We start from the raw sequence: 91,946 nt of genomic DNA, 5'->3' as shown, positions 1-91,946 counted from the left end.
CCATCTACAGGTCAGACCGTGTCGTCGCAGGATCTCGACCAACGTGCCTGGGCATCACACCTAGCGCTCCAGGATCGCCACCACGCCCTGACCACCGGCGGCGCAGATCGAGATCAGCACCCGGCCCGAGCCGCGTTCGGCGAGCAGCTTCGCCGCCACGTTGAGGATGCGGCCCCCGGTCGCGGCGAAGGGGTGCCCGGCGGCGAGCGAGGACCCGTGCACGTTGAGCTTGTCGCGGTCGATCGCGCCGAGCGGCTCGTCGCGGCCCAGCCGCTCCTTGCAGAAGACCGGGTCCTCCCAGGCCTTGAGCGTGGACAGCACCTGGGAGGCGAACGCCTCGTGGATCTCGTAGTAGTCGAAGTCCTGGAGCGAGAGTCCCTCGCGCTCGAGCATCCGCGAGACGGCGTACGCCGGCGCCATCAGCAGCCCCTCGCCGCCGTGCACGTAGTCGACCGCGGCGGTGTCGTAGGTGCGCAGGTAGGCCAGCGGCTCGAGCCCCCTCTCGGCGGCCCAGTCCTCGGAGCCGAGCAGCACCGCCGAGGCGCCGTCGGTGAGCGGCGTGGAGTTGCCGGCGGTCATGGTGGCGGCCTCGCCCTTGCCGAAGACCGGCTTGAGCTTGGCGAGCTTCTCCGCCGAGGAGTCCGGGCGCAGGTTGTTGTCGCGCTCCAGGCCGCGGAACGGCGTGATCTGGTCGTCGAGCCAGCCGGCGTCGTAGGCGGCGGCCAGCTTCTGGTGGGAGGAGGCGGCGAGCTCGTCCTGCTCCTCGCGGCTCACCTGCCACTCCAGGGCGGTGAGCGCGGCGTGCTCGCCCATGGACAGGCCGGTGCGCGGCTCGCCGTTCTGCGGGATCGACGGCACCAGGTGGGCAGGGCGGACCTTGGCCAGGGCGGCCAGGCGGTCCTTGAGGTCCTTGGCGCGGTTCGCCTCGAGCAGGATCTTGCGCAGCCCCTCCCCCACGGCGATCGGGGCGTCGGAGGTGGTGTCGGAGCCGCCGGCCACACCGGAGTCGATCTGGCCCAGGGCGATCTTGTTGGCCACGGAGAAGGCGGCCTGCAGGCCGGTGCCGCAGGCCTGCTGGATGTCGGTGGCGGGCGTCCGCGGCGACAGCTTCGAGCCGAGCACGGCCTCACGGGCGAGGTTGAAGTCGCGCGAGTGCTTGAGCACGGCACCGGCGACGACCTCGCCCAGCTCCTCGCCGGCCAGGCCGAACCGGTCGACGAGACCGTCGAGGGCCGCGGTGAGCATGTCCTGGTTCGAGGCGGTCGAGTAGACGGAGTTGGACCGGGCGAACGGGATCCGGTTGCCGCCGAGCACGGCGACGCGACGAGTGGTGGTCTGCATGGCTCCTATCCTTGCCACGACCCCCCGCGCCGGAGAAGGGCATGAGGGGCACGTCACGAAATATGGACTCTGAGTTACACGTCCAGTTACATGGCAGTCGCACCGTCTCGACACGCGGTCTCGCACGCACCAGACCCGCGACCCGACCCGCCACCAGACCCGGAGGACGTCTTCGACATGAGCGACCGGTACCAGAGCTTCACCAGCTCCCCGATCGGCAGGCTGCTGGTCAAGAACCTCGGGCTGCCCGACCCCACCGCCCTCGAGCGCTACACCGCCGGCGACCCGCTGGTCCGGGGCACCGTGGCGCTCGGCGGCACCGGCCGGCTCGTGGACCGGCTGCCCGGGCTGCTCGACGGCCTCGGCATCGCCACCACGACCGAGGTGGCGGCGGCCGCGGACGAGACCGCCCCCCAGAGGTTCAAGGGGCTCGTCTTCGACGCCACCGGGCTGACCAACTCCGCCGAGCTGGTCGCCCTGCGCGACTTCTTCACCCCGCTGCTGCGCCGGCTCGAGAGCTGCCCCCGGGTGGTCGTGCTCGGCACCCCGCCCGAGCAGCTCACGGGGCCGGCCCGGGTGGCGCAGCGCGCGCTCGAGGGCTTCACCCGCAGCCTCGGCAAGGAGATCGGCCGCGGCGGCACCGTGCAGCTCGTCTACGTCGCGGAGGGCGCGGAGGACGCCGTGACCTCGACGCTGGGCTTCCTGCTCTCGCCCAAGTCGGCCTACGTCTCCGGCCAGGTGGTGCGGGTCGGCGCCCACGGCGCCACCGCCGCGGCGCAGGAGGTCGACTGGCAGCGACCGCTCGCCGGGAAGGTCGCGCTGGTCACCGGCGCGAGCCGCGGCATCGGCGAGCAGATCGCCCGAGTGCTGCACCGCGACGGCGCCACCGTGGTCGGCGTCGACGTGCCCCAGGCCGCCAGCGAGCTGCAGGCGCTGATGCGCGAGCTCGACGGCGACTGGCTCACCCTCGACATCACCGGCAAGGACGCTCCGCAGCGCATCGCCCACCACCTGTCGGAGAAGCACGGCGGGGTCGACGTCGTCGTGCACAACGCCGGCATCACCCGCGACAAGAAGCTGGCGAACATGGGCGAGGACCGCTGGGACTCCGTGGTCGCGGTGAACCTCACCGCGCCGGAGCGGATCACCCGCGAGCTGCTCGAGCAGGGCGTGGTGAACGCCAACGGGCGCATCGTCGGCGTCGCGTCGATCGCCGGCATCGCGGGCAACGTCGGCCAGACCAACTACGCCGCGTCCAAGGCCGGGGTGATCGGCTTCGTCGACTCCCTCGCCGACGAGCTCGGCGACGGCATCACGATCAACGCCGTCGCCCCGGGCTTCATCGTCACCCAGATGACCGCGGCGGTGCCGTTCGCGACCCGCGAGGTCGGCCAGCGCCTCAACGCGATGGCCCAGGGCGGGCTGCCCGTCGACGTGGCGGAGACCATCGCCTGGTACGCCAACCCCGCCTCGACCGCCGTCAACGGCAACGTGGTCCGGGTGTGCGGCCAGATGATGCTGGGAGCCTGAGATGACCGAGCCCGACGTCAAGCTGCTCGCCGGCGAACCCGGCGGGGTCGGCACCCTGCTGCGTGCGGCGCTGCCCTCCCTGCCCGTCGTGGGCCGGCTGCCGGGGGTGCGCAAGGGCTCCGCGTCGGCCTTCACCGGTCTGGCCTACCGGCGGCCGCCGGTCACGGTCGAGCGCGGCCAGGTCGACGCGTACGCCGCGGTGTGCGGCTTCCCGGCGAAGGACGTCGTGCCGCTCACCTACCCGCACCTGCTCGCGTTCGGGCTGCACATGGCGATCATGAGCGACCCGGCGTTCCCGTTCCCGGCCATCGGCACCGTGCACCTGGAGAACGCCATCACCCAGCACCGGCGGATCGCCGTCGGCGAGACCCTGCGGGTCCAGGCCCGGGTCGGCGCCCCGATGCCGCACCCGAAGGGCACGGTCCTGGAGTTCGTCACCGAGGTCTGCGACGGCGACGGCGGGACCGTCTGGTCGAGCACCTCGACCTACCTGCGCCGCGGGCGGGGCGACGACACGGCCCCGGCCGGCGCCGCGTTCCCCGACGTGCCGCCCGGCGGCCCGCACTGGAGGCTCTCCGGCGACCTGGGCCGCCGCTACGCCGCGGTCTCCGGCGACCACAACCCGATCCACCTCTACCCGCTCACCGCCAAGGCCCTCGGCTTCCCCCGCCAGATCGCCCACGGCATGTGGAGCAAGGCCCGCTGCGTCGCGGCGCTGGAGAACCGGCTGCCGGACGCGGTGCGGGTCGAGGTCGCCTTCAAGAAGCCGATCCTGCTGCCCGGCACGGTGGCCTTCGGCGCCCGGCCCGTCGAGGGGGGCTACGCCTTCTCTTTGAGCAGCCCCACGAGCGGCGCCCCGCACCTGGCGGGGCGGACCACCGCCCTGTGACGCGGATCGCGCCGTAGGACGGCGCATGGTCTGCCCGGCACGGGGTATCGCCAGCGGGTGACCATCTCAGAGCCGAGGTCCGAGGCCAGCGCGCGACAGTCGCTGCGCCAACAGACCTACCCCCGTCGGCAGTTCCTCGCCTACCAGCGCCAGATCGTCGGGCAGGACGTCAGCCCCAGAGCGGGGTCCGACCCCGACCACCCGATGACCTTCGAGACCTGGCTCGCCGAGGCCGAGCAGTCCGCGAGCTGACCGGTCAGCGCCTCCGGGGCCGGATCAGCCCCTCCTGGGCGACGGTCGCGACCAGGGTGCCGTCCTCGGTGAACACCCGGCCGAGCGAGAACCCGCGCGCCCCCGACGCCGACGGCGACCACTGGTCGTAGAGCCACCACCGGTCGGCCCGGAAGGGACGGTGGAACCAGATCGTGTGGTCCAGCGAGGCCATCTGCGCCTGACCGGGGCGCACCCCGTGCACCGCCAGCGACGCCCCCAGCAGCGAGATGTCGCTGGCGTAGGCGAACGAGGCGAGGTGCGACTGCGGGTCGGCAGGCAGCTCGTCGCGCACCCGCATCCACATCCGGGCCTGCGAGGGGTGCAGCGGGTCGGGCTCGAGCCCGGCCGAGGAGTTGCCGAGGTAGCGCACGTCGATGACCGACCACTCCCGGCCCAGCTCCTGGGACTCCGCGTCCTGGCGACCGCGCAGCATCTCGATCATGTCCCAGCCGGCGTCGGGCGGCGCCACCTGCGGCATCGGCTCCTGGTGGTCGAAGCCCTCCTCGGGCCGCTGGAAGTTCAACGTCTGGTAGTAGATCGGGCGCCCGTGCTGCCGTGCGACCACCCGCCGGGTCAGGAACGACCGTCCGTCGCGGATGCGCTCGACGTCGTAGACGACCGGCACCGCGTAGTCGCCGGGCAGCAGGAAGTAGGAGTGCAGCGAGTGCAGCGCGAACTCGGGGTCGACCGTGCGCACCGCGGCGACCAGCGCCTGCGCCGCGACCTGCCCGCCGTACACCCGCTCGCGGGCGGAGTCGGGCTGGCGGCCGCGGAACAGGTCGAGGTCGATGTCCTCGAGATCGAGCAGGACGAGGAGCTCCGGGACGGACTCGGGCACGGGCTGCCTTTCGGGTGTCGGTGAGGTGGCGGGATTCAGGAGCGCTGCCGCAACAGCGCCTCCTGGGCGACGCTGGCGACCAGGGTGCCGTCGGGGGTGAAGACCCGCCCGTGGATCAGCCCCCGCCCGCCGGACGCCGACGGGGAGACCTGGTGGTAGAGCCACCACTGGTCGGCCCGGAACGGCCGGTGGAACCAGATCGTGTGGTCCAACGACGCGGCCTGCAGCCCCGGGGCGCCCATCCGCAGACCGTGCGGAGCCAGGGCGGCACCCATGATCGTCATGTCGGAGAGGTAGGTGAAGGCGGCGACCTGGGTCAGCGGGTCGTCGGGCAGCGGCCCGGACACGCGCAGCCAGAACGCCTGGCGGCCCGGGTGCCGGTCGTCGGGAGGAAGCAGGTCGTCGGCGGAGCTGCCGACGTAGCGCAGCTCGACCGCACCCCATTCGTCCTCGGAGACGTCGACGTCGCGCTGCGCCGGGTCGCGCTGCCGCTCGCGGTGGCCGGCCCACGGGTCGATCGAGTCGTCGGGGCCCGGCACCTGCGGCATCGGGTCCTGGTGGTCCAGGCCGTCCTCTGGGCGCATGAACTCCAGCGTCTGGGCGTAGATCGGCCGACCGTGCTGACGGCCGAGCACCCTGCGGGTCGCGAACGTGCGACCGTCGCGGAGGTTCTCCACGTCGAAGATGATCGGCGCCCCCGGGTCGCCGGGCTGCAGGAAGTAGGAGTGCAGCGAGTGCACGACGTACGCCGGGTCGACCGTGCGGGCACCGGCGACCAGGGCCTGTGCAGCGACCTGGCCGCCGAAGACCCGCGGCAGCGCGGAGGGCAGCTGCCGCCCGCGGAAGAGGTCGTCGTCGATCGCCTCCAGGTCGAGCAGCGCGATCAGCTCGTCGGCGTCCTTGGGCATCGGCTCAGTCCTGCCCCGGGCCGTCGGTGCCCGGCTCGCCGGGGCCGTCGGGCCCCTCGGATCCGTCCAGGCCGGCGAGGAACCGCTCGAACTGCTGGCCGATCTCGTCGCCGGTGGGCAGCGGCTCGTCGTCGGCCAGCAGGTTGCCGCCGTTCTCCTCCGAGCGCGCGAACGCGTCGTACTGCTGCTCCAGCGCGGTGACCACGTCGGCCACCTCGGTGTTGGCGACCAGGTAGGCGGCGATCTCGGCGTCGCGGGCCTCGGTGTCGGTGCGCAGCGCGGTCAGGTCGACCATCAGCCGGCCGGCGATCTCGACCTGCTCCAGCAGCGCGGTCGAGGCTCGCGGGTAGTCGAGCTGGGCCAGGTAGTGCGGGATGTGGGCGACGAACCCCATCGCGGGGTGCCCCCACTCCCCCAGCCGCACCTCGAGCAGTGCCTGGGCGCTGCTGGGGATGCGCAGCTCGCCGCGCCAGGGGCTCTCGCCCACCAGCAAGTCGGCGTCGTTGGCGTGGTGGGTGATCGCGATCGGCCGGGTGTGCGGCACCGCCATCGGCACCGAGCCGACCGAGATGGTGCGGGTCACGCCGAACCGCTCGACGACCTCCTGCACGGCCCGGCAGAACGCCTCCCAGCGGTTGTCGGGCTCGGGGCCCTGCAGGAGCAGGTAGGGGGTGCCGGCGCTGTCGTGGAGCAGGCGGACCACGAGCCGCGGGGCGTCGTAGCCCTCGTAGTGGTCGCGGACGAAGGAGATCGCCGGGCGCCGGGCGCGGTAGTCGTGGAAGACGTCGACGTCGAAGGTCGCCACGACCGGGGCCTCCCCGGAGGTCTCGACCAGGTGGCGGGCGGCGCGGGCCGCGGCGTTGCCGGCGTCGAGGAAGCCGTCGAGGACCACGACCATGACCAGCTCGGCGGGGGCGTCGCCGGCCTGCTCCTCCGGGCGGTCGTCGAGGCCACGCACGTGGTCGACGATGTGCACCAGGCGGGATTCGGGGGACACGGGCGATGGTCCTTCCTGTCTTCAGCTTGCGGGGCCTTGCGGATCATCGCAGAGGTCCGGGGTCGGCCGTGGGTCCAGCACGGCGTGGTCCCCGGGTATTCCCATTGGTTACTGCGGGGTAACCTGTGCGCCGTCCGACCAGTCACCCCCAGCACCCCCGAACCAATCACCGAGCCATCAGAGGAGACCGTCGTGCCGACAGCGTCCCGACAGCTGCGAGAAGTCGTCTTCGTCGACGGCGTACGCACCCCCTTCGGCAAGGCCAAGGGCCAGTACGCCGAGACCCGCGCCGACGACCTCGTCGTCAAGTGCATCCGCGAGCTGCTCCGCCGCAACCCCTCGCTGTCCCCGGAGCGGGTCGACGAGGTCGCGGTCGCCGCGACCACCCAGATCGGCGACCAGGGCCTGACCATCGGCCGCACCGCCGCCCTGCTCTCGGGGCTGCCCAACTCCGTGCCGGGCTACTCGATCGACCGGATGTGCGCGGGCGCGATGACCGCGGTGACCACCACCGCGGCCGGCATCGCGTTCGGCTCCTACGACGTCGCCATCGCCGGTGGCGTCGAGCACATGGGCCGGCACCCGATGGGCGAGGGCGTCGACCCCAACCCGCGGATCGTCGCGGAGCGCCTGGTCGACACCGAGGCGCTGGTCATGGGCAAGACCGCCGAGAACCTGCACGACCGCTACCCCTCGATCACCAAGGAGCGGGTCGACGCCTACGCGGTGCGCTCCCAGAGCAAGACCGCCGCGGCGTACGACGCCGGCAAGATCCAGCCCGACCTGGTGCCGGTGGCGACCCGTTCGGCCGAGCTCGGCTGGGGCCTCGCCACCACCGACGAGCCGATGCGGCCGGGCACCACGATGGAGTCCCTCGCCGGGCTGAAGACCCCGTTCCGCGCCCACGGCAAGGTGACCGCCGGCAACGCCGCGGGCATCAACGACGGCGCCACCGCGGCGCTGCTGGCCGACGAGGAGACCGCCCGCGAGCTCGGCCTGCCGGTCAAGATGCGGCTGGTGTCCTATTCGTTCGTCGGTGTCGAGCCCGAGGTAATGGGCGCCGGCCCGATCCCCTCGACCGAGAAGGCGCTCAAGCAGGCCGGCCTGACCATCGACGACATCGACGCGTTCGAGGTCAACGAGGCGTTCGCGGTGCAGGTGCTGGCGTTCCTGGAGCACTTCGGCATCGCCGACGACGACCCGCGGGTCAACCCCTACGGCGGCGCGATCGCGATGGGCCACCCGCTGGCCTCCTCCGGCGTCCGGCTGATGAACCAGCTGGCCCGCCAGTTCGAGGAGCGCCCCGAGGTGCGCTACGGCCTGACCACCATGTGCGTCGGCCTCGGCATGGGCGCCACGGTCATCTGGGAGAACCCGCACTACAACGGAGACTCGGTGGTCGAGCCTGCCGAGACCATCACTGGAGGAGACGTCCGATGAGCGACCTGACGCCCTTGCTCGCCCGCGCCCAGGAGATCTCCTCCGACGCCGAGCGCGTCACCCGGGCACACCTGCGCAAGGTGACCCTGCCGCCGGTCGACGGCAAGCCTGCCGGCGTGATGGGCCTGATCACCCTCGACAACGGCGAGGACCACACCAAGCCGAACACGTTCGGCCCGCGGTCGCTCATCGAGCTGAACACCGCGATCGACGCCGCCCTCGCCGACGACGAGATCACCTCGCTGGGCGTGACCGGTAAGCCGTTCATCCTGGCCGCCGGCGCCGACCTGACCAGCATCTCCGGTGGCGGTCCCGACGCGGTGCGCGTCGTGGCCGAGCTCGGCCACGCGGTCTTCCGCAAGCTCGGCGACGGTGGCAAGCCGTCGTTCGGCTTCGTCAACGGCCTCGCACTGGGTGGCGGCCTCGAGGTCGCGCTGCACTGCGACTACCGCACGGTGATGGACTCCGCGCCGGCGCTGGGCCTCCCCGAGGTCATGCTCGGTCTCGTGCCCGGCTGGGGCGGTGCCTACCTGGTGCCGAACCTGATCGGCGCCGACAAGGCGGTCACCGTGATCGTCGAGAACCCGCTTAACAACGGCAAGACGCTCGGCGGCAAGGCCGCCTTCGGGCTCGGCCTGGCCGACGCCTGCTTCTCGGGCGCCGACTTCCTCGAGCAGTCGCTGCTGTGGGCGGCCCGGGTGCTGACCGGCGCCGAGACCGTCGAGCGGCCCGAGGTCGACCGCGGCGAGGCGTGGGACGCCGCCGTGGCGCGCGCCGAGGGCATCGTGCAGGCCAAGACCGGCGGCGCCAGCCCGGCGGCACGCAAGGCGGTCGAGCTGATCGCCGGTGCCAAGACCGCGACCCGCGACGAGGGGTTCGCCGCCGAGAACGATGCGCTCGAGGCGATGTCGCAGACCCCCGAGCTGCTGGCCAGCCTCTACTCGTTCGACCTCGTGCAGAAGCGCGCCAAGCGTCCGGCCGGCGCGCCCGACCGGTCGCTGGCCCGCCCGGTGGGCAAGGTCGGCATCGTCGGGGCGGGTCTGATGGCCTCGCAGCTGGCGCTGCTGTTCGTGCGCCGGCTGCAGGTGCCGGTGGTCCTCACCGACCTCGACCAGGAGCGGGTCGACAAGGGCGTGGGCTACGTGCACGCCGAGATCGACAAGCTGCTGGCCAAGGGCCGGATCAACGCCGACAAGGCGAACCGGTTCAAGGGCCTGGTCACCGGCGCCGTCGACAAGGGCGAGGTCTTCGCCGACGCCGACTTCGTGATCGAGGCTGTCTTCGAGGAGATGTCGGTCAAGAAGGCGGTGTTCGCCGACGTCGAGAAGGCGGTCTCGCCCGAGTGCATCCTGGCGACGAACACCTCCTCGCTGTCGATCACCGAGATGGCCGCCGACCTGGAGCACCCCGAGCGGGTCGTGGGCTTCCACTTCTTCAACCCGGTCGCGGTGATGCCGCTGCTCGAGATCGTCAAGGGCGAGCAGACCGACGACGCCGCGCTGGCCACCGCGTTCGCGACCGGCAAGGCGCTGAAGAAGACCACGATCCTGGTCAAGGACAGCCCCTCGTTCATCGCCAACCGGCTGCTCGGCCGGTTCATGAGCGAGGTCGGCCGGATCGCCGACGCCGGCACCCCGGTGCCGGTGGTCGACGGCGCGTTCGCCGGGGTCGCCCCGATGCCGCCGTTCGTGCTGCTCTCGCTGGTCGGCCCGGCGATCGCGCTGCACAACAACGAGACCCTGCACCGGGCGTTCCCCGACCGGTTCTACGTCTCCCCCGCCCTCCAGCGCGTGGTCGAGGCCCGCAAGGGCTCCTACTACGGTCCCGACGGCGCGATCGACCCCGAGGTCGAGGCGCTGCTGGAGAAGCCGGCGAACCCGGAGGTGCTCGACGCCGCCGAGGTGCGCCGCCGCACCCTGGCCGGGCTGGCCGAGGAGGCGCGCCTGATGCTCGACGAGGGCGTCGTCGCCGCTCCCGAGGACCTCGACCTGGCGATGATCACCGGGGCAGGCTTCTCGTTCTGGAACGGCGGACTGACGATGCTGCTCCAGCGTGAGGGCTTCGGCACGTTCCACTGAGTGCCGCGAAGGGGCCGGACCGCTCGGTCCGGCCCCTTCGTCGTCCCTGACACGGGCTCAGTAGCCGAGCCCGTGCCCGAACCCGAAGAGGTCGCCGGGGCCGTCCGCGCGCGGCACCGAGACCGGCAGGCGGCCGGCGGGGTCGACCTCGCCGAAGAGCACCCGGGCCAGCGACTCGACCTGGCTCGCGGTGTAGCCGTAGGTGGCGAGCACGGTCGGCGCATGTGGGAACGACGCGACGTCGTAGGGGTTGCGCACGGCCGCGACCACGACCGGGGTCCCCGTCGCGAGCAGCGCGCGCACCAGGTCGGCCTGGGCGGCGGCGTTCGCCGTCGGCCCACCGGTGGCCGGGTCGACCGCGTAGGCGTTGTTGGTGGTGACCACGACCAGGTCGGAGTCCCGCGCGGCCTCGGCGGCCGCGTCGATCGCCTCGGGCGTGGGCCGAGCGCCCGACTCGAGCACCTCGGTGGTCGCACCTCGCGCCTCGACGGCGGTCGCGAGCTGCTCGGTCGTGCTGGCGCCCCAGCCGGCGACGAGCACGTCGCGGGGTCCGGACGCCAGCGGCAGCAGCTCGTCGGCGTTGGCGATCAGCGTCGTGGTGCGGTCGGAGATCGACTGGGCGGCGGCGAGGTGCTCGGGGGCGCCCATCACCTGCGTGGCCGCGGCGGCGTCGACGAACGGGTCGCGGAAGAGACCGTGGCGGAACTTGTGCAGCAGGATCCGGCGCACCGACTCGCGGAGGCGCTGGCGGCTGATCTCGCCGCTGCGCACGGCGTCCAGCACCGCGGCGTACGCCGTGTCCATCTGCGGCGGGATCAGCAGCTGGTCGGCGCCGGCGAGCAGGGCCTGCACCGGTGCGACGTCCGGCGGGTAGGTGGCCGTCGCGCCGGCCATGTCGAGGGCGTCGGTGACGATCAGCCCGTCGAAGCCGAGCTCCTCGCGCAGCAGGCCGGTGAGGATCTCGTGCGACATGGTCGCCGGCACTCCCGGGTCGATCGCCGGGAGGACGACGTGGGCGGTCATGATCGTGTCGACGCCGGCGGCGATCGCGGCGCGGAACGGCGGCAGGTCGATCGCGTCCAGCTCGGCACGGGTGTGGGTGACCTCGGGGAGGCCGTAGTGGCTGTCGACTCCGGTGTCGCCGTGGCCCGGGAAGTGCTTGGCCACCGCGGAGACGCCGCCGGCGTGGAAGCCGCGGACCTGGGCGACCACCAGGTCGGAGACCAGGGACGGGTCGGACCCGATCGACCGGATGCCGATGACGGGGTTGTTCGGGTTGACGTTGACGTCGGCGACCGGAGCGTAGTCCTGGGTGACGCCGACCGCGGCCAGCTCGGTGCCGATCACCTTCGCCGAGCGGCGGGCGTCGGCGGCCGAGCGTCCGGCTCCCAACGCCATGTTGCCGGGCATCTGGGTGGCCGGCGCGCCGAACCGGGCCACCAGCGCGCCGCCCTCCTGGTCGACGGCGATCTGCAGCGGGACGCCGCGGCGCGGCGGCGCGAGTGCGGCCAGCTGCAGGCCGTTGGACAGGGAGGCGACCTGGGCGGGGCTGCCGAGGTTGTCGTCGCCGTTGCGGACCGTGAAGTAGATGACGCCGCCGGGGCGGTACTTCGCGATCGCCTCGGCCGGTGTGTCCACGCCGTAGAGGCGCTGGTTGACGGCCTTCGCCTCGTCGCTGACGGCGAAGGCGCTGCGTCCGGCCACCTCGATGACGAACAGCTGGCCGACCTTCTGCTTCAGCGTCAGCTGTCGCAGCACCTGGGTGACCTGGTGTCGGTAGCGCGTGTCCGCGGCGCGTGGTGGGTCGTCGGCCGCCGCCCGGTCGCCGTCGCCGGCCGTGGCCGCGGGAGGGGCGACGGTGGCGGCCAGGCCCAGGGACAGGCCCGCGACCAGGAGCCTCAGGGGCGTCCGGCCACGACGCGGGGACACCGACCGATCGGACATGGACGCCTCCCTCACCTGCCTCCATGCGGAGGCCGCTCCGACGCTAGGCGCCGGGCGCAGGGTCGAGGGCGGAAACGGCCGAAAACGGCTTCTCACTCCCGCGACCGCGTCCCTAGGGTGACTCCATGTCGTCCGTTGAGTCGTCGGTCAGGCAGGTCCAGGTGACGTTCGACTGTGCCGAGCCGGAGCGGGTCGCCCGCTTCTGGTGCGAGGTGCTCGGCTACGTCGTGCCACCGCCCTCGCCCGGGTTCACCTCGTGGGAGGAGTTCGACCGCTCGCTGCCGCCCGAGCACCAGGGCTCGGTGTTCGCCTGTGCGGACCCCACCGGCGTCGGCCCCCGCCTGTTCTTCCAGCGCGTCCCCGAGGGGAAGACCGTCAAGAACCGGCTGCACCTCGACGTGCGCGTCGGCACCGGCCTGGTCGGCGAGGAGCGACTCGCCGCTCTCGAGGCGGAGTGCGCACGCCTGCTTCCGCTCGGCGCCACGCGCGTGCGCCTCCTGCGTCCCGACGGCGTCAACGAGTCCTGCCTGGTCATGCAGGACGTCGAGGGCAACGAGTTCTGCCTCGACTGATCCCCCCGCGTGCGACCATGCTCGCGTCCGACCCGGAGTCCCTGGTTGGCACCGAGGAGGCAGCCAGATGACCGAGTTCATGCGCCACAGCGACGCGTTCACCTGGGCGATGGAGCACGACCCGCGGCTGCGCTCCACCGTGGTGACGATCCTGCGCTTCGACCGCTCGCCCGACTGGGACGAGCTGGTCTCGCGCTTCGACCGCGTGGCGCGGACGCTGCCGATGTTCCGGCGCCGCGTCGTGGACAACCTGCCCCCGGCACCGCCGAGCTGGGAGGACGACGCCGAGTTCGACCTCGGCTACCACCTCCGGCGGGTGACCGCTCCCCCGCCGAGCACGTTCGAGACCGTGCTGGAGATGGCCCGGCTCGCCGAGATGGCCGACTTCGACCGTGCCCGGCCACTCTGGGAGGTGACGCTGGTGGAGGGCCTGGAGAACGGCGAGGCGGCCGTGCTCGTCAAGCTCCACCACGCGCTCACCGACGGCGTCGGCGGGGTCGAGATCGCGATGATCCTCTTCGACCTCGAGCAGCAGGCAGCGGACCGGGGGCCCATGCCGCCCGACCCTGTGATCGTCGTACGACCCCCCTGGAGCGAGCTGCGCCAGCTGGTCAGGTACGACGCCGGCCTGGTCGCCGACCTGGCCCGCGCCGCGGTCCGGACGGGGCCGACGACCCTGCTCCACGGGCTGCGCCGGCCCGTGGACAGCGCCCGCGCGGCCGCCGAGCTCGCGGCCTCGGTCTACCGGACCGTGCGTCCGATCAACCAGACCGGCTCGCCGCTGATGCGCGAGCGCGGCCTGGGACGCCGCCTCGGGGTGCATCGAGTGCCTCTCGCCGAGCTGCGCGCGGCCGCCCGAGGCTCGGACGGCACCCTGAACGACGCCTTCCTCGCCGCGATCACCGGTGGCCTGAGGCTCTACCACGAGAAGCACGGCGTCGAGATCGGCGAGCTGCACGTCAACATGCCGGTCAACATCCGCGCCGACGGCGACCCGGTGGGCGGGAACCGGATCACGTTGATGCGCTTCGACCTGCCCATCGACGTGGCCGACCCGGCCGATCGGATCCGCGGGGTGCACGACCGCGCGAACGGGATCCGCAGCGAGGCCTCGCTCCCCTACACCCAGCAGATCGCGGGCGCCCTCAACCTCGCGCCACGGTGGTACATCGCCTCGATCCTGCGGCACGTGGACTTCCTCGCCAGCAACGTGCCCGGGATCCCGGTGCCGGTCTATCTCGGCGGCGCCGCCCTCACGATGCAGTACCCGTTCGGGCCTACGATCGGGGCGGCGGTGAACGTCACGCTGATGACCTACGTCGACACCTGCGCCATCGGCATCAACGCCGACACCACCGCGATCCCCGACTTCGACCTCTTCCACGAATGCCTGGTCGCCGGCTTCGACGAGGTGCTGGGCCTATGAGCCGTGCCACGTGGGCCAGGGCGCCCGCCGATCGGCTACGTTCGGCGGCATGGCATCTTCGGAGGCGAAGTTCGCACCGATCGGGGCCCTGCGGGGCGGATTGGCCCTGATGGTCCTCGGTGCGCTGATGGCCTGGGGCCCCATCGGCTCGGTCCCCAGGTGGGCCTGGCTCGCGACCCTGTGCGTCGGCGGGCTGTTGACCGCCGTCGCACTGGGCATCCGGACGCTGCGCGGGTAGCCGGCCGGGGGCTGCTCTCGAGGCCCGTCCATGGCGGGTCCAGTTGCGGTGACGACCTGACGCTCAGTCGCGATCCGGATGGTGGTGACCACGGGCATCCCGCCCAGATAGACGCCACGGTCGATTCGCCGCCTTTGGGACACCATCGATGCCTGGGATCACGCGGCCGTCAGCTGGGCCAGGAGTCCCCATCGAGGTCCATTTCGAGGTGCACCCCGGTGGGGCGCTCGGGGTAGATCTCGAGGCCTGGTGGTGCGGTGAGGATGAGGTCGGCCTCTTGCTCGGTGAGCGGATGGGTGCCTTGGTCGTCGACGAGCGCGCAGAGGCCGTGGGGGCTCTGCCAGAGGTAGCGGCCGGGGCCGGCGGATCTGCTGCGGTAGCCGCCATGGGTCTTCCAACGATGATGTCGTCGCCGTAGTGGGGCGGCGTTGTGGGGGCCGGTCTGACCAGGCGGACCACCCTCATCGGGCGGCTGGTAGGCGACGATGTGGTCGGCGTCGGTCTGATCACGGCTCGCAGCGGTCGCATAGGGGAAGACGTCGCCTCCGGCGAGGAGCCAGATGTGGTCCTTGAGCCGCTCGGGGTGCTCATAGGCATCGACCCGGGGTCGGGTGGCGAGGTCGAGGACCGGCTGGAGCTTGACGTCGGCGTGGCCCAGCAGTTCGGCGAGGGATTGGGCGAGCATCGGGCCCAGGCCTTCGACCCGGGCGATCCCGGCCTGCCTCTGGAGGGCGGCCTGGTGGAGGTGGACGAACACCTTCCCCCGCGGCCGTAGCGAGGCCAACTGCCGGGTGGTCAACGCCTTGAGGCGGTCGAGGGTGGCGTCGAGGTGCTCGGGCGCGTAGGCCGGGCGACCCGCAGGTCCGGCCGGCTCCTCCGGCTCCGCTCCCGCTTCCGCTTCCGGCTCGGGTTCCCCGGCGTTGTCGGCCTGCTCGGGGTAGGTGTGGTCCAGCAGCAGCTTCAACAGGTCGGCGGGTCGGGCGAGCCACCCGACGGCGAGGGAGCGGAGCTCGTCGTGGTTGTGGTCGTGGCCGTGCTCGAGGGCCAGGATGTCGGCCACCCGGTCGACGAGGGCGTCGAACCAGACCGCGTCGCCGGCGGTGACCTTGGCGATGATGTGGCGGAAGCCGTGCTCGTCGGCCTTCGACAGCTTGACGTAGCGCTCGTGGCGGGCGCGCTCACGGCGCTGGGTGTGGGCTTCGGGGTCGGCCTCGATGATCTTCGCCGCGACCAGGTCGAAGACCTTCCCGGGTGCGACCCGTCCGATCGCACGGGCGACGGCCCGATCCACCAGGGGCACCTTGTCGGCGGGGAGTCCGCGGGTCATCACCGCGACCCGCCGGGCGACCCAGGGCTCGGCGGCCAGTCGCTCCACGACGGCCCAGGTGTTGGGGAGGCGGTGGGCCAGGTCGAGGGTGTCGGCGATCAACGCCCGCGCGGTGGCGGCGTGGACGCGTCGGGCCATGCCGAACTCGGCGATGCAGTGATCACGGATCTCGGGGGTGCCGTCGCCGCCGGGTTGGGTCATCGGGTCCACCAGCCCGGCGAGCTCGTCGACGGCTTCCCGGACCGGTTCGCCGTGCAGGGCCGCCCAGTGCGCGGCGAGCCGCATCTCGGTGACCTCGGCGGCGCGGCGGGTGGTCATCGCCTCGGTAACCGCGGCCAGGGTCGCCCGCGCGTCGAGGCCGTCGAGGCCGGGGACCTCGTGCGGCTCGGGTCGCTGGGCGGTGGACATGGATCTAGTCTAGTTCGCACAAGTGTTCGATACAAGCCTCTCTTCACAGGGGTCTCGGCAGGCTCGACCACCGAGGGGGTCTCGGCAGGCTCGACCACCGGAGGCGGCTCGACCACCGGAGCGGGGGACGCTCCTATGTCCTGTCAAGGGCTGTGCCTGCTTCGAGTTGGCGGTAGAGGTCGCGGGCGATGTAGCGCTTGAGGCAGCGTCGGATCTCGCGGGGGTTCTTGCCCTGGACGGTGCGTCGTTGGGTGTAGGCGCGGGTGGTGGGGTCGTGGCGTTGGCGGGCGATCACGATGACGTGGAGTGCGCTGTTGAGGCGCCTGTCGCCGTAGCGGTTGAGCCGGTGGCGGGAGTGGACCTGGCCGCTGGTGGCCTCGATCGGGCTGGTCCCGGCGAGCTTGGCGAACGCGGCTTCGGAGTGGATCCGGCCGGCGTAGCCCCACGCACACAGCACGGTCGCGGCCACGATCGGACCGATACCAGGCTGTGCGAGCAGGTCGGGACGCCAAGACCGGACCAGGGTGCGGATCTCGCGTTCGTGCGCCTCGGCCTCGGCGGTGAGGACCTGGATCCTGCGCGCCCAGGTCTGCAGGCAGGCCACGGTGGTGGCTGTTTCGACATCGACCGATGCCCAGGCGGCGTCGGGACGGAGCCGGGCGGCCTTGGTGACCAGGGCCAGGGCCTTCAGGCCCCGGAACCGGGCGCGCACCGGCTCGGGTGCGAATCAGCACCGCTGAGAACAGCTGTCGGCGGGCATCGCCAGCAGCCTGGACCGCCGAGCGGCGGATCGCCAGTCGGGTCGCCAACGCCTGCCGTACCGCGGCCAGCTCGGCGTCCGGTCCCGCGCCGCGCGGGCTGCCGACCCGGCTCCGGGCGATCGCTTCACGGGCGGCCCGGATAGCGTCGGCGGGGTCGGACTTCACCCCGCCACGGCGGTGTGAGCGTTCGGGACGGTCCAGCTCGACCACGAGCTCCTCGAGCCCAGCCAGGTGGACCGCCAGCCCGCGACCGTGGCTGGCGGTGCCCTCGATCGCCCAGGCCCGCAGCGCGGCGTGCTCGAAGGCGACCTCCTCAGCGAACTCGACCAGCTCGGCGTACCCCTCGGCGGTCGCCTCGACGCTGATCTGGGCCAGCACCCCGCCGGTGCGGGCATCGACCGCGGCAGCGGCATGGGTCGCGACATGGGTGTCGACACCGATCACGACATCGACAACTTCGGACAGGTTCAGCACACTGGTCATGCGTTCTCCTTGAAACCCGGGGACGTGACGGTTCCGGTCTCGGCGGAGATTCAGCAGGACTGTGATGGGACACGAACGGCGCGCGAACGCCGAACGGTCAAGCTCCTGATCAGGCCATCACTCCGTCGGACCGGGGCCGGCGACCAGCAGCGGACAAGTCCCAGGCAAAGGCATCACGCCAGTCTCGGCACGGGTCACACCACCAGTCACCGGCCCCCACCCCACCACCGAGCGGGGCTCGACGGAAGACTCACAGTCTCGGCAAGCTCGACCACCGGGGCAGGCTCGACCACCGGGGCGGGGGTCTCGGCAAGCTCGACCACCGACGTCTCGGCAAGCTCGACCGCCGGGGCAGACGCGACCGGGCCCTCGCAACTCCGGCTTCCGGTCGTCCGCCTCGGCGGGTGCCGCTACCGCGCGCCGCCGCCGGCCGGGACGATCAGCCCCTCCGGAGCACGCCGCGGCGCCGGCGGGCACACGTCGACCGCGCCCGGCAGGCCGACGTCGACCGGCACCACACACCCCACCACCGGCGGTCGCGCCGGCGCACACGGACCCGGCGGCATCACAAGCGGGTCGCGTCGCCCGCCAGCGCGCTTCCCGTCGGTGTGGGTGACACCCACGGGCACCACACAGGAGACCTGGTCGTGGTCCCAGAACACCGGCCGCGCCGGGGCCCCGCCACCCACCTCCACCCGCAACGCCTCCGCGGGCGCCGGCAGGGCCAGCACCGCCGCCCCGACCAGCGCGAGCAGCGTCGAGCGGAGGAGCCTCATCCCCCGAGTATGCGCCGGTCAGCGCCGATCCGCACCGGGCATGCGGCAGGCTGGCCCGCATGACCTCGGAGGACGCCCGCGGGGAAGCTCCCCACCGAAGCCCGCTGCTGGAGTTCGACGACTCCCCCCGCGCGTTCATCGAGCCCAGCGAGCAGATCCGCCCCCGCGACGTCCCCGCGGCCTGCGTCGTGACGTTCTTCGGCGACTCGGTCCGCCGCCTGCTCGAGCGCGGCCAAGCCCAGGTGATCAGCGAGAACGCCTGGGAGGACGGGCCGCATCCGCTGCTCGAGATCGAGCACGAGGGACGCCGCCTCGCGGTCCTGCACTCCGGCGTCGGAGCTCCGCTCGCGGCCGGGCTGCTCGAGCAGGCCATCGCGATGGGCTGCCGGGCCTTCGTGGTCTGCGGCGGCGCCGGGGCCCTGGTGCCGACCATCACCCGCGGCCACCTGGTCGTGGTCACCGCCGCGCTCCGCGACGAAGGCACCTCCCACCACTACGCACCGGCCGGGCGCTGGATCGACGCCGACGCGGCTGCCGTCGCCACGCTAACCGCGACACTGCAGGGCCACGGTGTGCCATTCGTCTCCGGCCCCACCTGGACCACCGACGCCCCCTACCGCGAGACCCCCGCCAAGATCGCCGCCCGACGCGAGGAGGGCTGCCTCACCGTCGACATGGAGGCCTCCGCACTCGCCGCGGTCGCGGCGTTCCGCGGCGTGCCGCTCGCTCAGGTGCTCTACGGCGGCGACGACCTCTCCGGCGAGACCTGGGACCACCGCTCCTGGCAGAGCCAGGCAGAGGTCCGCGACAACCTGCTGGCCCTGGCCGGCTCGGCGGCGCTCCGGCTCGTGCCCTGACCCGGGCCCTCACGCCCCGGCGGGCACGCCGAACCACCTGGCGATCGCGCGCCCGGCCTCGGTGGCCAGCTCGTCGGCCGTGGTGCCGAACCGCTCCCCCAGCACCGCATCCACCTCGTCGTGGTGCACGGCGCCGACGTCGGCCACGGCGGCCAGAGCCTCGTACGGCGCACCTCGGCCGTGCTCCCTGGCCAGCACCCGGCAGGCGAACCGCGCCAGCGGGTAGTTGACCATCGGGTCGGCGTAGAACGCGCCGTCCGGCGGCATCGAGTCGATCCCGCCCCGCGCCGCGACGCCCGCTGCCCGCTGCACCCGCTGAATCCGCTCGCCCTGCCACGCGGCGTACTCCGCGACGCCCTCGACCAGCCACTCGGGCGCCTCCTTCTCCCACAGGGCCACGTGGGTCAGCTCGTGCCGCAAGACCACCCGCCGCCACCAGGTGCCTCGCAGCCCGGCCGGTGTCAGCAGGGCCCTCACGGCGACGGCCTCGCCCTCGGGTCCCAGCACCGGCAGCGCCATGCCGCCGTGCGCTCGCACCTCGGCCAGGTCGAGCCCCGCCGACGCGAACAGCCGCAGGTCGCGGAAGGCCAACACGACGGCCCCCTCGAGCCCACCCGGCACTCCCCGGTCGACGAACCGGCGGGCAGCCTCGGCCTCCGCCAGCAGCCGCGGCTCCCGGCTGCGGAGGGCCTCGTCCACGACCAGCACCACCCCGTCTCCGGCGACCACGGTTGTGCCCGGCACATCCCATGGCGCCACGACCACCTGCCCGGGCACGGGCCGGTCACGGGTCACCACCCACCGAGACCCGTCCGACCCGGACACCCGCCGCCACGACATTCGGCGCTCCCCCACCACCGGCTCCGGGTCGAAGCCGTCGAGGCGTACGCCAAGGTGCACCGCCGCCGCGAACCGGTCGAGGTCCTCCCCTGCCGTGACCGTGCCCAGCTCGTGGGTGACCTCGCCGACCGGCAGTCGGCGCAGTCGGTCGAACCACGCCAGCTGTCTGGCCCGGTCACCTCCGACCGTGCGCAGGAAGGCCCGGCGGTCGCCAGCCACCACCGCCGCCGCCCGATCCAGCAGCACGGCCTCGATCTCGGCTGCGGCTCCCGCGCGCGTGGCACTCGTCGCCGCAGCCGCGGGGGCTGGTGAGATCGGTGCCCGGCCGGCGTCACCCTCGGAGCCGCCGGAGCAACCCGCCCCGAGCGCCGCCACGAACGCCGTCACGGTCAGAGCCAGCACCGACGGCCAGCCGATCCCCCGAGATCGCATGGCGACACCCTAGAAGCAAGGCGAGCGTCGCGACCGTGCCCGCGCTCCGCGCCCGGACGCGATGCGGCAGGCTGGACCCATGACCTCGGTGCACGGTGGACCAGACGACGAGCAGGCGGGCGAGGCCGGTGAGCTCGGCGAGCGCCTCGGCAACTGGCTCGAGGGCCTGGGGCTCGTCGCCCAGCTGACGGCGGCCGGCCTGCCGTCCTTCCACCGCGACGAGCACGGCACCGCGGTGTGGACCGACCCCGGCACCGGTGGCCCGCTGACCCTCGACCAGTTGCGACAGCTCGACGAGCTGCTGCACCGCGAGGGCAGCGAGCCGGAGCACGCCGTCCCGGTGCCGCTGCTGCTGCTCGCCCGGCAGGCGCGGCTGCGCGCTGAGCTGTTGGCCAGCCGCTGGTTCGACTACGAGTCGCTGGCCGAGCTCCGCGACGCCTCTGTCAACGCCACCAGGTTCGCCGTGCACAAGGCAGCCGCCGCCCACCAGCTCCTGGTCGTCGCGGTCGACGAGCGCACGATCGTGCCGGCCTTCCAGCTCACCGCCCGCGGCGAGCTGCGATCCGAGCTGGCTCCGGTGCTGGAGCCGCTGCTCGCCGCCGGAACGGACCCCTGGCGGGTCTGGGCCTGGCTCACGCAGCCCGCGGCGCTGCTCGGTGGGCTCGTTCCGGAGCAGGCCGCCACCGATCCCGAGGACGCCGACCTGGTCCGACACGCGGCCGTGCGCCTGGCCGAGCGGGCCAGGGAGAGCTGAGCCAAAGCTGCGTTTGCCGCGGTCCCGCTCCGGGAACCTCCGGGTGTCCCATCACCTGAGCGACAAGGATCTCGCATGAACACCCGCACCATCGCCATCGCTGCCCTGGTCATCGCGGTCATCGTGCTGTTGGTGATCCTCCTCTGACCCGGACGGCAGATCAGCGCGCCGGCTCCCCGAACCACACCTCGCTGCGCACGATCTCGGCGAGCTCCTCGAGACTGAGCGCCGGCTCGTCGAGCAGCGGCTCGACGTCCTCGCTGCCGTCGGGGTTCTTGCCGTCGACGGCGTCGTAGGAGACAGCGCTGACGATGTAGCCGTGGTTCCACACCGAGACGCCGTGCGCCCGTGCGTCCGGGTCGGACGCGGGCCAGGTGAGCATCTCCAGGCCGGCGACGATCTCGCAGGTGGCCGTCGCCACGGTCGGCGCCTTGCCGCCTGGCCAGTCCGACTCGGGCGCGGCCTGCTGCGCGCAGCCGGCTCGCAGGAACGCCGGCTCGATGACCAGCGTGGTCAGGGTGCCGTCCCAACGGAAGTGCACGATGCGGTTCTGCTCGTCGTCGACGAGCGGGTGCAGCGGCCCCCGCACCACCGGCCCCGGCTCGCCGTCGGGCACCAACCCCGCGACCTCTGCGGGCATGTCGGAGGCGGCGACCGCCAGCGGCCGGTCGGGGCGTCGTTGCTGGGCCGGGGCGCTCGGTGCCGGGTCGGACGACGGCCCCTCTCCGGCCACCTGGCTTCCCTCGCGCGGCTCCTCCCCCAGACCGGGGAGCACGGCCGCGCCGAGAGCCACCGCGCCGACCGCCGCGCCGGCCAGCAGTCCGCTCCCGACCCTCCGTCCCCAGCTCGGCCAGCTCCTCGGCGAGGGACAGCCGCAGGTCGGCGGCCGCCACCTGGTCGGCGGCCGCCGCATCGGGCAGGCCGGGCAGATCGGCGTACGGCAGCTCCTGGCTGCTGCGACGGCGCCGCCCGCTGATGAACGTGCGGGTCAGCGTGGTCTGCGCATAGGCCGCGGGATTCTCGAGCCGTGGTCCGAGGCTTCGGTGCATGCGCACGTAGACCTTGGCGAGGGTCTCCTGCACGAGGTCCTCGGCCTCCGCCCGGTGACCGCACAGCAGCCAGGCGGAGCGATAGAGGTGCGGGGTCCGCGCCCGCGCGAACTCCTCGAACGCCTGGCTCATGTTCCTCCCGGATCGTGATGACACCTCTTCGACGCAGCTCACGACCCCGGTGTCACACCCGCCACCCGATTCTGCGGCATGCTGGAGGTCGGCCGACCCCGCGGAGGCACCCATGCGCCGTACGACGTCCCTGCTGCGTCCACTGCTCGCCCCCATCGCCGCGCTCACCCTCGCTCTCAGCCTCGCGCCGCCGGCCCCGGCTGCCCCGGCCGCCAGTGCCGGCAGCCCTGTCACCCAGGCGCCGACCGTCAAGGCCGGATCCGTCTCCGGCAAGACGTGGGTGCGAAAGGCGCAGCGCCGGCTCAACGAGCTGGGCTGCCAGGCCGGACCGGTCGACGGCGACGTCGGCACCTGGACCCGCTCCGCGGTGGTGCGCTTCCAGTCCCGTCACGGCATGGCGCAATCGGGGCGCCTCCGCGCACCGGTGCGCAAGCTGCTGCGATCACCGAAGGCGCAGCGCTGCGACGCCCGCCCGGTGCCGGCCGCGTCCGGTCGCGGCCGGCGGATCGTGATCAGCCAGGCCCAGAACTGGGTCTGGCTGGTCGGCCCGAAGGGGGCGGTGCTCGCCCAGGGCGGCGTCGTCGACAACCCCAAGGTGCTCGACAAGGGCCGGCACGTCACCGGGTCCTACTGCGGCCGGGCCGCTCGGATCCGGAAGAACACCACGACCAGCGGCACCGTGTGGCTCGACAACTTCGTCCGGTTCGCGCCCTGCGGCATCGGGTTCCACCGGATCCCCACCTACAAGACCACCGGCAACCAGATGCACGCCGACTACCTGCTCGGCACCGACTTCGCCACCTCGCACGGCTGCATCCGGCTGAGCCGGGCGATGTCGGTGCGCATCTGGAACTTCACCGCCAGACGGACCGTCGTCTGGGTGAAGTGAGACCCATGCGTCTCCGGCTCAGGAGGCGGCCGCACCGCCCGCCATGCCGTACGCCGCCAGCATCAGCGCCGCGGCCTGCTCAGCGAGCTCGCCGGCGCCCAGACCGAACCGGGACCGCAGCGCCTCGTCCTCGTCGACGCCTGGCCGGGCGAGTGTCTCGAGCAGCGACCACAGGACCGGCTCGCCGTAGTTGCGGGCGAGGTACTCGCACGCCCACCACGAGAGGCCGTAGTTCGCCGCGGACCCGCCCTCGTTGAACCCCGCATCGCTGGGCAGCCGAGGCGTCCCCTCGGCGGCCAGGTGCAGCGCCTCCGCCGAGACGACGCGGTCCTGCGGGGCCAGCGGGCGCACCGAGACGTACTCGGCCAGGCCCTCACTGAGCCACACCGGCGCCCGGTCGTCGCGCTCCCCCACCGCGACGTGCACCAGCTCGTGGCGGATCAGTCGCTCCCGCTCGCGGCCGGTGGCGCCCAGCATGCGGGGGTGGAAGACGATCCGGGTGGCCGCGGGCCGCTGGTCGTCGAGCTCTGACCACACCGGGAACGCCACCGCGTCGACCTGCTCCGGGTCGCCACCCGGGAGGTCGCCGATCGTGGAGAGGAACCGGGTGTCGGACAGCGCGTAGACGACCACCGACCGCGGCCACTCCAGCGGCACCGCCGCGGCCACGTCGGTCAGGCCGCGCTCCACGGCGGCCAGCAGCGACGGCGCGGCCCCGGCGCTCCCGGCGTCGAAGACGCCCAGCACCCCCGGTGCGGTGACCACCTCGACCGGCCCCAGGTCCCACGGGTCCGGACGCACGCCGTTGCGCTCCTCCCAGCCGGGGTCGCTCACCGAGGCCACCACGAACCGCCCACCGCCGGCAGGGGCGAAGCGGAACCGGTCCGGCGTCGCGACCGGCTCGTCGTCGAAGCCCTCGAGCTGCAGCCGCTGCTCGACCACCATCCAGTAGTCCTCACCCTCGCGCACCAGCGTGCCCGCGTCGACGCGGTAGCCCAGCCGACCGACCGGCAGCTGGGCCAGGTTGTCGAACCAGACCAGCTGGCTGCGGCGCAGCGCCGGCCGAGCCGCCAGCCCGCGGACGAACGCGCTCCGGTCGCCGCGGCGTACGGCGGCCGCGCGCTGTCGCAGGGCCGCCTCCAGCGCCTCGACCACGCCCTCCTGGGCCGAGGCAGCGGGCTGCTCGGCGGGCTCGTCGTCGCCGAGGATCGAGCAGCCGGCCGTCACGGTCGCCAACCAGACGACCAGCGACGTCAGCGCCGCGGGCAGACGGCGGCGCACCGCCTGCCGCCCTCCCGACGAGCCCGGTGGACCGGTGTGAGCGTCTCCCTCCCCGAAACGCTCAGACCGTGCGGTCGGCATCGACCGGGCCCTCGGCGAGGGCGGTGGGCGCCGCTCCGGTGATCTCCTCCACGATGCCGCGGGCGATCGTCTGGGCGGTGAGGCCGATGCGCTCGAGGATCGCGGCCCGCTTGGCGTGCTGGAGGAACTCCTGCGGGATGCCGTGGATGCGCACCGGCGTGGTCACGCCGGCCGCGGAGAGCGTCTGGAGCAGCACCGCGCCGCAGCCGCCCACCGTGCCGTTGTCCTCGATCGACACCACGAGCCGGTGCTCGGCGGCCAGCTCGACGATCGCCGGGTCGACCGGCATCACCCAGCGCGGGTCGACGACCGTGACGCCGATGCCCTGCGCGACCAGGCGGCCGGCGACGTCGACGGCGGTCTCGGCCATCGCCCCGACGGCGACGACCAGGACGTCCTTGGTGCCGCTGCGCACCAGGACGTCGGCGCCGCCGGCCCGGCCCACGGCCTCGATGTCGTCGGGGGGCGGGCCCTTCGGGAAGCGGACCACCGTCGGGGCGTCGTCGACGTCGACGGCCTCGTTGACCAGCTCGCGCAGGCGGGTCGCGTCGCGCGGGGCGGCCAGCCGCAGCCCCGGAACCACCTGGAGCACCGACATGTCCCACATGCCGTTGTGGCTGGCACCGTCGTCTCCGGTGACGCCGGCCCGGTCGAGCACGAACGTGACCCCGCAGCGGTGCAGCGCGACGTCCATCAGCACCTGGTCGAAGGCCCGGTTGAGGAACGTCGCATAGACCGCGACCACCGGGTGCAGGCCGCCCATCGCGAGGCCCGCGGCCGAGGTGGCGGCGTGCTGCTCGGCGATGCCGACGTCGAAGGTGCGCTCGGGGAACGCCGCCTGGAACTTGTCGAGCCCGACCGGGTGCATCATCGCCGCACTGATCGCGACGACGTCGTGGCGGCGGTGGCCGAGCTCGACCATCGTCTCGGAGAAGTGGTCGGTCCAGATCCGGCCCTTGGGCTTCTCCGCGCCGGTCTGCACGTCGAACGGCCCGGGCGCGTGGAACTGGTCCGCCTCGTGCCGCTCGGCCGGGTCGTAGCCGTAGCCCTTGCGGGTGATCGCGTGCACGATCACGGGGCCGTTGAACCGCTTGGCCTGGGCCAGCACCTGCTCCATCGCCGCACGGTCGTGCCCGTCGACCGGGCCGACGTACTTCAGGCCGAGGTCCTCGAAGAGGCCCTGCGGGGCGAGGGCGTCCTTGACGCCCTTCTTCATGGCGTGCAGCGCGTCGTACGCCGCGGGGCCGACGCCGGGGACCGCGTTGAGGCGGCGCTTGACCAGGTCGAGCACGTTCTCGTAGCGCGGGTTGGTGCGCAGCGCGGTCAGCGCCGTGGCCAGCCCGCCGATGGTCGGGGTGTAGGAGCGGCCGTTGTCGTTGACGACGATCACCAGGCGGCTTCGCCGGGCGATCGCGATGTTGTTGAGCGCCTCCCAGGCCATGCCGCCGGTGAGCGCGCCGTCGCCGATGACCGCGACGACGTGCCGGTCCTCGCCGCGGATCGCGTAGGCCTTGGCCAGACCGTCGGCGTAGCTGAGGGCGGTCGAGGCGTGCGAGTTCTCGACGATGTCGTGGTCGGACTCGGCCTGGCTCGGGTAGCCGCTGACCCCGCCCTCGCGGCGCAGGGTGCCGAAGTCGGCGGCACGGCCGGTGACGAGCTTGTGCACGTAGGCCTGGTGACCGGTGTCGAAGACGATGCGGTCGCGCGGTGAGTCGAAGACGCGGTGGACGGCGAGGGTCAGCTCGACCACGCCGAGGTTCGGCCCGAGGTGGCCGCTGTTGGTGGCGACGGTGCGGATCAGGACGTCGCGGATCTCGGACGCCAGCCCGGTGAGGTCCTCGTCGCTGAGTCCACGCAGGTCGCGCGGACCTGTGATCGACTCCAGGTGGCCCATGGGTTCTCCGATTCCTGCTGGCGGCTCGAAGTGCCGAGTCTATCGAGGGGGCCTCAAACCTCCATCACGGCGACGGCCCCCTCGTGCAGGCTGCCCAGCCACACCCGCCCCTCGTGTTCTCGGACCCCGGTGGCCATGTGGAAGGACGTGGCGGGGGCGTCCAGGTCGTGCACCAGGACACCCTGGTCGTCGTAGGCCATCACCCGCACGGTGCGCTTCGGCTTCGGCTGCAGCGGGGCGGGGATGCGGGTCACCTGGCGGCGCAGCCAGACCGGGCCGGTCTGGAGCCGCTCGACCACGGGGTCACGGGGGCTGGCGATCGTCACCCAGATCAGCCCGTCGCTGCCGCGGGCGATGTTGTCGGGATAGCCGGGCAGGTCTCGCACCAGGTGGTCCCGCTGGCCGGCGCGGGGCCCGGTGAGCCAGTGCCGGACGACCGTGCGCGCGCCGGTCTCGGCGACGGCGACGTAGTCCTCGCCGCGGCTCAGCGCGACCCCGTTGGCGAAGGCGAGGCCGTCGAGCACGACGTGGACGGAGCCGTCGGGGTCGCGCCGCAGCAGCCGGCCGGTGCGGGTGTCCTGGACGAAGTCGTCCTTCCACCGGTCGATGCCGAAGTGCTGCGAGGAGTCGCTGAACCACACGGTGCCGTCGGCGGCGACCGCCGCGTTGTTGCAGAACTTCATCGCTCGGCCGTCCACGGCTGGGACCAGCGACTCGACCGCACCCGTGCCGAGGTCGGCCACCAGCACCCCCCGGCGCGCGTCGCAGACGAGCAGCCGGCCGTCGGGGAGCAGTTCCAGGCCGAGCGGCCGGCCGCCGGTGTGGGCGACCCGGTCCAGCCGGCGGCCGTCGTGGCCGACCCGCCAGATCGCGCCGTCCTCGGTGCCGGTGAGCACCGCTCCCTCGTGCGGTCCGGAGCTGAGCACGACGACGTCCTCGGCGCCGGGGCCGGGGACGGGGTGGACGGTGAGCTCTCGGGTCTCGGGCACGCGGGTGGCTCCTCGGTCGTCGGCGCTGGTCGACGGACAGGATGGCAGCCGACCCGCTCCCGGTCGAGAGGTCCGGGCCGACGTCAGCGCACGCGGTCCCAGGCGGCCCGGCTGGTCTTGAACTGTGCGCGGCCCTGGTCGTCGGTGGCCACGTCGAGCACCGCGCCGCCCAGCTCCTCGGCGGCGACCGGGCCCAGGAACACGCGGGCGCCGTCGTCGTCGATCACCTCGTCGCCCGGCTCAGGCCCGGACACGGCTCTCACCCGGAACCGGTGTCGGCCGTCCCCGCGGGCGATCCGCAGGCCGGCCGTCCGGCCGTCGGCGTGGTGCGGTGGGATCCGCCGCAGCAGGTTCCTCGCTTGCTCGGTCAGGTGCAGCATGTGCGACCTCCTCGCTTGGGTCCTGTCCGACCACAGTACGCCGAGACCGAGGCGCGGCCCAGGGTCAGCGAAGCCGCCCCGGGGGGAGCTCCCGGCTCAGGTCCCGGTGCAGCCGGCTGCCCAGGAAGCGGGGAAGGATCGCCCGGGCGCCCGCACCGAGGTCGAGCCCGGGGATCGCGGTCGGGTCGACGAACACCATCTGGCGTCCCTCGTGGCACTCGACGTCGCCGTCGCCGAGGTCGACGGCGGCCGCGAACACGTGGACCTCGTGGGTGCGGCCGTCGCCGTGGTGGTCGACGTCGAAGACGCCGAAGGGCCGCAGGCCGTCGTCGCCGGGTGGCAGGTGCACGCCGGTCTCCTCGGCCAGCTCGCGGTACGCCGCGGCGAGGACGTCCTCGCCGGGCTCGACGTGGCCTCCCGGCAGGCCCCACTTCTCGGGGTCGATGAGCGGATGCTCGTCACGCTCCTGGAGCAGGATCCGGCCCCGGGCGTCGAGGAGGAGGACACTGGCGAACCGCTGCACGGCGCACACCGTAGCCGTCGGTGCCGCGGGGACGGTCTCTCGTGGGAGGCTCGTGCCGTGCCCCTCCCCTCGCTGTCCCGGCTCGCCGGGGCCCTCACCGGCGTCCTGGTGCTCCTGGCGACTCCGCTGCCCGCAGCTGCGACCGCCGGGCCGGATGCCGAGACCCCGTTGGCCGTCACCGGCTACGCGCTGCCCAGCCTGCGTCCTGCTCTGGTGCGGCGCGACGCGCACGGTCTGGCGACACTGACGGTGGTCGGCACCATGCTCTCCCCCGGCGGCGACGGGGTGAGCCGCCCCACCGCGGAGGTCCGGCGACTGCGCGAGGTGGCGCACCGGCAGGGGCTGCGCGCCGAGTTGCTGCTCAGCAACTGGAGCAACGCGCTGGGCCGCTTCGATCGCCGGGCGGCGCACCGGCTGCTGCGCAGTCGGGCGCACGTGCGCACGGTCTCGCGGCAGCTGGCCCGACGGGTCGTGGCGCAGTCCTGGGACGGTGTCAACGTCGACCTCGAGGGGCTCCGGCCCACCGACGGGGACGGGCTGGTGCTGCTGGTGCGGCGGCTGCAGCGCCGGATGCCGCCGGGGCGCGAGGTCTCCGTCGACGTCTCGGCCCGGACCACGCTGCGCGGCTACCGGGCCGCCGGCTACCGGCTCGGCGAGCTGGGCCGGGCGGCCGACGTGCTCCAGCTGATGGCCTACGACCAGCACGGCCCGACCTGGTCCGACCCCGGCCCGGTCGGCGCGCGGGCGTGGCAGCGGCAGTCGCTGGCCGCGATGCTGCGGCGGGTGCCCGCCGGGCGGATCGACCTCGGCGTGGCCGGCTACGGCTACACCTGGCCACCCGAGGGGGCCGGCCGCGAGGGCCGCAGCGTCACGGTCGCGGGCGCCCGGCGCCGGGTCCGCGCCGACGGCGCCGAGGCGGTCTGGCGGCCGAAGGCCGGAGAGTGGCGGGCCCGGCTCTCCGACGGCACGGTGCTGTGGTGGTCGGACCGGCGATCGCTGCGGCTGCGCCACCGGCTCGCGGACGAGCGTGGCCTGCACGGCCTCGCCCTGTGGCGGCTCGGGTCCGCCGACCCGCTGTGACCGACGGGGACCGACCCTCACAGCCGCGCGACGAAGCGACGGCCGCGCAGCGCCTCCTCGACCAGGCCGACGGCCCGACGCAGCCCCAGGAGGCGGGCGTCCTCGGCGAGCCAGGTCTGCACCGCGGCCTCGACCACGTCGGGGTCGGCGACGTCGCGCAGTTCGGCGCGGGCCTGGCTCAGCCCTCGCTTGCCGGCCTGCTGGCAGGCTTCGACGTGCAGCACGGCGAAGCGGGCCAGCACGACGCTGTGCCGCCGCAGCACCGGGTAGGAGCGGAACTCCGGGGGGCACAGGTCGAGGAGCCAGTTGACGGCGGTGCGCTCCCAGTCGGGCGCGTCTGGAGGACGGACTTCGCGTGGCCAGCCGGGCGGTGCGACGTAGGTGGGCATGCCGACCATCGTACGCCGCGATCGAACACCTGTTCGATCACCCTGAGGGGTGGCCGATGCGGGCCACGCCGCTGCTGGCCCGCACCACCAGCTCCGGTGGGATCAGGCGCGCGGGGCCGGGAGCATCGGCGAGGGCGGCCTGGGTGATCTCGATGGCGCGGCGGCCGACCGCCGCGAAGTTCTGCCGGACGGTGGTGAGCGGCGGGACCAGGAACGCCGCCTCCGGGATGTCGTCGAAGCCCACCACGCTGACCTCGGCCGGCACCGACCGGCCACTCTCCGCGAGGGCCCGCAGCAGTCCCAGCGCCATCTGGTCGTTGGCGCAGAACACCGCGCCGACGTCGTCGCGGCGAGCGATCTCCAGCCCCGCCTCGTAGCCGCTGCGAGCCGACCAGTCCCCCACCACCGGCTGCATTGCGCGCAGACCCGCGGCGGTCATCGCCTGCCGCCACCCCTGGAGCCGCGATCGGGCCTCGGTCCACGACTGGGGTCCGGCCAGGTGCAGGATCGCGGTGTGGCCGAGCTCGATCAGCAGCGAGGTGCCGAGCTCGGCGCCCGCCACCTGGTCGACACCGACGGTCCAGCGGGTCCTCGTCTCGTCGCCCTCGACGACGATGACCGGCGTGCCGCGCTCCTCCTGGGGGCCGACCGCCTCCAGTGCCTCGTCGGTGCCCCCGATCAGCACGATCGCCTCGACGCTCTGGTCGCGCAGGTGCTCGATGGCACCGAGCAGCTCCTCGCGACGCATGCTGGGCAGCTCGACCGAGCTCACGAAGTAGCCCGCGGCACGGCCGGCCGCCTGGATCGCGCGGTGCACCGTGCTCGGGCCCCAGTAGCCGGACCGGCAGCCGATGACCCCGATCGTCGCCGAGCGCCGGCTGGCCAGTGCGCGAGCGGCGGAGTTGGGACGGTAGCCGAGCTCCCGGATCGCGCGCAGCACCCGCTCGCGGGTCTCCGGGCGCAGGTTCGTCTGGCCGTTGACGACGCGGGAGACGGTCTGGTGGGAGACCCCGGCGAGACGGGCGACGTCGGCCATCACCGGCACCTTCTTGGTCTGCGCCCGCCGCGCCGCCTCGGTCACGGCTGGCGCCGGGAGGCGAATCGCTGGACGACGACGAAGACGAGCAGCAGGACGCCGGTGATGATCCGGATCCAGTAGGAGCTCAAGGTGCCGTCGAAGGAGATCAGCGTCTTGATGATGCCGAGCACGAGCACCCCCAGCAGGGAGCCCACCACATAGCCGCGTCCTCCGGTGAGCAGGGTGCCGCCGATCACGACGGCGGCGATCGCGTCGAGCTCCATCCCGATGGCGTGGAGGCTGTTCCCGGAGAGGATGTAGAGGGAGAACATCAGGCCCGCCAGCGAGGCGCAGAAGCCGCTGATCACGTAGACCCCGACCTTGGTGAAGGCCACGCGCAGGCCCATCAGCATGGCCGAGCTCTCGCTGCCGCCGATGGCGTAGACGGTGCGGCCGAACCTGGTGCGGGCGAGCACGTACGCCGCGACGGCGACGACGAGGAGGGCGACGACGGCGGTCCACCGCACGTAGTAGTCGCCGAACCGGATGGTCTTGAAGGCCAGCTGGGTGAAGGTCTCGTCGTTGATCGAGATCGACTCGACGCTGATCAGGTAGGTCAGGCCGCGGGCCAGGAACAGGCCGGCCAGCGTCGCGATGAACGGCTGGATGTCGAAGTAGTGCACGAGCAGGCCCATCAGGAGCCCCAGCAGGGTGCCGGTGGCCAGCACCGCCGTCATCGACAGATAGGGGGACCAGCCCATCTCGAGCGTCTTGGCGGCGATCATCGTCGACAGGGCGACGACCGAGCCGACCGAGAGGTCGATGCCGCCGGTGAGGATCACGAACGTCACGCCGACCGCCAAGACGATCAGGAACGCGTTGTCGATGAGCAGGCTGAGCAGCACCTGCGGGTCGCTGAACCCCTCGTAGCGGACCCCGCCGGCGCCGAAGAGCCCGACGAACAGCGCGAGGGTCGCGATCACGGGCAGGAAGCGGGAGGGCGGCCGGTAGCCCTTCACGCGGTCCCACGTGGACGAGGCGGCGGGGACGGTGGTGGCGCTCATGCTGCGATGCCCTTCGCGACGGGAACGGCCGGGCCCGGGGTGACGGACCTGTGTCTGCGGAACACCGACCGAGCCCGGGACGACTGGAGGAGGCAGACGGCGATGACGACGATCGCCTTGAACAGGTAGTTGACCTCCGAGGGGATCCCGATGTTGGGGATCGTGCGTGCCAGGGTCGCGATGAAGATCGCGCCGATGAAGGTGCCGGTCAGCGAGAACCGGCCGCCGGCCAGCGAGGTGCCGCCGATCACGACGGCGAGGATCGCGTCCAGTTCGATCCACAGCCCCAGGCTGTTGGCGTTGACGGAGTTGGTGTTGGCCGCGATGACCAGCCCGGCGATGCCCGAGCAGAGGCCGGAGAACGTGTAGACGGTCCAGGTGATGGTCCGGGAGCGGACACCGGCGAGCCGGCTGGCCTCGGGGTTGATGCCGACCGCCTCGATCAGCATGCCGAGGGCGGTACGCCGGGTGAGCACGGCGGTCAGGGCGAAGACGACGAGGGCGATGATGAACGCCAGCGGAAGCGTCAGCACGAACCCGGACGCGAGGTCGCTGAACCAGCCGTTGTTGGGCGTGGTGATCTGACCGTCGGTGATCGCCATCGAGATGCCGCGTCCGGCGACCATCAAGATCAGCGTGGCGATGATCGGCTGGATGCGCAGCACCGAGACCAGGAAGCCGTTCCAGGCGCCCAGGGCGATACAGGCGATGAGGGCGTAGGTGCACGCCATCACGGCGGTGGTCAGGGCCGCCTCGTCGCCGGCGCCGACGATGCGGGTGCAGGCGACTGCCGCGGAGATGGCCGCGATGGCACCGACCGAGAGGTCGATGCCGCGCGTGGCGATGACCAGCGTCATGCCGAGGGCGACCAGCATCACCGGGGCGCTGTTGCGCACGATGTCGACCACGTTGCCGTAGAGGTGGCCGTCCTGCATCCGGATGTTGAGGAAGGTCGGGGTGGCCACGACGTTGATCACCAGCAGCGCGACCAGCGCCAGGACCGGCCAGAGGAGCTGATGGCGCAACAGCCGTTGCACGAGGGTCGGGTTCTCAGGCACCTTCGGCCTCCTCCCGCTCGGAGCGGGACTCGCCCGCGATGATCCGCAGCACGTCGCTCACGTTGACGCCGTGGTTGGGCCGCTCGTCGATCTTGCGGCGGTCGCGCATCACGACCAGCCGGTCGCTCAGCCGCAGCACCTCCTCGAGCTCGGCGGAGATGAAGACGATCGAGATCCCCTGCGCGGCGAGCTCGGCGACCTTGGCCTGGATCTGGGCCTTGGCGCCGATGTCGATCCCGCGGGTGGGCTCGTCGAGGATGAGGATGTCGGGCTCGGTGATCAGCCAGCGGGCGAGCAGCACCTTCTGCTGGTTGCCTCCCGACATGTTCCGCATCAACGCGGTGGGGTCGGCGGGGCGGATGTCGAGCGCCTTGAGGTACTGCTCGACGAGTCGTTCGCGGGTGGCCTGCGGGATGGGACGCAGCCACCCTCTGGACGCCTGCAGCGCCAGGAGCATGTTGTCGGCGACGGTCAGGTCCTCGACCAGACCCTCGGACTTGCGGTCCTCGCTGGAGAAGGAGATCTTGCGGTCGATCGCGTGACGGGGGCTGCGCAGCCGTCGCCGCTCGCCGCGGATGGTCACGTCGCCGGAGTCGACGGTGTCGGCGCCGAAGAGCAGCCGGGCGAGCTCGGTGCGGCCGGATCCGAGCAGACCGGCCAGACCGACGACCTCGCCTTCGTAGAGCTCGAGGTCGGTGACCTCCAGCGAACCCTTGCGGCTGATGCCGAGGGCCTTGAGGACCGGCGTGCTCGAGGCGCCGGCGGAGGAGGACTGCGAGCGGTCGAGGCGTTCCAGCGTCTCGAGCTCGCGGCCGATCATCAGCTTGACCAGCTCCAGCTGCGGCGTGCCGGCGACCATCCGCTCGCCGACGAGCCGGCCGTTGCGCAGGATCGTCATCCGGTCGGCGATCTCGTAGACCTGGTCCAGGAAGTGCGAGACGAAGACGATCGCGACACCCTGGCCGCGCAGGCGTCTCATCACCTCGAAGAGCTTCTGCACCTCGTCGGCGTCTAGGCTCGACGTCGGCTCGTCCAGGATCAGCACCCGCGCGTCGACGTCGACGGCACGGGCGATCGCGACGAGTTGCTGGATGGCGATCGGGTGCTCGCCGAGCAGCGAGCCGGGGTCGATGTCGACACCCAGGCCGTGCAGCGTCTCGCGGGCCCTGCGGTTCATCTCCCGGACGTGGACGGCGCCGAAGCGACGCGGCTCGCGCCCGAGCAGCATGTTCTCGGCGACGGTGAGGTTCGGCACCAGGTTGACCTCCTGGTAGACCGTGCTGATGCCGGCGGCCTGCGCGGCCAGCGGCGACGAGAACGAGTGCTTCTCCCCTCCGACCAGCACGACGCCGCTGTCGATGCTGTAAACGCCGGTCAGCGCCTTGATCAGCGTCGACTTGCCGGCACCGTTCTCACCCATCAGCGCGTGCACCTCGCCGGCGTACAGCCGCACCGAGACCTCGCTCAGCGCCTGGACGCTGCCGAAGGTGATGGAGATGTCGCGCATCTCGATCACCGGTGCCCGCTCCACCGGCGGATCGCCGGCGCCCGTCTGCACCCGCGGGGCATCCATCTGCGTCATCTCTTCCTCTCCCTGGTGCGGCGGCGACGACCGCCGGGTCGGGCTCGTCCGCTGAAGGTCGGACGAGCCCGAGGACCGATCAGTACTGACGGTCCGGCAGAGCCTCCTTGGCCTGCTCCTGGGTGAAGGTGGTCTCCTCGGTCACGATCCGGGGCTCGACCTCCTCGCCGGCGACGACCGCCTTGGCGAGCTCCATCAGCTGGGGCCCGAGCAGCGGGTTGCACTCGACGATGAAGTTGATCTTGCCGTCCGCCAGGGCCTGCATGCCGTCCTTGACCGCGTCGACGGTGATGATCTTGATGTCCTTGCCGGGCTCGAGCCCGGCTGCCTCGATCGCCTCGATGGCCCCGAGGCCCATGTCGTCGTTGTGGGCGTAGACCACGTCGATGGTGTCGTCGGCCTGCAGGAACGCCTCCATCACCTGCTTGCCGCCGTCACGGGTGAAGTCGCCGGTCTGCGAGGCGGTGACCTCGATGGACGGGTCGGCGGCGATCGCCGTCGCGAACCCCTCGGCCCGGTCGATGGCCGGAGCCGCGCCGGTGGTGCCCTCCAGCTGGATGACGTTGATGGTGCCGTCGCCGTTGGTGTCGGCCTCTCCGGCGTTCTCGACCAGCCACTCGCCGGCCCGCTCGCCCTCGAGCACGAAGTCCGAGCCCAGGAACGTCTCGTAGAGCGAGGTGTCCTCGGAGTCGACGGCGCGGTCGGTGAGGATCACCGGGATGCCGGCGGCCTTGGCCTCCTGCAGCACCGCGTCCCAGCCGGTCTCGACGACGGGGCTGAACGCGATGACGTCGACCTTCTGCTGGATGTAGGACCGGATCGCCGAGATCTGGTTCTCCTGCTTGCCCTGGGCGTCGGTGAACTTCAGCTCGATGCCCTGAGCCTCGGCCTCCTCCTGGATCGAGATGGTGTTGGCGGTCCGCCAGCCGCTCTCGGCCCCCACCTGGGCGAAGCCCATGGTGATCTTGTCGTCCGAGCCTTCGGCACCACCGCCGCCGTCATCATCACTGCCGCACGCAGTGAGCGCGAAGGCGCTCAATGAGATCGCACTTGCCGCGATCAGGGTCCTTTTCAGCACTGGCCTGCTCCTCAGATCGACGGGCTGGATGGCCCTGTGACCGGTGTCACTTCTGTGACTGTGAGCGTTAACATAGACCCGCGTCAAGAGGCCTCGGGCCGAAACGAGAAGAATTGTGAGCGTTCACACTGAAGAACCGTCATGTGATCGTTCCAAGTCCGGAGAAAGCCCGGCGGAGGCCCCGGATCGGAGGCGTCAGCGGGCCACGGCGGCCGGTGCCGCCGTCGAGCTCCGCACCACCAGCTGGGGCGCGATCAGGTCGGCGGAGGGCTCCACCTCACCCGCGAGCGCCCGCACGGTCAGGTCGACCGCGGTGCGGCCGAGCACCGAGAACTGCTGACTGACCGTGGTCAGGCTCGGCCACAGGTAGACGGCCTCCGGGACGTCGTCGAACCCGACCACGCTCACCTGCCCGGGCACGTCCACCCCTCGCTCGTGCAACGCGTGCAGCAGGCCGAGCGCCATCGTGTCGTTGGCGACGAACACCGCGGTCACCGCGGGGTCGTCGGCGATCCGCTGCCCGGCGGCGTAGCCGTCCGCCGCCGACCAGTCACCGGTCAGCTCCGGCCCCGGCAGCAGGCCCCGGAGCTCGTGGGCCCGCTGCCAGCCCTCACGGCGCTGCCAGGCCTCCACCCAGTCGACGGGCCCGGTGACGTGGGCGACATGCCGGTGCCCGAGGTCGAGCAGGTGCTCGGTGGCCAGCTGGGCACCGAGGACCTGGTCGATGCCGGCTGCCAGCGGCTCTCCCGAGGCCACGCCCTGCACCAGCACGACCGGGACGGGCAGGTGGAGCGACCTGGCGCGGTCGATGGCGTCGCGATGCGCCACCGCGACGACCAGGGCCTCGACGGCCTCGTCCAGCAACCGGTCGACAGCGCTGTTGACGGCCCGTGTCGAGAAGTCCGAGACGCCGACCAGGGCGAGCTCGTAGCCCGCCGCGTGCCCGGCCTCCTGCACCGAGACCGCGATCATGCTGGGCCCGTGCAGGGCCAGGTGGGCCGAGATCATGCCGATCCGGCCGGACCGGTTGGTGACCAGGGTGCGTGCGGCGTTGTTGCGGCGGTAGCCGAGCTGCTCGATCGCCGCCAGCACCCGCTCGCGGGTCTCCTGCTTGACCAGCGGTGAGCCGTTCAGAACACGTGACACGGTCTGGTGGGACACCCCGGCCTCGGCCGCAACCTGGGTCATGCTCGGCCGCCGACGCGCGCCGGTCTGCCTGGATGCCGCCATGGTCGAATCGTAGGCTGCCGGCCCGACAGGCCCGCGCAGCCCCTCAGCCGTCGGCGAACCGCTGCTCGAGCTCGGCCAGCAGCGGGTCGCGGAGACCCACGCAGTCCAGCGCCCAGAACGGGTCGCAGTAGACCAGCGGACCGCTCATCCACGGTTCGTGACCGGGCAGCACGACGACCTGGAAGGCCGGGTCGGGGATCCTGGGCGAGGGCCGCGCGAAGCCGAGCTCGCTGGCCCGCACGAAGCCCAGGCGCCCGTAGTAGGCGGGATCGCCCTCGAGGAACACCGCGGGACTGGCCAACGACCGGGCCGCCTCGAGGGCGGCCGCCACCAGCGCAGCGCCCACCCCCTGCCGCTGGCGGTCGGGCACCACCGAGAGCGGGGCGAGCACCATCACCTCGACCAGCGCCTCGCGGGCGTCGACCCATGATCGGCTCAGCTGGGTGTGCCCGACGACGGCCCCGTCGACCTCGGCCACCAGGCTCACCTGGGTGTGCCCGGTGGCATCGAGCGCACCGACCAACTCGACGATGCGTGGTGCCTCGTCCGCGGTCACGCCCTCGGCACCGAAGGCCTCGAGGATGACGCGCTGGACGGCGGTGCGGTCCGCGGGCTGGGCCGGACGGACGAGCACGGACAGCGGATGCTGCGACAACAGGTGCCTCCTCGGAGACGGGGCTCCTTATCCTGCACTCATCCCGCTGGCCGCGCGATGGACGCACGGCCAGGGCGGCCACCGTGGCGGTGCAGGAAGCGAGACATGGGTGCGGCTCGTCCTAGGCGCCGGCAGCGACGAAGATGCAGAACGGGTGACCGGCCGGATCGGCGTAGACGTAGAGCGGCTCGTCGGGGTCGTCGGTGCGGTCCAGCAGCAGCCGCGCGCCGAGGGCGAGCGCGCGATCGTGCTGGAGCTCGAGGGTCTCGCGGTCGGGCACCGTGAGGTCGAGGTGCAGTTGCTGCGGGACCGTCTGGTCCGGCCAGGTCGTGGGGGTCTGCTCCGTCACCTCTTGGAAGGCGAGCCGACGCTCGCCACGAGGATCGTGCAGCACCAGCCAGTCGGCGTCGTCGGGCTCCCCGGGCGCCGGCGGCTCGTCGCCGGGGCGGTAGGCCCACCCGAGCAGCTCTCGATAGAACTCGGCCAGCGCGCGGACGTCGGTGCCGTCGAGCACCGTCTGCAGCAGCCGCGGGTGTGTGTCTCCCCGGTGCACGAGCTCGGTGCGCCAGCCGGCCTCGTCCTGGTGGGCGGCCGCGTGGACGGAGTCGGCGACGCGATCCGGGCTGAACGGTCCGTCGTCGGCCAGCACCCCGTCGACGGTCACGCACACCGCCCGGACCCCGTGCTCCCGCAGGGTGGCGTCGAGGCTCCGCACGAGGTTGCGCACCCCCGCCTTCTGGACGCCGAGCGAGGCCGCACCGTGCCAGGGCCGGTCGGCGGCCGCCGAGCCGGTGACGGCGACCCGGGCGCCCGGGCGCAGCCACGGACGCGCCGCCTGCACCGCGGTCAGCAGGGCACCCACCCCGACCGCGACGTCCGCCAGCAGGTCGGCCACCTCCAGCTGGAGGGGGTCCTTCTCCCGGAACGCGCTGGGGTTGAAGTGGAGCACGTCGATGCGTCCGAACCGCTCGCCGATGGCGGCCACCGCCTCGGTGGCGGCGACCGGGTCGGCCACGTCGACGACGGAGGCCACCGCCTCCACGCCGGCGTCGCCGAGCTCCTCGCTGAGCGCCGCCAGCGTCACGGCTGAACGCCCGAGCAGCGCGACGGCGTACCCCTCGCGGCCGAAGCGCCGGGCGACCGAGGCGCCGACGCCCGGGCCGGCACCCACCACGAGCAGGACCGGGGACGAGGAGTGCGTCGCTGCCGTCATGAGAACCGAGGCTAGCCACTAGTGCCGAGCGACCCGGACCGGACGGGTCGCAGGTCCCTATCGCGGGTCGGGCGGCAGCGGTACGAAGAGGGGGAAGTCTGCCGCGGAGGGGTCAACATGACCGACATCGTCGTACTCGGCGCAGGGATCTCCGGCCACACCGCCGCGCTGCACCTCGCCAGGTTGCTCGGGCGCAGGTCCACCCGGGGTCAGCACACGGTGACGGTGGTCTCGCCCAACTCCCACTGGAACTGGATCCCGTCCAACATCTGGGTCGGCGTCGGCAAGATGGGCAGGGACGACGTGGTCTTCCCGCTCGAGCCCGTCTACGAGAGGAAGGGCATCGACTTCCGCCAGGCGAAGGCGGTCGCTCTCCGCCCCGAGGGCGACGGCGAGGACCATCGCGGCGCTGTCGACATCGTCTACACCGGCCAGGGCCGAGTCGGCCAGGAGGAGCGCCTGCGCTACGACTACCTGGTCAACGCCACCGGCCCGCGCCTCCGGTTCGAGGCCACCGAGGGCCTCGGCCCGGACGGTCACTCGCTGTCGGTGTGCACCGCCGACCACGCGGTCGAGGCGGCCCGCGAGCTCGACGAGGTCGTCCAGCGGCTGCGCGCCGGCCAGGAGCAGACCCTGGTGGTCGGCATGGGCCACGGCACCTGCACCTGCGAGGGCGCCGCCTTCGAGTACGTCTTCAACGTCGACCACGTGCTGCGCGACGCCGGGGTGCGCGACCTGGCGACGCTGTACTACCTGACCAACGAGGCGAGCCTGGGCGACTTCGGCGTCGACGGCATGACGTTCGAGGATCAGGGGTTCCAGACCTCGAGCGAGCTGTGGACGGCCTCCCTGTTCCGCGAGCGTGGTGTGCTGCCGATCCTGGGCGCCCACGTCGAGCGCGTCGAGGAGGGGGTCGTGCACTACGAGACCCTCGACGGCTCCCACCACAGCCTGGACTTCGACTTCGCGATGCTGCTGCCGCCGTTCGGCGGGGTCGGCCTGGCCGCCTACGACGGGCAGGGCGGCGACATCACCGACGAGCTGTTCGCGCCGAGCGGCTTCATGCGGGTGGACGCCGACTACACAGCCAAGCCCTACGAGGACTGGCGGGCCGCCGACTGGCCGGAGACGTATCAGGTGCCCGTCTGGGACAACATCTTCGCCGTCGGCATCGCCTTCGCGCCTCCACACCCGATCTCCCGGCCGCGCAAGAGCAGCAGCGGCACCGTGATCGCCCCCTCCCCGCCTCGCACCGGGATGCCGTCGGGCGTGATGGGCAAGACCGTGGCGCTCACGATCGTCGATCGGATCCGCAGCGGGCCGTCGGCCCAGCCGCACCGGGCGTCGATGGCGAACATGGGCGCCGCGTGCGTCGCCTCCGCGGGCGCCGGCCTGCGCACCGGGTCCGCCGCGGCGATGACGATGATGCCGGTCGTGCCCGACTACAGCCGCTACCCGACCGGGCGGAGCCTGCGCGACACCCGCGGCGAGATCGGACTGGGCGGGCACTGGGTCAAGCTGATGCTGCACTACCTGTTCATCCACAAGGCCAAGGGACGCCCTGGCTGGTTCCTGATCCCGGAGTGAGGGCCATGACGAATCCGAGCCCACCCGCCCCCGACAACCCCCAGCCGGTCGCCGACCTGACCGGCGCGCCGCTACCGACCGAGGGGACGCTGCGGCGGCGCCGCAGCGTCCCGTTCCAGCTCACCCGGTTCGCGGTGTTCAACGCGCGGATCATGCGGATGGTGCTCAAAGGCAGCCACTGACCGGTGGGGTCAGCGGCCGCGCGGGTCACAGCCCGCTGGTCTGGTTGCGCACCGAGTTCGACTGCGCCCGCATGACGTCGTAGTTCGTGTTCGTGTCGACCGTCCTGTCGAACGGCTCTCCGGGGGCGGGCTGTTGCCCCGAGGCGAGCCGCTTCTTCAACTGGCTCGACTTCATCCAGTCGTAGCCGAGGTAGGCCGCCGTGCCGGCCGCACTGACGCCGACGACGATCCATCCGAGCATGGTGTCCTCCAATCGCTTGGCTGCTGCACCCTAGCCCTACCCCGGCGGCGATCGGCTCAACCCTGCAGGAAGCTGAACCGCACCTCGCGCCGGTCGTTGTCGACGTTGAGGTCGACCAGGCAGATGCTCTGCCAGGTGCCGAGAGCCAGCCGGCCGCCGATGACCGGCACCGTCGCGTAGGGCGGGATCAGGGCGGGCATCACGTGCGAACGCCCGTGTCCGCGGCTGCCGTGCCGGTGCCGCCACCGGTCGTCGGCCGGCAGCAGGTCGGCGAGGGCGGCCAGCAGGTCGTCGTCGCTGCCGGCACCGGTCTCGAGGATCGCGATGCCCGCGGTGGCGTGCGGCACGAACACGTGCAGCAGCCCGTCGCCCTCGCCGGAGCAGAACTCCTCGGCGTCACGGGTCAGGTCGAGCACCCGCTCGCGGTCGCCGGTGTGGTAGGTCGTGGTCTCCGAGCGCATGTCCCCGATGCTGCCACGCCCGCCCGCCCGCCCGGCCCTGCACGCTCAGTCGAGCAGGCTCAGCCAGCGGCCTGTTGGTGGCCGTCGAGGCAGGCGGCGACCAGCGACCCGAGCGTCGGCAGGTGGTAGCCGCCCTCCTGCACCAGCACGGTGGGCAGGCCCAGCGCACCGAGCAGCCGCCCGGTCTCGCGGTAGCCGTCGCGGCTGACCTGGAGCGGGCTCTCCGGATCGTCCGCGGCCGCGTCGACCCCCAATGAGATCACCAGCGCCGTGGGCTCGCGCGCGCCGGCCCACGACGCCAGCGCCGCCACGCCCTCCAACCAGATCTCGTCGCCGGAGCCCTCGGGAACCGGCAGGTTGCGGGTCGCTCCCCGGCCCGCTCCACCGCCGGTCTCCGACGCATGGCCGAAGAGGTGCGGGAACCAGCCGTCCGCGGGGTCGACGTGCACGGACCCGTAGAGCACGTCGGCCCGCTCCCAGAACACCGCCTGCGTGCCGTTGCCGTGGTGAGCGTCGACGTCGAGCACCGCCACCCGCGGATGTCCCGCCGCCCGCAGCGCCTCGGCCGTCACCGCGGCGTTGTTGAGGTAGCAGGACCCGCCGTAGCCGTCGCGGGTCGCGTGGTGCCCCGGCGGTCGGCACAACGCGTACGCCGCGGGCTCACCGTCGGTGACCAGGTCGACGGCGGTGAGGGCGCAGTCGACCGCGGCCCGCGCGGCCGGCCAGGTGCCGGGACCGACCAGCGTCATCGTGTCGTAGCAGAACGCCCCGGCCCGGCCGTGCAACGCGGTCGCGGGCGTGGGAGGCATCCCCTGGAGCAGTGCGGCGGTGGGGAAGACATAGGGCACCATCCGGTCCTGGCCCACGAGGTCGGCGTACGGTCCGGCGGCCCACTGCTCGGCGGCGGTGGCCAGGAACCGCAGCAGCTCCGGAGCATGCACCCGGGCCAGCGGCTCGTCGGAGTGTCCGCGCGCCGGGACCAGCGGGTGCCGCTCGCCCAGTGCGCCGAGGATCTCGTCGACCCGGCTCGGCACCTCGACCGCCGGGGTGGGCACCCCGACCCAGACCTCGTGCCGCGGGTCGTGCTCGCGGGTGGTGGGGCTCCACACGACCGGCATGCCCGTCGGCAGCGACGACGTCGCCGGAGATGTCCCGGGAGAGGTCATGGGCGGAACCTCCCTGCGCCGGGGCGGGGTTGCGGCATGATGCCCCCATGCCGCGCGCACGCGATCTCGGCATCGCGGTCGGCGCGATGCGCACCGGGCCGACCAACTCCGTGCTCGACATCGCCGGGGTCGGGGTCGGCCACGCCACCGTGCACCGCGACGAGCCGCCGCCGCCGGTCGGTCGGGGCCTGGCCCGCACCGGCGTGACCACGGTCGTGCTCGCCGAGGACGCCTACCTGCGGCCGCTCCCGGCCGGTGGGGCGGTGCTGAACGGGGCCGGCGAGTGCACCGGGTTCCTGTCGGCCGCGGAGTGGGGATCGGCCGAGTCGCCGGTGCTGCTCACGAGCACGCTCCAGCTGGGGCGGGTCTACGACGCCGCCTGCGAGGTGCTGCTCGAGCGTCACCCCGAGGCCGCCGACGACGTGCCGATCCCGGTGGTCGGCGAGTGCGACGACTCCTTCCTCAACGACTGCCGCCGGATGCAGGTCACCGCCCACGACGTGCGGGCGTCCTGGGAGGCGGCGCTGGCCGGCCGCGGGACCTCGGACCCACCGGCGGAGGGTGCGGTCGGTGCCGGCACCGGGATGAGCTGCTTCGGTTTCAAGGGCGGGATCGGCACCGCCTCCCGGGTCACCGACGACGGCCACACGGTCGGGGTGCTGCTGCTGACGAACTTCGGCAGGCGGCACGAGCTGGTGGTCGCCGGGCGGCCGGTCGGCCGGATGCTGGAGGACGCCGCACCCGCGGACCAGGCACCGTCGGGCCCGGACCGGCCGGCCGGTTCCTGCCTGGGTGTCGTGGTCACCGACGCGCCGCTCGACGGCGCGTCGTGCGCGCGGCTGGCCCGCCGGATCGGGCTCGGGCTGGCCCGCACCGGGTCGGTGGCCCACCACAGCAGTGGAGAGATCTTCCTCGGGTTCTCCACCGGGCTGCGCCTGGACCGCGACGGCCGGCGGATCACCGACCGGGCCCTGGTGACCGGGGCGGCCCTCGACCCGCTCTTCGCCGCCACCGTCGAGGCCGCCGAGGAGAGCGTGCTCAACTCGATGCTGGGCGCCGCCACCACGCACGGCCGCGACGGCCACGTCAGTCACTCGCTCCACGACCCGGCTCTGCTCCCGCTGCTGACGCGCTAGCCGATCCACCGGCGACCCCTCGAGCAGCCGCCAGGTGGCAGGCCACCACGTGCTCGCCGGTCGCCGGCAGCACCGGCAGCCGCGCGGTGCGGCAGCCGTCGTCGACGCCCGCGGCCGCGGCGGACCCGTCGGCCAGCGCCGGGCAGCGCGGGTGGAACCGGCAGCCCGCCGGGATCCGGGTCGGGTCGGGCACCTCCCCGTGCAGCACCACCGGCTCGAGGCGTCGGGACTCCGGCACCACCGAGAGCAGCGCCTGGGTGTAGGGGTGCTGCGGCCGGGTCAGGATCTCCTCGGTCGGCCCGGACTCCACGATCCGCCCGAGATACATCACCGCGGTCCGGTCGGCGATGTTCCAGGCCAGACCGAGGTCGTGGGTCACGACCAGCACCCCCAGGCCGAGCTCGGCGCGCAGCGTGAGCAGCAGCGCGAGCAGCTCCCCGCGGATCGAGGCGTCGAGGCTCGACACCGGCTCGTCGGCGATCAGCAGCTCGGGCGCGAGCGCCAGGGCGCCGGCGATCAGCACCCGCTGCCGCTGCCCGCCGGAAAGCTCGTGGGGGTAGCGCAGGAACAGCCGCTCGGGGGGACGCAGGCCGGCCGAGGACAGCGCGGCCGCGACCCGCTCCTCCTCGGTGCGGCCCTGGGGGTCACGCGTCGTCCGCCCGTGCAGGCGGAGGCCCTCGGCGACCGCCTCGTAGACGGTGTGCCGGGGATTGAGCGCGCCGGCAGGGTCCTGGAAGACCATCTGCACCCGGCGCCGGAACTCCTTCAGCTCCCGGGCCCGGCGACCGACCGGGGCTCCGTCGAGCAGCACCTCGCCCGCCGCGGGGCGCTCCAGACCCATCAGCGTGCGCGCCAGCGTGGTCTTGCCCGAGCCGGACTCGCCCACGAGCGCCACCACCTCACCGGAGCGCAGCGACAGGTCGACACCGTCCACGGCCGTCGCCGTCGCCCCGCCCTGACCGGTGAAGCGGACGACCAGTCCGCGGGCCTCGAGCAGCCGTGGCGCGCTCACGGCTCCCCCACCCGAATGCAGGCGGCCGCGTGGCCGGGCCGCTTCTCCTCCAGGGGTGGCACCTGCTCTCGACAGGCGTCCACGGCGCGTGAGCACCGCGGCGCGAACGAGCACCCGGACGGCAGGTAGCGCGGGTCGGGCGGGTCGCCGGGCAGGCCGGCGGGGGCGAACCGCGCCGCCGGGTCGCCCACCCGGGGGAACGCCGCCGAGAGCGCACCGGCGTAGGGGTGCAGCGAGGCCTCGAAGACCTCCGCCGCCGGCCCCTGCTCGACCACGCGACCGGCGTACATCACCGCGATCCGGTCGCACATGTCGGCGAGCACCGACAGGTCGTGGCTGATCAGCACCATGCCCACTCCCAGCTCGCGCACCAGACCGGACAGCAGCGCCAGCACCTGCGCCTGCACCATCACGTCCAGTGCCGTGGTCGGCTCGTCGGCGAGCACCAGCGCGGGCCGGCAGGCCAGCGCCATCGCGATCATCACCCGCTGCCGCTGGCCGCCGGAGAGCTGGTGGGGGTACGCCGCGGCGCGCGCCGCCGGCAGCCCGACCTGCTCCAGCAGCTCACCGACCCGGCTCGTCACGGTGTCGTCGGTGGCGCGCGGGTCGTGCACCCGCAGCGGCTCGGCGATCTGGGTGCCGACCCGCCGGACCGGGTTGAGGGAGTGCTGCGCACCCTGGAAGACGATCGACGCCCCGGCCCAGCGCAGCGCCCGCAGCTCGCCCCATCGCATCGTGAGCACGTCGGAGCCGTCGACCCGGACGGAGCCGCTCACCCTGGCCGAGGAGGGCTGCAGTCGCAGCACCGTGCTGGCCAGCGTCGACTTGCCCGACCCGGACTCGCCGGCGATGCCGAGCACCTCGCCCGCGTCGACCGCGAGGTCGACCCCGCGCACGGCGGGCACGTCGCCCTCCTCGGTGCGATAGGTGACCGAGAGGTCCTCGATCCGCAGCAGCCCGGTCACCGGCGCTCCCGCAGCCGCGGGTTCAGCACCGACTCCAGGGCCTGCCCCACCAGGGTGAACGACAGGACCACCAGCACCACGCACAGCCCCGGCGGCACGATGAACCACCAGGAGCCGGTGGTGATCGCGCCTACCTGGAAGGCGTCCTGGAGCATGGAGCCCCACGAGACCCGCGTCGGGTCGCCGAGCCCGAGGAAGCTGAGCGTGGTCTCGGAGAGGATCGCCACCGCCACGGTGAGCGTGGTGTTCGCGAACACCAGCGGCATCACGTTGGGCAGCACGTGGCGTGCCAGCAGGTGACCGTGCCCGCCGCCCAGCGCGCGGGACCGGTCGACGTACGCGCGCTGCTTGATCGACAGCGTCTGGCTGCGGATCAGCAGCGCCGTGCCGGGCCAGGAGGTCACGCCGATCACGATCGCGATGTTGACCAGCGAGCGGCCCAGCACCGTGGCCAGCACGATCGCCAGCGGCAGGAACGGGATCACCAGGAACCACTCGGTGAGCCGGAACAGCACCGCGCCCGGCCAGCCGCCGAAGTAGCCGGACAGCAGCCCCACGGTCGTGCCGATCAGGATCGAGATCACGGTGGCGAGCAGCCCGACCAGCAGCGAGATCCTCGAGCCCCAGATCAGCAGGGTCAGCACCGAGCGTCCGTTGTCGTCGGTGCCCAGGGGGTAGGCGCCCGACGGCGACTCCAGCACCCCGCCGGTGGCCCGGGTCACCGAGAGCCCGTCGGCGTCGGCGATCAGCGGGGCGGCCAGCGCCATCACCACGAAGAGCGTGAGCACGACGGCGCCGGCCATGCCCGAGCGGTTGCGCCGGAACTCGCGCCAGCCGTGCCGCCAGCTCTGGGCGCGGCGCCGGCGGGCCAGCCGCCGGGCCTCGGTGCCGGCGCTCACGTGCGCACCCGCGGGTCGAGGAGCCCGTAGAGCAGGTTGGCGGCCAGGTTGGCGACGATCACCGCTGCCGAGGCGACCAGGAAGACGCCCTGCAGCACCCAGTAGTCGGGCACCTCCAGCGCCTCGGTGGCGAGCAGGCCGAGGCCGGGGATCGAGAAGACCGTCTCGACCGTGATCGCCCCGGCCACCACGAATCCGAAGTTCAGCGCGACCACCGTGGTCGTGGGCAGCAGCGCGTTGGGGACGGCATGCCGGTTGCGCACCACCTTGTCGCGCAGGCCCTTGGCCCGGGCGGTGGTGAGGTAGTCCTCGCCGATCTCGTCGAGCAGCGAGCTGCGCATCACCAGCGCGTAGTCGGCCAGGTAGGCCAGCGTGAGCGTGAACACCGGCAGGGTGAGGTGCCAGGCGGTGTCGAGGACGCCGGCCAGGGAGCTCGGGTCGGCGTCGACCGAGCGCAGCCCGCCGGTCGGGAACAGCCCGGGCAGCGGACCGATGCCGACCGACAGGGCGGCGATCAGCAGCAGCCCCAGCCACCACTCCGGCATCGAGTAGACCGTCAGCGAGGCGCTGGTCGAGATCCGGTCCAGCGGCCCGCCACGGCGCCAGGCGGCGTGCACGCCCAGCCAGATGCCGATCAGCGCGGCGAACAGCGTGGCGGTGCCGACCAGCATCAGCGTCGGCCACAGCCGGTCCCAGATCAGCTCCGAGACCGGCACCCGGTAGCGCAGCGAGACACCGAGATCACCGGTGAGCGTGTTGCCGAGGAAGGTGAGGAACTGCTGCGGCAGCGGCTGGTCCAGCCCGTAGGTCTCGTTGAACGCGTCGAGCTGCTCGTCGGTGGTGAACCGGCCACGGCCGAGCGTCCGCGCGGGGTCGCCGGGCAGCACCCGGAACAGGAAGAAGTTCACGACCAGCACGAACCCCAGGCTGGCCAGGGACCCGGCCACCTTGCCGAGCGCGTAGCGGCCGTAGCCGCGCGGGCGGCCCGTGGCGGCCGGCGGCTCCAGGGCCGCCCCGACGCCGGGATCGGCGGCCGCGGGAAGGCTCACTCGCGGTCCTCGGCGGTGCCGCGGCGCCGCAGCGCGACCAGCGTCCCGCCGGCCAGGAGCAGCACCAGCGCGACTCCGCCGCCGACCAGGACGCCGGTGCCGATCCCGCCGTCGTCGGAGCCACCGCCGCCGCTGGCCTCGGTGGCGTCCGTGGCGCCGTCGCAGTCGCCGGCCTCGTCGGCGGGGCGCATGCTGCGGTAGCTGTGGGTGCCCTGCTGGAACAGCCACAGCCCGTCCGGGCTCGGTTGGGCCTGCAGGCAGGCGAACCGGTCGCTGCGCACCGCCTGGCCGGTGCTGTTGTAGACGGTCAGCAGGTAGGGCGCGTCACGGAAGACGATCTCCTGCATCCGGTGGATCTGCCCGACCCGGGTCTCGTGGTCCAGCTCCGCGCCCTGCTGCTCGAACAGCGCGTCGTACTCCTCGTCGCAGTACCACGAGTCCGACCAGGCGCCGAGCTGGTCGCAGGTCATGTAGCTGAGCATCGAGGTCGGGTCGGCGTCGACGAACCAGCCCCACTCGAAGGCGTCGAACGTGCCCTCGAGGATGATGTCGGTCAGCTTCGAGGACTCCACCGTGGTCACCTCGGAGTCGATGCCGAGGTCGGCCAACCACTCCGAGAAGTAGGTCATCACGTCGGTGGACGTGGCCGAGTCGACGCGCGCGAACAATCGCAGCGTGCCGATCGGAGAGCCGTCCGGCAGGGTCCGGCGGCCGTCGTCGCCCAGCGTGTAGCCGGCCTCGTCGAGCAGCTCGGCGGCGCGGTCCGGGTCGTAGGCGAGCTCCTCGGCGGGCGGCTCCCAGTGGTACTCCTCGTAGAACGGCGGCACGATCGTCGACCCGGCGCTCCCCGCGCCCTGGTAGACGGTGTCGACGAGCCGCTGCCGGTCGACGGCGAAGCCGAGCGCGTAGCGGAAGTCGGGGTCGAGCACGGCCGGGTTCGGGTCGCCGATCGGCTCGCCGGTCTCCAGGTCGATGGACCCGGCGTTGAACGCGATCTCGTCGAACCCGGGTGAGGCGGCGTTGCGGGCGAGGATGCCGTCCTGGCCCTCCAGCGACTTCACCTGGAGCGCGGAGATGCCCTCGACGTAGTCGACCTCGCCCTTGATCAGCGCCTGCACGGCGGGGTCCTCGCTCTTGAAGACCCGGAAGACCAGCTCGTCGACGTGCGGGGCGCCCTTCCAGTAGTCCTCGTTGGCCTCGAAGCGGTACGTCGAGCCGCCGGCGGTGCCCTCGACCAGCCGGAACGGCCCCGAGCCGACGACCGGCTGCCCGCCGGTCGGCTCGGCGGCGAACGTCTTCATCTCCTCGCCGTCCACCTCGCTCCACACGTGCTCGGGCACGATCGGGATCGGCACCAGCGGCAGCACCGCGTTAGGTCGCTTCAGCTCCAGCACCAGCGTGGTCGGGTCGGGTGCGGTGACCTCCTCGACCCCGGCCAGCCAGGATCCCCAGGTGGCCCGCTCGGGGCCCTTGCCGAGGACCCGCCCGTAGGTGAAGGCCAGGTCGTCGGCGGTGAGCGGCTCGCCGTCGGACCAGGTGACGTCGTCGCGGATGGTGAAGGTCCAGGTCAGGCCGTCCTCGGAGGTCTCCCACTCGGTGGCGAGGGAGGGCTCGACGGCGAGGTCGTCGACGGCCAGGTCGACCAGGAAGTCGTAGGTCAGCGCCCACATCTCGTAGGACTCCACCTCGATGCCCAGGAACGGGTTGAACGAGTCGACCTCGTTCATGATCGCGGCGGTGAAGCGGACCGGTTCGTCACCGTCCTCGGCTGCTGCGGCGACCGGCATCAGGACGGGGACCAGACCCCCGAGCAGCATGACGATCAGCAAGACCAGTGCGGGGAGCCGGCGCGGCGGCGTACCTTGTCGCGCGTGCCCGACCCCCAGCCCCCCGTGGCGGCGCGCCGCCCCCACGAGCACCGCGAGCACGGAGCGGTGCGGCCCGACGCCTACGCCTGGCTGGCCGAGACCGGCCGCCCCGAGGTGCTGGCGCACCTGCGCGCCGAGCGGGCCTTCTACGACCTTGCGTGTGCCCATCTGGGCCCCCTGACCTCGGTGCTGCGGGAGGAGATGGCCGCGCGGGTCCCGCCCGAGGAGATCAGTCCGGGGTGGCGGCGTACCCGCTTTTCCTACTACACCCGGCACCTCGACGGAAGCGACTACGCGCAGTTGGTGCGCAGAATTCACACGATTCGCGGAGATTCGGCAACGAATTCACAGGCGGATACCCCGAGTAACGACGAAATCCGCGCCCCTGGCATCGAGGTGCTGCTCGACGTGGCCACGCTGGGCGACGGCAGCGGCTACCTCGAGCTCGGGGTGACTCTGGTCAGCCCCGACGAGAATCTGCTGGCCTACTCCGTCGACACCGTGGGCGAGGAGGTCTACCGGCTCCGGTTCCGCGACCTGGCCTCCGGTCGCGACCTCGGAGAGGAGATCCCGCGCAGCTACTACGGCGGGGCCTGGAGCGCCGACTCCCGATGGTTCTTCTACACCGTGCACGACGAGGCCTACCGGCCGCACCAGGTGTGGCGGCACCGGATCGGCAGCTCCCCCGCGGACGACGTGCTGGTGCTCACCGAGCCCGACGAGTCCTTCGAGCTGCACCTGCGAGCCAGCCGCAGCGGCGAGGCGGTGATCGTGCTCAGCGAGAGCCGGTCGACCTCGGAGACCTGGGTCCTCGACGCCGGCGACCCCGAGCGGCAGGCGTGGTCGGTGGGCGGGAGGCGGCACGGAGTCGTCTACCGCGCCGAGCACGTCCGCGGGGCCGCATCCGGCGACCCCGGGCACCTGCTGGTCGTCACCAACGACGACGCCGAGGAGTTCCGGCTCGTACGCGCGCCCGTGCCGACCTCGGGTCACCAGGACGCAGGCAGCTGGACCACGGTCCGGCCCGAGGACCCGGCGGAGCGGGTCGAGCGGGTCGACGCGTTCGCCGGCCACGTGGTGCTCAGCGTCCGCACCGAGGCCGAGCACCGGTTGCGGCTGCTGCCCCTCGATGACCTGGCCGGACCCGGCATCGTGGTGCGCAGCAGATTCCCCGGCGGCGCCGTGCACCTGCTCCGCAGCACCGACTACGACGCCGGGCGAGTCAGCATCGATGACCGGTCCCACGTGCAGCCGTCGGTGTGGTGGTCGGTCGAGCTGGCGACCGGCCAGCAGACCGAGCTGGGCCGCCAGCTCGCACCGGGGCACGACCCGGCCCGCTACGTCACGGAGCGACGACGGGTCCTGTCGGTCGACGGCACGCCGGTGCCGGTCACCCTGGTCCGGCACCGCGACACTCCGCTCGACGGCACGGCCCCGGCGCTGCTCTACGGCTACGGCGCCTACGAGTACACCTTCGAGCCCGACTTCGACCCGGCGCTCCCGAGCCTGCTGGACCGCGGCGTCGTCTTCGCCCACGTGCACGTGCGCGGCGGTGGCGAGGGCGGCCGCCGCTGGTGGCTGGACGGGCGGCTGGAGCGCAAGCAGCACACCTTCGACGACCACCTGGCCGCGGCCGACCAGCTCGCCGGGCTCGTCGACGCGGATCGGATCGCCAGCCGCGGGCTCAGCGCGGGGGGCCTGCTGCAGGGCGCGGTCCTGAGCCAGCGCCCCGAGCTGTGGCGGGCCGTGGTCGCCGAGGTGCCGTTCGTCGACGTGGTCACCACGATGCTCGACGAGTCGGCCCCGCTCACCGCCAACGAGTGGGAGGAGTGGGGCGACCCGCGCCGGCCCGAGGACCACGCCTGGATGCTGGCCTACTCGCCGTACGACAACCTGCCGCCGGCCGGGCGGCGTCCGGACCTGCTGGTCACCGGCGCCCTGCACGACCCGCGCGTCGGGGTGCACGAGCCGGCCAAGTGGGTAGCGGCGCTGCGCGCGAGCGACCCGGACTGGTCGCCGCGCTGCCTGTTCCGCTGCGAGGTGGGTGCCGGCGCGCACGCCGGCCCGTCGGGGCGCTTCGGCCACCTGGCCTACGAGGCCGAGGTCGCGGCCTGGCTGCTCGACCGGCTCGGGGTGGCCGGCTGAGTCTGCCTACTCCCCCAGCGCTCGCTCGAGGCGCTCGACCTTCGCGGTCAGCTCGCCGGTGAACCCGGGCCGGATGTCGGCCTTGAGCACCAGCGAGACCCGCGGGGAGACGGCGGCGACGGCGTCGACGGCGCGCTTCACGACGGCCATCACCTCGTCCCACTCCCCCTCGAGGTTGGTGAACATCGCGTTGGTCTCGTGGGGCAGGCCGGACTCGCGGACCACCCGGACCGCGGCGGCCACCGCCTCGGAGACACCTCCGGTCTCGTCGCCGACGGACGGGCTGATGCTGAACGCCACGATCATGGCGTCACGGTATCGGGCACCTGACCGAGCGCCTGATCAGGTTGGTCGAGCTCGGGCAGGACCGTCCGCAGCCGGGCCAGGCCGTCGCGCGCCTGGGACTTCACGGTGCCGACGCTGATGCCGAGCACGGAGGCGGTCTCGCGCTCGGTGAGGTCGTCGAAGTAGCGCAGCACGATCACCGCCCGCTGCCGGGGCGCCAGGCCCGCGAGCGCCTGCCGCAGCACCAGCCGGTCGTCGGTCGGCTCGGTGTCGGCGGCGCGCTCGGGCACCCGGTCGGTGTGCACCTCGCGCCACCGCCGCCCACGCCAGCGCGAGACGTTCTCGTTGACGAGCACCCGGCGCACGTAGGCGTCGGGGTCGTCGGCGATCCGCCGCCACTTCGGCACCACCTTCAGCAGAGCCACCTGCACGAGGTCCTCGGCGTCGTGGTGGCCGCCGGTGAGCAGGTACGCCGTGCGCAGCAGCGCCGGCATCCGCGCCGCGACGTACTGCTCGAAACCGCGCTGGTCGGGCTCAGGCACGGAGCCTCCTGCGGGCCAGCAGGACCAGGACGACCAAGATCCCGGCTCCCACAGCGACCCCGCCGGCGACGTACCACGGGCGTCGCGGGTCGCGCGCGGTCGGCGGCTCCCCCGCCTCGACGAGGTCGTTCGCCCACAGGTCGGCAGCCAGCAGCGGCACCGAGATCACCCCGCCCCCGGCCTCGACGCGCTCTCGCTCGACGGTGCCGGTGACCACGTCGACGATGCGGACGTCCTGTCGGTCGTGACCCACCACGACGTGCCGGTCGTCGGTCCACCCGAGGAGCTGGCTGGGCTGGACGCCCAGGGACATCGGCTCGATGGCGTCGATGGAGGGACCGGCACGCAGCGCCCAGGGGCCGTTGCCCTCCGGGTCCTCGATCCAGGCCATCGCCCGGTCGTCGGGCCCCCAGCTGGCCTCGACTACGTCGCCGGGCAGCGTGACGGTGCTCCGTCGCCCCGAGGCGGGGTCGACTCGGTGGACGTCGCGTCCGCGCGACCACACCACGCCGGTAGGCGCCGATCCGAGCGAGGGCAGCCAATAGTGGCCGTCCTCCTCGACGGGGATTCTCTCCCCCGTGGTCACGTCCCAGGCCACCAGCCGGTCGCTGCGGCTGTCGTTCCCCGTGCGGGAGTAGTTGGTGAGCAGATAGCGCGAGTCGCCGCTGAACTCGATCTCGAACACATCGGTGCCCAGCGGGCGGGGGGCTCGGGGATCCTCGAGCTCGCGCACCTCACCCGTGAGGGTGTCCATCACCGCCCAGCCGGTCACCGATCGGAGCGCGACGAAGGTGTCAGATTCGGGGGCAGGCTCGTGTCGCACCCAGCCGAGCCAGCGCCCGTCCGGAGAGAGGGCGAACCACCCCACGAGGCTCTGCATCTCGACATCGGCCGACAGCTCCGGTTCCTCCAGCCACCGGCTCGTCCCGTCGACGGCGGAGACACCGAACAGCGCCTGCTCGCGCCGCTCACCGAACACCCCGTCGGGAAGATTGCGGTGCGCCAGGCCGACCGCGGCGAGCGGGCCGATCTGCCCGGCATCCGCGGTGCCGCGGGCCCAGGGATGGGGCGCGTGGACGGTGCGGGGCAGGTGGAGGTCGGCGGTGTCCCGGTCGGCGGGCAGCGGCTCTCCCGGCCCATTCCCGAGCAACGGCAGCATCCCCACCGACAGTGCGACCACCAGCGCCAGCAGTGCCGCGGCGGCTGTCGCGGTCCGCCGGCGGTGCAGCCGCCGCCCCCGCTGCCACAGGTCGCCAGGGTGCTGACGCAGCGGCGCCTCACTGGCCAGGTCGCCCAGTCGCTCCTGCAGGGTGGGCATGGGTCCTCCTCGGTCCGGTCTCACCCCTATCACGCGACGAGCGCTCCACAAGGAGGGGCCGGCGCCGGAAATCGCCAGGGCGCCGGCGACCAGGTGGTCACCGGCGCCCCGTGGCGCGTGCCGCTCAGCCCTTGAGCAGGCTGCGCAGGACGTACTGCATGATGCCGCCGTTGCGGTAGTAGGACGCCTCACCGGGGGTGTCGATGCGCACGACCGCGTCGAACTCCACGTCGCCGGCCTTGACCTTGACGGTCTTGGGGATGCGGCCCTCGTTGAGCTCGGTGACCCCGGTGAACGAGAAGGTCTCCTCGCCGGTGAGCCCGAGCGACTCGGCGCTCTGGCCCTCGGGGAACTGCAGCGGGAGCACGCCCATGCCGATCAGGTTCGAACGGTGGATGCGCTCGTAGGACTCGGCGATGACCGCCTTCACCCCGAGCAGCGCGGTGCCCTTGGCCGCCCAGTCGCGCGAGGAGCCGGAGCCGTACTCCTTGCCGGCCAGCACGACCAGCGGGGTGCCGGCCGCGATGTAGTGCTCGGAGGCCTCGAAGACCGAGGTCACCTCGCCGCCGGCGGTGAAGTCGCGGGTGAACCCGCCCTCGGTGCCCGGGGCCAGCTGGTTGCGCAGCCGGATGTTGGCGAAGGTGCCGCGGATCATCACCTCGTGGTTGCCGCGGCGCGAGCCGTAGGAGTTGAAGTCGCGCTGCTCGACGCCGTGCTCGGCGAGGTAGCGGCCGGCCGGGGAGTCCTTCTTGATGGCCCCCGCCGGGCTGATGTGGTCGGTGGTGACCGAGTCGCCGAGCTTGAGCAGCACCCGGGCGCCCTCGATGTCGGTGACCGGGGTGGGCTCGTCGGGCATCCCGTCGAAGTACGGGGGCTTGCGGACGTAGGTCGACTCGGGGTCCCAGGCGAAGGTCTTGCCCTCGGGAGTGGGCAGCGAGCGCCACCGCTCGTCGCCGGCGAACACGTCGGCGTAGGAGCTGTCGAACATGTCGGCGCTCACGGCCTCGCCGATCACGCGCTCCACCTCGGCGGGCGAGGGCCAGATGTCCTTGAGGAAGACGTCGTTGCCGTCGGAGTCCTGGCCGAGCGGGTCGGTGAACAGGTCGACGTCCATCGAGCCGGCCAGCGCGTAGGCGACGACCAGCGGCGGGGACGCGAGGTAGTTCATCTTCACGTCGGGGTTGATCCGGCCCTCGAAGTTGCGGTTGCCCGACAGCACCGAGGTGACCGCGAGGTCGCCCTCGTTGACGGCCGCGGAGACCTCGGGGATCAGCGGGCCGGAGTTGCCGATGCAGGTGGTGCAGCCGTAGCCGACGAGGTTGAAGCCGAGCTTGTCGAGGTACGGCGTGAGGCCGGCCCGCTCGTAGTAGTCGCTGACGACCTTCGAGCCGGGGGCGAGCGTGGTCTTGACCCACGGCTTGCGCTGCAGCCCCTTCTCGACCGCCTTCTTGGCCAGCAGCGCCGCCCCGATCATCACCGACGGGTTGGAGGTGTTGGTGCAGGAGGTGATCGCGGCGATGGTGACCGCGCCGTGGTCGAGGGTGAACTTCGTGCCGTCGGCGAGGGTGACCTCGACGGGGTTGCTGGGGCGTCCGCCGTCGCGCGGCGCGGCCGAGAGGTGGTCGCTCGGCGGCGCGGACTGGCCGTGGCCGTTCGTGGTGGCCGGGTCGGAGGCCGGGAAGGTCTCGGCGACCGACTCGTCGTACCCGTTCTCCTCCTCGCCCTCGACGTAGTCGGCGAGCGAGGCCCGGAAGGAGGCCTTGGCGTCGGTGACCTGGATCCGGTCCTGGGGGCGCTTGGGGCCGGCGATCGAGGGGACGACGGACGCGAGGTCGAGCTCGAGCTTCTCGCTGTAGCGCGGCTCGGCGGCCGGGTCGTGCCACAGCCCCTGGGCCTTGGCGTAGGCCTCGACCAGCTTCAGCTGCTGCTCGTCGCGGCCGGTCAGGCGCAGGTAGTCGATGGTCTGCTCGTCGATGGGGAACACCGCGATGGTGGAGCCGAACTCGGGGCTCATGTTGCCGATCGTGGCGCGGTTGGCCAGCGGCAGCGCGGAGACGCCCTCGCCGTAGAACTCGACGAACTTGCCGACCACGCCGTGCTGGCGCAGCATCTCGGTGATCGTGAGCACCAGGTCGGTGGCCGTGGAGCCCTCGGGGAGCTCGCCGGACAGCTTGAAGCCGACCACGCGCGGGATCAGCATGGAGACCGGCTGGCCGAGCATCGCGGCCTCGGCCTCGATGCCGCCGACGCCCCAGCCGACCACGCCGATGCCGTTGACCATCGTGGTGTGGGAGTCGGTGCCGACGCAGGTGTCGGGGTAGGCCTGCAGCTCGCCGTCGACCTCGCGGGTGAAGACGGTGCGAGCGAGGTGCTCGATGTTGACCTGGTGCACGATGCCGGTGCCCGGGGGGACGACCTTGAAGTCGTCGAAGGCGCCCTGGCCCCAGCGCAGGAACTGGTAGCGCTCGCGGTTGCGCTCGTACTCGATCTCGACGTTGCGCTCGAAGGACTCCGGGGTGCCGAACACGTCGGCGATCACCGAGTGGTCGATGACCATCTCGGCGGGGGCCAGCGGGTTGATCTTCGCGGGGTCGCCACCGAGCTCGGCCATCGCCTCGCGCATCGTGGCCAGATCGACCACGCAGGGGACGCCGGTGAAGTCCTGCATGATCACCCGGGCCGGGGTGAACTGGATCTCCTTGTCGGGCTGGGCGGTCTCGTCCCAGCCGGCCAGCGCCCGGATGTCGTCGGCGGTGATGTTGGCGCCGTCCTCGGTGCGCAGCAGGTTCTCCAGCAGCACCTTGAGGCTGAACGGGAGGCTGTCGACGTCGAGCCCCTCGCCGGTCACCGCATCGAGGCGGAAGATCTCGTACGACGTGCCGTCCACGTCCAGGGTGCTCTTGGCACCGAAGCTGTCCTGACTGGCCATCAGCCATCTCTCCTTCGCCTGCGCGGTGGTCGTCCGACCCATCTTGCCGCCGGTCGCGCCGACGGTCGAAGTAAGGCTCGCCTTGCCTGTACCCAGGCAACCATCTCTAATGTGTCTTGATATCAAGATACATGCCGGCGGGTGGATGCGCGAGCCGGCACTAGGCTGCGGGAGCGCCAGCCGCGTGGCCGGCGACGACCCTCGTGGTCGGACCACGCCCGTTCCGGACGCCATCGCACTTCAGGGAGTCTCAGGTGAAGGCCGAACAGCTCACCGCCGCGCTCGCCCACCACGCGGAGGGACCGTGCTGGTCCTCGACGTGGGGCGGACTGCGCTGGGTCGACCTGCTTGCCGGGGACGTTCTCTCCTTCGCCGACGGAGAGGTCGGGTCCGCGGTGGAGCGGCGTCACGTGGGGGATGTGGCCGCGTGCATCCGGCCGAGGCGACAGGGCGGCGCCGTGATCGCCGTCGAGCGGGGCTTCGTCCTCGAAGAGCCCGACGGGACGTTGCTGCCCCTCCCCCAGGTGTGGGCCAGCGAGCTGATCAGGATGAACGACGGCGGCTGTGCCCCGGACGGCGCGTTCTGGGCGGGCGGGATGGCCTACGACCAGTCGCCGGGCGTGGCGTCACTGGTGCGACTCGACCCTGACCTGAGCACGTCGACGGTGCTCGCGGACGTCACGGTGTCCAATGGCCTGGAGTGGTCACCCGACGCGACGCTCACCTACTACGCCGACACGGCGACCGGACGCATCGACTGCTTCGACTGGACCGCACCGACCACCCTCACCGGCCGGCGTGCGTTCGTCGACCTCAGCGACTTCGTCGACCCGGAGGTCGCCAACCCCGACGGGCTCACGGTGGACGCGGAGGGAGGGGTCTGGGTAGCGCTGTTCGGCGCCGGACAGGTGCATCGCTACTCCCCGGACGGAGAGCTGGATGCTGTGGTCGAGGTGCCCACCGGGCAGGTCACGGCCTGCACGTTCGGCGGTGACTCGCTGACCCAGCTCTTCATCACGACCTCCCGCGCAGGACTCGACCCTGACCACGACCCGTCGGCTGGCGCGCTGTTCACCGTCGAGCCGGGAGTTCAGGGCAGGCCCGTCCGTCCCTTCGCGGGCTGAACTCGGACCTCGCCCGCAGCTCGGTCGAGCGCCCGGACCTCGACCTCGTGGGCCAACATGATGGCCTGGCCCGAGACGGGGTCCATCTGGGCAGCGCCCCCGGGCACGACGGTGTTGACGTTGGCCCCGGCCAGGGCGCGGGCCCGTCGGGGCCCCGTGGTGGCGTGGCCCCAGCCGTGGGGCACGACGACGACACCACGGGCGACGTCGCCGGTGAGCGCCACGGTCACCTCGATCGCTCCGGCCGGGCTGCTGACCTCGATGCGCGAGCCGTCGGCGATGCCTCGCTCGGCAGCGTCGTCGGGGTGCAGCAGGGCGGTGTTGCCGTCGGGCTGACGGATGTGGGGGTTGTTGTGCATCCAGGAGTTGTGCGAGCGCCGATCGCGGCGGCCGACCAGCCGCAGCACACCGGTGCGGGACAGCGAGGCCTCGCTCGCCTCCAGGCGCGCCAGGTCGGCGACGAGATCAGCGGGGGCGAGGTCGACCAGGCCGTCGTCGGTGGCAACCCGCCTGCCGAGGAACGAGCCCGGCTCGGTCGCCGGGAGCAGCACGCCCTCGGGGTGGCGCTTGAGCTCGCCGAGCGTCGTCCGTCGTCCCCAGCGGAGGAGCACGGCCAGCAGGTGGTCGAACGTCACCTGCGGGCTTCGCGGCAATCGGCGCAGCAGCCGGTTGAGGTGCGGGAGGACGTGGGCTGCGGTCGTGCCGAACGGTCGTACCCCCGAGGCGATCGCCAGGTCGTAGAAGATCTGCCACTCGGTGCGGCGCTCGGCGAGCGGCTCGACGAGCGCCGGGGTCCACTGGGCGTGCGGCACGATCTGCAGTGACTGGTGGGAGGCCGGGAAGTCGCTGCGCTCGAGCATGTCGGTCGCCGGCAGCACGTAGTCGGCGTACGCCGCGGTCTCGTTGCGGTAGAGGTCGACGCTCACCATGAGGTCGAGTCGGGGCAGGGCGTCGGCCAGCGCACCGCCGGGCACCGAGTGCACCGGATTGCCCCCGGTCACGAAGAGGGCGCGGACCCGGTCGGGGTGCTCGGTGGTGATCTCGTCGGCGAGGGCGGCGACGGGGAAGGCGCCGGCCACGCGGTGCCAGCGACCGTCGGTGGTGCGATGCTCGTCGAAGCGACCCAGCCCGACCAGTTCGGCCAGTCGGAGGGTGTCGAAGGCGCCGCGCGGCACGAGCAGCCCGCCGCGGCGGTCGAGGTTTCCGGTGATCAGGTTGCTGCCCTGGATCAACCAGTAGGCCACCGACCCGAACGGGCCCATGTTGACGCCGGTCGAGCAGTAGAGCGCGGCCCCCTTGCCGCTGCCGGTCGAGGCGGCGGCGTACGAGGTCGCGAGGTCGCGGATCGTCGCGGCTGCGATGCCGGTGACCGACTCGGCGCGCTCGGGGGTCCACGGCGCGGCCGCGGCGACGAAGTCGTCGACCCCGCGGGCGACCCTGCGCGCCGGGGCGAGGTCGAGGCCGATCTCGTGCGTCAGCACGTGCAGCATCGCCGCGAGCAGGTAGGCGTCGGTGCCCGGGCGGATCGGCACGTGCTCCCCGACGCGCTTGGCCGTCTCCGTGCGCCGCGGGTCGACGATCACCACGCGACCTCCCCGGTCGACGACCGAGCTCAGCACGCCCGCGGCGTCGGCGACCTGGAGCACCGACATCTGGCTGACCAGCGGGTTGGAGCCCAGGCACACGAAGAGCTCGAGGTGGTCGAAGTCCGGCACGGGGTGCACGAGCGAGAGCCCGTACATCTCGGTCGACACGTGGAACTTGGTGTTGACGTCGATGGAGTGCGAGGCGAAGACGTTGGGCGAGCCGAGGGCCTCCACGTAGGCCGTGGACATGAGCGTGCCCTGGAGCGAGAAGAACGTCGGGTTCCCCTGGTACAGCGCCAGCGCCCGCGGTCCGTGCTCGTCGACGAGCGACCGCACCTTCGCGCCGATCTCGCTCAGCGCCTGCTCCCAGCCGATCTCGACCAGCTCGCCGTCGACGCGCTTGAGCGGGACGTCGATCCGGTCGGGGTCGTGGTGCAGGGCGCCGAGCCCGAGACCCTTGACGCAGCAGTAGCCCTGCGAGACCGGGTGGTCGCGGTCGGGGCTGACCTTGGTGACACGCTCGCCGGTCGCAGAGCCGTCGGGCTCGACCTCAACCACCAGGCCGCAGTGGACCTCGCAGATCCGGCAGAACGTGCGGACGCTACGGGTCACCGGAGTCTCCTGGGTCTCGGGGCGCGCTGGGTGCGGCTCGTCGATCGTGGATCGCGTCACCGCAGGTCAGAGTCGGTTCTCTCCAGCAGCGCGACGCACTCGACATGGTGCGTCATCGGGAAGAGGTCGAAGGCCCGCAACCCGCTCATGTTGTAGCCGTGCTCGGCGAAGATGCCGACGTCGCGGGCCAACGCGGCGGGGTCGCACGCGACGTAGGCGACCCCCCGCGGGGAGCGTGCCACCACCTGCTCCACCACCGGGCGCCGGGCGCCCTCCCGCGGCGGGTCGAGCACCACCAGGTCGAACGGCTCGTCGTACGCCGTCGCGAGGACCCGGTCGACCGGCCCGCGGGCGACCTCGGCGGCGCCGGCCAGGTTGGCCGCGGCGTGCCCCGCGGCCCGGCGGTCGGCCTCGACCGCGACGACCCGGCCGCCCGGACCGACGGCGTCGGCGAGGAAGCGCGCGAACAGCCCCACCCCGGCGTACAGGTCGAGCACCCGCTCCCCCGGCCGCGGCGCCAGCGCCGCGAGCACCGCCTCGACCAGCGTGGCGGGAGCACCGGGGTGCACCTGCCAGAAGCCGTCGGCGTCGACCTCGAAGCCGTGCACCGCACCCGCGGCGTCGACCCGCTCCACGACCGTGCCGCGCGCGGCGGCGTCGCGCGCGTCGCGGCGGGTGATCGGGCAGTCGTCGACCACGACCACCTCGCGCGAGCGGTGCTTGCGCAGCGCGCGCTCGCCGCGCGGGCCGCTGGCCCACTGCACCCGGGTGCGCCAGCGCAGACCCTGATCGACGTCGGCGGCCGCCGGGTCACCGGGCGGGGCGGGCACCGCCTCCACCTCGACCGGCACATCGAGCCCCGCCAGCCGGCTCAGCTGCTCGCGCACCACGTCGGCCTTGAGGCCCCGCTGCCGCTCCAGCGTCACGTGCTGGAAGTCGCAGCCGCCGCAGAGGCCGGGGCCGGCCAGCCGGCACGGCGCCGCCACCCGGTCGGGCGAAGCCTCCAGCACCTCGACCGCGTCGGCGCGCCAGAACCGGTCGCCCTCGGTGCCCTCGGTCACCTCGAGCACGATCCGCTCCCCCGGCAGGGTGTGCCGCACGAACACCACCCGGGTGCCCGACGGGCTCTGCTCGTCCGGCACCCGGGCCACGCAGTGCCCCCCATGGGCGACCGGTCCGACGACGACCTCGAACCGGGCACCCACCCGCGAGGCGCCACGCGGACGGCGGGCCCGGACCTGACGGCTCACCGCTGGATCTGCCGGCCGTTGGAGCGCACGTTGCCGCGGCGCAGGTCGCCGGCCATCACCCGGTCCAGCTCCCGCTCCTGACGGTCGCGGGCCAGCTCGGAGGAGCGCAGCTGGAAGGGCACCGAGATCACCATCACGCCCGGTGAGAACAGCAGCCGGCCCTTGAGCCGCAGCGCGGTCTGGTTGTGCAGCAGCTGCTCCCACCAGCGGCCGACGACGTACTCGGGGATGTAGACCGCCACCACCCCACGCGGGTTGGCCCGGCGGATCTCGGTGGTGTAGTCGATGATCGGCTTGACCAGCTCGCGGTAGGGCGAGTGCAGCACCTTCAGCGGGATGCCGGTGTTGCGCTCCTCCCACTCGTCGAGGAGCTTGTTGGTCGCCCTGTCGTCGGCGGCGACGTAGACCGCCTCGAGCACGTTGGGCCGCGACGCCTTGGCATAGGCCAGCGCCCGCAGCGTGGGCTTGTGCAGCTTCGAGACCAGCACGATCGCGTGCACCCGCGTGGGCAGGACCTTGTCCTCCTCGTCGGCGGCCAGCTCGGCGTTCACCCGGTCGTAGTGGGTGCGGATCGCCTTCATCACCACGAAGAAGAAACCCATCGCCAGGATCGTGATCCAGGCACCCTCGAGGAACTTGGTGATCAACACGATCACCAGGACCACCGCGGTGAAGGCCAGACCGACCGCGTTGATCACCCGGGAACGCTGCATCCGGCGACGCTCCACAGCATCGCGGGTCTGCTTCAGCGCACGGGTCCAGTGCCGGATCATGCCCAGCTGGCTGAGGTTGAACGAGACGAAGACGCCGACGATGTAGAGCTGGATCAGCCGGGTCACCTGGGCGTCGAAGGCCAGGATCAGGGCGATCGCCATGAGCGCCAGGAACACGATGCCGTTGCTGTAGGCCAGCCGGTCGCCGCGCGAGCCCAGCGCCCGCGGCATGTAGCCGTCCTTGGCCAGGATCGAGCCGAGCACCGGGAACCCGTTGAAGGCGGTGTTCGCCGCCAGCACCAGGATCACGCCGGTGATCGTGACCACCAGGTAGAACCCGGGCGGGAAGCCGTGGAAGACGCCGTCGGCGATCTGCGCGATCAGCGTGTGCTGGTCGTAGTCGGCCGGCACCGGCTCGCCGTCGCGCAGCAGCCGGTCGACGTCGTGGGGGTCGACGTAGCGCACGCCCATCTGCCGGGCGAGCACGATGACGCTGATCATCATCGTGACCGCGATCATGCCGAGCATCAGCAGCGTGGTGGCGGCGTTGCGGCTCTTGGGGCGCCGGAAGGCCGGCACCCCGTTGGAGATCGCCTCGACGCCGGTCAGCGCCGCACAGCCAGACGAGAAGGCTCGCGCCAGCAGCACCAGCAGGCCCAGCGTGGTCAGCGGCTCGTCCCAGTCGGGGGCCGGCGCGATCGTGAGGTCGGCGCTCTCGGCGTCGGGGAGGCTGCCGGTGGCCAACTGGTAGAGCCCGAGCAGGCACATGCCCAGCAGCGCGACCATGAACGCGTACGTCGGGACGGCGAACAGCGTGCCCGACTCGCGGATGCCGCGCAGGTTCATCGCCATCAGCCCCAACACGAGCGCGGAGGCGAAGGTCGCCTCGTGGCCGCTGATCGCCGGGATCGCCGACGCGGCGTACTGCGCCCCCGAGGAGATCGACACCGCCACCGTCAGCACGTAGTCGACGAGCAGGGCACTGCCGACGGTGATCCCGGCGGTCTGCCCGAGGTTGACCGTGGCCACCTCGTAGTCGCCCCCGCCACTGGGGTAGGCGTGCACCGTCTGCCGGTAGGACATCACGACCGCGGCGAGCACCAGCGCGACCGCGATGCCGACCTTCCAGGACCAGGCGTACGCCGAGACCCCGGCCAGCGACAGCATGATGAAGACCTCGTCGGGGGCGTAGGCCACCGAGGAGAGCGCGTCGCTGGCGAAGACCGGCAACGCGATCCGCTTGGGCAGCAGCGTCTCCCCGATCTGGGAGCTCCGGAGCTTGCGCCCGAGCAGGATCCGCTTGGACACATCGCCGACACCCACGAGCGGCAAGGGTACGCCCCCGCGGCCTGGGATACCGTGACGCCGTGCACGTCGTCATCATGGGTTGCGGTCGCGTCGGATCCACGCTCGCCCGCAGCCTCGAGGACCGCAACCACACCGTGTCGGTGATCGACTCCGAGCCCGACGCCTTCCGCAGGCTCGGCCCGGGGTTCAACGGCGACAAGGTGACCGGCTACGGCTTCGACCAGCAGGTGCTCGAGAAGGCCGGCATCCGCCGCGCCGACGCGTTCGCCGCCGTGTCCAGCGGAGACAACTCCAACATCATCGCCGCCCGGGTGGCGCGGGAGACCTTCGGCATCCAGCAGGTCGTGGCCCGCATCTACGACCCCGGCCGCGCCGAGGTCTACCAGCGGCTGGGCATCACCACGGTCGCCACCGTGAAGTGGACCGCCGACCAGGTGCTGCGCCGGCTGCTGCCGGCCGGCGCCGAGCCCGACTTCCGCGACATGTCCGGCACCATCCGGGTCGACCAGGTGCCGGCGCCCGAGCCGTGGATCGGGCACCGGACCATCGAGTTCCAGATGCAGTCCAAGAGCCGGATCGCCTGGATCGACCGGCTCGGCGAGGGCGTGCTCCCGAGCCGCGACAGCGTCATCCAGGAGGGCGACGTGCTGCATCTGGCACTGCGCGAGGAGAACGCGCCGCTGACCTACAAGGTCATCGCCAACGGCCCCGAGGAGCACGGATCATGAGAGTCGCCATCGCCGGAGCCGGCGCCGTGGGCCGCTCGATCGCCCGGGAGCTGATCCAGAACGGCCACGAGGTGCTCCTGATCGACAAGAAGGCCGAGTCGATCAAGCCCGAGCGGGTGCCGGACGCCGAGTGGCTGCTCGCCGACTCCTGCGAGCTCTCCTCGCTCGAGGAGGCCCGCCTCGACAAGTGCGACGTCGTGATCGCCGCCACCGGCGACGACAAGGCCAACCTGGTCACCTCGCTGCTCGCCAAGACCGAGTTCGGCGTCCCCCGCACCGTCGGCCGGGTCAACCACCCCAACAACGAGTGGCTGTTCACCGAGGCCTGGGGCGTCGACGTCAACGTCTCGACGCCGCGGATCATGTCGGCGCTGGTCGAGGAGGCGGTGACCGTCGGCGACCTGGTGCGGCTGTTCACCTTCCGCCAGGGCGCGGCCAACCTGGTCGAGATGACGCTGCCGGCCGACTCCCCCTACGTCGGCAAGCCCTCGGGGCTGATCCCGCTGCCCGAGAACTCCGCCCTGGTGACGATCCTGCGCGACGGCCAGGTCTATGTGCCCGACGCCGAGCAGCCCGTCGAGGCCGGCGACGAACTGCTGTTCGTCGTGCACGCCGAGTACGAGGACGAACTCGAGGAGCTGCTCGCGCCCAAGGAGCACCGGGCCTGACCGAGGCGTCGGCCCCGGCCGGTCAGCCGGTCGCGCGCACGGGGGTGCGGCCCCGGCCCAGCAGCCAGGCCATCGCGCCGAGGGCCGCCAGTTGCAGCGGCCAGCCCAGCGCCACCTTGAGCACGCCGAGGGCGCCGATCGCGGTGTCCGCGTCGAGGTAGCCGTGCTGCCCGCCCAGCCACACCGGTCCCTGGACGATCACCCGCACGAAGCACGGGAGAGCCAGCAGCCAGGTGAGCTTCGTGCACAGGCGGACGATCTGCCGGTCGGAGTGCCACGCTGTGGGGTCTCCGGAGACCGCGCCGACCATGAAGCCCACCAGCGGCCAGCCCACCAGGCAGGTCAGCGCCAGCACCACGGCGTAGCCGGAGTTGTAGAGGATGCCGGGCAGGAAGTAGGCCAGTGCCTGCTCCTCCTCCGAGCCGCCTCGCCGCGCCGAGAGGTAGACGAAGAACCAGCCGATGCCGATGCCGAACAGCGCGTTGACCACGAACTGGACGGTGGAGCGCTGCACCAGCCGGACGACCAGCAGCACGACCGCCGCGGCGACACTGACCACCAGGGCCGGGGTCAGCTCGCGGGTGGTCAGCCACAGCGCGGTGAAGACCAGCGTCGGCACGGCGGCCTCGACGATGCCGCGCCGGCCGCCCAGCGCATGCGCGATCTGGCCGCGGACCAACGCCTCGACCGTCTCGGCGGTCTGGGCCACCGGCGTGCCCGGCGGCGAGTCGGCCTGTGTCTCCGGGTTCGCGTCTGGGTCCGGCCCGGTCACGGGATGAGCTCGTAACGCGGGTTGTACATGGTCCGCGCTCCGTCGTGGACGCCGATCCGGCCCTCTACCTGCAGCGACCGGCCCGGGCTGATCCCGGCGATCCGTCGCCGGCCCAGCCAGACCACCATGATCACGCCGGTGCCGTCGTAGAGCTCGGCCTCGAGCGCCGGCACCCCGCCGCGAGGGCGCAGCGTCACGGTGCGGATCGCGCCGCGCAGCCGGACCCGCTCCCGGTCGGGAGCGGTGTCGATCGTGTCGAGGCCCGTGTCGCCGTAGGTGCGGCGCAGGTCGCGGGCGTGCTGGTCGCTGCTGCTCGCCCACTGTCTCAGGCTACGGCGCAGCCGCCCCTTCTCCTGACCCATGGCGGTGACAGTAGTGCCCCGGCCCCGGATCGCGGACACCAGCGTCACGCCTGGCGCGGGGCCCCGGGCTGCGGAGCAGGTGCGGCCGCACCCGACACCGGCTTCGCGCCCTCGGGGAGCTTCACCGGCAGCGGGTCACCGACCGGGCGCGGCCCCGAGCCGCGGCGCACCGCCACCCGGGCGATCGCGTCCTCCCACGACTCCCCCAGCTCGAAGTCGATCGCCGGGCGGCCGACGAGCGTGGCCCGCAGCATCCACCGGGACCCGTTGATCCCGATGAAGCGCGACGGCTGGGTGACCGTGCCCTCGCCCCGCTTCACGGTCAGCTGGCAGACCAGCTCGGTGCCCCACCGACCCTCGCGCTCGGTGGCGGTGCCGCCGCGCCGCGCCATGTCGGCGGCGATCTGCGGCCGCAGCTCCGACCACAGGTCGCCGTTGCGGGGCGCGGCGAACGCACGCAGCTCGAGAGCACCCTCCGGCGCCGCGAGCAGCACCGCCTGCACCTCGCCGGTGCGCTCGTCGACCTGCATGCGCAGCGAGCGCTTCTCGTCGGTGGCGATCAGCAGCGCACCCAGGTCGACACGCTCGACGCCGTCGTCGGGCAGCTCGTCGGCGTCGAACGGACCGCCCGCGAGCGCCCCGCCGGACGGCGACTCGCCCCCGTCGGCCTCGTCCGGGGTGGTCTGGGCTGTCTCGGGCGCGGACTCGCTCGACTTGCGACGGAACTTCACGCTTCTCCTCGGCCGAACTTGTCGGCCATCATCTCGGCACGGTGCACGGTGTCGGCGCCTGGCGGCGTCCGGGCGGAGCCGGCGCGCCGATCCTGCCAGGCTCAAGCGCGGCCGAAGCCTCCGGTAGAACCGTAACCCCCCTCGCCACGGGCGGACTCCGGGAGTGTCGCCACCTCGACGAATCGCACCCGCTCGAAGCGCTGCACGACCAGCTGGGCGATCCGGTCACCGCGCGAGAGCTCGATCGGCGCGACGGGGTCGTGGTTGACCAGCAGCACCTTGATCTCCCCGCGGTAGCCGGCGTCGATGGTGCCGGGCGAGTTCACGATGGAGAGCCCGTGCCGGGCGGCCAGGCCCGAGCGCGGATGCACCAGCGCGACGTAGCCCTCGGGCAGCGCCAGCGCCACCCCGGTCGGCACCAGAGCGCGTTCGCCCGGGGCCAGCGTCACGTCGACGGTGGTGACCAGGTCGGCGCCCGCGTCACCGGGGTGCGCGTAAGCCGGCAGCGGCAGGCCGGGGTCCAGGCGCACCGCGGGCACCGGCAGGTCGGGGGTCGGGGTCTGGTCAGGAGAGCTCTGCGCAGGCACGGCCCGGACCCTAGGCCATGGCGCCCACGCCGGGGATGGGAAACTTCGCCTCGTGAGCGGAGCAGAGCAGTACGACGAGCGGCTGGGCGTCCCGCTGCGCTGGTGGGTGCAGGGCACGATGCTGATCGCCACGTTCTGGATGGCGATGGTCGTGGCGATGCCGTTCACCTGGGCGTGCGGCTTCACCGCGCTGCTCCTGGGGCTGCTCGCCGCCTGGTTCCTCGGCTACGGCGCCGCCCGGATCACCGTCGCCGACGGCTCGCTGCGCGCCGGCCGGGCGCGGATCGAGGGCCGCCACCTCGGTGGCGCCGAGGCCCTGGACCCCGAGGCGACCCGCCGGGTGGCCGGTGTCGAGGCCGATGCCCGGGCCTACCTGCTGCTGCGGCCCTACCTCAAGCGCGCGGTGCGCGTGCAGCTGACCGACCCGGCCGACCCCACGCCGTACTGGCTGCTCAGCACCCGCCACCCCGACCGGCTCGCCGCGGCCGTCACCGAGCTGGTCGGCGCGAGCCGGCAGGGCTGATGGGAGTGGCCGAGGCCCCTGCTGGGTAAGGTCACCCCATGGCATCCGGAGGCTCGAAGGTGTGGTCCGTCTTCTCACTCGTCGCCGCGCTCGGCGCGGCCGCGATGGCGAAGAAGGGGGCCGACGCCACATGGAAGCTGGCGACCGGCAAGAAGCCGCCCGAGAACCCCGCCGACCCCGACGTGGAGATCTGGGAGGCCGTCGCCTGGGCCGCCGTCAGCGGCCTGCTCATCGGCCTGGCCCGGATGCTCGCGCAGCGCAAGGCCGCCGGCTACTACGCGCGCTCCACCGGCCACCTGCCCCCCGAGCTGCGCAAGGACGGCCAGTAGGACGCAGGAGGACGCGCTCGCGTCAGACGCAGTCCTTGCAGATCAGCTTCTCGGCGTCGGCCAGCTGGCTGCGGTGGTGGACCAGGAAGCAGCTCATGCAGGTGAACTCGTCGTCCTGCTTGGGCTTGACCTCGACCGCGAGCTCCTCGTGCGACAGGTCGGCGCCGGGCAGCTCGAACGACTCGGCGGCCTCCGCCTCGTCCTCGTCGACCTTGCCGGAGTTCTTGTCGTGGCGACGAGCCTTGAGCTCCTCGATGCTCTCCTCGGACTGGTCTTCCTCGGTCTTGCGCGGTGCGTCGTAGTCCGTCGCCATGTGGTGGTTCCTCACTCCTGAAGTTGCTGCCCGTTCCGTGCCCCAGTCGGCGCCAGATTGTGCACCATGGAACGATCAAAGCGCACACCGGACGGACGTTGTGCCCGATGAACAGTGGGTGACAGGGCGCTATTCCCAGCCTTGGTCCCAGCCCTGACACCCCAGGGCAGCGGGTCAGGTGGCGAGGTAGCCCGCCTCGGCGACCGCCTGGCGGAGCTCGTCGAACCCGTGCTCGGGCGCGCACACCACGGCCTCGCCGCCGCCGGCGCCCCGGGTGACCTCGACCCGGGCACCGGCCCCCCGGGCGACCAGCGCGGCCGCCGCGTGGTCCCAGAGGTTCACCCCCTCCTCGACGTAGCCGTCGAAGCGACCCTCGGCCACGTGGCACAGGTCGAGGGCGCACGAGCCGAACCGGCGGATGTCGCGCACCCGCGGCAGCAGCCGCACCAGCGCCTGCGCCTGCAGCTCGCGGACCCCGGCGTCGTAGGAGAAGCCGGTGGCGACCAGCCGCTGGGACAGCGGCGCGGGCCCGCGGACCCGCAGGGACCTCCCGTCGCGGGTCGCCGAGATCTCGCCGTCCGGGCGGACGAACGCGGCGTACTCGGTGCCGGCCGCGACGTCGATCACCACCCCGGCGACCGTGCCGGCCTCCGGCGCACCGGGGACGAGCACCTGGGCGGCCACCGAGACGGCGTACTGCGGGATGCCGTAGAGGAAGTTCACGGTGCCGTCGATCGGGTCGAGGACCCAGCGGACGCCGGTGCTGCCGGCGAGGTCCTCGCCCTCCTCGCCGTGGACGGCGTCGCCCGGCCGAAGCCGACCGAGCAGGCCGCGGATCAGCTCCTCGGCGGCGCGGTCGACCTCGGTCACCACGTCGGTGTCGCTGGACTTGATGGAGGCGACCGACACCTCCCCGCGTGCTCGGTCGCGCACCAGCGCCGCCGCCGCGCGCGCCACCTCGAGCGCGGTGGCGATCAGCTCGTGGCCCCCCGGAAGGCCCGCGTCCGCGGCCGCGGTCATCGGCCGCACAGGGCCGGCCGGTCCCCACGGAGGTTGGGGCAGCATCCGGGCGGGCAGGCGTCCCACATCGGTCCGATGCTGCCGACCGCGGGGCGGGAGATGCCGTCGGCGTCCGGTCCGCCGCGCTCCACCGCCGCGCGCTCCACCAGCAGGTCGCGCACCGCGGCCACGAACCGAGGGTCGGAGCCCGGCGTCGCCGAGCGGCGGGCCGGGAGGCCGAGCCGCTCCGCGGTCGCCATCGCCTCGGTGTCGAGGTCGTAGATGACCTCCATGTGGTCGGAGACGAAGCCGATCGGCACCATCACCACGGCCGGCACGCCACGCGCGTGCACGGCCTCGAGGTGGTCGTTGACGTCGGGCTCGAGCCACGGCACGTGCGGTGCTCCCGAGCGGGAGCAGAACACCAGCGCGTGCTCCCGGTCGACGCCGGTCTCCTGACGCACCCGGTCGACCACCTCGGCCGCCAGGCTCCGGTGCTGCTCGAGGTAGGCGCCGCCGTCGGGGCCGCTGCTGTCGTTCATCGCGGTCGGGACCGAGTGCGTGACGAAGACCAGCTCGGCCCCCGCCCGCTCCGGCTCGGGCAGGTCGGCCAGGGCCGCCAGCACCCCGTCGACCACCGGCTCCACGAATCCCGGGTGGTTGAAGTAGTGCCGCAGCTTGTCCAGCCGGGGTGCCGCGACACCCTCCGGGAGGGCCGCGACCGCGTCGAACAGGTTCTCGCGGTACTGCCGGCAGCTGGAGTACGACGAGTAGGCGCTGGTCATGAAGCACGCGGCCCGGGTGACGCCGTCGGCCGCCATCTGGCGCAGCGTGTCGGTCAGGTAGGGGTCCCAGTTGCGGTTGCCCCAGTAGACGGGGAGGTCGATCCCGGCCCCGGCCAGGTCGGCGCGCAGCGCGTCGAGGAACTCGCGGTTCTGGTCGTTGATCGGCGAGCGGCCGCCGAACAGGAAGTAGTGCTGGCCGACCTCCTCGAGCCGCTCACGCGGGATCCCGCGCCCCCGGGTGACGTTCTCCAGGAACGGCACGACGTCCTCCGGGCGCTCCGGGCCGCCGAACGACACCAGCAGCAGTGCGTCGTAGGGGCTCACGTCGGGGGCGGGCTGCTGCGTCGTAGGCGTCGAGGACATGGCCTCATCGTAGGAGCCCGGCGATCCGCGGGGATTGGCGGCGGGTCGCGGCGGGGTCCTACCCTGCGCCGGGAGAGAGGATCACGATGCTGTCGTCGTACCGCGGGGTGCTGGGCCACCCCGGCGCCCTGGCGTTCAGCCTCACCGGCCTGGTGGCCCGGCTGCCGATCTCGATGGCCGGCCTCGGGATCGTGCTGCTCGTCGCCGGCGAGACCGGCTCCTACGGCCAGGCCGGAGCGGTCTCCGCGGCGTACATGGTCGCCAACGCGGTGCTCGCGATCCTCCAGGGACGCCTGCTCGACCGGCTCGGCCAGCGGCGGGTGCTCGTCGTGGCCAGCGCCGTGTTCGGCGCCGCGATGGCGCTGCTGATGTGGGCGGTCGAGTCCGGCTGGCCGCCGGCCACCGCCTACCTGTTCGCCGCGCTCGCGGGTGGCTCGCTCCCCCAGGTCGGCTCCTGCGTGCGCGCCCGCTGGGCGTTCGTGGTCTCCCGTCCAGCCGAGCTGCAGACCGCCTACGCGCTCGAGGCGGTGCTCGACGAGGTGGTGTTCATCCTCGGCCCGATCGCGGTCACCCTGCTCGCCACCAGCGTGCACCCGGTGGCCGGTCTCACCGTCGGCGTGGTCGCCGGGGTCGCCGGCAGCCTGGCGTTCAGTGCCCAGCGACGCACCGAGCCGCCCGCGCACCCGCGCCGCTCCGAGAGCGGGCCACGGGCCGCGATGCCCTGGGGCACCGTGATCACGCTCGCGGCGGTCAGCGCCATGCTCGGCATCCTGTTCGGGGCGGCGGAGGTCACCACGGTCGCGTTCGCCGAGGAGCAGGGCCGGCCGAGCATCGCCGGCGGGCTGCTGGCCCTGTGGGCCCTGGGCAGCCTCACCGCCGGCGTCGTCACCGGCGCGATCACCTGGCGGCGCGGGCCCGCGTCGCGGGTGCGCTGGGGCTCGGTGGGCATGGCCGCGGCCATGGTGCCGCCGTACTTCGTCGACTCGCTCGCCGCACTCGGGCTGATCCTGCTGCTGGGCGGGCTCGCGATCGCCCCCACCATGGTGGCGACGCTCTCGCTGACCGTCGAGGCCGTGCCGAAGACCCGGGTCACCGAGGGGATGGCGATCATCCAGACCGGCATGGTCGCCGGGGTCGCCCCGGGCGCCACCATCAGCGGGTTCGTGATCGACCACTACGGCGCCGGCCCGGCCTACCTGGTCTCCGCCGCGGCCGGACTCGTGGCCGTGCTCGCGGCCCAACTGCTCCCCCGCGACCGCGACCTCGCCGGCCCGTCGGCCGAAGCGCCCGCCGACGCGGTGCCGACCCCCTAGGGTTCGGCGCATGCGGGAGTGGAGCAACTGGTCCGGTCTGGAGAGCGCGCGACCCGAGCGGGTGGTGCAGCCGCGCGATGTCGGCGAGGTCGTGGCCGAGGTGGAGCGGGCCCGGGCCGAGCGCCGCACCGTGAAGATGGTCGGCACCGGCCACAGCTTCACCGCGATCTCCGCACCCGAGCACACCATGCTGACCCCCGGCGGCATGACCGGGCTGCTCTCGGTCGACCGGGAGGCGATGACGGCGACCGCGTGGGCGGGCACGCCGCTGAAGGTGCTCAACGCCGAGCTCGAGCGGCTCGGGCTGAGCCTGCACAACATGGGCGACATCGCCGAGCAGACCCTGGCCGGCGCCACCTCCACCGGCACCCACGGCACCGGCGGGATCGCGGCCGGGCTCGCGGCCCAGCTGGCCGGGCTCGAGCTGGTCACCGGCACCGGCGAGCTGCTCCGGGCCGGCCCGGAGGAGAACCCCGAGGTGTTCGCCGCCGCCCGGGTCGGGCTCGGCGCCCTCGGCGTCCTCACCACGCTGACTTTCCGGGTCGAGCCGTCGTTCCTCCTCGAGGCCCGCGAGCAGCCGATGTCGTGGGCGGAGGCGCTCGGCTCCTTCGACCAGATGGCCGCGGAGAGCCACCACGTCGACATGTACTGGTTCCCGCACACCGACCGGATGCTCACCAAGCGCAACGACCGGCTCGACGCCGACCTGTCCGAGGCCGAGCCGGTCGGCCGGCTCCGCGGCTGGCTGGACGACGAGTTCCTCTCGAACACGCTCTTCGGCTGGCTGACCGCCGGAGCCAACCACGCGCCGCGGGTGATCCCGTCGATGAACCGGGTCAGCGCCCGGGTGCTCGGAGCCCGCACCTACAGCGACGTCGCCCACCGGGTCTTCACCTCGCCGCGACGCGTGGTCTTCCGTGAGATGGAGTACGCCGTGCCGCGCGAGGCCGGCCTCGACGTGCTGCGGGAGGCCCGGCGCCTGGTCGACTCCTCGGGGCTGCGGATCAGCTTCCCCGTCGAGATCCGGGTGGCGCCCGCCGACGACATCGCGCTGTCGACGGCGGCCGGCCGCGACTCGCTCTACCTGGCGTTCCACACCCACCGCGACGCCGACCACCGCGCCTACTTCGCGCTGCTCGAACCGATGCTGCGCGCCCACGAGGGGCGCCCGCACTGGGGCAAGGTGCACACCCTCACCGCCGCCGACCTGGCGCCGGTCTACCCGCGGTTCGAGGAGTTCCTCGCGCTGCGCGACCGGCTCGACCCCGACCGGGTCTTCGCCAACGACTACCTGCGCCGGGTGTTGGGCGACTGAGACACCGGATCGGCCGGAGTTCTCGACGGGCCGAACCTTTCCGGCCCGCCACCGCGTCGGGGAGGCAGGACGGGCCACCGGGACCCCGACCGCCGACCGAACCGACGAAAGAGGCCCAACGATGCCCCACGCTCCACGCAGGGACCGGTCGGAGTTCGGCGACTTCGTCGCCGCCCGCTCGCCGGCCCTGCACCGCGCGGCGTACCTGATGGTCGGTGAGGTCTCGCTGGCCCAGGACCTGGTGCAGGAGGCGCTGATCAAGACCTACGTCGCCTGGCCGCGGCTGCGCGACGTCGGCAACGCCGAGGCCTACACCCGCAAGGCGATCACCACCACCGCGATCTCGTGGTTCCGTCGCAAGGGCTGGAACGCCGAGCGCAGCACTGACACCCCGCCCGAGCGGATCCAGCCCGGCCACGCCGACGGCGTCGCCCAGCACCAGTGGCTGTGGCAGTGCCTGCTCGAGCTGCCGGTGCGGCAGCGGGCCGCGATCGTGCTGCGCTACTACGAGGACCTCTCCGAGGCCCAGACCGCCGAGGCGATGGGCTGCGCCGTCGGCACCGTGAAGAGCCAGGTCTCGGCCGGCCTCGCCAAGCTCCGCGACCGGCTGGGCGACGAGCCCGCCCTCGCCGAGCTGATCCCCACTCTCTCCTCAGGCAGGTGACCCTCATGACCGAGACCCTCAAGCAGCTCCTCCACGACCAGGCCGACGACGTCCGCTTCGACGCCGTCGACGTCGACACGCTCGTCCGCGCCGGGCAGCGCCGCGTCCGCCGCCGCGGCCTCGCCGTCGGTGCGGGAGCCCTGGCCACCGCGGCCGTCGTCTCCGGCGTGGGGCTGACCCAGCTCGGCGGTGACGGCGGCGCAACCGGCGTCGATGCCGCCGACGGCCTCACGACGGCCTCCGTCTCCTACGCCCGCGGCACGGTGATCCATGCCGGCTCCGACACCCTCGAGGTGGGACACCCGGTGCGTGCCTACGTGCGCACCTCGATCGGCTACGTGGTGGCCGACCCCGACGGCACGGTCTGGTCGGTGACCTCGGCCGGCACGACCCGAGTGGGCAGCACCGACCCCGATCCCGACCGGATGCGACTGGTCTCCGACACCGACGGCACCGTGGCCGGGTGGCTGGACACCGACGGCCACCCGGTCTTCCTCGACCAGGCATCCGGGGAGAGCGGCTTCCCCCTGGGCGAGGAGAGCGGCGAGGATGGCGCGGGCGTACAGGGCGTACGTGAGCTGTACGCCGTCGACGCCACCACGGCGTACTGGAGCGACGCCGGCGGCGTGATCCGTGCGGAGATCTCGACCGGCCAGGTCGAGCGGTTCGACGGGCCACCCGCGGTCGAGGGCACCGATGACGGCTACGTCATCGACGTCGAGGTCGGTCACGTCGCCCAGGCCCGCAACTTCGGCACCGAGATCGTGGTGCCCGGCGGTGACCCCGTGCGACTTCTCGAGGGCGGTGGCACCCAGGGCGACCTCTCGCACGACGGCCGCTGGCTCGCCCAGGACGCCGACGAGGCGATGGTCTTCGACACCTCCGACGGCAGCCGGGTACCCCTGGCCGGCGACTACGCGTTCGCGGCCGCGTTCGAGTGGCTCGACGACTCCCGGGTGGTGCTGATCGCCCAACGCAGCCAAGCGGCGCCGGTGCAGTTGCTCACCTGCACCGTCCCCGCGGGGACCTGCGAGGTGAGCGCCGAGCTCGCGCCCTCGTTCGCCGACTTCGACGGCGACATCGCGCTCCCCGTGGGCGAGCCCCTCGAGGACTGACCGGCCCGGACACCTACACGCTGGCCGGCCCCCGCGCCACCGGGGCCTGCCAGCGCCGGAACATCGCCAGCAGCCGCCAAGACAGGCAGACGAGCGCGGCGGCGACCGTCACGAGGTTGCCGGGCAGGTCCAGCCGGGTGCCGACCACGGCGACCGTGGCACCGGCCAGCGCCGGGATCGCGTAGAGCTCGCCCCGGAAGACCACCGGCACCCGCCCGGCCAGCAGGTCGCGCACCACGCCCCCGCCGATGCCGGTGACCATGCCCATCAGCGCCGCCGGCACCGGCCCCAGGCCGTAGTCGAGCGCCTTGAGCGCCCCCGCGACGCAGAACACCGACAGCCCGAAGGCGTCGAAGACGTTGACGGTCGTCTCCCGCTTCGCCAGCACGGGGTGGTAGAGGAACGTGAGCGACCCGGCCGCCACCGGGACCGCCAGGTAGCGCCAGTCCGACAGCGAGGCCGGCGGGGCGGCGCCGATGAGCACGTCGCGCAGGAAGCCGCCGCCCAGCCCGGTGATCCCGGCGAGCATCAGCACGCCGAACACGTCGAGCTCCTTGCGCACCGCCACCAGGCCGCCGGAGATCGCGAACACGAAGATCCCCACGAGATCGAGCACCACCAGGGTCGTGGGCTGGTCGGCGATCGGCACGTCCGGAGGCTACCGCCGCCGGTGTCGGTGCAGGCCACGCCGTCGCGATCCGTCGTCCGGTCGCCCCGCTGGCGTAGGCTCGCGACCACGGATCACCAGCAATCCTCGACCGACGCTCCACCGACCCACCCACCGACCCAGCCACCGGGCACCCGCCCGGTCCGACGTAGGAAGTTGCACCGTCCATGGCGCACCTGACGCTCACCGGCGTGAGCGACGACGGCCTGCGGTTGCGCCTGGTGGACGACGCGGGCACCGAGCACACCCTCGACATCGACGCCGGGCTACGCGACGCCGTTCGCCGCGCCCGCACCGGCCAGCAGGAGACCCAGATGGACAGCTCCCTCCGTCCCCGCGACATCCAGGCTCGCATCCGCGCCGGCGAGACCCCGGAGGCGGTGGCCGACGCGGCCGGCACCTCGGTGGAGCGGATCATGCCGTTCGCGCAGCCGGTGCTGGCCGAGCGTGAGCACGTCGCCGGCCGTGCCCAGCGCTCCTCGGTGCGCCGCCGCGCCGGCGAGCCGACCGGGCCGGCCCGCACCCTCGGCGAGGCGGTGACCTCGCAACTGCGCTCGCACCACGCCGACCCGGGAGCCGTCGAGTGGGACGCCTGGCGGCGCGACGACGGTCGCTGGGCCCTCACCGCGGGCTTCGCCGCGGGGGCCCGCAGCGGCATCGCCCGCTTCGCCTTCGACGTCCCCGGCAACTACGTGATGGTCGAGAACGACGACGCCCGCTGGCTGGTGGGCGACGAGGTCGCCGAGCCCGCGCCGGCCCGCGACGACCTCCAGCAGGTCCGCCGCAGGCGGCTGGCCGCGGTCGGTGACGAGCAGCAGCTGCCGCTCGGCGACGACGCGCTCGACCTGGTGCGCGACGAGGACCAGCCGGGTGAGGCGGAGGTCACCGCCGACGAGCCGCTCGAGGCGCTCCTCGACGAGGAGCCGGCCGGCGACGAGGCCACCGAGCGCGCGCTGCGCGACGAGGCCGCCGACGCCGCCGCGGAGCCCGAGCCGGCTCCGCGCCGCACCGTCCGCAAGCGCGGTGGCCGGGCCTCGGTGCCGAGCTGGGACGAGATCATGTTCGGCGGCGGCAAGCCCGAGTAGCCCCCGGGCTCAGCCGGTGGCCACCGGGCGCGAGGGGTCCGCGACCCACTCGCTCCAGCTGCCCGGATAGAGCGCCGCCGCCACCCCGGCCAGCTCCAGGGCGAGGACGTCGTGGGCGGCGGTCACGCCCGACCCGCAGTAGACCGCGACCGGTCGCTCGCCCGTCGCGCCTGCCGCGGCGTACCGCTCGCGCAGCTCCTGCGGTGACCGGAACCGGCCGTCGGGGCGCAGGTTCTCGGCGGTGGGCACGTTGACGGCCCCCGGCACGTGCCCGGCCACCGGGTCGACCGGCTCGGTCTCGCCGCGGTAGCGCTCCGCGGCCCGGGCGTCGACCAGCACTCCCCGCTCGGCCGCCGCGAGCACGTCGTCGACCTCCAGCACCGGCATCGCCCCCGGCCGGGCGGTGAAGTCGCCCGGCTCGACGGTGGCCGGCCCGGTCTCCACCGGTCCGCCGTCGGCCAGCCAGGCAGACCAGCCGCCGTCGAGCAGCCTCACGTCGGGGTGGCCGTGGTGGCGCAGCAGCCACCAGGCGCGCGCCGCCGCGTGCCCGGCCCAGTCGTCGTAGACGACGACCGTCCGGTCTCGGCGCACCCCACAGCGGCGCATCGCGGCCTGGAACCGCTCAACGGACGGCAGCGGGTGTCTGCCGCGCGGCCCCGGCGCCGAGGCCAGGTCGGCGTCGAGGTCGACGTAGGCCGCACCCGGCAGATGGCCGGCGGCGAAGAGCGGCTCGCCCGGCGGCCCGCCGAGGCGGTAGCGGACGTCGAGCAGGGTCACCTCACGGTGCCGACGGCGCAGCTCCGCGGTCGAGATCAGGGGTCCGGGCACGTTCCCATCCTGCACCAGCCCTCGGGCCGCCCCCACCGCTGTGGGAGGATCCTCCGTCGTGGCGGAACTGCACTTCTTCACCGGGACCATGGACTCCGGCAAGAGCACCCTGGCCCTGCAGACCAACCACAACCACGCCGCCCGCGGCCGGGTCGGGCGCATCTTCGTCACCCACGACCGCGGCGGTGAGGCCACGATCTCCAGCCGCCTCGGGCTGACCCACGACGCACTCGAGGTCACCGGCGACTTCGACTTCTGGCGCTACGTCGTCGACTCACTGACCCACGGCGCGCGGATCGACTACCTGATCTGCGACGAGGTGCAGTTCTACACCCGCGAACAGGTCGACCAGCTGGCCAAGGTCGTCGACGAGCTGCAGATCGACGTGTTCACCTTCGGCATCCTCACCGACTTCCGCACCCAGCTGTTCCCAGGCAGCGCCCGGCTGGTCGAACTCGCCGACCGGATGAACGTGCTGCAGGTGGAGGCGCTGTGCTGGTGCGGCAAGCGGGCCACCCACAACGCGCGCACCGAGAACGGCGTGATGGTCACCGAGGGTGAGGTGATCGTGGTCGGTGACGTCGACGCGGTCGACGGCGCCCCCGCGGGGCCGCCGCCCGAGGTGGCCTACGAGGTGCTCTGCCGCCAGCACCACCGGCGCCGGCTCACCGCGGCCCGGGCGAAGGCGGTCAGCCTGGCTCCGGACCCGCTGCCGTTCGGATAGCGGAGCTGCGTTCCCCTAGGACACCAGCATCGGGATCAGCATCTCCGCGGGCGTCAGCGACCCGTGCAGGCCCACCAGCTGGCGCTCGTAGGGGAAGTCCACCGACGACAGGACGGCGTGGTCACCGCGGGCGGCGACCACGACGTCACCGAGCCGGGGCAGCACCGAGGCGTCGACCGGGCCGAACCAGCCCCGACGGACCGCGGTCTCGCGGCTCATCACCTCGGCTCGCTCGCCGAGCACCTCGGTCCAGGTGGCGACGATGTCGTCGACGGCACCCCGGTGACAGTAGAGGTGACGGAACCTGGCCTCACCACCGAGCAGCGCCAGTCCGTCGCGCAGCTCGGGGTGCTCGTCGACGTCGAGGCGGCTCTCCTCGGGCGAGTCGACCATGCCGTGGTCGGCGACGACCAGCAGCCGGGTGTGCGGCGGCAGCGCCTCGCGCAGCTGCTCGGCCTCGGCGTCGATCATCGACAGCTGCTGCAGCCAGGCACTCGAGGACACGCCGTAGCGGTGCCCGGTCCAGTCGAGGTCGCCGTCGTAGAGATAGGTGAGCGAGGGGGTGTCCGCGGAGGCGGCGACGGCCGCCGCGATCCGCTCCCCCACCCGGTCGACGCCGACGAAGTCGGCCCCGCGATGCGCGGCGACCGTGAGACCGCTGCCCTGGAACTCGCGCTTGTTGACGACCGTCACCGAGACACCGGCCTCACGCAGACGGGAGAAGGCCGTGGCGTGCGGCTGCCACTGCACCGGGTCGATCTCCTTGTCCCACAGCAGCGCGTTGAGCAGGCGGTCGGTGCCGGGCACCCGGGAGGTGTAGCCCACCAGGCCGTGCGCGCCCGGGGGCAGGCCGGTGCCGAGCGAGGTCAGGCTGGTGACCGTGGTGGAGGGGACTCCGGCCGTGCCCGGCGACTGGTCGGCCAGCAGCGCCGACAGGAACGGCGCCGCGTGCGCGTAGCGGCGCAGCAGGTCGGCACCGAGGCCGTCGACGAGGAACACGACGTACGCCGCCGCGTCGGGAAGCAGCAGCCCCGACGGCCGTGGCCCCATCGGGGCACCGAGCGCCGCGGCCACCCCGGGCACGACGTCGCCGAGCGATCGCTCCCCGTAGGCCGGCTCGAGGAAGCCGGCCGCCTCGACGGGTGCGCTCACGCGGAGTGCGTGCGCGCGGAGAGGGCCTCGGCGAAGGCGAGCAGACCGGTCACCGCCTCGCCGCCGTCGGCGGCGGCGGAGACGCGCAGCGAGAAGTCGTCGGAGGAGAGCACGCCGGTGTAGCCGTGGTCGGCGTCGCACTCGGGGTCGCTGCAGCCCGCGGGCTCGAGGTCGACCCGGCTGACGCCGCCCCAGCCGATCGTCATCACGGCCTCGGCGGGCGAGGAGGGGCCGGACTCCGGCGAGGTGATCATCCGGGTCACCACGACCGACTTGACCGCGCTCAGCCGCACCGCCTCGGTCGAGGTCGAGGTGTAGGGCTCGGGCAGCAGGTCGTCACCCGCGTGCTCGTCGGTGTGCGCCAGGACCAGGCGGGTGGGGGTGAGCACCACGACGCTCAGGTGGCGGCGCACCTCGTCACGCTCGAACGTCGGCTCGTGGTGGACGAAGAACGAGACGACCTGCTCACCCGCGATCGCGGCGCTGACCCCGTCGGCCACGACCTCGGGGTAGTAGCCGGTGCGGTCGATGGCCGACCGCAGCTCGAGAGTCCGGTCACGGTCGTCGGTGGCACGGGCACTGCGCATGGGGGCAGTCTGGCATGCCGCGTTGCCACACTCGAAGACGCGGTCGGCCGCACCCGGCGCGTCGGTCAGAACTCGTAGCCGAGCTCGTCGAGGTCGCGGCGGAAGACGCGGGCCACCTGCTCGCGGGTCAGCGGGGTGTAGCGCTCGCGGTAGTCGACCTTCTCCTTGTTGGCGTTCTTCTGCGGCACGGTCTCGGGGGCGGGCAGGCCCAGGTGGTCGAAGACGTGCCGGATGTCGTCGGCCAGCGACTCGGTGCGGCCGATGAAGTCGACCTTGCGCTCGGCTGCGCTCAGGTAGTCGACCTGCGGGGTGCGCAGCCGCGGGAACTCGTCTGGCCCGCACATCACGAACTCGTCGAAGGAGCTGTAGCCGTAGGCGACCTTGCGCAGGTAGCCGTTGGTCAGCAGCTGCTTGGTCTCGCCCGGCGAGCCTCGCTCGGCGGCCGCACGGAAGCGGACTGCCATGTCGTACCAGGAGACCATCCGGGCCCACGGGTTGCGCACGAACCCGAACGTCCAGTAGCCGGCCAGGTCGGGCTCCTTGTGCAGGATCTGCGCGAGCGTGGCGTGCCGGTTCTTGCCGAGGTGGCGTCCGTCGGGCAACGCCTGCTCGAGCATGCTCTGCACGGTCACCCCGCCCGTCTTCTGGACGTGCACGAAGAGGGCGCGGCGAGCATCGGAGATCAACACGCCGCGATCCTAGTGCCGCGGTTGCCGGCTCAGCCGGGGATGGTGTCCCCGGGGACGGCGGGCATCCGTCGCACGAACCAGTCCGAGCGCGGGTCGGCCACCGGCTGCACCCGGGCCTCGGCGGTGAGCACGGTCGCCCCGTGGGCCCCGACGAGCACCAGCGCCAGCTCCAACGAGCTCACCTGGGGCAGGTCGTTCTGCAGCTGGGCGACCCGCAGGATCAGCCGCTCGATCTCGCCCACGTCGACGACCTCGCTGCCCCGGTAGCCGAAGAGCATCGGCGAGGACTTGATCTCGCGCACCATCGCCGCCGCGTCACGCTCGCTCAGCGGCGGGATCCGGTAGGCGCGGTCGCCGAGGAGCTCGGTGAGCGGCCCGGAGATGCCGAACGAGACCACCGGCCCGAAGAGCGGGTCCTCGATGCTGCCGATCGTGACCGGCACCCCGGGCGGGGCGTTCTTCTGCACCACGAAGCCGGCCTTCTCGGGGTCACTGATGATCTGCAGCAACGACTCCCACGCGTCGCGCATCTCGGCCGGGGTGTCGATGTTGCGCCACACGTGGGCCAGGTCGGGGCGCTCACGCAGGTGCTCGGCGGTGGCCTTGAGCACGACGTCCCAGCCCATCTCGCGGCCGGCCCGCTGGGCCTCGCGCAGCGTGGTGACCGGGCGGGCGGCCCACATCGTGATGCCGTAGGCCTCCAGCAGCTCGCTCAGCTCGGCCTGGCCCAGCGTGGCGCCCTCGGGGTGGGCCGCCAGCAGCTCGCGGACCAGGCGCCGGGCCCGCTCCTCGTCGACCTCGTCGGGCAGCGCCGGGAGGGCGTCCGCCGCGCGCAGCCACACGGCGTACTCGACGACGCGGGCCAGCGCGCGCACCGCCGCCTCGACCGCCGGGTAGGACGGGACGGACCCACGACCTGCCGTGGAGCCGGCGACGTCCGGCACCCGCAGCAGCTCGGGGACGCCCTCGGCTCCCAGGAACGTCGACACCAGCGGCTTGTCGGACTGCTCGCCCACCGCGGCCAGCACGTTCGCGACGTCCTCTCCGGAGACGTTCAGCGGCGGGATGTAGACCGCGACGACCGAGTCGACCTCGGGGTCGTCGATGGCGGCGTCCAGCGCGTCCTCGAAGTCCTCCGCGTTGGCCTCCGCGCCGAGCGCCACCGACTTGTTCACGACCAGGCCGACCGCCGCGGCCGCGTCGGCGGCGAGCAGGCCGAGCGCGTCGGAGTTGCCGACGATCGCCACCCGGCGGCCTCGCGGCAGCGGCTGGTGGGCCAGCAGCTGGGCGACGTCGAACATCTCCTCGAGCGTGTCGACCTGGACCACGCCCGCCTGCCGGAACATCGCGTCGACGGCCTGCGGCGGCGCGGCGATCTTGCGCACCGTGTGGCCCATCGGCACGCCCTGGGTGGTGCGGCCCGACCGGACCGCGATGATCGGCTTGCGTTGGGAGACCCGGCGGGCGATGCGGGAGAACTTGCGCGGGTTTCCGATCGACTCCAGGTAGAGCAGCACGACCTCGGTGGAGTCGTCCTCCTCCCAGTACTGCAGGAGGTCGTTGCCGGAGACGTCGGCCCGGTTGCCGGCGCTGACGAACGTCGACAGACCCAGCCCCCGGTTGTTGACCTTCTCCAGGATCGCCGAGCCGAGCGCCCCGGACTGGCAGAAGAACCCGGCCCGGCCGCGTGGCGGCATCAGCGGCGACAGCGAGGCGTTGATCGAGACCGCCGGGTCGGTGTTGATCACGCCCAGGCAGTTGGGGCCGATCAGCCGCAGCCCGTAGGAGCGGCACAGCCCGACCAGCCGCCGCTGCCGCTGCCGGCCCTCCTCGCCGGTCTCGGCGAACCCCGACGAGATCACCACCAGGCCGTGCACGCCCTTGGCGGCGCAGTCCAGGACGACGTCCTGCACGGCGTCCGCGGGCACCGCGACGATGGCGACGTCGACCTGGCCGGGGATGTCGGACACCGACGTGTAGGCGGGCATGCCGGAGACCGACGATCCGCTGGAGTTGACCGCGTAGACCCGGCCGGTGAAGTCGCCGGTGACCAGGTTGCGCACCAGCTGCCGGCCGATCGTCTCCTGGCGGCGGCTGGCACCGATCACCGCGACCGAGCGGGGGTTGAAGAACTTCTCGATCGAGGCGGCCTCGGCCCGGTGCTCACGGGTCTGCATCACCCCGATCGCGGTGTCGGTCGGATCGATCGGGAACTCCAGGACCAGCACGCCCTCCTCGTACTCGCTGACCAGCTGGTAGCCGGCGTCGCGGAAGGTCTGGATCATCCGCACGTTGTCGGGCAGCACCTCGGCGACGAACTTCTCGATGCTCCGCTCCCGCCCGGCCTGGGCCAGGTGCTCGAGGAGCAGCTGGGCGATGCCGCGGCCCTGGTGCTGGTCCTCGACCAGGAAGGCCACCTCGGCCTCGCCGGGCTTGATCAGGTCGTAGCGTCCGACCGCGATCATCTGCCCCGAGACGAGCACCACGAACGCCACCCGGTCGACGTGGTCGACGTGGGTGAAGCGCTTCACGTCGCGCTCGGAGAGGAACGGCATGGGGCTGAAGAAGCGGTAGTACTTCGACTGGTCCGAGACACGGGAGTAGAACTCGACGAGCAGCTGCGCGTCGGCGGGGGCGATCGGCCGGATGTGGGCGGTCCGGCCGTCGCGCAGCAGGACGTCGGCCTCCCAGTGCTTGGGGGCTGCGGGGGGCGGGGCTCCCGCCTCGTCGGCTGCCGGCTTCGAGGTCACGTCGCGAATCTAGGCCATGTCGCCCAAGTCCGTGGACTGCTGCGCGGCCATCACCCGCCGATCGGGCCGCTCGATCCTTCTCGACCCCACTGCGGCGTGCCCCGTCGGGGCTCGCGCCCGCCACCGGCGACAATGGCGCCATGGCACGGCGTACCCCACCCCAGGAGCTCCCCGAAGACTTCGAGGAGCACATCCTCGACATCGACGTCGGTGACGAGATGCGCTCCTCGTTCCTCGAGTACGCCTACTCGGTGATCTACTCCCGCGCGCTCCCCGACGCCCGCGACGGCCTCAAGCCGGTGCAGCGGCGGATCCTCTACACGATGAACGACATGGGCCTGCGGCCCGACCGCGGCCACGTCAAGAGCGCGCGCGTGGTCGGTGAGGTGATGGGCAAGCTGCACCCGCACGGCGACAGCGCGATCTACGACGCGCTGGTGCGGATGGCGCAGCCGTGGTCGATGCGGCTGCCGATGATCGACGGGCACGGCAACTTCGGCTCCCCCGACGACTCCCCCGCCGCGATGCGCTACACCGAGTGCCGGATGGCGCCGGCGGCGGTCGCGATGACCGCCTCGATCGACGAGGACACCGTCGACTTCAAGCCCAACTACGACTCCCGCGAGACCGAGCCGGCGGTGCTGCCCGCGGCGATCCCGAACCTGATCGTCAACGGCACCACCGGCATCGCCGTCGGGATGGCCACCAACATCGCCCCGCACAACCTGGTCGAGGTGGTGCAGGCGCTGCGCCACCTGATCCGGCACCCCGAGGCGAACGTCGACGACCTGATGCGGTTCATGCCGGGTCCCGACCTGCCCACCGGCGGCAAGATCGTCGGCCTCGACGGCGTGCGCGACGCCTACGAGACCGGTCGGGGCACGTTCCGGATGCGGGCCACCGCCCGGGTCGAGAGCATCACCCCCCGGCGCAAGGGCATCGTGGTCACCGAGCTGCCCTACGGCGTGGGCACCGAGCGGGTGGTCGAGCGGATCAAGGTGCTCGTGCAGGCCAAGAAGCTGCAGGGCATCTCGGACGTCAAGGACCTCACCGACCGGGCCAAGGGGCTGCGCCTGGTGATCGAGGTCAAGAACGGCTTCGTGCCCGAGGCCCTGCTCGAACAGCTCTACAAGCTCACCCCGATGGAGGACTCCTTCGGCATCAACACGGTGGCGCTGGTCGAGGGCCAGCCGCGCACCCTCGGCCTCAAGGAGCTGCTCCAGGTCTTCTTGGACCACCGCTTCGACGTCGTCCGCCGCCGCTCGGTGTTCCGGCGCACGAAGGCCGCCGACCGGCTGCACCTGGTCGACGGCCTGCTGATCGCGATCCTCGACATCGACGAGGTGATCGCGGTGATCCGCTCCTCGGAGAACGCCGCGGCCGCCAAGGAGCGGCTGACCGCCGTCTTCGACCTCACCGAGGTGCAGGCCGACTACATCCTCGACATGCCGCTGCGCAGGCTGACCAAGTTCTCCCGCATCGAGCTGGAGAAGGAGTCCGAGGAGCTGCGGCACACCATCGACGAGCTCGACGCGATCCTCGCCGACGACGCGCTGCTGCGTACCGTCGTCTCCGAGGAGCTGGCCGAGGTCGCCAAGACCTTCGGGACGCCGCGCCGCACCGTGCTGCTGGAGTCCGCGGGCGCGCCGGTGACCGCCGCGGCGCCGTTGGAGGTGGCCGACGACCCGTGTCTGGTCTACCTCTCCTCCAGCGGGCTCCTGGCCCGCACCGCCACCGACGAGGCCCCGGGCCAGGGCGAGGGCCGGGCCAACCACGACGTGGTGGTCTCGGCCGTCCGCGCGACCGCGCGCGGCGAGGTCGGAGGGCTGACCAGCCGTGGCCGGCTGGTCAAGATCGGGGTGCTCGAGCTGCCCCAGCTGCCCGGCACCGCCAACGACCCGCACCTGGCCGGTGGCCTCCCGGTCTCCGAGATCCTCGCGCTCGACGCCGGCGAGCGGCTGCTGGGTCTCTGCACGCTGACCGGCGACGGCCCCGGCCTGGCGCTGGGCACCCGCCAGGGCGTGGTCAAGCGGGTCAACCCCGAGGTGCTGGGCCGCGACGAGTGGGAGGTGGTGCGGCTGGCCGACGGCGACGAGGTCGTCGGCGCCCTCGAGCTGGTCACCGGCCGGGAGGCGCTGTGCTTCGTCACCTCCGACGCGCAACTGCTGCACTTCGCCGCCGACGGGGTCCGGCCGCAGGGCCGGACCGGAGGCGGCATCGCCGGCATCCGGGTCAACGCCGGCCAGCACGTCGCCTGGTTCGGCGCGGTCGACCCCGACGCGCCGGAGGGCTCCGTCGTCGTCACCGTCTCCGGAGCCTCCACCGCCCTGCCCGGCACCGAACCGGGCGCGGTCAAGGTGACCCCGTTCAGCGAGTACCCCGCCAAGGGCCGGGCCACCGGCGGGGTCCGCTGCCACCGCTTCCTCAAGGGCGAGGACACCCTGGTCTTCGCCTGGGTGGGAGCCGCCCCGGCGCGCGCCGCCGCGGCCAGTGGCGCTCCGGTCGACCTGCCGCCGGCGACCGGACGTCGCGACGGCTCGGGACTGCCCGGCAGCCAGCCGATCGTGGCCTGTGCGGGGCCGGTCGCCGCCCGCCCGATCGCCGGCGGCACCGCGACCGGCGGTGTGCAAGGGTGACGCCCATGAGCTCGCTGCGCTCCTCCCGCCCACCCCGTCGCCGCGCCGCCCTCATCGCGGTGGTCGCGGTCGCCCTCGCTCCGGTGCTGGTCGCCTGCACCGGCGACGTCGGCGGCGGGGACGACGACCGGAGCCCCGAGGAGGTGCTCGCCGCCGCCAAGCAGACCTTCGACGAGGCCGACGGCGTGCGCATCACACTGCGCACCGACGAGCTGCCCGACGGCGTCGAAGGGCTGCTCTCGGCGGAGGGCGTCGGCACCCGCGCCCCGGCCTTCGAGGGCTCGATCACCGTGCCGATCGGCGCGTTCGAGCCCGACGTCCCGGTGGTCGCGGTCGACGGCGTGGTCTACGCCCAGCTGCCACTCACCACCGGGTGGCAGGAGATCGACCCCGCCGAGTACGGCGCGCCCGACCCTGCCGAGCTGATGAGCCCCGACGACGGCTTCTCCTCCCTGCTCACCGCCACCGGCGACGTCGAGAAGGGTGAGTCGGTCCGCGGCGGCGAGGACAACGCCGAGGTGCTCACCGAGTACACCGGCACGGTGCCCGGCGACGTGGTCGCCCCGATCATCCCCAGCGCCTCCGGCGACTTCGAGGCGACCTACACCGTCACCGACGACGACGAGCTCCGCGAGGTGGTGCTGACCGGTGCCTTCTACGCCGACGCCGACCCGGTGACCTACACCCTCGGCTTCACCGACTACGGCGTCGAGCAGGAGATCACCGCTCCGTGACCGGGGCCCGGGGGGAGACCGGCCCCGGCCGCGCCGAGGGGCTGCTGCTCGCGCTGGCCGCGGTGGCGGTCGCGTTCGCCGCGGCCGACACCTACGTCGTGGTGCTGGCCCTGCCGGACATGATGACCGACGCGGGCATCCCGATCGACGAGCTGCAGCGCGCCGCACCGATCGTCTCCGGCTTCCTCCTCGGCTACGTGGCGATGCTGCCCCTGATCGGCCGGATCGCCGACCTGCGGGGCCGGCTGCCGGTCCTGGTCGCCGGCCTCGTGCTCTTCGCGTTCGGGTCGCTGGTGACCACGCTCGCCTACGACATGCCGTCGATGGTGGCCGGCCGGTTCCTCCAAGGGGTCGGCGGCGGCGGCCTGGTGCCGGCCACCCTGGCTCTGGTGGCCGACCTCTACCCACCCCACCGCCGCGCGGTACCGCTGGGGGTCGTCTCGGCCGTCCAGGAGATCGGCAGCGTCGTGGGTCCGCTCCTCGGCGCCGTCGTGCTGGCGCTGGCCGACTGGCGCGGCATCTTCCTGCTCAACCTCGCCGTGGGCCTGGCCCTGGCCGCCGCGGTGCGCGCCCTGGGCCGACGGTCCGGCTCCGCACCCGAGCCGGCTCCTGGCCGCTTCGACCTCCTCGGGGCGGTCTTCGGGACGGCGACGCTGCTCCTGGGCGGGCTGCTGTTCGTCCGCCCTCCCGACGTACTCCGCGACCTCTACTGGGGCCAGCTCTTCATCCCGTACGCCGGCGACGGACGGTGGCTGACCCCGCTCGGGCTGGCGACGGTCGCCGCGGCGCTGCTGACCCTGGCCCGCTGGCTGACCGCCCGGCGCCCGCTGGTCGACCTGCGCGGCTGGTGGGGGGCCGCGCGCGAGGCCGACCTGGGCGGGGCCACCCTGCTAGCGATCGCGCTGGGCGGCGTGGTGTTGGCGTTCGCGACCGCCGATCCCGAGATCCAGGTCTTCTCCGACCGCGGATGGTGGTACCTCCTCGGCTCCGGGCTGGCCGGCGCCGGATTCGTCGTGCACCTGCGGCGGGCGCAGGCACCGCTGCTCCCGCGCGGCGCGCTGCGGCGTACCCCCGCGTGGGGGGCGGTCCTGGTCAGCTTCTTCGTGGGCGCCGCGCTGATCGCGGCGCTGATCGACATCCCGCTCTTCGCCCGCACCACCGTGCACCCCGACTCCCAGCTCGCGGCCGCGCTGGTGCTGCTGCGCTTCCTGGTGGCGCTGCCGGTCGGCGCGGTGGCGGGCGGCTACCTCACTCGCCGCCTCGGGTCGGGGCCGGTCACCGCGGTCGGCATGGCGTCGGCCGCGGTCGGGTTCTGGCTGATGTCGCGCTGGGAGTTCGACAGCCTCGAGCAGTGGACGGCCACGATCCCGCTCGTGCTCGGCGGCCTGGGCTTCGGGCTGGCCCTCGCGCCGGTCAACGCGGCCGTCCTGGCGGCCACCGAGCATGCCGTGCACGGCGTGGTCAGCGCCATGGTCGTGGTGGCCCGGATGGTCGGCATGCTGGTGGGCATCTCCGCGCTGACCACCCTGGGGCTGCGCGCCTATTACGCCGAGCAGGCCGACCTGCCCCCGGCCCGGGAGGTGTGCGACGGGAGCACCCGGTGCGCGGAGTTCACCGACCTGATCCGGTCCGCGGGCATCGCCCAGGAGCACACCGTGTTCCTCGGGGCGGCGGTGTGCGCGCTGGTCGCCGCCGGGCTCGCCCTGCTGCTCTTCCGCGGTGCCGACACCCGCGAGATCGACACGGCCGAGTCGCTGCGCGCCGCCGGCTGAGCCTGAGGCCGCGCCTAGTGGCGCACGTCACGCCCATCCTTCGATCCCCGGGTGCACGCGCCGACCCGGTTTGGATACCTTCCGGCCATGACCGCCCCGGCTGACCTCACCCCTGGCCCCGACGCCGACTTCGACGACCTGCTCGCCGCGAACCGAGACTTCGCCGCCGACTTCGACCTCGGCGGCTTCGACGGCGTGGCTCGCGCCGGGGTCGCGATCGTGACCTGCATGGACTCGCGCATCGACCCGCTGCGGATGCTCGGGCTCGACCACGGCGACGCCAAGATCTTCCGCAACCCCGGCGGCCGCGTCACCCCGCAGGCGATGGAGGCGCTGGTGCTCGGCGTCCACCTGCTGGGTGTTGAGCGGGTGCTGATCGTGCCCCACACCCGCTGTGCGGTCGCCTCGAACACCGAGGCCGAGCTGCGCCGCAGGGTGACCGAGTCGGCCGGCCAGGACGCCTCGTGGCAGCCGTTCCACGTGATCGCCGACCAGGTCGCCGCGCTCACCGAGGACGTGCAGAAGGTCCGCTCGCACCCGCTGGTGCCCGAGACGGTCAAGGTCGCCGGCTTCGTCTACGACGTCGACACCGGGCTCCTGGACCGGCAGGCCTGATCGGCGTCACTCCGGCGAGGCTCGGCGAGCCTGCTCGAGTCGCGCACGCTCCTCCTCCTCGATCTCTCGCTCGCGCTGCCACCACAGCACGATGAGCCCGTTGACGAGCAGCAGGCTGCCGAGCACCGCGAGCACCCACGTGGCGTCGCCGTGCGTGTTCCAGCTGCCGCCGTCGCGCGGCTCGCCGGCTCCGTGCGCGACGATCGCGAGCAGCACCATCGTCACGCCCGAGGCGGTCATCAGGCGCCCGGCCAGGCGAACCACCTCGAGCATGGTGGTCACCAGGAGCTCGAGACGCTGATCGTCTCGTAGGCGGGCGGTATCTCGTCGCTGGAGAAGCAGTCCATCGCGGACGACTGGCCCTCGTCGAGCCGGTTGCTCGAGCAGGAGATCTCGGCGAGGTTCTCGGTGCCGTCCATCAGCTTGAAGGTGAGCGTGGCGCTGGAGCCGGCCCCGGGCAGGTCGTCGTTCTCGACGTTGGTGGCCCGCAGCCCCTTGATGGACAACCTGTCGTACTCGTCGGTGGCCACCCGCCAGCCCTCGTCGAACTCGAAGCCGTCGAAGGTGAAGGACTCCCCCTCGGCCACCTGCTGCGGCTCGGGCCGGGCGGTGGCCTCCTCGATGGTCTCGTCGATCTCGTTGACGAACAGGCCCACGAGCGCGAGGCAGCCGCCCAGACCGACCAGCAGCACGACACCGAGCCCGCCCAGGATCCACCAGACCGCCCGGGACTTCTTCGCCGGCGGTGGCTGGTAGTAGCCCGGCGGCTGCCCCTGGGGGCCCGGCTGCCCCGGACCGTACGGCGACCCGTAGGGCCCGGCGTACGGCTGCGGGGGCTGCTCGCCCCACGGTCCCGGAGCGGACGGTCCGTTCTGGTCGCTCATGAGTCCCCCCGAGTAGGCGCGATCGATGCGCGGACACGTTAGCAGCGAGGCTCCGCCGCGTCGCGCCGGAGCCCACAGGCCCGGATCGTCCCCGGATCAGGCGTCGAGCGCCTCGACGTCGACCTCGTAAGCCCCTTGCACGATGAACTCCTTGCGCGGCGCCACCTCCGAGCCCATCAACAGCTCGAAGACCTGCGCCGCGGCCTCCGCGTCGTCGACGGTGATCCGGCGGAGGGTCCGGTGGCGGGGGTCCATCGTGGTCTCGGCCAGCTGGTCGGCGTCCATCTCACCGAGACCCTTGTAGCGCTGGACGGGGTCCTTCCAGCGCACGTTCTTCTTCTTCAGCTCCGCCAGCCGGCGCTGCAGCTCGTCGTCGGAGTAGGTGTAGACGTACTTGTCCTGACCCTTCTTCGGGTTGGAGATCTCGATGCGGTGCAGCGGCGGCACCGCGGAGAAGACACGGCCCTCGGCGATCAGGTCGGGCATGTACTTGAAGAACAGCGTCGCCAGCAGGCAGCGGATGTGGGCGCCGTCGGAGTCGGCGTCGGCCATGAAGATGATCCGGCCGTAGCGGCGGGCCTCGATGTCGAACGTGCGCCCGGAGCCGGCGCCGACCACCTGGATGATCGAGGCGCACTCGGCGTTCTTCAACATGTCGCCGACCGAGGCCTTCTGAACGTTGAGGATCTTGCCGCGGATCGGCAGCAGCGCCTGGAACTCGGAGTTGCGGGCGAGCTTCGCGGTGCCGAGCGCCGAGTCTCCCTCGACGATGAACAGCTCGCTGCGGTCGTTGTCGCCCGAGCGGCAGTCGGCGAGCTTGGACGGCAGCGTCGAGGACTCCAGGGCGTTCTTGCGACGCTGGGTCTCCTTGTGCTGGCGGGCCGTGATCCGGGTCTTGGCCGCCCCGGCGACCTTCTCCATGAGCAGCTTGGCCTGGGCCTTCTGGGCCCGGTTGCTGCTGGTGAGGAAGGCGGTCAGCTGCTTCGCGACGATCTTGCGCACCTCGCTGCGGACCGCGGGCGTGCCGAGGATCTCCTTGGTCTGCCCCTCGAACTGGGGCTCGGCCAGGCGGACCGTGACCACCCCGGTGAGCCCCTCGAGCACGTCCTCCTTGATCACGTCGAGGTCGGCGGCGCGCAGCACCTTGGCCGAGCGCATGGCGTCGTTGAAGGGCTTGGTGAGCGCGGCCTCGAACCCCGACACGTGGGTGCCGCCCTTGGGGGTCGCGATGACGTTGACGAACGAGCGGAGCGAGGTGTCGTAGCCGGTGCCCCAGCGGACGGCGATGTCGACCACCAGCTCGCGGTCGACGTCCTGCGGGGTCATCTGTCCGTGGTCGTCGAGCATCGGGACGGTCTCGGTGAAGCTGCCGGTGCCCTGCAGGCGGAGCACGTCGGTGACCGGCTGGTCGGCGGAGAGGTACTCGACGAACTCGGCGATGCCGCCCTCGTGGCGGAACTTCTCCTCGACCGGGGTGTCGCCGCGCAGGTCGCGGATCACCAGCTCGAGGCCGGGCACGATGAACGAGGTCTGCCGGGCCCGGCCCAGCAGGCCCTCGAGTTCGAACGTGGCCTCCTTGGTGAAGATCTGGCGGTCGGGCCAGAAGCGGATGCGGGTGCCGCTGCGGCCCTTGGCCACCCGGCCGCCCTTGCGGGTCAGCCCCGAGCGCGCCTCGAAGCCCGCCCCCGGCCCGTCGGCGTCGAAGACTCCCGGGACGCCGCGGCGGAAGGACAGCCCCTGCTCGGACGGCGACCGCTGGACGTCGATGTCCATGCGCGAGGACAGCGCGTTGACCACCGAGAGGCCGACCCCGTGCAGCCCTCCGGAGGCGTTGTAGGAGCCCCCGCCGAACTTGCCGCCCGCGTGCAGCTTGGTCGCCACCACCTCGACGCCCGGAAGCCCGGTGCGGGGCTCCTTGTCGGTGGGGATGCCCCGGCCGTCGTCGTGCACCTCGGCGGAGCCGTCGGGGTGCAAGGTGACCTCGACCCGCTGGGCGTGGCCGGCCAGCGCCTCGTCCACGCCGTTGTCGATGATCTCCCACAGGCAGTGCATGAGGCCGCGGGTGTCGGTCGAGCCGATGTACATGCCGGGGCGCTTGCGCACGGCCTCGAGGCCCTCGAGGACCAGGAGGTGGGCGGCGTTGTACGTGCTGTCGATCGGAGGCTCCTGGCGCGGTGGTGG

At 72.8% G+C, this 91,946-nt stretch carries 86 protein-coding genes and 1 pseudogene; 31 read left to right on the top strand and 56 right to left on the bottom strand.

Annotated features, from left to right (window positions below; translation table 11 throughout):
- Positions 1–60: 60 nt before the first annotated feature.
- The gene (locus D6B71_RS05870; RefSeq protein ID WP_121252881.1) at positions 61–1,341 is read right to left on the bottom strand and encodes an acetyl-CoA C-acetyltransferase; all 1,281 of its coding nucleotides are present in this window, start codon (positions 1,339–1,341) and stop codon (positions 61–63) included.
- 177 nt (positions 1,342–1,518) lie between these two features.
- Between D6B71_RS05870 and D6B71_RS05865 the strand changes: the two genes are divergently transcribed.
- The 3 genes from D6B71_RS05865 to D6B71_RS05855 are packed head-to-tail and all read left to right on the top strand — an operon-like array spanning position 1,519 to position 4,012.
- The gene (locus D6B71_RS05865; RefSeq protein ID WP_121252879.1) at positions 1,519–2,871 is read left to right on the top strand and encodes a 3-oxoacyl-ACP reductase; all 1,353 of its coding nucleotides are present in this window, start codon (positions 1,519–1,521) and stop codon (positions 2,869–2,871) included.
- Between the two features lies 1 nt (position 2,872).
- Positions 2,873–3,760: a MaoC family dehydratase gene (locus D6B71_RS05860; RefSeq protein WP_121252877.1), complete on the top strand. Its 888-nt coding sequence runs from the start codon at positions 2,873–2,875 to the stop codon at positions 3,758–3,760.
- 57 nt (positions 3,761–3,817) lie between these two features.
- Entirely contained in the window at positions 3,818–4,012 is a 195-nt protein-coding gene (locus D6B71_RS05855; RefSeq protein WP_121252875.1) for a hypothetical protein, read from the top strand.
- 4 nt (positions 4,013–4,016) lie between these two features.
- Here D6B71_RS05855 and D6B71_RS05850 read toward each other — a convergent pair whose 3' ends face one another.
- The 3 genes from D6B71_RS05850 to D6B71_RS05840 are packed head-to-tail and all read right to left on the bottom strand — an operon-like array spanning position 4,017 to position 6,776.
- Positions 4,017–4,871 carry an acyl-CoA thioesterase gene (locus D6B71_RS05850; RefSeq protein ID WP_121252873.1) on the bottom strand — a complete coding sequence of 285 codons (855 nt, stop codon included), beginning with the start codon at positions 4,869–4,871 and terminating at the stop codon, positions 4,017–4,019.
- A gap of 35 nt (positions 4,872–4,906) precedes the next feature.
- A complete protein-coding gene (locus D6B71_RS05845; RefSeq protein ID WP_121252871.1) occupies positions 4,907–5,779 on the bottom strand; it encodes an acyl-CoA thioesterase in 873 nt (290 codons plus the stop codon).
- Between the two features lie 4 nt (positions 5,780–5,783).
- On the bottom strand, positions 5,784–6,776 hold the full coding sequence (locus tag D6B71_RS05840) for a PAC2 family protein (protein ID WP_121252869.1): 993 nt from the start codon (positions 6,774–6,776) through the stop codon (positions 5,784–5,786).
- Positions 6,777–6,968: 192 nt separating this feature from the next.
- Here D6B71_RS05840 and D6B71_RS05835 point away from each other — a divergent pair, with 192 nt between their 5' ends.
- Positions 6,969–8,216, top strand: a complete 1,248-nt coding sequence (locus D6B71_RS05835) for a thiolase family protein (protein WP_121252867.1) — start codon at positions 6,969–6,971, stop codon at positions 8,214–8,216.
- Positions 8,213–10,294 carry a 3-hydroxyacyl-CoA dehydrogenase NAD-binding domain-containing protein gene (locus tag D6B71_RS05830; protein WP_121252865.1) on the top strand — a complete coding sequence of 694 codons (2,082 nt, stop codon included), beginning with the start codon at positions 8,213–8,215 and terminating at the stop codon, positions 10,292–10,294. Before D6B71_RS05835 ends, D6B71_RS05830 begins: the two co-directional genes overlap by 4 nt.
- Before the next feature lie 57 nt (positions 10,295–10,351).
- Here the strand turns inward: D6B71_RS05830 and D6B71_RS05825 are convergent, their stop codons facing one another.
- Positions 10,352–12,238, bottom strand: coding sequence for a glycoside hydrolase family 3 protein (locus D6B71_RS05825; RefSeq protein WP_121252863.1), 1,887 nt, complete (start codon positions 12,236–12,238; stop codon positions 10,352–10,354).
- Positions 12,239–12,363: 125 nt separating this feature from the next.
- On the opposite strand from D6B71_RS05825, the gene D6B71_RS05820 reads away from it, so the two are divergent.
- The 3 genes from D6B71_RS05820 (at position 12,364) to D6B71_RS05810 (ending at position 14,474) form a co-directional block, all read left to right on the top strand.
- On the top strand, positions 12,364–12,810 hold the full coding sequence (locus D6B71_RS05820) for a VOC family protein (RefSeq protein ID WP_121252862.1): 447 nt from the start codon (positions 12,364–12,366) through the stop codon (positions 12,808–12,810).
- A 67-nt stretch (positions 12,811–12,877) separates the two neighbouring features.
- Positions 12,878–14,236: a wax ester/triacylglycerol synthase domain-containing protein gene (locus tag D6B71_RS05815; protein WP_121252861.1), complete on the top strand. Its 1,359-nt coding sequence runs from the start codon at positions 12,878–12,880 to the stop codon at positions 14,234–14,236.
- A gap of 49 nt (positions 14,237–14,285) precedes the next feature.
- Positions 14,286–14,474: a hypothetical protein gene (locus tag D6B71_RS05810; protein WP_126688189.1), complete on the top strand. Its 189-nt coding sequence runs from the start codon at positions 14,286–14,288 to the stop codon at positions 14,472–14,474.
- 169 nt (positions 14,475–14,643) lie between these two features.
- Here D6B71_RS05810 and D6B71_RS05805 read toward each other — a convergent pair whose 3' ends face one another.
- The 3 genes from D6B71_RS05805 to D6B71_RS05790 form a co-directional block, all read right to left on the bottom strand.
- Positions 14,644–16,209, bottom strand: a complete 1,566-nt coding sequence (locus tag D6B71_RS05805) for a DUF222 domain-containing protein (RefSeq protein WP_126688188.1) — start codon at positions 16,207–16,209, stop codon at positions 14,644–14,646.
- A gap of 133 nt (positions 16,210–16,342) precedes the next feature.
- Positions 16,343–16,921, bottom strand: a complete 579-nt coding sequence (locus D6B71_RS23075) for a transposase (RefSeq protein ID WP_206051573.1) — start codon at positions 16,919–16,921, stop codon at positions 16,343–16,345.
- Positions 16,922–17,863: 942 nt separating this feature from the next.
- Entirely contained in the window at positions 17,864–18,229 is a 366-nt protein-coding gene (locus D6B71_RS05790; RefSeq protein WP_121252854.1) for a hypothetical protein, read from the bottom strand.
- Positions 18,230–18,288: 59 nt separating this feature from the next.
- Here D6B71_RS05790 and D6B71_RS05785 point away from each other — a divergent pair, with 59 nt between their 5' ends.
- Positions 18,289–19,086: a nucleoside phosphorylase gene (locus D6B71_RS05785; RefSeq protein WP_121252852.1), complete on the top strand. Its 798-nt coding sequence runs from the start codon at positions 18,289–18,291 to the stop codon at positions 19,084–19,086.
- 9 nt (positions 19,087–19,095) lie between these two features.
- On the opposite strand, the gene D6B71_RS05780 is transcribed toward D6B71_RS05785, so the two are convergent.
- Entirely contained in the window at positions 19,096–20,358 is a 1,263-nt protein-coding gene (locus D6B71_RS05780) for a hypothetical protein (protein WP_121252850.1), read from the bottom strand.
- Between the two features lie 79 nt (positions 20,359–20,437).
- On the opposite strand from D6B71_RS05780, the gene D6B71_RS23380 reads away from it, so the two are divergent.
- Positions 20,438–21,112, top strand: coding sequence for a hypothetical protein (locus D6B71_RS23380; RefSeq protein WP_240641144.1), 675 nt, complete (start codon positions 20,438–20,440; stop codon positions 21,110–21,112).
- A gap of 160 nt (positions 21,113–21,272) precedes the next feature.
- Here the strand turns inward: D6B71_RS23380 and D6B71_RS23375 are convergent, their stop codons facing one another.
- Together D6B71_RS23375 and D6B71_RS23370 are read right to left on the bottom strand one after the other, a co-directional pair.
- Positions 21,273–21,905, bottom strand: a complete 633-nt coding sequence (locus D6B71_RS23375) for a hypothetical protein (RefSeq protein ID WP_240641141.1) — start codon at positions 21,903–21,905, stop codon at positions 21,273–21,275.
- 172 nt (positions 21,906–22,077) lie between these two features.
- Positions 22,078–22,293: pseudogene (locus tag D6B71_RS23370) on the bottom strand (sigma factor); the annotation flags it as partial.
- Positions 22,294–22,405: 112 nt separating this feature from the next.
- On the opposite strand from D6B71_RS23370, the gene D6B71_RS05770 reads away from it, so the two are divergent.
- On the top strand, positions 22,406–23,182 hold the full coding sequence (locus tag D6B71_RS05770; protein ID WP_164519551.1) for a peptidoglycan-binding protein: 777 nt from the start codon (positions 22,406–22,408) through the stop codon (positions 23,180–23,182).
- 18 nt (positions 23,183–23,200) lie between these two features.
- On the opposite strand, the gene D6B71_RS05765 is transcribed toward D6B71_RS05770, so the two are convergent.
- The 5 genes from D6B71_RS05765 to D6B71_RS05745 form a co-directional block, all read right to left on the bottom strand.
- Positions 23,201–24,463, bottom strand: coding sequence for a gluzincin family metallopeptidase (locus D6B71_RS05765; RefSeq protein WP_121252846.1), 1,263 nt, complete (start codon positions 24,461–24,463; stop codon positions 23,201–23,203).
- A 61-nt stretch (positions 24,464–24,524) separates the two neighbouring features.
- Positions 24,525–26,438 (bottom strand): 1-deoxy-D-xylulose-5-phosphate synthase, encoded by a 1,914-nt coding sequence (gene dxs, locus D6B71_RS05760; protein ID WP_121252844.1) that lies wholly within the window; start codon positions 26,436–26,438, stop codon positions 24,525–24,527.
- 53 nt (positions 26,439–26,491) lie between these two features.
- Positions 26,492–27,427: an SMP-30/gluconolactonase/LRE family protein gene (locus D6B71_RS05755; protein ID WP_121252842.1), complete on the bottom strand. Its 936-nt coding sequence runs from the start codon at positions 27,425–27,427 to the stop codon at positions 26,492–26,494.
- Between the two features lie 83 nt (positions 27,428–27,510).
- Positions 27,511–27,807 (bottom strand): Fe-S cluster assembly protein HesB, encoded by a 297-nt coding sequence (locus D6B71_RS05750; protein ID WP_121252840.1) that lies wholly within the window; start codon positions 27,805–27,807, stop codon positions 27,511–27,513.
- 64 nt (positions 27,808–27,871) lie between these two features.
- Positions 27,872–28,330: an NUDIX domain-containing protein gene (locus D6B71_RS05745; protein ID WP_121252838.1), complete on the bottom strand. Its 459-nt coding sequence runs from the start codon at positions 28,328–28,330 to the stop codon at positions 27,872–27,874.
- 57 nt (positions 28,331–28,387) lie between these two features.
- On the opposite strand from D6B71_RS05745, the gene D6B71_RS05740 reads away from it, so the two are divergent.
- Positions 28,388–29,410 (top strand): glycosyl hydrolase family 18 protein, encoded by a 1,023-nt coding sequence (locus D6B71_RS05740; RefSeq protein WP_164519550.1) that lies wholly within the window; start codon positions 28,388–28,390, stop codon positions 29,408–29,410.
- A 17-nt stretch (positions 29,411–29,427) separates the two neighbouring features.
- Here D6B71_RS05740 and D6B71_RS05735 read toward each other — a convergent pair whose 3' ends face one another.
- The 9 genes from D6B71_RS05735 to D6B71_RS23365 form a co-directional block, all read right to left on the bottom strand.
- Entirely contained in the window at positions 29,428–29,799 is a 372-nt protein-coding gene (locus D6B71_RS05735) for a hypothetical protein (protein WP_121253027.1), read from the bottom strand.
- A gap of 37 nt (positions 29,800–29,836) precedes the next feature.
- A complete protein-coding gene (locus tag D6B71_RS05730; RefSeq protein ID WP_206051572.1) occupies positions 29,837–30,880 on the bottom strand; it encodes a LacI family DNA-binding transcriptional regulator in 1,044 nt (347 codons plus the stop codon).
- The gene (gene yjfF / locus D6B71_RS05725) at positions 30,877–31,881 is read right to left on the bottom strand and encodes a galactofuranose ABC transporter, permease protein YjfF (RefSeq protein ID WP_121252834.1); all 1,005 of its coding nucleotides are present in this window, start codon (positions 31,879–31,881) and stop codon (positions 30,877–30,879) included. Before yjfF ends, D6B71_RS05730 begins: the two co-directional genes overlap by 4 nt.
- Positions 31,878–32,939: an ABC transporter permease gene (locus D6B71_RS05720; protein WP_206051571.1), complete on the bottom strand. Its 1,062-nt coding sequence runs from the start codon at positions 32,937–32,939 to the stop codon at positions 31,878–31,880. Before D6B71_RS05720 ends, yjfF begins: the two co-directional genes overlap by 4 nt.
- On the bottom strand, positions 32,932–34,521 hold the full coding sequence (locus tag D6B71_RS05715) for a sugar ABC transporter ATP-binding protein (RefSeq protein WP_240641140.1): 1,590 nt from the start codon (positions 34,519–34,521) through the stop codon (positions 32,932–32,934). Before D6B71_RS05715 ends, D6B71_RS05720 begins: the two co-directional genes overlap by 8 nt.
- Before the next feature lie 79 nt (positions 34,522–34,600).
- A complete protein-coding gene (locus tag D6B71_RS05710; protein ID WP_240641139.1) occupies positions 34,601–35,479 on the bottom strand; it encodes an ABC transporter substrate-binding protein in 879 nt (292 codons plus the stop codon).
- A 315-nt stretch (positions 35,480–35,794) separates the two neighbouring features.
- Positions 35,795–36,787 carry a LacI family DNA-binding transcriptional regulator gene (locus D6B71_RS05705; RefSeq protein WP_121252830.1) on the bottom strand — a complete coding sequence of 331 codons (993 nt, stop codon included), beginning with the start codon at positions 36,785–36,787 and terminating at the stop codon, positions 35,795–35,797.
- Positions 36,788–36,872: 85 nt separating this feature from the next.
- On the bottom strand, positions 36,873–37,484 hold the full coding sequence (locus D6B71_RS05700) for a GNAT family N-acetyltransferase (protein ID WP_206051569.1): 612 nt from the start codon (positions 37,482–37,484) through the stop codon (positions 36,873–36,875).
- Positions 37,485–37,605: 121 nt separating this feature from the next.
- Positions 37,606–38,697: an SDR family NAD(P)-dependent oxidoreductase gene (locus D6B71_RS23365; RefSeq protein WP_240641137.1), complete on the bottom strand. Its 1,092-nt coding sequence runs from the start codon at positions 38,695–38,697 to the stop codon at positions 37,606–37,608.
- Between the two features lie 117 nt (positions 38,698–38,814).
- Between D6B71_RS23365 and D6B71_RS05690 the strand changes: the two genes are divergently transcribed.
- On the top strand, positions 38,815–40,284 hold the full coding sequence (locus D6B71_RS05690) for an NAD(P)/FAD-dependent oxidoreductase (protein WP_121252828.1): 1,470 nt from the start codon (positions 38,815–38,817) through the stop codon (positions 40,282–40,284).
- 5 nt (positions 40,285–40,289) lie between these two features.
- Positions 40,290–40,466 carry a hypothetical protein gene (locus tag D6B71_RS22645; protein WP_164519549.1) on the top strand — a complete coding sequence of 59 codons (177 nt, stop codon included), beginning with the start codon at positions 40,290–40,292 and terminating at the stop codon, positions 40,464–40,466.
- 25 nt (positions 40,467–40,491) lie between these two features.
- Here D6B71_RS22645 and D6B71_RS05685 read toward each other — a convergent pair whose 3' ends face one another.
- Genes D6B71_RS05685 through D6B71_RS05675 form a run of 3 tightly spaced genes read right to left on the bottom strand, consistent with a single transcriptional unit; the run spans position 40,492 to position 42,334 of the window.
- Complete coding sequence (locus D6B71_RS05685; RefSeq protein ID WP_121252826.1) at positions 40,492–40,707, bottom strand: hypothetical protein; 216 nt, start codon at positions 40,705–40,707, stop codon at positions 40,492–40,494.
- Positions 40,708–40,763: 56 nt separating this feature from the next.
- Entirely contained in the window at positions 40,764–41,168 is a 405-nt protein-coding gene (locus D6B71_RS05680) for a secondary thiamine-phosphate synthase enzyme YjbQ (protein WP_206051568.1), read from the bottom strand.
- A 59-nt stretch (positions 41,169–41,227) separates the two neighbouring features.
- Positions 41,228–42,334 carry a histone deacetylase family protein gene (locus tag D6B71_RS05675; RefSeq protein ID WP_121252822.1) on the bottom strand — a complete coding sequence of 369 codons (1,107 nt, stop codon included), beginning with the start codon at positions 42,332–42,334 and terminating at the stop codon, positions 41,228–41,230.
- A gap of 47 nt (positions 42,335–42,381) precedes the next feature.
- Here D6B71_RS05675 and D6B71_RS05670 point away from each other — a divergent pair, with 47 nt between their 5' ends.
- Positions 42,382–43,470, top strand: a complete 1,089-nt coding sequence (locus tag D6B71_RS05670; RefSeq protein WP_164519548.1) for a P1 family peptidase — start codon at positions 42,382–42,384, stop codon at positions 43,468–43,470.
- Here the strand turns inward: D6B71_RS05670 and D6B71_RS05665 are convergent.
- The 5 genes from D6B71_RS05665 to D6B71_RS05645 are packed head-to-tail and all read right to left on the bottom strand — an operon-like array spanning position 43,421 to position 49,212.
- Positions 43,421–44,482 (bottom strand): ABC transporter ATP-binding protein, encoded by a 1,062-nt coding sequence (locus tag D6B71_RS05665; RefSeq protein WP_240641131.1) that lies wholly within the window; start codon positions 44,480–44,482, stop codon positions 43,421–43,423. The genes D6B71_RS05670 and D6B71_RS05665 overlap by 50 nt on opposite strands.
- Positions 44,479–45,447, bottom strand: a complete 969-nt coding sequence (locus D6B71_RS05660) for an ABC transporter ATP-binding protein (protein WP_121252816.1) — start codon at positions 45,445–45,447, stop codon at positions 44,479–44,481. The genes D6B71_RS05665 and D6B71_RS05660 overlap by 4 nt, the downstream gene beginning before the upstream one ends.
- On the bottom strand, positions 45,444–46,346 hold the full coding sequence (locus D6B71_RS05655; RefSeq protein ID WP_240641121.1) for an ABC transporter permease: 903 nt from the start codon (positions 46,344–46,346) through the stop codon (positions 45,444–45,446). Before D6B71_RS05655 ends, D6B71_RS05660 begins: the two co-directional genes overlap by 4 nt.
- Entirely contained in the window at positions 46,343–47,395 is a 1,053-nt protein-coding gene (locus D6B71_RS05650) for an ABC transporter permease (protein WP_121252814.1), read from the bottom strand. The genes D6B71_RS05655 and D6B71_RS05650 overlap by 4 nt, the downstream gene beginning before the upstream one ends.
- The gene (locus D6B71_RS05645; protein ID WP_126688187.1) at positions 47,392–49,212 is read right to left on the bottom strand and encodes an ABC transporter substrate-binding protein; all 1,821 of its coding nucleotides are present in this window, start codon (positions 49,210–49,212) and stop codon (positions 47,392–47,394) included. Before D6B71_RS05645 ends, D6B71_RS05650 begins: the two co-directional genes overlap by 4 nt.
- 54 nt (positions 49,213–49,266) lie before the next feature.
- On the opposite strand from D6B71_RS05645, the gene D6B71_RS05640 reads away from it, so the two are divergent.
- Complete coding sequence (locus D6B71_RS05640; RefSeq protein WP_164519547.1) at positions 49,267–51,408, top strand: prolyl oligopeptidase family serine peptidase; 2,142 nt, start codon at positions 49,267–49,269, stop codon at positions 51,406–51,408.
- Between the two features lie 6 nt (positions 51,409–51,414).
- On the opposite strand, the gene D6B71_RS05635 is transcribed toward D6B71_RS05640, so the two are convergent.
- The 4 genes from D6B71_RS05635 to D6B71_RS05620 form a co-directional block, all read right to left on the bottom strand.
- On the bottom strand, positions 51,415–51,714 hold the full coding sequence (locus tag D6B71_RS05635; RefSeq protein ID WP_121252808.1) for a thiamine-binding protein: 300 nt from the start codon (positions 51,712–51,714) through the stop codon (positions 51,415–51,417).
- The gene (locus tag D6B71_RS05630) at positions 51,711–52,235 is read right to left on the bottom strand and encodes a SigE family RNA polymerase sigma factor (RefSeq protein ID WP_121252805.1); all 525 of its coding nucleotides are present in this window, start codon (positions 52,233–52,235) and stop codon (positions 51,711–51,713) included. Before D6B71_RS05630 ends, D6B71_RS05635 begins: the two co-directional genes overlap by 4 nt.
- Positions 52,228–53,553, bottom strand: a complete 1,326-nt coding sequence (locus D6B71_RS05625) for an NHL repeat-containing protein (protein ID WP_121252803.1) — start codon at positions 53,551–53,553, stop codon at positions 52,228–52,230. Before D6B71_RS05625 ends, D6B71_RS05630 begins: the two co-directional genes overlap by 8 nt.
- Positions 53,554–53,677: 124 nt before the next feature.
- On the bottom strand, positions 53,678–56,482 hold the full coding sequence (locus tag D6B71_RS05620) for an aconitate hydratase (RefSeq protein WP_121252801.1): 2,805 nt from the start codon (positions 56,480–56,482) through the stop codon (positions 53,678–53,680).
- Positions 56,483–56,736: 254 nt separating this feature from the next.
- Here D6B71_RS05620 and D6B71_RS05615 point away from each other — a divergent pair, with 254 nt between their 5' ends.
- Positions 56,737–57,606: an SMP-30/gluconolactonase/LRE family protein gene (locus D6B71_RS05615; protein ID WP_121252799.1), complete on the top strand. Its 870-nt coding sequence runs from the start codon at positions 56,737–56,739 to the stop codon at positions 57,604–57,606.
- Here the strand turns inward: D6B71_RS05615 and D6B71_RS05610 are convergent.
- Genes D6B71_RS05610 through D6B71_RS05600 form a run of 3 tightly spaced genes read right to left on the bottom strand, consistent with a single transcriptional unit; the run spans position 57,573 to position 63,090 of the window.
- Complete coding sequence (locus D6B71_RS05610; RefSeq protein WP_164519546.1) at positions 57,573–59,804, bottom strand: molybdopterin-containing oxidoreductase family protein; 2,232 nt, start codon at positions 59,802–59,804, stop codon at positions 57,573–57,575. The genes D6B71_RS05615 and D6B71_RS05610 overlap by 34 nt on opposite strands.
- A 56-nt stretch (positions 59,805–59,860) precedes the next feature.
- Entirely contained in the window at positions 59,861–61,054 is a 1,194-nt protein-coding gene (locus tag D6B71_RS05605; protein ID WP_121252795.1) for a class I SAM-dependent RNA methyltransferase, read from the bottom strand.
- On the bottom strand, positions 61,051–63,090 hold the full coding sequence (locus tag D6B71_RS05600) for an APC family permease (RefSeq protein ID WP_164519545.1): 2,040 nt from the start codon (positions 63,088–63,090) through the stop codon (positions 61,051–61,053). Before D6B71_RS05600 ends, D6B71_RS05605 begins: the two co-directional genes overlap by 4 nt.
- Before the next feature lie 44 nt (positions 63,091–63,134).
- Here D6B71_RS05600 and D6B71_RS05595 point away from each other — a divergent pair, with 44 nt between their 5' ends.
- Both D6B71_RS05595 and D6B71_RS05590 read left to right on the top strand, forming a co-directional pair.
- A complete protein-coding gene (locus D6B71_RS05595) occupies positions 63,135–63,803 on the top strand; it encodes a potassium channel family protein (RefSeq protein ID WP_121252791.1) in 669 nt (222 codons plus the stop codon).
- Entirely contained in the window at positions 63,800–64,471 is a 672-nt protein-coding gene (locus tag D6B71_RS05590) for a potassium channel family protein (RefSeq protein ID WP_121252789.1), read from the top strand. Before D6B71_RS05595 ends, D6B71_RS05590 begins: the two co-directional genes overlap by 4 nt.
- Positions 64,472–64,493: 22 nt before the next feature.
- On the opposite strand, the gene D6B71_RS05585 is transcribed toward D6B71_RS05590, so the two are convergent.
- The 4 genes from D6B71_RS05585 to dut all read right to left on the bottom strand — a co-directional run bounded on the left by D6B71_RS05585 (position 64,494) and on the right by dut (position 66,842).
- Positions 64,494–65,243 (bottom strand): DUF3159 domain-containing protein, encoded by a 750-nt coding sequence (locus D6B71_RS05585; RefSeq protein ID WP_121252787.1) that lies wholly within the window; start codon positions 65,241–65,243, stop codon positions 64,494–64,496.
- The gene (locus D6B71_RS05580) at positions 65,240–65,605 is read right to left on the bottom strand and encodes an OB-fold nucleic acid binding domain-containing protein (protein ID WP_121252785.1); all 366 of its coding nucleotides are present in this window, start codon (positions 65,603–65,605) and stop codon (positions 65,240–65,242) included. The genes D6B71_RS05585 and D6B71_RS05580 overlap by 4 nt, the downstream gene beginning before the upstream one ends.
- Positions 65,606–65,649: 44 nt before the next feature.
- Positions 65,650–66,336: a DUF3710 domain-containing protein gene (locus D6B71_RS05575; protein WP_121252783.1), complete on the bottom strand. Its 687-nt coding sequence runs from the start codon at positions 66,334–66,336 to the stop codon at positions 65,650–65,652.
- A gap of 101 nt (positions 66,337–66,437) precedes the next feature.
- Positions 66,438–66,842 carry a dUTP diphosphatase gene (gene dut, locus D6B71_RS05570; protein WP_240641168.1) on the bottom strand — a complete coding sequence of 135 codons (405 nt, stop codon included), beginning with the start codon at positions 66,840–66,842 and terminating at the stop codon, positions 66,438–66,440.
- Between the two features lie 133 nt (positions 66,843–66,975).
- Here dut and D6B71_RS05565 point away from each other — a divergent pair, with 133 nt between their 5' ends.
- Complete coding sequence (locus D6B71_RS05565) at positions 66,976–67,446, top strand: DUF3093 domain-containing protein (protein ID WP_121252781.1); 471 nt, start codon at positions 66,976–66,978, stop codon at positions 67,444–67,446.
- Positions 67,447–67,484: 38 nt separating this feature from the next.
- Positions 67,485–67,775, top strand: a complete 291-nt coding sequence (locus D6B71_RS05560) for a DUF4235 domain-containing protein (protein ID WP_121252779.1) — start codon at positions 67,485–67,487, stop codon at positions 67,773–67,775.
- Between the two features lie 22 nt (positions 67,776–67,797).
- Here the strand turns inward: D6B71_RS05560 and D6B71_RS05555 are convergent, their stop codons facing one another.
- The 3 genes from D6B71_RS05555 to D6B71_RS05545 all read right to left on the bottom strand — a co-directional run bounded on the left by D6B71_RS05555 (position 67,798) and on the right by D6B71_RS05545 (position 70,235).
- Complete coding sequence (locus tag D6B71_RS05555; RefSeq protein ID WP_121252777.1) at positions 67,798–68,088, bottom strand: DUF4193 domain-containing protein; 291 nt, start codon at positions 68,086–68,088, stop codon at positions 67,798–67,800.
- Between the two features lie 174 nt (positions 68,089–68,262).
- Positions 68,263–69,108 (bottom strand): inositol monophosphatase family protein, encoded by an 846-nt coding sequence (locus D6B71_RS05550; protein WP_121253013.1) that lies wholly within the window; start codon positions 69,106–69,108, stop codon positions 68,263–68,265.
- On the bottom strand, positions 69,105–70,235 hold the full coding sequence (locus D6B71_RS05545; protein ID WP_121252775.1) for a ferrochelatase: 1,131 nt from the start codon (positions 70,233–70,235) through the stop codon (positions 69,105–69,107). Before D6B71_RS05545 ends, D6B71_RS05550 begins: the two co-directional genes overlap by 4 nt.
- 86 nt (positions 70,236–70,321) lie before the next feature.
- On the opposite strand from D6B71_RS05545, the gene D6B71_RS05540 reads away from it, so the two are divergent.
- The 4 genes from D6B71_RS05540 (at position 70,322) to D6B71_RS05525 (ending at position 74,642) form a co-directional block, all read left to right on the top strand.
- Positions 70,322–71,548: an MFS transporter gene (locus D6B71_RS05540; protein WP_121252773.1), complete on the top strand. Its 1,227-nt coding sequence runs from the start codon at positions 70,322–70,324 to the stop codon at positions 71,546–71,548.
- A gap of 10 nt (positions 71,549–71,558) precedes the next feature.
- Entirely contained in the window at positions 71,559–72,863 is a 1,305-nt protein-coding gene (locus D6B71_RS05535; RefSeq protein WP_121252771.1) for a D-arabinono-1,4-lactone oxidase, read from the top strand.
- Between the two features lie 121 nt (positions 72,864–72,984).
- Positions 72,985–73,527, top strand: coding sequence for a SigE family RNA polymerase sigma factor (locus D6B71_RS05530; RefSeq protein WP_121252769.1), 543 nt, complete (start codon positions 72,985–72,987; stop codon positions 73,525–73,527).
- A 5-nt stretch (positions 73,528–73,532) separates the two neighbouring features.
- Positions 73,533–74,642 (top strand): hypothetical protein, encoded by a 1,110-nt coding sequence (locus D6B71_RS05525; protein WP_121252767.1) that lies wholly within the window; start codon positions 73,533–73,535, stop codon positions 74,640–74,642.
- 13 nt (positions 74,643–74,655) lie between these two features.
- Here D6B71_RS05525 and D6B71_RS05520 read toward each other — a convergent pair whose 3' ends face one another.
- Complete coding sequence (locus D6B71_RS05520) at positions 74,656–75,291, bottom strand: trimeric intracellular cation channel family protein (protein WP_240641114.1); 636 nt, start codon at positions 75,289–75,291, stop codon at positions 74,656–74,658.
- Between the two features lie 185 nt (positions 75,292–75,476).
- Between D6B71_RS05520 and sepH the strand changes: the two genes are divergently transcribed.
- Positions 75,477–76,394 carry a septation protein SepH gene (gene sepH, locus D6B71_RS05515; protein WP_121252765.1) on the top strand — a complete coding sequence of 306 codons (918 nt, stop codon included), beginning with the start codon at positions 75,477–75,479 and terminating at the stop codon, positions 76,392–76,394.
- 9 nt (positions 76,395–76,403) lie between these two features.
- Here the strand turns inward: sepH and D6B71_RS05510 are convergent, their stop codons facing one another.
- Positions 76,404–77,222 carry a sulfurtransferase gene (locus tag D6B71_RS05510; protein WP_240641107.1) on the bottom strand — a complete coding sequence of 273 codons (819 nt, stop codon included), beginning with the start codon at positions 77,220–77,222 and terminating at the stop codon, positions 76,404–76,406.
- 58 nt (positions 77,223–77,280) lie between these two features.
- Here D6B71_RS05510 and D6B71_RS05505 point away from each other — a divergent pair, with 58 nt between their 5' ends.
- The gene (locus tag D6B71_RS05505) at positions 77,281–77,946 is read left to right on the top strand and encodes a thymidine kinase (RefSeq protein ID WP_121252761.1); all 666 of its coding nucleotides are present in this window, start codon (positions 77,281–77,283) and stop codon (positions 77,944–77,946) included.
- Between the two features lie 15 nt (positions 77,947–77,961).
- Here D6B71_RS05505 and D6B71_RS05500 read toward each other — a convergent pair whose 3' ends face one another.
- From D6B71_RS05500 to D6B71_RS05485, 4 genes are all read right to left on the bottom strand, one after another.
- The gene (locus D6B71_RS05500) at positions 77,962–79,098 is read right to left on the bottom strand and encodes an alkaline phosphatase family protein (RefSeq protein ID WP_121252759.1); all 1,137 of its coding nucleotides are present in this window, start codon (positions 79,096–79,098) and stop codon (positions 77,962–77,964) included.
- Positions 79,095–79,685, bottom strand: a complete 591-nt coding sequence (locus D6B71_RS05495; protein WP_121252757.1) for a DUF5998 family protein — start codon at positions 79,683–79,685, stop codon at positions 79,095–79,097. Before D6B71_RS05495 ends, D6B71_RS05500 begins: the two co-directional genes overlap by 4 nt.
- A 65-nt stretch (positions 79,686–79,750) precedes the next feature.
- Positions 79,751–80,374, bottom strand: coding sequence for a sulfotransferase family 2 domain-containing protein (locus D6B71_RS05490; protein WP_121252755.1), 624 nt, complete (start codon positions 80,372–80,374; stop codon positions 79,751–79,753).
- A 29-nt stretch (positions 80,375–80,403) separates the two neighbouring features.
- Entirely contained in the window at positions 80,404–83,124 is a 2,721-nt protein-coding gene (locus D6B71_RS05485) for a bifunctional acetate--CoA ligase family protein/GNAT family N-acetyltransferase (RefSeq protein ID WP_121252753.1), read from the bottom strand.
- A gap of 140 nt (positions 83,125–83,264) precedes the next feature.
- On the opposite strand from D6B71_RS05485, the gene D6B71_RS05480 reads away from it, so the two are divergent.
- From D6B71_RS05480 to D6B71_RS05465, 4 genes are all read left to right on the top strand, one after another.
- Positions 83,265–85,760 (top strand): DNA gyrase/topoisomerase IV subunit A, encoded by a 2,496-nt coding sequence (locus D6B71_RS05480; protein WP_121252751.1) that lies wholly within the window; start codon positions 83,265–83,267, stop codon positions 85,758–85,760.
- 5 nt (positions 85,761–85,765) lie between these two features.
- The gene (locus D6B71_RS05475) at positions 85,766–86,494 is read left to right on the top strand and encodes an LppX_LprAFG lipoprotein (RefSeq protein ID WP_121252749.1); all 729 of its coding nucleotides are present in this window, start codon (positions 85,766–85,768) and stop codon (positions 86,492–86,494) included.
- Positions 86,491–88,266: an MFS transporter gene (locus tag D6B71_RS05470; protein ID WP_240641103.1), complete on the top strand. Its 1,776-nt coding sequence runs from the start codon at positions 86,491–86,493 to the stop codon at positions 88,264–88,266. Before D6B71_RS05475 ends, D6B71_RS05470 begins: the two co-directional genes overlap by 4 nt.
- An 87-nt stretch (positions 88,267–88,353) precedes the next feature.
- On the top strand, positions 88,354–88,881 hold the full coding sequence (locus D6B71_RS05465) for a beta-class carbonic anhydrase (protein WP_121252747.1): 528 nt from the start codon (positions 88,354–88,356) through the stop codon (positions 88,879–88,881).
- A gap of 6 nt (positions 88,882–88,887) precedes the next feature.
- Here the strand turns inward: D6B71_RS05465 and D6B71_RS05460 are convergent, their stop codons facing one another.
- From D6B71_RS05460 to D6B71_RS05450, 3 genes are all read right to left on the bottom strand, one after another.
- On the bottom strand, positions 88,888–89,163 hold the full coding sequence (locus tag D6B71_RS05460) for a hypothetical protein (RefSeq protein WP_121252745.1): 276 nt from the start codon (positions 89,161–89,163) through the stop codon (positions 88,888–88,890).
- Positions 89,160–89,765, bottom strand: a complete 606-nt coding sequence (locus D6B71_RS05455) for a hypothetical protein (protein ID WP_121252743.1) — start codon at positions 89,763–89,765, stop codon at positions 89,160–89,162. The genes D6B71_RS05460 and D6B71_RS05455 overlap by 4 nt, the downstream gene beginning before the upstream one ends.
- A gap of 96 nt (positions 89,766–89,861) precedes the next feature.
- The gene (locus D6B71_RS05450) at positions 89,862–91,922 is read right to left on the bottom strand and encodes a DNA gyrase/topoisomerase IV subunit B (RefSeq protein WP_121253007.1); all 2,061 of its coding nucleotides are present in this window, start codon (positions 91,920–91,922) and stop codon (positions 89,862–89,864) included.
- Positions 91,923–91,946 lie beyond the last annotated feature (24 nt).

It is taken from the genome of Nocardioides ferulae (assembly GCF_003660455.1).
GTDB lineage: Bacteria > Actinomycetota > Actinomycetes > Propionibacteriales > Nocardioidaceae > Nocardioides > Nocardioides ferulae.
This window is presented reverse-complemented; position numbering and strand designations above follow the sequence as displayed.

Coding starts and splice junctions, on each gene's coding strand:
- D6B71_RS05770 (WP_164519551.1), top strand. CDS start 22,406: ATGCGCCGTACGACGTCCCTGCTGCGTCCACTGCTCGCCCCCATCGCC.
- dxs (WP_121252844.1), bottom strand. CDS start 26,438: ATGGGCCACCTGGAGTCGATCACAGGTCCGCGCGACCTGCGTGGACTC.
- D6B71_RS05495 (WP_121252757.1), bottom strand. CDS start 79,685: ATGCGCAGTGCCCGTGCCACCGACGACCGTGACCGGACTCTCGAGCTG.
- D6B71_RS05715 (WP_240641140.1), bottom strand. CDS start 34,521: ATGACGCAGATGGATGCCCCGCGGGTGCAGACGGGCGCCGGCGATCCG.
- D6B71_RS05865 (WP_121252879.1), top strand. CDS start 1,519: ATGAGCGACCGGTACCAGAGCTTCACCAGCTCCCCGATCGGCAGGCTG.
- D6B71_RS05810 (WP_126688189.1), top strand. CDS start 14,286: ATGGCATCTTCGGAGGCGAAGTTCGCACCGATCGGGGCCCTGCGGGGC.
- D6B71_RS05535 (WP_121252771.1), top strand. CDS start 71,559: ATGCGGGAGTGGAGCAACTGGTCCGGTCTGGAGAGCGCGCGACCCGAG.
- D6B71_RS23380 (WP_240641144.1), top strand. CDS start 20,438: ATGACCTCGGTGCACGGTGGACCAGACGACGAGCAGGCGGGCGAGGCC.
- yjfF (WP_121252834.1), bottom strand. CDS start 31,881: ATGAGCGCCACCACCGTCCCCGCCGCCTCGTCCACGTGGGACCGCGTG.
- D6B71_RS05825 (WP_121252863.1), bottom strand. CDS start 12,238: ATGTCCGATCGGTCGGTGTCCCCGCGTCGTGGCCGGACGCCCCTGAGG.
- D6B71_RS05805 (WP_126688188.1), bottom strand. CDS start 16,209: ATGTCCACCGCCCAGCGACCCGAGCCGCACGAGGTCCCCGGCCTCGAC.
- D6B71_RS05530 (WP_121252769.1), top strand. CDS start 72,985: ATGCCCCACGCTCCACGCAGGGACCGGTCGGAGTTCGGCGACTTCGTC.
- D6B71_RS05525 (WP_121252767.1), top strand. CDS start 73,533: ATGACCGAGACCCTCAAGCAGCTCCTCCACGACCAGGCCGACGACGTC.
- D6B71_RS05475 (WP_121252749.1), top strand. CDS start 85,766: ATGAGCTCGCTGCGCTCCTCCCGCCCACCCCGTCGCCGCGCCGCCCTC.
- D6B71_RS23365 (WP_240641137.1), bottom strand. CDS start 38,697: ATGACGGCAGCGACGCACTCCTCGTCCCCGGTCCTGCTCGTGGTGGGT.
- D6B71_RS05870 (WP_121252881.1), bottom strand. CDS start 1,341: ATGCAGACCACCACTCGTCGCGTCGCCGTGCTCGGCGGCAACCGGATC.
- D6B71_RS05545 (WP_121252775.1), bottom strand. CDS start 70,235: ATGTCCTCGACGCCTACGACGCAGCAGCCCGCCCCCGACGTGAGCCCC.
- D6B71_RS05780 (WP_121252850.1), bottom strand. CDS start 20,358: ATGCGATCTCGGGGGATCGGCTGGCCGTCGGTGCTGGCTCTGACCGTG.
- D6B71_RS05710 (WP_240641139.1), bottom strand. CDS start 35,479: ATGGGCTTCGCCCAGGTGGGGGCCGAGAGCGGCTGGCGGACCGCCAAC.
- D6B71_RS05750 (WP_121252840.1), bottom strand. CDS start 27,807: ATGCTGCACCTGACCGAGCAAGCGAGGAACCTGCTGCGGCGGATCCCA.
- D6B71_RS05785 (WP_121252852.1), top strand. CDS start 18,289: ATGACCTCGGAGGACGCCCGCGGGGAAGCTCCCCACCGAAGCCCGCTG.
- D6B71_RS05590 (WP_121252789.1), top strand. CDS start 63,800: ATGAGAGTCGCCATCGCCGGAGCCGGCGCCGTGGGCCGCTCGATCGCC.
- D6B71_RS05455 (WP_121252743.1), bottom strand. CDS start 89,765: ATGAGCGACCAGAACGGACCGTCCGCTCCGGGACCGTGGGGCGAGCAG.
- D6B71_RS05550 (WP_121253013.1), bottom strand. CDS start 69,108: ATGACCGCGGCCGCGGACGCGGGCCTTCCGGGGGGCCACGAGCTGATC.
- D6B71_RS05645 (WP_126688187.1), bottom strand. CDS start 49,212: ATGCTGCTCGGGGGTCTGGTCCCCGTCCTGATGCCGGTCGCCGCAGCA.
- D6B71_RS05580 (WP_121252785.1), bottom strand. CDS start 65,605: ATGGGTCAGGAGAAGGGGCGGCTGCGCCGTAGCCTGAGACAGTGGGCG.
- D6B71_RS05465 (WP_121252747.1), top strand. CDS start 88,354: ATGACCGCCCCGGCTGACCTCACCCCTGGCCCCGACGCCGACTTCGAC.
- D6B71_RS05790 (WP_121252854.1), bottom strand. CDS start 18,229: ATGAGGCTCCTCCGCTCGACGCTGCTCGCGCTGGTCGGGGCGGCGGTG.
- D6B71_RS05555 (WP_121252777.1), bottom strand. CDS start 68,088: ATGGCGACGGACTACGACGCACCGCGCAAGACCGAGGAAGACCAGTCC.
- D6B71_RS05625 (WP_121252803.1), bottom strand. CDS start 53,553: ATGCCCACCCTGCAGGAGCGACTGGGCGACCTGGCCAGTGAGGCGCCG.
- D6B71_RS22645 (WP_164519549.1), top strand. CDS start 40,290: ATGACGAATCCGAGCCCACCCGCCCCCGACAACCCCCAGCCGGTCGCC.
- D6B71_RS05735 (WP_121253027.1), bottom strand. CDS start 29,799: ATGCCCACCTACGTCGCACCGCCCGGCTGGCCACGCGAAGTCCGTCCT.
- D6B71_RS05560 (WP_121252779.1), top strand. CDS start 67,485: ATGGCATCCGGAGGCTCGAAGGTGTGGTCCGTCTTCTCACTCGTCGCC.
- D6B71_RS05680 (WP_206051568.1), bottom strand. CDS start 41,168: ATGCGCTCGGAGACCACGACCTACCACACCGGCGACCGCGAGCGGGTG.
- D6B71_RS05675 (WP_121252822.1), bottom strand. CDS start 42,334: ATGACCTCTCCCGGGACATCTCCGGCGACGTCGTCGCTGCCGACGGGC.
- D6B71_RS05635 (WP_121252808.1), bottom strand. CDS start 51,714: ATGATCGTGGCGTTCAGCATCAGCCCGTCCGTCGGCGACGAGACCGGA.
- D6B71_RS05685 (WP_121252826.1), bottom strand. CDS start 40,707: ATGCTCGGATGGATCGTCGTCGGCGTCAGTGCGGCCGGCACGGCGGCC.
- D6B71_RS05860 (WP_121252877.1), top strand. CDS start 2,873: ATGACCGAGCCCGACGTCAAGCTGCTCGCCGGCGAACCCGGCGGGGTC.
- D6B71_RS05845 (WP_121252871.1), bottom strand. CDS start 5,779: ATGCCCAAGGACGCCGACGAGCTGATCGCGCTGCTCGACCTGGAGGCG.
- D6B71_RS05540 (WP_121252773.1), top strand. CDS start 70,322: ATGCTGTCGTCGTACCGCGGGGTGCTGGGCCACCCCGGCGCCCTGGCG.
- D6B71_RS05705 (WP_121252830.1), bottom strand. CDS start 36,787: ATGACCCAGGTTGCGGCCGAGGCCGGGGTGTCCCACCAGACCGTGTCA.
- D6B71_RS05690 (WP_121252828.1), top strand. CDS start 38,815: ATGACCGACATCGTCGTACTCGGCGCAGGGATCTCCGGCCACACCGCC.
- D6B71_RS05620 (WP_121252801.1), bottom strand. CDS start 56,482: ATGGCCAGTCAGGACAGCTTCGGTGCCAAGAGCACCCTGGACGTGGAC.
- D6B71_RS05820 (WP_121252862.1), top strand. CDS start 12,364: ATGTCGTCCGTTGAGTCGTCGGTCAGGCAGGTCCAGGTGACGTTCGAC.
- D6B71_RS05830 (WP_121252865.1), top strand. CDS start 8,213: ATGAGCGACCTGACGCCCTTGCTCGCCCGCGCCCAGGAGATCTCCTCC.
- D6B71_RS05480 (WP_121252751.1), top strand. CDS start 83,265: ATGGCACGGCGTACCCCACCCCAGGAGCTCCCCGAAGACTTCGAGGAG.
- D6B71_RS05670 (WP_164519548.1), top strand. CDS start 42,382: ATGCCGCGCGCACGCGATCTCGGCATCGCGGTCGGCGCGATGCGCACC.
- D6B71_RS05815 (WP_121252861.1), top strand. CDS start 12,878: ATGACCGAGTTCATGCGCCACAGCGACGCGTTCACCTGGGCGATGGAG.
- sepH (WP_121252765.1), top strand. CDS start 75,477: ATGGCGCACCTGACGCTCACCGGCGTGAGCGACGACGGCCTGCGGTTG.